Origin of the sequence: Pedobacter frigidisoli (genome assembly GCF_004331675.1) — a bacterium.
Lineage (GTDB): Bacteria > Bacteroidota > Bacteroidia > Sphingobacteriales > Sphingobacteriaceae > Pedobacter > Pedobacter frigidisoli.
In genome coordinates this window covers 1-115343 of sequence record NZ_SJSN01000007.1, presented here as the reverse complement: position 1 = coordinate 115343, position 115343 = coordinate 1, and the positions used below count along the sequence as shown (strand labels likewise).

Below are 115343 nucleotides of genomic sequence, written 5' to 3'. Positions count from 1 at the left end.
GCTCGCAAATGCTTTTGATGTATTTTTTGGTATGACTAAAATCTGCATCGGCAGCAAAATCATCCATAGAAAAACCTATTGATGGAATTTTCTCTATCGCTCCTTCCACCGCAGCAGACATGGTTCCAGAATACAGCACATTGATGGAATTATTCAATCCGTGGTTAATACCCGAAACGCAAAGATCTGGCTTTTTGCCTTTGAAGATTTTATTTACCCCAAGCTTAACGCAATCTACTGGAGTTCCGCTACACTTATACATTTCTACACCCTCATACAAATCAACCTTATCAAAGCGAATAGGCTTGCCGATAGTAATTGCATGTCCCATCCCGCTTTGCGGACTATCGGGTGCAACAACCACCACATTTCCCAATTCCTGCATTACATCCATTAAATTCTTTATTCCTGTGGCGGTAATGCCATCATCATTTACAACTAAAATATTGGGTTTTGTGCTTTGCTTTGTCATGCTGGTAAAAATACAGAATATTAAATTTAAGGCATAATAAACCTCAATTTTATATCCTAAAATGATTTATTCCTATCTTTTTAGTTGTGAAATATCAAATGCATTTCATTCCATAAAAGAAACGATATATATTTGGGTAAATAACTTATTAAATGTGATTTGGTAGCAAAAATATCCACAACTAACCTAATACCAACTCATTATCATAAACCAAGCGAATAAATGAAATTCAAACTATTTACACTAGCTTGTTTTCTAGTTACAGGTAGCTTTGCAAATGCGCAAACTGCTTATCAATGGAAAACAGGAACATCTGGCGGCTACAGCTATAAGTATGTAACTAACGACCCAACCAAAACCCGTTTTTATACACTAAAAAATGGCTTAACCGTTATTTTATCTCAAAATAACAAGGAACCTAGCATTACTTATAAAATGGCTATTAGGGCTGGAAGTAATACCGATCCAAGAACAAATACTGGATTAGCACATTATTTAGAGCACCTTTTGTTTAAGGGAACTGATAAATTTGGAAGCTTAAATTATGCAAAAGAAAAGCCGTTATTAGATAAGATTGAGGCTTTATACGAAACGTACAACAAAACCACCGATCCTGCAAAGCGTAAGGAAATTTACAAGGAAATTGATAAAACATCTGGTGAGGCTTCAGGTTATTCTATCGCCAATGAATACGATAAAATGATGAAAGCGATTGGTAGTAATGTTACCAATGCGCACACTTCTGTAGAGGAAACGGTTTATGAAGAGGATCTTCCATCAAACGCGATCGATAAATTTTTAGCCGTTCAGGCAGAGCGTTTCCGTGCACCCGTTTTCCGTATTTTTCATACAGAACTAGAAGCTGTTTACGAAGAGAAAAACATTGGTATGGATAACGACGGACGTAAAATGTACGAGAAAATGCTTTATGCATTATTCCCAACGCATAACTACGGACAACAAACTACCATTGGAACCATTGAGCATTTAAAAAATCCATCACTGGTAGAAATTAGAAAATATTACAACAAATATTATGTGCCAAATAACATGGCGCTAATCATGTCTGGTGATATTAGTTATGACGATTTGATCAAAAAAATTGACAAGGATTTCGCTTACATGGTTTCGAAACCATTAACACTTTATAACCCAGCACCAGAAAAGCCATTAACTCAAATTCAAAAAGTTGATATTTATGGGCCGAGTGCAGAAAACCTTTATGTGGCATACAGAGGCTTCGCTCAAAATACACATCAAAGCTTACTGTTGGATTTAATTGGCAGCGTACTTTCAAATGGAAAAGCAGGCTTAATGGATATCAACATCAACAAACAGCAAAAAATGTTGCGAGCTAATGCGGGTTATAATTCAATGAAAGATTATGGTGTTTTCATTTTATCGGGTTCGCCAAAAGCAGGTCAAAGTTTAGAAGAAGCTCAAAAACTTTTATTAGAGCAAATAGATTTACTTAAAAAAGGAGAGTTTGATGAAAGTTTGATTAAAGCAACTGTAGCAAATATTAAGTTGTCAGAATTACAAAGTTTCGATAATAATGATGTTCGTGCTGACGCAACAATGAATGCTTTTATTCAAAATCGTGGCACCGAATGGGATAAAACATTATCATCTACCGATGCTATGGCTAAGGTTACCAAAAAAGAGATTGTAGATTTTGCCAACAAATTCTTTATTGATAATTATGCCGTTTTATACAAACATAAAGGTGAAGATAAAAGTATTCTAAAGGTAGAAAAACCAACAATTACTGCTGTTCAAACCAATGTAAACGAAGTTTCTCCGTTCACTAAATCTATTGTCGATGCGGCGGTTAAACCCATTACACCTAAATTTTTAGATTACACAAAAGATCTTCAGTTTGGTAAAGCTTCCATTGCGGATGTTATTGCTATTCAGAATACTGAAAACGCTATTTTTAGAATGGGCTATCGCTTTGATATGGGTTCTTATAACTACAAGCTTTTGCCTTATGCATCTCAATATTTAGCATTCTTAAGCACCGATAAATATTCTGCAGAAGATATTAGTAAAGCATTTTACAATCTGGCATGCAGTTACAACTTAAACGTGGGTACCGATGTAACCACGGTATCATTGAGTGGTTTACAAGAAAATTTTGATAAGGCTGTGGCCTTGTTAGAGGATGTTTTGGCACATTGTAAACCAAATGAGCAAGCTTTAGAAGATTTAAAAGGTCGCCTTCTAAAACAAAGAGATAATGCAAAACTAAATAAGTCGTCGATATTGGGTGGCTTAATGAGCTATGCGCAATATGGAAAAGATAATCCATTTAATTATGGCTTAACGAATGATGAAATTAAGACCATGAAATCATCAGATTTGATTGACATTTTGCATAACCTTACCAACTACAAGCACACCATTACTTATTATGGCCCAAAAACGTTAGCAGCCTTTTCTGCTGATATTATAAAGGCACATCCGCTAGGAAAAGAATTTACTGATGCGGCACCAATGAAGAAATTTGTTTACACCAAAACAGATTCTAATAAGGTTTACTTTGCCGATTACGAGATGGTACAGGCAGAAATTCGTTGGGTACGCAATGGCGGATTATACGATCCTGCAAATGCAGCTAAAATTGCATTATTTAACAACTATTTTGGTGGTGGCATGGGCTCGATCGTGTTTCAAACCATCCGCGAATCTAAAGCTTTGGCATACTCAACTTTTGCCGTATACTCTTCTCCAAACAGTAAGGATAAAGAAAATACGGTTGTTGCTTACGTGGGTACGCAGGCCGATAAAATGAATGAGGCAGTTGCCGGAATGAATGAGTTGTTAACTGTTTTGCCAGAATCTGATAAGTCTTTTGCACTTTCTAAAGGCAATTCATTAAATGGCTTGGAAACTTCTCGAATCACTAAAGATGGTATTATTTATACTTATCTAGCCGATAAAAAATTAGGTTTCGATCACGATTCACGAATAGATGAATACGCAAACTTAAAGCCATTAACTTTTGCAGATGTTAAATCTTTCCATGACGCTAATCTTGCTAACAAACCTTACAATTATTGTATTGTTGCTTCAGAGAAGAAAATCAACATGGCAGATTTAGCTAAATTTGGTCCTGTTACTAAATTAAATTTAGAGCAAATTTTTGGATACTAGGAGAGCTTAAAGCAGAAAGACTAAAGCTTAAAGCACTTATTTTAAAAGCGTCTCGATTTAGTTCGAGACGCTTTTGTTATTTACAACAACTTCAGTTTTCAACTTAAAGATTTTATATAAAAACGAGCGTTAAGTTCTTTGTGGCTTAAGCAGTCCTGCCATTCGCTGTAGCCCTCATAGAAAAATTCGGGGCTGCCGCTGTTGTCAGGTTTATTTAACAGCGGCTTGTGTTTCAAGGAAAACCTATAAGTTGGTTAAAGTTGCCAAAATTTCCTCAATAGAAAATCTAGCACCACAAACAAATTCATCCGCAGCACCATAATAAATGGTAACCTCATCACCATTAATAACATGGCCGTTGGTAAATACCACCTCACCAAAAAAACCATTTAATTCATAATCTTTGCTCGGGCGCATAATTGGCTTATCCGTTTGGGCAATCACTTTCGATGGATCATTCAAATCCATTAAAAAGGCGCCTAAACAATATTGATTTTTATCATTTGCACCGTGGTAAATTTCTAGCCAGCCCTTTTCAGTCTTAATGGGTGCCGCTCCTGCCCCAACCCGTTTGCTATCCCAATTCTTGCTGCGTGTTTTTAAAATACATTGATGATTTCCCCAATGAATGCCATCAAATGATTCTGCTAGCCAGATATAATTACCGCCCAGGCCCACGCTACTTGGTCGGTGCATTGCATAAAATTTTCCATTTATAACCTCCTCGAAAATGGCACAGTCCTTATTATGTGGAGGAATAATCACTCCGTGGTGATCAAAAAATTTCCAATCAGTAGTTGTTCTCATTCCAACGCAAACGCCATGTTCAGAAACAGCGGTATAGGTTAGATAATATACATCATTGATTAAAGCAACCCGACAATCCTCAATTCCAAAAACCTCATCAGGCCCCTGACCCTGCAGCAATGGGTAATCCTGAGGTTGATAAAAGTTAACCCCATCATCACTACAAACCAATCGGAGATGCGAAAGTGTTGTTAAGTAATCGGCACCCTTATAATTAATCACTCGTGGATCATCAGCAATTAAATCAGGATCGCTTTCCTTAATCTCAATGATTTCAATTGCTTCGTTGTCTAATATAGGAAAAGAGATTATCCCCTTCTTTTGCTGTGGTCTTTCTGCTACACGGAGAAGTAACCAAGTCTTATTTTGAAAAGTAAAAACACCTGGATTTAAAAGACAGGCGATTTCCAAACCTGGTCTGCTTGGAACTAAATCTTTTGGTAATAATATTGGATTTTCAGGAAAACGACTAGCAAGATCTTTCATGGCTACTATTTTAAACCAAACGGGCGATCAAAATTTGATCGCCCGTAATTATAATGAATTGAAAAAACTACAATGAATTAATCCACTTAACAAGTTCATCTCTTCCCTTGCCTGTTTTTTGTTGAAGCTTACCTAGTAACTCATCATCTTTTCCTTCTTCGTGAGTTAAATCATCTTCAGTTAAGTCGCCATAAGCTTGTTTAACTTTTCCTTTTAGCTCGTTCCACTTTCCTTTTATTTCTAACTTATCCATTTTATTAAAATTTAGTGTATTAATCGATTATTATTATACTAATTGAACAACTACACCAAAAAAAAGTTTTGAAAACAAGCGTTAAACTGTTCAAACCATATAAAGAAAATATTCCTCAAGGTTTTATTTGTTTTTTTCGTTACATTGAAATATCATTTCCTAAATAAGTAAAACATTATTAACTAAAATTAAAATTTGATGAAAAAACTACTATTAAGTATGATTTTATCTTTCGGTTTGATTTCAATTGCTTTCGCACAAAGCAGAGTTATCACCGGAAAAATTACATCTGGTAATTCTGGGCCAGTCCCAGGTGTTAGCGTATTTGTAAAGGGATCACCAGCAAATGGAACACAGAGTGATGCAGCAGGTAATTATACACTCACTGTTGCAGATGATGCAAAAATTCTCGTTTTCAGTTTCATAGGTTACAAAACAATGGAGATGGCGATTACAGGCCAAACTATAAATGCCAATTTAGAAGAAGACAACACTACGCTTTCTGATGTTGTGGTGGTGGGTTACGGAACGCAAAACAGAAGAGATGTAACTGGATCGATTGCTAGGGTTACTGCTGCCGACATTAAAGATAAGCCCTTGACTACTATAGAAAGTGCATTACAGGGAAAAGCACCAGGCGTTTTCATTAACTCAAGTAGCGGTAAACTTGGGCAAGCCTTACAAATCAGGGTTAGGGGAATTTCATCAATCTCGGCAAGCAATCAACCTCTATTTGTAATCGATGGTGTGCCAATAGTAACTGAGGCATTAGGTACTTATACCGAAGCTGATAATCCATTAGCGGCAATTAGTCCCGATGATATTGAATCAATGGAAGTTTTAAAAGATGCAGCATCCGCAGCCATTTACGGTGCAAGAGGCTCTAACGGAGTTGTACTTATCACAACGAAAAAGGGTAAACAAGGAAGAACCAATATTGATTTTGGATATTATGCAGGCTTTAGCGACCCAACAAGAAAGGGTGAGTTTTTGAATGCTGATCAATACCGTCAATTGTTGGATGCAGCTTTTAAATATAACAACTATGATGATGGGGATTATGAAAATGCCGCAGAAATGTGGGAAGACTACACAGGCACAACCGATTGGACAAGCACCAATAACACAAGCTGGGTAGATGCAGCTTTTCAGCGAGGCCATACACAGCAATATAGCTTAAATATTAATGGTGGTGATGCCAAAACAAGATTTATGCTTTCTGGAAACTATAATAATAATGATGGGATTATTGTTGGCAATAGGTATGTTCGTACGGGTGGAAGATTGAGTTTAGATCATACAGTTTCTAAGATATTGGATGTTGGTGGATCTATTAATATATCAAAAGTTGATAACTACCGTATCCCTACAGATAATGCCTTTTCAAATCCATTGCAATTGAATGCCTTACCTCCTATCTCACCTATATTTGATAATAATGGAGACCTAAATAATTCTACAGTTTATTACAATAATTTAATTGACATACAAAACGGCAAAAACCTATCTACTACTTATAGAACTTTTGCCAATGCGTTCGCAAGCTTAAAAATTACACCAGATTTGGTTTTTAGAAGTGAATACGGCTTTGATTTCAACAACCTTGAAGAAGAACAATTCTTAGGATCAAAAACCCAAGACGGTGGCAGCACAGGTGGCTATTCTTCAGACTATATGGCTAAGTCTATAAATTTCAACACCAATAATACCTTAACCTATAACAAAACCTTTAATGAGAAACATAGCTTAAATGTATTAGCGGGTTTTGCATTTCAAGATACCAAATTCAGGTATTCATCAGTTGAGGGTACCACGCTTCCATCCGATAGTTTCACAAAGATTGCCAGTGCCGCAATCATTTCAGCTGGATCTTCCTCAGAAACAAGACATACTTTTATTTCCTATTTGGCTAGAGTGAACTATAAGTATGAAGAAAAATATTTGTTAAGTGCTTCCATTAGAACGGATGGTTCATCAAGATTTGGTGTTAATAGTAGATATGGAACGTTCCCTGCAGCTTCTGCCGGCTGGATAGTTAACCAAGAAGAGTTTCTAAAATCTAGCACCTGGTTAAGCTTGTTAAAACTTAGGGCAAGTTTTGGTTTAACAGGTAATGCTGAAATAGGCGATTTTGCTTCTAGAAATTTATATAGAGGTGTTAATTATGCTGGTATTGGTGGTACTCGTCCTAGTCAGTTAGGAGATCCGAACTTAAGTTGGGAAACCACTAAAAACTATAATATTGGTTTAGATTTTGGCTTGTTTTCTGATAGAATTTCTGGAACGGTTGAGTATTACAAAAAGAAAACAACGGATTTGTTGTTAAATGCTCCTATTGCAGCAACAAATGGTTTTTCATCAATTGTTCAAAACATTGGCGATATGCAGAACCAAGGATTGGAGTTCTCGCTAAGCACGAGAAACTTTGTTGGTGAGTTTAAATGGTCTACATCTTTTAATATATCCCTAAACAGAAATAAGGTTCTTCGTTTAGTTGATGATCAACCTATTTACACAGGAGGAAGATTTTTAGGGAGAGTAGCAGTTGGTGAACCGTTGGGCTATTTTTATGGAAAAGCCTATGCAGGTGTTGATCCTGCCAATGGTGATGCATTATATTATATAGATGCATCTAGATCAGCTACCACTAATGATTACAGCATTGCTCAAAACCAAAAGCTTGGCGATCCTAATCCTAAATACTATGGTGGTTTGGGAAATCATTTCTCATACAAAAATTTTGATTTAGATGTTCAGGCACAATTTGTATCAGGTAATGATATATATAACATGGCTGGAGTTTTTCAATCTGCAAATGGTGATTATTTCGATAATCAAACTATTGATCAGTTAGATTATTGGACGCCAACAAACACGGTTACGACAATTCCACAACCTCGCTTTAATGAGGGTAATGGAACAAGCCCATCGTCAAGATGGATTCAAGACGGCTCTTACCTTAGGATAAAAAGCGTAACGCTTGGTTATAACTTACCAAAAGGCTTTATCAACAAATATAAATTGCAAAATGTAAGAATTTTTGCCTCAGCCCTTAATTTATTTACTATAACCGGTTATAAAGGTTACGATCCAGAGGTAAACACACCTGGTGGAGCATCTATTCAATCCGCAAACATTCAATTAGGACACGATTTCTATACTCCACCACAAGCGAGAACAATTACTTTTGGTGTTAACATAGGCTTATAATAAATACTTGAAATATGAAAAATTATAAAAATATATTAGCTGCTTTTTTGATTGTTTTCAGCATATCAAGCTGTAAAAAACAATTGGAAATAGACCCTAAACAAAATATTGATGCCAGTGTGGCATTAAATACTACGGCAGATGTGCAGAACGCATTAACTGGGGCTTACACTTTCTTAGCCACTGGCGATTTATATGGCACAAACCTGGTGTTTTTGCCAGACATTTATGCAAGTGATAATTATTTAACTTGGAGAGGTAGCTTTACCACGTACCGCAATATTGCTAATAAAGCAATTGTATCAAACAATGCCGATGCAACTAGGACCTGGATAACTGCTTACAGTACTATCAATACAGCCAACATTGTTCTTTCAGCATTAAATGTTGTAAGTGATGCAGATACCAAAAGTGTTATAGAAGGTAAAGCTTTATTTATAAGGGGAATTATGCATTTTGAATTGGTTAGGCTATATGCATTACCTTATGATGCAGCTGGATCTAACACAAATTTAGGCGTTCCAATTGTTACTAAAGCGGTAAAAACGATAGATAATGTAACCAATAATGTAGCTAGAAATACTGTTTCTGAGGTTTACATCGCTGTAGAGAATGATTTAAAATCAGCCATCACTAAACTAGCTGCCGTTAATGATCAATATGCCGCTAAAGCATTTTTAGCTCGGGTTTATTTGCAAGAAGGTAAATACAGTTTAGCCAGAGATATGGCTAATGATATTATTACAAACAGCCCATACACCTTAATCACAAATTCACTCGAGGCTCCTTTTAGAACAAAAAATTCAAGTGAGGGGATTTTTGAAATTAAGCAAAACGAACAAAGTAATGCCGGAACATCTAATGATGGCTTAGCTACCTTTTATGCAAGCTATCGAAATAGTACTGGTGGAGATGTAGGCAGAGCTGATGCACTTGTTAACACAACTTTTTATAACTCATTTGAAACCGACGATAAAAGACAAACAGAAATGATTTATGAAGGAACAGGTGCTAGAACAGGTTACTTCACTAAAAAATGGTATAGCTTCTATGACAATATTCCAGTTTGTAGAGTTACGGAACAATATTTAATAAGAGCTGAATGCAATTTCAGATTAGGCACTACTATTGGCGCAACTCCTGCTAGCGATATTAACACATTAAGAACAAGGGCAGGGCTTGGCAATGTGGTGCCAACGTTAGCTATTATCTTGAACGAACGTGAAAAGGAATTAGACTATGAAGGCTTTAGACTTCATGATTATAAACGAACTAAACGCTCAATCGGAACATATGTTTACAATGATCCAAAATTGGTTTTCCCAATCCCAGATCGTGAGATAAATGTTAATAAATCTTTGAAACAAAATCCTGGCTACTAAATTATTTACGGCTAAAAAAAAATGCCCTCCAGTCTATCTTGGAGGGCATTTTTATTTAACATGTAGTATAAATTAGATCTTCTTCGCAGCTTCAATAATCTCCTCAACTACTGCCGGATCTAACAAGGTAGAAGTATCACCTAAATTGGTGGTTTCACCTTCGGCGATCTTACGTAAGATACGTCGCATAATTTTTCCTGATCTTGTTTTCGGTAAGCCCGAAACGAATAATATTTTATCTGGTTTGGCAATGGCACCAATTATTCTGGTTACGGTCTGCAAAATATCCTTTTTAGTCAGTTCGGCTTCGCCATGCATCTCTGGATTAATCACAAAGGCATAAATCCCTTGTCCTTTCACATCATGCGGATAACCAACCACAGCACTTTCTATTACTCCAGCATGCATGTTTATCGCGTTTTCTACTTCTGCTGTTCCAATTCTATGTCCAGAAACATTTAGCACATCATCTACCCGACCAGTAATTCTATAGTAGCCGTCCTCATCTCGCATGCAGCCATCGCCTGTGAAATATAAGTTTTCATAAGCTGAAAAATAAGTTTGCTTACAACGCTCATGATCACCATAAGTAGTACGCAACATTCCTGGCCAAGGAAATTTAATACAAAGATTTCCACTTACACCGTTGCCCTCAATCTCTTTTCCATTTTCATCAACCAAAATAGGCTGAATACCGGGCAGTGGCAAGGTTGCGAAACTTGGTTTAGTTGGTGTTACAGTTGCAATTGGCGAAATCATTATCCCTCCGGTTTCTGTTTGCCACCAAGTATCTACAATTGGTGCTTTACCGTGACCGATCTTTTCATCGAACCAATGCCAAGCTTCTTCGTTAATGGGTTCTCCTACAGATCCTAAAACACGAATTGAACTGAAGTCTTTTCCTTGAAGCGGTTCTTCTCCGAAACTCATTAACGAACGGATGGCCGTTGGCGCAGTGTATAATGTATTTACTTTGTGTTTTTCTATAATATCCCAAAAACGAGATGGAGTTGGATAAGTTGGAATTCCCTCAAACAAAAGTGAAGTTGCACCTTGAGAAAGCGGTCCGTAAACGATGTAAGAATGACCAGTAATCCAACCAATATCTGCCGTACAAAAATATACTTCGCCAGGCTGATAATTAAATACATTGGAGAAAGTATAGCCAGCATAAACCATATAACCGCCACATGTATGTACAACGCCTTTTGGCTTTCCGGTAGAGCCTGATGTATAAAGGATGAAAAGCATATCTTCTGCATCCATTTCCTCTGCTTCGCAAATATCGTTAACATGCTTCACTTCATCTTCCCACCAAACATCCCTACCTTTTAACATCGAAACTGGCGTACGAACATGGGTTAACACGATGCATTTCTCAACCGTTGGGCAACCGATCAAGGCATCATCGATTACATCTTTTAGTGGAATTTGTTTACTTCCGCGATAAGCACCATCGGCAGTTATTACCAATTTACATTGAGAATCGTTAATTCTATCTGCGATGGATTTAGCCGAAAAGCCCCCGAAAATAACGGAGTGTACAGCTCCAATCCTGGCACAAGCTAAAACAGCAATGGCCAATTCTGGTACCATTGGCATGTAGATACAAATACGATCTCCCTTTTTTGCACCATTCCTTTTTAAAACATTGGCAAAGCGACAAACACGTTCGTGCAACATTTTATAAGTATAAGTAACGCTTTCTTCTTCAGGATTATTAGGCTCCCAAATAATGGCTGGCTTATCTCCGTTAGTAGCCAAATGGCGATCTAAACAATTCTCTGTAATATTAAGCTTAGCACCTTCGAACCACTTAATGTTGGGCTCTTGGAAGTTCCACGATAAGACCTTAAACCATGGTTTGCGCCACTGAAAATTTTGCGCAACCTCACCCCAAAACTGTTCAGGGTTTTCTACGCTTTTTTTATAATCTTCTTCGTATTGTTTAAAGGATGTAATTTGCATTGCTCGTTTATATGTTTTGGATTAGTAGCGGCTAATTTAAATAAATAATGATAACGATAAATATTCAAATCGTATCAAAATGAATACGCTTAACCGATATAAAAAATATATGAAAATATTTACCAACCCTCTTGCCTTTTTCAATTATTATTCAGATATTTGCAGACTCTTAAAAAAATTAAGCGGACGATATTAACAACTATATTTACAAGTCATGTCAAGAGTTTGTGATTTAACAGGAAAAAAAGCAATGGTAGGTAACAACGTTTCTCACTCAAACGTTAAAACCAAACGCAAATTTTACCCAAACCTACAACTTCAGAAATTTTATATTCCTGAAGAAAACCGTTGGATTACGTTGAAAGTTTCTACTTCAGCGATTAAGACCATCAATAAAGTGGGCATTAGCGAAGCAATTAACCGTTTCGTAAAAAAAGGATTTTTGTAAAAAACATTAACTGTTGAGATTAACAGTTTACAATTTATATTAAAATGGCAAAAAAAGGTAACAGAGTTCAGGTTATTTTAGAATGTACTGAACATAAAGAAAGTGGCATGCCGGGTATGTCTAGATATATTTCTACCAAAAACCGTAAAAACACTACAGAGCGTTTAGAATTGAAAAAATTCAATCCAGTGTTGAGAAAAGTAACCGTACACAAAGAAATAAAATAATTGATTAACAGATTGATTTAATGATTGATTTAATTCACTCATTCCAACATTCTCTAATTCGATCATTAAAATTATAAGAACATGGCAAAGAAAGTAGTTGCAACCCTTAAAACAGGTACAGGTAAAGAATATTCGAAAGTTATTACAATGGTAAAATCAGCTAAAACTGGTGCTTATTCATTCAAGGAACTTATCGTACATAACGACCACGTAAAAGATGCTATTGCATCTAAATAAGGTTAATATTTTTTAACAGAAGATATTAAAAGCCGTTCCGTTTTAACCGGGAGGGCTTTTTTTGTTATATAAAATTAAGCCCAAAAATAATTGGTTATCTTTGATAAAAAGCATGATTATGGAAGCATATAAGTTTAAAGCCAAAGTTTCTGAGAATGGGACAATTGTTGTTCCAGATGGATTTGATGTAAAAAACAAAGAAGTTGAAGTAATTATTTTAGATGAGGTGAATCTCGGCAGACCAAAGAAAAATATGAAAGAATTTCTAGATAAGTTTTCTGGTGTGCTAGAGGGTATCGATCCTGATAAGGCTAAATACGATTATCTTATGGAGAAGCATAAATAATGAATATTTTATTTGACACAAATGTTTTTATCGATATTAGTCTTAAACGACAACCTTTTTACAATGATTCTTTTGAGTCTTTAAATAAGGTTGATGATATAAATGTCAAAGGATTCATTTTAGCATCAACATTTACTGATATCTATTACATCTGTAAAAAAAACATTGGTCACAATAAAACAGTAGATATTCTTGTTACGCTTATTAACACTATAGGTATTCTTGGTGTTAATTATGATACCATAATTTTCGCACTTCATTCCAACTTTTCTGATTTTGAAGATGCTGTACAAAATGCTGCAGCTGAGTTAAATCAAATTGATATCATTATAACTAGAAATACACAAGATTTTATCAATAGCAAAATCCGAGTATTAACCCCTACTGAATTTTTAGAAAAATATAAACAATAATGGGCTTATTTGATTTTTTCAAAAAGAAAGAAACTGCGCCTGAAGCTCAAGAAGCTTTAGATAAAGGTTTAGAGAAAACCAAAGATGGTTTCTTCAACAAAATTACCAAAGCTGTTGCAGGAAAATCAACCGTTGATGATGAAGTGCTCGATAATTTGGAGGAAGTCTTAGTTACTTCTGATGTTGGTGTTAGCACTACCCTAAAAATCGTCAAAAGAATTGAAGATCGCGTTTCTAAAGATAAATACCTGAATACATCAGAACTCAATTTCATCTTGCGTGATGAGATTCAGCTTTTATTATCAGAGAATAATAGTAACGATTTCCGCCAATTTGAATATGGCGACCACAAGCCGTACGTAATTATGGTGGTTGGTGTAAATGGTGTTGGTAAAACAACAACCATCGGAAAACTTGCACATAAGCTTAAGGAATCTGGTCTTAAAGTTGTTTTAGGTGCCGCTGATACTTTTCGTGCTGCTGCTGTAGATCAACTTAAACTTTGGGGCGAGCGTGTTGGTGTTCGTGTAGTTGCCCAGCCAATGGGATCAGATCCTGCTTCGGTAGCATTCGATACATTACAATCTGCTGTTGCAAACGGAGAAGATGTAGTAATTATCGATACTGCTGGTCGTTTGCACAATAAGGTAGGCTTAATGAATGAACTTGGTAAAATTAAGCAGGTAATGCAAAAAGTTGTTCCAAATGCACCTCATGAAATTCTTCTAGTTTTAGATGCCTCAACCGGACAAAATGCTTTTGAACAGTGTAAACAGTTTACCGAAGCAACTGATGTTAATGCCTTGGCCATCACGAAGCTTGATGGAACAGCAAAAGGTGGTGTAGTGATTGGGATTTCAGATCAATTTAAAATTCCTGTTAAATATATTGGTGTTGGCGAGAAAATAGGTGATCTACAGTTGTTTGATAAGAAAGAATTTGTGAATAGTTTGTTTAAATAAACGCAAGCCGTTGATTGCACCGATTTTTAGTTCATTACACTGATTACAAAAATACTTAAGCAGATAAATATGACTGAAAATCAGAATGATAAGCTTACTGAGATTATAATTGGTTGTTGCTTTCAAATACACAATGAGCTCGGGCCTGATTTTCTTGAAAAAATCTATGCAAATGCTTTAAAAATAAAACTGAACCAAGCTGGATTGTTATTTCAAGCAGAAAAAGAATTTGATGTACTCTTTCAAGATGTCAATATTGGAAAATTTAGGTGCGATCTTTTTGTTGAAAATCAAGGATTGTAGAATTAAAATCAGTTACAGGATTTCAACCTAAGTTATTCAAAGTCAACTTATATCATATTTAAAAGCCAGCAAAGTTAAAACAGGTTTATTGATTAACTTTGGCAATACCAGCTGTGAAATAAAAAGGCTCTCTGTTTAACACTTAAAATATAAAACTCAAAATCTTTTATCAGTTGCAATGTTATCCACCTTTATCAGTGGAATCATTTATAATCGGTGACATCAACATTATATGAATACAAAAATAGTAAAAAGTAAAAGCGCCATTAAACAACCTAAAATCAATGTCATTACATTAGGTTGCTCAAAAAATATTTACGATTCGGAAGTGTTGATGGGACAGTTGCGTGGAAACAATTTAAATGTTGTTCACGAATCTGATAAGATGGGAAAAGATGATATCGTAGTCATAAACACCTGCGGTTTTATCGATAATGCCAAGCAAGAATCTATCGATACTATCTTGCAATTCAGTGATTTAAAAGCCGCTGGTAAAATTGGAAAGGTTGTGGTTACGGGATGTTTATCAGAACGTTACAAACCAGAACTTGAGTCAGAAATCACAAATGTTGATGCATTTTTCGGCACCAACGATTTACAAAATATACTACACGAATTAGGTGCTAACTACAAACATGAGCTAATTGGCGAACGTTTGCTAACGACTCCATCTCACTTTGCTTATTTTAAAATTGCCGAGGGATGTAATCGTCCCTGCTCTTTTTGTGCCATTCCGCTTATGCGTGGGAAGCACTTAAGCAAACCTATGGAAGAATTGGTTAATGAGGCAAAAATCTTAGCCAAAAACGGGACCAAGGAATTAATTTTAATTGCTCAAGATTTAACTTATTATGGGTTAGATTTATACGGTGTACGCAAGTTAGATGAGTTAATGCGCCGTATATCTGATGTTCCAGGAATAGAATGGATTCGTTTACAATATGCCTACCCAAGTGGTTTCCCAATGGAGATTTTGGATGCCATGAACGAACGTGATAACATTTGCAAGTATCTGGATATGCCCTTACAGCACATTACAGATAACATGCTGAAATCGATGCGTCGCGGTACTACAAAACAGAAAACCATTGATTTGGTAAATCAGATTAGAGATAAAGTTCCAAATATCGCTATGCGTACCACGCTTATTTGCGGATATCCTGGTGAAACAGAATACGATTTCCAAGAGATGAAAGATTGGGTTGCGGAGACTAAATTCGATCGTTTGGGTTGCTTCACTTATTCCCATGAAGAAAAGACACATGCACACACTTTAGTAGATGATATCCCTGAAGAAGTTAAACAACAACGTGTAGATGATATCATGGAAATTCAGCAAGGCATTTCATTTGATATCAATCAAGAAAAAGTAGGTAAAACCTTTAAGGTGTTGGTTGATAAGAAAGAGGGTGATTTCTTTGTAGGAAGAACTGAATTTGATTCGCCTGAGGTAGATAACGAAGTTTTAATTGATGCGGCTACGGGTTATGCTGCAAACGGAAGCTTTGTAAATGTTAAAATCGACAGGGCTGAAGATTTCGATTTGTACGGAACGATTGTTTAAAAAAATATAATCAACAAAAAAACCGATAATTAATTATCGGTTTTTTTGTTTTCGAACGAATTCGTTATTAGTTTTTAGTTTCTATCCTAGTTTTGATTTGGCTAGGTTTTAACCAAATTTTTGCACCTTTCGAATTCACGTAATACTTTTCGTTTTTAGCGTTGATATAAACATCAGAACCATCTGGTGCCATTTTACCTTTCCAAGTTTTATCAGCTACTTTAGAACCACCTTTCACGGCAACTTCAGCTGTTTTATTACCAACTGATTTAGCGCCTTTTCCAATTGCTTTACCAGTATGATCTAGTGCTTTACCAACTTCAGTTTTCTTTTTTTCTTGTGCATTTACACTTAAGGTTACACCGCCGAATAATGCGAGTGTTAATAAACCTGCTACAATTTTCTTTTTCATGACAGCTATACTTTTTATTTAATATGATAACAGCCGATATGCAATTTTGTTTTGTTTCTTAGCAGCTGCATTTATTAAAAAAACCTTATTGAAGCGGCTATACTTTTTGTTGCAGGGCGAAACAAGTTTCCCAGTACATTCACAAAAAGATAGTAGCGAAAAGGAGGGCTACAATAACCGAAACCGCACAGCAACTGCTTTACATAAAATTAAAATATCCTCTTTTTTCGAAGCGCAGGGCAATAAGCATTTATTAAAGTCTGTTCCCGTTCTTCGCTGTATCATTTCGCTACGCTACATGGATGCCGCTTCGCCCGGGGATAAAAACATCGTCTGTGCAATAAAAACCCATGCGTTAATTAAGCTTTTCGGCTAGCAATTTCATCTCAATTTGTGGAGAACGATTTTCATATAAAATATTATGCACTGCTTTGCAAATCGGCATTTCGACGTTGTAGGCCTGATTTTTAATGTGCATACATTTAGCAGCATAATATCCTTCGGCAATCATATTCATTTCCAGCTGGGCAGATTTTACGGTGTAACCTTTTCCAACCATATTACCAAAAGTTCTATTACGGCTAAATTGAGAATAAGCCGTAACCAATAAATCGCCAAGGTAGGCTGATTCCTTAATGTCGCGATTGATGGGATGAACCACCTCTACAAAACGGTTAATTTCTCGAATGGCATTGCTAATTAAAACGGCCTGAAAATTATCGCCATAACCTATTCCATGGCAAATACCGCTGGCCACGGCATAAATATTCTTTAAAACCGCGGCATATTCGGTTCCGAAAATATCATCAGAAACATTGGTTTTAATGTAGCGAGTGTTTAGTAACGCTGCAAAGGCCGAAGCTTTTTCGACATCAGTACAGGCTATGGTAAGGTAGGAAAGCTTTTCGAATGCAACCTCCTCAGCATGGCATGGGCCACTCACAACCAAGATATCGTGATAAGGAATAGCGTACTTTTCGTGCAAGAATTCGCCGATAATTAAATTGTCTTCAGGTACAATTCCCTTAATTGCAGAAACTATTTTCTTACCTTTTAAATCTTCTGGGGTAATGGTAGATAAGGTTTGTTTTAGAAAGGCAGCGGGTACATTTAAAATAACAAAATCGGCAGATTTTATTATGGCATTCACATCTGAGGAGATATTTTCTGCTGGAAGCTTAATTTCTACAGAGCTTAAATAATGCGGGTTATGCTTAAACTTGTTGATGTGCTCGATTGCAACCTCGTTACGCATCCACCAGTAAATTTTCTTTTCAGATAAATTATCTGATAGCATTTTAACTATGGCAGTAGCCCAGCTCCCGCCTCCTATCATTGCTATTTTAGGTACCATGGTTATTGATAAAAAAGGGTGTAAGGTAAAAGGTGTAAGCTATAAGGTTTAGACCATGCGCCTTAAACCCTAAACCTTACACCCAAAACCATTGCGCAAGTTAATATTTCTTACGATTAAATATAGCTTACTTTTTGCCGTCTTTACTAAACAGTTGGTCCTTAGCTGTTTTTTCTACAAGCATTCCATCCTTTAATTTATTCTGAATTGCAGAATAAGGGCCAGTTACGATTTCTTGTCCCGCTTTAACACCAGATTTTACGATGATGAATTGATCGTTTTGAATACCTGTTGTAACTTCTGTTTTCTTAACTTTTTTAGTTTTAGCATCGTAATCATAAACATATTGCTTAACTTTTTTATCGGTTAATTTAGATTTTTGCTTATCTGTATTTTCTTGATTTCCTTGGTTGTTCTTTGCATCGTCTCCGGTTTTTCCATTCTCGGTAAATACAGCTTGAATTGGAATGGCTAATCCTGAAACTGATTCGCTTTCGATATCTACTGTTGCAGACATACCTGGGCGGAAAATAGATTGTTGCTTACCTGCCAATTCCTCCGTAATTCTGATTTTTACAGAGAAGTTGGTTACCTGATCTACCGAGGTTGAGGTTGAAGCTCCAACTGCGGTTGATGAACTAGCAATTTCAGTTACCACACCTCTAAATTTCTTGTCAGAGAAAGCATCAACTTCGATAGAAGATTTATCGCCTACTTTAACACGGGTAATATCGTTTTCATTTACATCAACATTTACTTCCATTGATGATAGATTAGAAATACGCATGATCTCGGTTCCTGCCATTTGAGAGGTACCCAAAATACGATCGCCTAATTCTATAGATAATTTAGAAACCACACCATCAACTGGAGCATAAATTGTTGTTTTAGCTAAATTTGCACCTGCTTCTTTCACATTTGCTCCTGTTTGCTCTAAGGTAAATTTAGCACCAGTAACATTTTCCTTAGCACTTGCTAAAGTTGCTTTCGCACCTAAATAGGCGGCTTTTGCAGCGTCAAATTCCGATGCTGAGATTACCTTTTTACCAAAAAGCTCAACATTACGTTTATAAGTGGCATCGGCATTTACAAAATTAGCCTGACTTTGTGCCAATTGTTGTTGTGCTGAAGCTACACTTGCTTTCTGTGCGTTATAACTAGCAACCGTTCTTTCATAGCCCGATTGTAAAACATCAGGACGAACCTTACAAAGCAGTTGACCAGCCTTAACAATATCACCTTCTTTTACTTTCAATTCTACAACCTCTCCCGATACTTCAGAACTTAACTTTACTTCTGTTTCTGGTTGAATTTTACCACTTGCTGTAACTGTTTCAATAACAGTTTTATCTGATGCTTTTTCTGTAGTTACTTTTTCAGTTTTATCACCGCCAATAACTCCAGCAAGTTTCAGTGCGATTAGAATGGCAATGATAACACCAAGTGTAATTAATATGTGCTTCAGTTTCATAATTGTTTATTGTATTTCGTTTGTTTTTTATTAAAATGTAATCTGTTTGCCTAAGTAATAGTCGATTACTTTTGCCCTAAATAATAAATCGTATTTAGCTTGGATAAAATCAATTTCTGCTTTGTTTCTGTTCGTTTGTGCTGTACTGAAATCTAGCGAATTAACTAAGCCTACATTGTAGCGTTGTTCTACAACATAAAATGCATCCTTTTGTGCATTAAATGCATTTTGTGTTGATCTAAAGCGACTTTCAGCAGCTTTTAAATCAGTTGTTGCCTGAAATATAACTTTGTTTAAATTATTTTTAGCCAGCTGCTCTTGAGTTAATGTATTGTTATAAGTAATCTTTGCTCGGCGAACGTTTGAGCGAGCGGAGAATCCGTTAAAAATTGGAATCTGCAAACTCATACCAATGCTTTGGCCTAAACGCTGATCAATTTGATCTACAAAGGATGACTGTGGATTTTGACCGGCATAATTAAACTGGTAAGAATAAGAAGTATTTAAGCCTGCACCCATACTCAAAGATGGATAGTAACCGCCCTTTGCTACAGCGATTGCCTGTTTAGCCGCTAACGACCTCAAGCCTGCAAGTTTAATATCTGGAAAGATATTTAATGCATTATTATATATTTCTTCCGGACTTGCCGTATTTGGTACAGCCTTAATATTATCGATTAATGGCGCCTGAACTAAAAATTTTTGATTTGGCTGCATCTCCATTAATTGTCCTAAGGTTAAATAGGAAATAGAAAGTGCATTCTGCGCATTCGTTAAGTTAAGTTCTGCAGTTGCAACCTGCGATTTTGCTTGAGAGATATCTGCTAGCGTTTTATTACCTGCATCAAGTAAGGCATTCTCTCTTACCAATGTTTTATTTGAAATATCTAATTGTTCTTTAGAGGCTCTTTCTAGATCGGTATTATACAAAACTTGTAGGTAAGCGGTTACAACATTTAAAATCAAATCATTTTTAATCTTATCAACGTTACTTTTATCGGCTTCTAAAAGCGTTTTATTCTGTCTAATTTGATTGATTTTCGAAAAACCCTGAAACAAATCTACGTTTGTACTTAAATTTCCACTTGTATATAGTGATGTTTGATTTGTAACCTGAAAAGTAGTTTGATCTAAACCTCGACCAAAAGTTAAATTTGGATTTATGCTTGCATTTAAATTTGGATAAAGTGCATATTTCGATTGCGTTAAATTTTCTTCGCTAATGGCGGCACTAAACTGAGCTTGTTTAATCGTAAGGTTATTCGTGAGGGTTTTATCAACTGCTTGTTGTATAGTGATTACTTCTTGGGCTTTCACAACTTGGCTAAAGCTTATGGCAATTAATAATGCAGAACCGGTAAAAAATTTTGTTTGGGTAAACATCTTCATAATTTGTTTCAAATCTATATAAACAACTTCAATAATTTAAATCTGTACAAGCATTTACTAACTTTGGCTTGTAATGTACCTGATCAAATCACCGCTTCTGCTAAAATGGTATTATCCATCCTTACTTTGGAATAAATCCCGCACCGATAAAGTTATTTATTTGACCTTTGACGATGGACCTATACCCAATGTTACAGACTTTATATTAAAAACTTTAAAAGCTTTTAATGCTAAAGCTACATTTTTTTGCATTGGCAATAATATTGTAAAACATCCCGAAGTTTTTGAACGTGTAAAAAGCGACGGGCATGCCATCGGAAACCATACATTTAACCATTTAAAAGGCTGGAAAACCGACGATAAAACCTATATTGAAAATACTTTAAAATGCCAAACACTTACTAAAACTAATCTTTTCCGGCCACCTTATGGGAGGATTAAGAAGAGTCAGATAAGAAGTTTGGAGTCACTAGTTTGGAGTTCGGAGTCCAACTCCCAACTCCAAACTAGTGACTCCAAACTCAAAATCATCATGTGGGATGTACTCAGCGGTGATTTTGACATCAATCTTGCCCCCGAAAAATGTTATCACAATGTGATAAAAAATACCCAAAACGGATCAATAATCGTTTTTCACGATAGCTTAAAAGCCTTTGATCGATTGGAATATGCACTGCCACGGGTTTTAAAATATTTTACAGATCAAGGTTTTACTTTTTCAACGTTGTAGCGATAAGCCATTGTTGTGCCAATAAAACTTTGTCTGTCTAATGGTCTATTAATCACAATTAATAGCCATTTTAATAAGTTGATGCGTTCGGAACTGAACATTAATGTTCGTTAATGAACAGTTGAAATATGCTTCATATCAGTAATTGATTCCGAGGGATAGGTACTTTAGTAAATACTCGATTAAAAGAATCCGTAATCAAGGATAAACCACCCCTTATCCCCTCCTTGAAAGTAAGGAGGGAAGTTGGACAATGCTTATTGAAAATGTTATCGCAATATTTAAGTATGTGGGTTCAACCGTAGAGCCAAAATTAAATGCAGGTAATCTTGCTAAGTACTTACGACTCCCCTCCTATTTTAGGAGGGGTATGGGGGTGGTAAATATTGCGATAGGAAAGGATTAAATAATCTAATTATAGGCACGAATAAATAGTCGAGTAACAAGAATCCGTACTTCAGGATAAACCACCCCTTATCCCCTCCTTGAAAGCAAGGAGGGGAGTTGGACAATGCTTACTGAAAATGTTATCGCAATATTTAAGTGTGTGGGTTCAACCGTAGAGCCAATAATAAATGCAAATAATTTCCCTAAGTACTTACGACTCCCCTCCTATTTTAGGAGGGGCGAGGGGTGGTAAATATTGCGATTTAAAATAATTAATAATCTAGCTATAAGTACTTTAACAAATATTCGAGCAATAAGAATCCGTACTAAAGGATAAACCACCCCTTATCCCCTCCTTGAAAGTAAGGAGGGGAGTTGGACAATGCTTATTGAAAATGTTATCGCAATATTTAAGTATGTGGGTTCAACCAGAAAGCCAAAAATAAATACAATTAATTTCCCTAAGTACTTACGACTCCCCTCCTATTTTAGGAGGGGTATGGGGGTGGTAAATATTGCGATAGGAAAGGAATGAACACCCCATCAAAAGTTAGCAACCACTTCATTTTTCAAGCTTTTACTATCATTCACAGTTCCTTATTACTTCGTGACAGAGTTTGAAGCCACTCCATTATTAGCTAGCCCCGATTGAACGGATGCCGATTCTTCATCGGCAGGAGGAAAAGCGGGAACAAACTTTAATTGAAAAACTGCCATTGCGCTCCAAGAAATTAGGCACAATATTTTAAGCGTTTGCATCACGTTTTATTTAGAATAATCCTAAATAATACAATGATTTAAGTATGACTGCTATAGGCATATTTTTTTTGTAAATTCGCAGCTAATAGAATAGAAGTATTACCTTTTAACCAATAAAATCGATGGCTTTTGATATAGACATGATTAAAAAGGTTTATGCAAACTTCGGGAGCCGCGTAGATGCAGCTCGTAAAGTAGTTGGCAGACCTTTAACATTATCAGAAAAAATATTGTATGCTCACCTTTGGGATGGCGATCCTAAAAAAGCATTCTCTCGCGGAACAGATTACGTAGATTTCGCTCCAGACCGTGTAGCTATGCAAGATGCAACGGCGCAAATGGCACTTTTGCAATTTATGCAAGCTGGTCGCCCGCAAGTTGCTGTTCCTTCAACGGTTCATTGCGATCACTTGATTACCGCTAAAGAAGGCGCTGCAATAGATTTACCTCATGCTAAAACAGAAAGTGCTGAAGTTTTTGACTTCCTTTCTTCTGTATCAAATAAATATGGTATCGGTTTCTGGAAACCAGGAGCAGGTATTATTCACCAAGTAGTTTTAGAAAATTATGCTTTCCCAGGTGGAATGATGATTGGTACCGACTCTCACACTGTTAATGCAGGTGGTTTAGGTATGGTTGCTATTGGTGTTGGTGGTGCTGATGCTTGTGATGTAATGGCTGGTTTACCTTGGGAACTTAAATTCCCTAAATTAATCGGTGTTAAATTAACAGGTAAATTAAGCGGCTGGACTTCTGCTAAGGATGTAATTTTAAAGGTTGCTGGTATTTTAACCGTAAAAGGCGGTACAGGTGCAATTGTAGAATATTTTGGCGATGGCGCTATTAACTTAAGCTGTACTGGCAAAGGAACCATTTGTAATATGGGTGCCGAAATTGGTGCAACTACTTCTACTTTCGGTTACGATGAAAGCATGGAACGTTATTTACGTGCTACCAATAGAAACGAAGTTGCTGATGAAGCAAATAAAATAAAAGAATATTTAACTGGTGATGATGCTGTTTATGCAGATCCAGAAAATTATTTCGACCAAGTAATTGAAATTAATCTTGATGAATTAGAACCTTATTTAAACGGTCCTTTTACTCCAGATTTAGCTACTCCAGTTTCTCAAATGAAAATTGAGGCGGAGAAAAATGGCTGGCCATTAAAAGTAGAATGGGGATTAATTGGTTCTTGTACCAACTCTTCTTACGAGGATTTATCAAGAGCAGCATCAATTGCAAACCAAGCTATTGCAAAAGGTTTAACTACAAAATCTTCATTTGGTATTAATCCAGGTTCTGAGCAAGTTCGTTATACTGCAAATAGAGATGGTTATTTGAAAACTTTCGAAGATTTAGATGCTACAATTTTCACCAACGCTTGCGGACCATGTATTGGTATGTGGGACAGAACAGGCGCAGAAAAAGCAGAAAAAAATACAATCGTACATTCATTTAACAGAAACTTTGCTAAACGTGCTGATGGTAATCCAAATACTTTCGCTTTCGTAGCTTCACCAGAAATGGTTGCAGCTATTGCAATTGCTGGAGATTTAGGTTTCAACCCATTAACTGATACGTTAACCAACGATAAGGGCGAACAAGTAAAATTAGATCCACCTGTTGGAGATGAATTACCTGTTAATGGTTACGCTGTTGAAGATGCAGGTTTCCAAGCACCAGCTGCTGATGGTTCATCGGTAGAGGTTTTGGTTTCTCCAACTTCGCACCGTTTACAATTATTAGATCCATTTACACCTTGGGAAGGTACAGACTTAAAAGGCTTGAAACTTTTAATTAAGGCTAAAGGTAAATGTACAACAGATCATATTTCTATGGCTGGTCCGTGGTTAAAATTCCGTGGTCACTTAGATAATATTTCTAACAACATGCTTATTGGCGCAGTTAATTACTTCAACGATAAAACTGATAACGTTAAAAATGAATTAACTGGCGAATACGGCCCAGTTCCGGCAACTCAACGCGATTATAAAGCTGCAGGAATCGGCTCTATTGTAGTTGGTGATGAAAACTATGGCGAAGGTTCTTCTCGTGAACATGCGGCTATGGAACCTCGTCACTTAGGTGTTCGTGCTGTTTTGGTTAAATCTTTCGCTCGTATCCACGAAACAAACCTTAAGAAACAAGGTATGTTAGGCTTAACATTTGCTGATAAAGATGATTACGATAAGATTCTAGAAGATGATATGGTCGACATTATTGGCTTAACTACATTTACGCCAGATGTACCTTTAACTTTGGTTTTACACCATGCAGATGGAACGGAAGAGCAATTTTTCGTTAACCATAGTTACAATGCTCAACAAATTGAGTGGTTTGTTGCAGGTGGTGCATTAAATATCATCAGAAGAGAAGCTGCGCTTAAGGCACAAAGCTAAAAGACGAAAGCAGAAAGTTTATACAATCCCGTTTTGTTAAAAGCAGAACGGGATTTTTTATTTGGAAAGCAATTACAGTAATTCTTGGGTTAGGCTCGGTCCCGCTAATGCTGCTGCCGAAGAAAAATCGGCATTCGCGAATATCGGGTTTAGACAATTTGGCAAGTGCAATAAACCCTAATTAAACTCATGACCACAATCATAACAGTGAAAACATTTTTTTGCAACTACTGGTGGCGAAAAGGTGATAAAAGAAAGCATATTCGCAAACAAACCGTATTTCTCTTTAGTAGCTGTGCCGTAACTCACATTGGTAGAACCACATTTCTCGCAAACATTTGATCCATCATTTGCATCGGGAAAATTTTCAGTTTCAAGATCTAAATTTGTACTATTATCTTCAACTAGTAACTGATTGATATTTTCAACATCCCTTTCAAAAACAATAAGTTTGATACCACCAATAGCTTGGTTATAGAGTGGGTTTATGGTAGCCACATTTTCATCAGCAAGGAAGCATGAAAAACCAGAATCTTCCAACTTGGCTCTAATGATATTCGCTTCCATCGCGTTGTAGTACGTACTGTAAACTATTGTTCTATCATTCATGCATCCAAGGTAACAAAATTTTCCTGCAGATTTAAAATGATAACATATCGCAGATTTTCGCAGATCTTTACCTTTGCAATTATAAAAGAATCTTTTTTAATCCGCGATCCTTTTCTGCGATATCGGCGGGAAAATCTAATTATCCAAAAACTCCTGCCACCAATATCCCGAATATTTTATGGTGCGTTTCAGGGTTTTGAAATCAGTATGTACCAATCCGAAACGTGCATTAAAACCCTCGGCCCATTCAAAATTATCCATAAGTGTCCATGCCATATAACCTGTAATATTTATTCCCTCATGCTTAGCCCTTAATAATGCGGCTAAATAAAGTTTAAAATATTCAATACGTTCTACATCCACAATGCTATCATTAACTAATTTATCATGATAAGCTGCACCATTTTCAGTAATCATGATATTTTTGATATTTGGATAGGCAGCAAACTGCTTAATGATATTAAAGAAACTATCAGCATTTACCTCCCAACCCATTGCCGTATGTGGTTTCTTTCTGGTCTTTGCCTTTACTTCCCAGGCCTGAATAACCGGAATAAAGGCATTATATTTTATCGTTAAGGGAAAGTAGTTTTGTAAGCCAATAAAATCGAAATCAAATTTCATCCTTTCCTTTAATCGCCAAGTTCCATATTCAATCTGAAATTTCTCCAACACATCCCAATCTCCAGTAGGGAAACCTAAACCTTGGGCAGGCTCCACAAAAAGTCGATTCATTAAACAATCTATCCGCTTTGCAGCTAGAAGATCGTTATCACTCTGTGTATTTGGAATAATTTCTGAGCAAGAATAAGTAGTCCCAATATTTGCATTGCTTATTTCCGAACGTAGAATTTTACCTCCATCCGCTTGCGCCAATGCAGTATGTAAAATTGCCGGAAAGAAATTACTCAATCCCGTTTTACCTGGCGCATGTACACCTAACATATAACCCAAAGAAGTGTAACCAAATGGTTCATTCAGCACAATCCAATTTTTTACTTTATCTCCGTATTCTTTGGCACAAATTCGAACAAAATGATTAAATGCCTCATTAATGGTGAAACTTGTCCAGCCGCCCTCATTCTCTAAAGCTTGTGGCAAATCCCAATGGTATAGCGTTACGTATGGAGAAATTCCATTCGATAAACATTCATCGATTACATTATGGTAAAATCGTATCCCTTCTTGATTGATCCCTCCATTACCAAATGGCAAAATCCTGGCCCATGCAATGGAAAAGCGAAAAACCTTAAATCCTAAAAACTTTACTAAGGCAATATCCTCTACATATTTATGATAAAAATCGCAAGCAATGGCCAGCTTATTTCCCTTTTTAATTTTTCCGTTTTTTGCCGAAAATGTATCCCAAATGGATGGACCTTTACCATATTCTAAAGCTGCACCTTCTACTTGGGCTGCTGCACCTGCAACACCCCACAAAAAATCAGGTCCAAAATCGCTTGCTTTAATCATTTATACGTTGATTGAGCGTAAGTTGCAAGTTTACTATTAACAAATCATTAACAATTCAAATCTTCTTAAAAGAAAACATTTTTTGATAGTTTTACAATATGCGTTTCTCATTAGCACTTATATTTTTTATACTCACAAACCTTGCCGTTTTTGCAAAGTTTGCAGCTCCTGTAAATGATGATTTGTTGAATGCAATTACGATAACCAACACAACTGCGTTCTGCAGTGAAGATGCTGCCTACAGCAATATCGATGCTACTGCTAGCAGCTATAACAAGCCAATGAATTGGTCGAATGTTGGCAAGGATGTTTGGTTTAAATTTACCGCTACTAAAACTGATGTAAATATTTATGCCACTGGGCAAGTGAATGGCAATAATACCAATACTATGCTAATTCCCTTATTGGCGTTGTACACATTTGATCCGTTGACAAATTTCATTACCGAAATACCAGCTGCAACCTCAATTTCGATCAATGTTAATGCAATGTACAAAGGCGGCTTAAAACTTGGTCAGGTATATTATATTAGAATAAGTGCCTTTAATGATAACACTGGAACATTCAAGCTGTGTGTAGATAATTATTTCCCACCATTACAGCCTGGTCAAGATTGTGGTACTTTCTCTATATTATGCTCTAAAGAAACTTTTACGCAACTAAATGTTGCTGGTGGAGGAAATAATCTGACCGAAACCATTGGCACTTGCCTAGACGGAAACGAAGCTAACACAGCTTGGTATATGTTTAAGGCTTCGAAAGCTGGTAGTTTTACTTTTACAATTACGCCAACGGTAACTACAAATGACATCGATTGGGTATTTTATGATTTAGGCTTGAATGGCGATTGTAGTAACATGAATGCCGCTGCAGCAATAAGATGTGCCGCCGGGAGTGGCGTTACCTGTACCCCGACCTACTATAAAACTGGTTTAAGCTTAACAGAGACCGATTTAACAGAAGCTGGCGGGTGTAATCAAGGCCAGAATGGTTTTGTTAAATATGCAGATTTAGTTGAAGACCATGTTTATGCCTTGCTGGTCAATAATTATGATGAAGCTAATAACGGCTTTACCCTAGAATTTGATGGAACAGCAGATTTCGCTGGGCCAACTGCAGAAATTGAAGTTCAAAAACTAAATCCTTGTACCGATAATCAAGCTTACACCTTTACAAGTAATGCAACAAATTATGCATCATTGAAATGGGAATTTGGTGATGGTGCAAGTTTATCAACAGCAACTGGCGAAGGGCCTTTTACGATTACTTACAGTACGCCTGGTTTAAAAGTTATTGTTTTAGAAGCCAAATCTACAAATGGCTGTAATGTGATTAACACAGAAACAATCATCGTTGCCAAAACACCCGATAAGCCAATTATAACACCATCGGATGTAACTTTATGCGAGGGCGACATCCTCAAACTCTCCACTCCCTTTTTAGATTTAGCCACTTACCATTGGACAGGACCGAATGGATTTTTATCGGAAAACCAAAATCCAGAAATCCCGATTACAGGAGTTGAAAATGTTGGTATTTACAGTTTATATATTCAAGTTGGAGATTGTGTAAGTGAGGTGAATAGCGTGGAAATTCTTTCGGTTGATTTAAAGCCCGAAGCTATATTTTCTATCGAAGTTAACAACAAATGCGAGGCAAACCAAAGTTTCTCCATTGTAAATGCCTCCACAAAATACACCAAACTTATGTGGGATTTTGGACCAGGTGTTAAGAGTGAAATCACCACATTAAACGATAGCAGGGTTTTGACATTTGACACTCCAGGATTAAAAACCCTAACCCTAACTGTGGAAACGCCTAACGGATGTACCTCTACAATAAGTCATGATATTTTGGTGGAGCTAAAACCCGAGAAGCCAGAAATTGCAGTTAACCAAGCTTTATTTTGTTTGAAGGATATCATTAAATTATCAGTTCCAGAATTGGATGGCATTGTTTACGCTTGGACAGGCCCAAACAAGTTTAATGCAAGTACAAGCAGCGTGGAAATTCCGATTACAGATTTTAATCAGGCTGGGGAATATGTAGTTACCCTTACTTCTGGTACTTGTACTTCTGATCCAGCCAGTATCACTATCCCAGAAATTGCCAGAATTCCTATAGCCAACTTTTACACAGAACCAAGTTTTAATGTGAAGTTTTCGGTTCCGGCTCCAATAACATTCATTAACACCTCTAAATTTGCAGATTTTTATCTTTGGGAGTTCGGCGACGGATTTACTTCAACTGATCTAAGTCCAACGCACAGATATCAAATCGATGGAATTTTTAAGATTAAGCTAACTGCTTTTTCTAAGAATGGTTGCTCAACCTCCATCATTCAAGGTGATTTATTGGTAAAAAAGGAAGCTTCGATTTTTGTTCCTAATGCATTCTCTCCTAACGGCGACGGTGTAAACGATAACCTTGTTGTTGGCATTACCAATCTGAAAAAATACCGAATCCAGATTTATAACCGCTACGGTAATCAAATCTTTTTTACCGATAACATCTTCGATAACTGGAAAGGAGATTTTAAGGGAAACCAGCTTCCAGTTGGTGTTTATTATTACGTAATATCGGGCACCAACCTTTCTGAAAATAGTGTGAGGTATTCTGGCTCCATCACGCTAATTAGGTAATTTAATCCAAACTCAAACCAATTTCTTTCAGTAGAATTGCGGCATTAAAGGTTTTACATGGCCCATGTTTAAGCTTATAGTCAAACCTCATTTCGCCTTTTGTTATTTGAATATCGAAGTGGAAATTTCGAAGCGTATCAAGGTGATCTTCCTTTAAATCGGCCAATTGTAAATCATGGGTAGCGAAAAGTGCTGGCGTTTTTTCTGCTATTAATTTTTCTACAAAAACTTTAGATCCAAGGTACTTATCCCGACTATTTGTTCCACGAAGCATTTCATCAATCAACACAAAAGTATCTTTATCGCTTACCACGTTATCCAAAATCATTTTTAAGCGGTTAAGCTCAGCCTTAAATGTAGATGTACTTTCATTTAAGGAATCCTTAATCCGCATGTAAGTATTTATGGAGAAAACCGATAACGACATAGAATGAGCAGAAACCGGGCTACCAGCATAAGCCAAAACCATGTTAATTCCAATTGTCCTCAAGAAAGTACTTTTCCCAGCCATATTAGAGCCCGTAACAATATCTACCGTCGGCTTTATTTCTACTTCAAAATCGTTGCTAACTCTGATGTTTTCGGCAATAAGCGGGTGACCAACGTTCTCAGTTTTAAGTGTAAATTCTTCCTTTAAAACTGGATAATTCCATTCTGGATGATTGTAGGATGTTGTGGCCAAAGAAATCAATTCTTCAAAATCCCCTAAATGATCTAAGGCTGAAACCACATCGTTTGATGAGGCTTTGTGCCACTTATCCAAGCTAATGCAACATTTTAAATCCCAAAGCAATAGTGCGTTTAAAATTCCACCAACCACAATATTTAGACGGGCATCAAAGTTTTGAATAATCTTCGAAAGGCTTTTTATTTCCTTACTTACCGGAATTTTGGAATCGAAAAGATTTAAGATGTAACTGCTTTTCCATTCTTGATTTTCCGTCCAAAGGATGGCACTGGCATAACCATTTAAAAGCGTTGAACCACCACCAAAACTATAAAAAACGAGGTTAATTTTCGAATTCAATAAAATATTTAATCCCGTATGGATGAGGAAGAAAAGAATAAGAAGTTGCCAAAATGCAGCACTTACAAATACAGCGGAAATAACCAATGCGATGGAAATGTAAGGCACTATGCTGACGTAAAACCTCAAAAACTTCCCGCTAACAAAATGCAATTGTTGGGCGAGTTGCGATTTAAGTTGGCTTTTGATCTGTTCGATTTTATTCACATCATGTCCATGTAAATTGGCCCTAAAATCAAATGTATTTTCAATTTTAGAAGTCATTTCCTTAACAGCTTCCTGCCTAAGCAAAATTTGATCTATGGTTGTTTTAGTCGATAACTTTTCTGCGAGCAAATCGTTCCCCGTTTTTGTACTACAGCGATTTAATAATGCGAAGAGCGAGGAATATCCAAAAATATCAAGATCAGAAGTGTATGGATGGGCCTCAGATTCATATTTCTTGCCGCTATCATATCCATTTTCCTCGCCATTTAATATTTTAGACTCATTTTGATAAACCCATAATAATTGCTTTTGATAATCGATTTCCAGATCTAACTTACTTTGCTTCCGCACTACATAAGCAAAAATGAAAATTGGAATAATGAGTGCCACCTGAATAAGGGTGCGTAAACTGTCATCATTAGAATTAAGCAGCGAAACAAATAGCAAAATTTCTGTTAGAAATAAGCCGATTCTAACAAACGAAAGCTGTTCGATCAATTTCTTAGTTTGTTCTATTTGTTCGGAAACACCATCAATTTTTGAGGTATAGATAGAATTTACTTGCGGATTTATAGTTGACATTGGCCGTGGCAGATTAAATATTTTACTGTAATTGGGATAATGGCGTATTGGTTTTTAACTGGAGCATGAAAAAGGCTTTGATATATTTTTTAATTTCTATCTAAAATTGCTTTACATTTTATCTAAGTTTGAATCTTCAAAACCCTAAAGATAGGCAAATAATAAATGAAGATTACCCTTATCGCCATTGGCAAAACTGAAGATAAATATTTAATTGAGGGAATTGAGAAATACATCAATCGCCTAAAGCATTATATTAATTTTAGTTTTTTGGCTTTGCCCGATGTAAAAAATGTAAAAAACCTAAGCGAGGCACAACAAAAAGCCAAGGAGGCAGAATTGCTTCACAAACAAATTAATAATGGCGATGTTGTTATTTTGTTAGATGAGAAGGGAAAAAAATATACTTCCGTAGATTTTTCCAGCTACCTGAATAAACAAATGGTAGGAAGTGTACAACATTTAATTTTTATTATTGGCGGTCCGTACGGTTTTGACGAAAGCATTTATAAGCGGGCGAACGGCTTAATTTCTTTATCTGACATGACATTCTCTCACCAAATGATTCGTTTATTTTTTGTTGAACAATTATACAGAGGCTTTAACATCTTAAAGGGTGAGCCTTATCATCATGCCTAAGATGGATGAGGTAATATGGAAAATGTAATGAAAAAAAATATGGAATACCGATTCCGAAATCATCATTAAAATAAAAAAGATATGTTGGGTAAATATAAAAGAGACTACCGTTACAGAAGCAATCAGAACGGCCAGAACAAAGTTTTATGGATTAGCCTTGTTGTAGCCTTAACAATTGGAGCAATACTATATTTTCTAGATATAAGATCATAAAAAAACACCAGACAAATGCCTGGTGTTCCATACTATTTAAAAAAAGCTTAAACGCCTTTCTTACTTGTCATACTTGCTTTTTTAGCAGGCCCTGAAGTTTTGGTAGTTGCTTTAGCGCTAGCTGAAGATTTAGATCCAGTTGCTTTTTGTTTTTTATCTGCGGCAGCTTTTTCTTCTGATAACTTAACTTCAGCAGGAATACCTGGCGTTTCAGGAGTATCTTCTGTGAAAAGAGGCAAATCTTTTAAAAGGTTGTACCAAGTGATGATTTTCTTCATATCTGAGCCATACACCTTATCTTGATCATGACCTGGAGCCACTTCAAGAAAATAAGGACGCAAATCACCTTTAACATCAGGTATAGAACCTTTCTCAGAAATTTTAGCAAAAATATCTGCTAATTTAATTTCCTCTTCCTCACCATAAACCGTAATATCTTCTAAAGAAGCTAATTTTGTATTGGTGATATTGGCTACAACCTTAATTTTTTGAGCATCTAAACCCTCTAAAATGTAACCTACTTTATTTTGTCCAACCAGTTTGAACAAACCTGGTCTGCCAGATACGGCAACAATTCCTCTTAAATTCATAATATATTTGTTAAGCGGTTAGCGTTTGGTGTAGGGCGAATTTCAACGCCTATCGCCAATCGCTCAACGCAATTTAATCTTCAACTATTTCAACTCCTAAAATTTTATCACCTTGGCGAATATCATCTACAAGATCAACATTATCAATCGCTCTACCAAAAACGGTATGTACACGATCTAGGTGAGCAGTATTTGCTCTGCTGTGGCAAATAAAGAATTGAGAACCACCAGTATTGCGACCAGCATGAGCCATAGACAATACGCCACGATCGTGAAATTGGTTTTCGCCATCTAACTCACAATCGATTTTATAACCCGGGCCACCTGTACCTGGCATTCCCGTTGCGCCATCTTTCGAGTTTGGGCAACCAGTTTGAACCATGAAATTAGGAATTACGCGGTGAAAAGTTACTCCATCGTAGAAACCTTCGCCTGCTAATTTTTTGAAGTTTGCAACTGCTTTTGGAGCATCTTTTTCGAAGAACTCTACAGTGATATTGCCTTTTTCGGTTTTTATTATTGCTTTACTCATATCAATTTTGGTACTAATATTTAAATTTTAATTACCCTAAAAATTTGTACATTTTTAAAGTAGAGGGCAAAAATAACAAAATTGTGTAAATAGAACATCTTTAAAGATTTAAATTATAAATATACTCCACATTTTATCCGATTAGTTAGGTAAATGAGCGGTATTCTGTCATTGGCGATCAACAGCCCCGCCATTCGCTATAGCCCTAGTAAAAACTCGGGGCTGCCGCTACTGTCTGGTTTAGGTACAAAGTTGGTGCATCCGGCAAAACGTTTAGTCATATGGAAAAGATTAAGTGATTATATTTTAGTTAACAGACTAAATCAGTTATTTTAGTGTTTTATGTAAATATGGCCATTAAAATAAAGTATTACATCCTAATTCTTAGTCTGTTCCTCAGCATTGGCGCTAAAGCATCTTCTCTATTAATTTACATGGATGAAGATCAGAAAAACCATTTAAAGGCTTACGGAATTGCGTATTGGACCATTAGCAAACAACTAGAAGTAGATTGGCTTTTAAATTATCGTGGAGGAAGTTTTTTAATCAAATACAATAAAACTGTTGAAGATGAACTAAAAATTCGAGGCGTTTCTTATGAGGTGATGGCCGATGGAAAAGTAGTGAGCTTATTGAATGAAATCAGTGATCCATCGGTAAATATGGAGATGGTTAAATTAGAGAAAACGCCAAAAATTGCTGTCTATTCTCCAAAAAGCAAATTACCTTGGGATGATGCCGTTACCCTAGTGTTAACTTATGCAGAAATTCCTTACGATGTCATTTATGATGATGATATTTTACAGGACAAACTAAGCAAATACGATTGGCTCCATTTACATCACGAAGACTTTACAGGCCAGTATGGGCGCTTTTGGGCAAATTTTAGGTATGCAAATTGGTACCAGGAAGATGTTAAAAACCAAGAAGCCTTGGCAAAAAAAATGGGATTTAAAAAAGTTTCAGAAATGAAACTTTCGGTTGCAAAACACATTAAGGAATATTGTGCTGGTGGCGGTTTTATGTTCGCCATGTGCTCTGGAACAGATAGTTTTGATATCGCGTTAGCTGCCGAGGGAGTTGATATTTGTGCGCAAATGTTCGATGGTGATCCTGCAGACCCCAATGCGCAATCGAAATTGGATTTTAATAAAACTCTGGCTTTTCAAAATTTCAAGCTCGATAACAATCCGATGAATTACGAATTTTCGGATATAGACGCAACCAATAGCAGAAGCTTAAATCAATCGAATGACTATTTTACCCTGTTTGATTTTTCTGCAAAGTGGGATCTCGTGCCAACCATGCTCACACAAAACCACGATAAGGTAATTAAAGGATTTATGGGACAAACTACTGCTTTTAAAAAGAATTTAGTAAAAACTAGCGTAACTGTTTTGGGCGAAAATAAGGGCGCTGCAGAAGTAAGATATCTTCATGGCGAGATAGGCAAAGGTCAGTTTACTTTTTATGGTGGCCACGATCCAGAAGATTACCAACATGCCGTTGGCGATCCACCGACTGATTTAAGCCTCCACCCAAATTCTCCTGGATATAGATTGATCTTAAACAATGTGCTTTTTCCGGCAGCGAAAAAGAAACCGCAAAAAACGTAATTTTGAAAAGCCGATCTGTATTCATCTAATAACCTCATGTCTTTCTGTATCAATTCCTGATAACTATACAATACTTATCGCTTATTGATTTCGCTGTTGACTTTCCGTTTTATACCCAAAAACAATAAAAAACATCTTGAAAACCAAGCAATTAACAAATGCTTTTGTAACACGCATGATACTTTGGCACAGCTTTTGGATAAGGGGCTTGTAATTAACAACAGGTTCATCCCTGAAATTTTTAAACAAGATTCTTTACCTAAAGAAAAATATCATGAAAAAGTTATTATTAAGCGCATCAGTTATTTTATTGGCAACCGGTGCATTTGCGCAGTCTACAACAGGTACAACTTCCAGATTTGGACTTAAAGCAGGTGTTAACTTGGCAAAAATTCATTCGAGTGGAAACAATGAAGCTATCTACAATGACAATGCAAAATCTAATGTAGGTTTCAACGTTACCGCATTTGGAGATTTTGGTGTTGCAAACAATTTCTTTATCCAACCAGGAATTTCATTACAGAATAAAGGTGTAAAATTCGATGGAACAAGCGCTGCGACAATTGGCAACACAACCACTACAACAACGTCTTCTATAAAAAGAAGTGTTATGGCTATTGAAGTTCCTATTAATGCCGTATTTAATATTCCTACCGGTGATGCCGGTGCAGTACAGATAAGTGCCGGTCCTTATGTTGGTTTTAACATTTCAGGAAAAGATAAGGGAAGTACAACAACCACAACGGTAAATAATACTGCAAACACAACAGCTACAGCAACTTCAAGTGCAGACAATGATTTGAGTTTTGGTAGTGCACAAGATAAAGCCCAAGGAAGTACAGAATTTGGCGCAAACTTTGGTTTAGCTTACCGTACAACATCAGGGTTTTTGGTTGGTGCCAATTATGGGTTAGGATTAACAGATTTAACCCCAAAAGATAACAGAGCAAACGCAAACAAATTAACAAACCGCGTTTTAGGTTTCACAGTTGGTTATTCATTCTAAGAAAAACCGTTAAATAAAAAAACCTGTTTTGATTTCTCAAAACAGGTTTTTTTACGCAGTTTAATTTGCTAATCGTAGAAATTCCAGCTCACACCAAACTTCAATAGTGAATCTTGCATGGGATATCTATTCACTGTATAATAACCAGTTTGGAATAAACCTTGGTTGATGAAATCATATTTAACAAAGATATTTGCTCGCTTTAAATTCGCCTTAAAAAAAACATCAACAATTGGTTTTGAGGCTAGTAAAACTGGATTATTATTATCAATATAAAACTGCGCAGTTGCCGGCGAATAAAAATAATTGGCATACGCTGTATTGTACCTCACATCAAAACCAATGTTTGCCTTAAGTACCTTGAAAAAAGTGTTATCAAAATAGATACTATTATAAGTATAAAACTCCGGTGTGCGAAGCACTGAATTTTTATCTGTTTTTTGGTAAGCTATGTAATTCTCCATTGCAAATTTCCCATATCTCCATTTTTTCGATACATCTATTCTAATTAAGCTGATATCGGCAGTTTCTTGTGTGGGAAGGATAGAATTTGTACCATTAGAATTATCTAAAGCAAAATATAGATAATTGCTTGTTAGAAAATATTTTGCACCAGCATTAAGGCCATATTTATCATTAATATAGTTGAAAGATAAGTTGACAACTTTTGTATTCTTAAAGTTCTGAAAATTCCACTGATAATGATTTCCGTGGTAATAGTTAAAAATGGCTGCCGGCGTTTGGTTTTGAGCATAAGCACCTAATTCTACTCTTCCGATAGATTTCCCTAAAAGAATTTTACTCTTTGCCTCGTACAAATAATCTCCCGCATTTTCTCCCTGTAATATCTGTTGCACATCGAGGTTAAAATTAATATTGCTACTAAATCTGTATCCTGCTGCACCTAATATTGTTATGTTCTGATAAGCAAAATCACTTTGTTCGTAATTAGTTCCATCAGATTTTATCCCCATAAATTGATGTTTATAATAATCATGGCGAATACCTGCATCAACCTTTAACTCATTTTTAATAACTGTAGAGTTTTTTGGTCTTAAAAAAAAACTGTAAATAAACTCATTCTTAAAATGCTGAACGTGCGTAGAATCATTCGTGAACGAAACGTTATTGATACCAGGAGGCATTACATTATTAGGATCATCATCCGTTTTAGTAAAATCGTAACTATCGTTATCATATTCTAATATATAACTTACCTTATTTGTTGGCAGGGCGCTATTATTCTCATTAGCCGAAGTATCAATTCTGCCTACATAATAAGTTTGCTTTAAAAACAAGGTGTTTTTACGATATAAATTTCTTGATGCAGAAAGATTTACCGGCTCAGCCTCTCTACTAATTTTATTGTAATCTGGCTCAAATAATTTGGTTTCTACAGTAGAACCATTTTCGTAAGCACGCATGGTATTAAAAATTGCCGAAGCCCACACGTTGTAGCGTTTGTTGGGCGATTGATACCATGAAAACACGGCTACATTTAAATTATCGCCCCTTTGCCTTGCGTAAAAACCCTTAGAATCACCACGATTAAAATTAACCCCAACATTCCAGTTTTTCTTGATATTTTGAGTATGAATCGCCCTAAAAAGTTGTTCTTTTTGTCCGGCACTAACAAAGTACAAACTGGTAAAAGGTGTTCTGGCTTGATAATAAATAATATCTTCAGGAGTAAGTGCGTAATAATCCAATGAATGGAATCCAGCATCGAAACCAATTCTTTTACTCGGCTCGTACAATAATGGCCTTGCAGAAAGCCCCATATTTCCGTTGCTAACGGTTGGGTGAAGCGGTTGCAACAGCGGACTATAATTTTGAATGTTTACGGTTGAAGTATCTAAAGGCAATAGCACAATACTATCCTGACTTAGCGATAGCTTTGTAAATCGAATAAACTTTGCAGTAAAAACAACCGAATCCTTACCGGCATCTAATTTCTTTCGTACTGAATCTAATTCCTTATTATCGCCAACAGATGTTTTTAAATCTTGAGCAAAGGATTTATTTATACCTGTAAGTATTATGATAAAAAAGCAGATTTGAACAACTTTACGCATCTTATAGTTCAGAAATTAGGCGGGTTAAAATTTCTGTCATTTTAGGTTCTGCTTTAGCCGCAGCCTCCAAAATCTCATTTAAGTTAAAAGGTTGTAAATCCTCCGGGAAGCCCTCATCTGTTAAAACTGAAATTGCAAAAACAGGCAGGCCAGCATGGTTGGCCACAATAACTTCAGGAACTGTGCTCATTCCAACGGCATCAGCACCAATTAATCGTAAATATTTGTATTCTGCCTTGGTTTCTAAATTCGGACCAGAAACTGCTACATAAACACCTTTGTGGCATTTAATATCTACATCTTTGGCAATTTCTAAAGCTTTGGCAATAATCGAGCGCTTGTACGGTTGGCTCATATCTGGAAAACGAGGACCAAGTTCGCTTTCGATTAATCCTCTAAGTGGATTATCGGGATGAAGATTAATGTGATCTTCGATAATCATTAAATCGCCTTTTTTAAATTCGGGATTTAAAGAACCTGCAGCATTTGAAACAATTAGATTTTCGATGCCCAAACCTTTCATTACCCGAACCGGGAAAGTGATTTGCTGCATGCTGTAACCCTCATAATAATGCAAGCGACCTTGCATAGCAACGATTTTCTTCCCGTTTAATGTTCCGAAAATTAATTTACCACTATGAAATTCTAATGTAGAGATGGGAAAATTTGGAATATTGGAGTACATCAATTGATGCTCTACTTCAATTTCTTTAACTAGGCCACCCAAGCCAGTGCCTAAAATAATGCCTATTTCTGGTTTAAAGTTTTCAGTTTTGCGTTTTATATATTCAACGGTTTCTTCTATTGCTCTTAACATAGTTTAAAATAAGTTCATCAAAGGTAATCTTATCTTCTTCAAATAATTCAACCTCGATGGGTAAAAAATATACCGGTAAATTTATCAGTAAATCTTTAAATCCCGCAGCTTTTAAACGCTTACTATCCTTTTCTGTTGTGATGATGATTTTTTCTTTTTTATTACTCAATTCAAAGGCAGATTTGAAATTTTTGATATCATCATCCTTAAAGGCATAATGATCAGCAAATTCCTCATGTTTAATCGCCTTTGAATACTTTTCAAGCTCTTCAATCATGGGATCAGGATTGGCAATCCCTGTGAGTAGGAATATTTCGTATCCCTTTATCGAATCTAAGGACCTACTTTCCATAGTGTATAAGTGCTGAAGATCACCATACTTAAGGTAGGAATGTAGTACTTGCTGATTTTCATTTGGTTGCAATTCATTTACAGATGCCTGCTGAGCCACATGCAACAAGGGAACTGGCGATTTAGTAACCAATAAAACATCGGCTCTTTTCCTCGAAGAAAAAACATCTCTTAAATTTCCCGCTGGAAGTAAGAATTGTAAAGTTCCCAATTTTCTAAACTCGAAAAGCAAAATGTTTAAGCCAGCTTTTACTGCTCTATGTTGATATGCATCATCGAGGATAATTAAATTATGATTCTCTTTTAATTTATTGATGCCAGTAACTCTATCCTCGCAAACGGCAACGGTTACGTTTTCAAATTTTTGATAATACTGTAAGGGTTCGTCTCCAATGGTTTCGGTGGTTGCATTCGCATCGGCAAGAATAAATCCCTTTGTTTTACGACCATATCCCCTGCTTAAGATGGCAACTTTATAATCGGATAATAACCGAACCAGATACTCAGTTGTAGGCGTTTTACCTGAACCTCCAACTGCTAAATTGCCTACACAAATGACCGGCAAATCGAATTTCACCGAACGCATCAAGCCCCAATCATAAAGTTTTTTACGGAGGTTTATTGCCAAACCGTAGATTAAGGAAAAAGGGAGAAGTAGAAATCGTAAATAGTTAACTAGCATACCGTCGTATTTTCAAAAATAGGGATTATTTAAAAAAATTAGGCATCGCTTTTGGCGATGCCTAATAAAGCAACCTTTAACAACAGAAAAGGTTTGTTAGATTTTTAAAAGAAAATTCGTTTTTAGGTTTGGAAAGGAGTGCTTGTATTTCAATTATTATCAGTCTGGCTTTAAGCTAAATTTTTTATTGATAAAGCTACTAACGCTAACAAGCGATGTGCATATTAGCGTTAGTAACTTCCTAAAAGGATATGGCTGCAATCGAGTTTATTATTATTCTCAGCTTTGACAACTTTATTTCCACGGTGCTATTGAAATTATCAAAGCTCCTAATGCGAAACGTAATAAATTGCTTTACCGATAAAATATCCCGAATACCATATCACCCCGAAAGCAAGAAAAGAAATTAGAATTAACCACACTAAGTTTTTGCGTTTTAACATACACTAAATGTAAGAAAAATTATCAGCAGCTTTGACAACTTTATTTCCATGGCGCTATTAAAGTTGTCAAAACTCTCAAAAAAATATCTGTAGCAAAACCATCAACCAAAAAATTAAGGTATTCATTAAGTTTAAAAACATGAAATTTAGCTGCATGCTATTTATCAATCATTTCATCATTCATAAGTCTGTTTAAATACTTAAAATTCAGTATCATTGTTGATTAACAAAATATAATTTAATGTCTCCAAGCAAACGTCTAGTAGTCGGTCAGGGCCAAATAAGTGGCTACATTTCTATCTTTTTAGCTGTTTTAGCCTTATTGGGAATCTTGTGTTTCCATTACCCCGAAAAATTAACGACCCTTGAATTCCGTGAGATTTACACTAAAGACAGCATGGAAGCACTCATGCTCGGCGGCGTTATTGCATCTTTCTTTTTTTGTCTGTTGAGTTTAATTTTGGCAAAAAAATTAAAATGGGCATGGCCAGGTTTCGTCCTTGCTGCCTTAGCAGTAATTTTAGGGGCATTAAGTGTTGAGGGTAGAGATGTTGCAAAATCCAGCTGGCACTTTGGTTTAGATTGGATGATTTTGGATCTACTTTTAATGGTGGCCATTTTTGTCCCGATTGAATTATTTTTCCCTAAGAATAACGAGCAAAGCAGGTTTCATGAAGAGTGGCGAACCGATTTAACTTACTTCGTTATCAGTCATTTGTTTATACAGTTTTTTGGTATCGTAACTCAAAAACCCGCTGTATTGTTTTTCGGCTGGATTGGACTGGATAAATTGCATACCTGGGTGCAGGGCTTGCCGTTTATAGTGGCACTTTTCATAGCATTTTTTACTACAGATCTATTTCAATATTGGGCGCATCGCTTTTTCCATACACGTGTATCGTTATGGCGTTTTCATTCTATCCATCACTCTACACAAAACATGGATTGGTTAGCCGGAAGCAGGACCCATTTTATTGATATATTTTTTACTCGGGCGATGACGTTTATTCCACTTTACATCTTAGGATTTTCATCTACCGTTTTTAACGTTTATATTATTTTTATTGCCATACATGCTGTTTTAATTCACGCCAACACGAGGATAAATTTCGGCCCGCTGAAGTACATTTTTACAACGCCACAATACCATCATTGGCATCATTGCGAAGACCCCAAATATTACGGGCATAACTTTGCATCAATATTTCCCTTTATCGATATGATGTTTGGCACATACTATTTACCTGGCAAAGAATGGCCTGCAGGAACAGGGGTACATGAGGCAGAATACCCGAAAGGTTTTATTAAACAATCTATTTACCCTTTTACTAAAAGTCCGTTTGATACAGATTTGAAAATGGAAGAGAGAAGTGATAGATAGTATTTAATTCCGTACGCCGAACAAAGGTGGATATAAAGTGTTACCTTGTAATATCTTAAAATTATATGTCCCCTGAAATAGAAATCTTAATTATTGGTGGTGGATTAGCAGGTTTAACAGCCGCTATTCATCTTCAACAAGTAGGTTTACAGGTTACTTTAATTGAGAAACAAGCTTATCCCCATCACAAGGTCTGTGGCGAATATATATCAAATGAAGTTTTACCGTACCTCAATTGGCTTGGCATCTTTCCGGAAAACCTATTGCCCACCCATATTACAGATTTACAGTTCACCTCTAGCTCGGGAAACTCGATTACTACAAAGTTACCTTTAGGAGGTTTTGGTTTAAGTAGGTATGCATTGGATCATCATTTATATCAAATAGCGCTAGAGAGAGGAGTAAACATTCTCATAGATGCTGTAATCAACACAACCTATTGCGACAACCATTTCCTGATTGAAACCGCCGGTGGCAAAATTTTTAAGGCTAATCAAGTAATTGGTGCGTACGGAAAAAGAGGTCTGATGGACGTAAAATTTGAGCGTAATTTTATTAGCAAAAAGTCTCCCTATCTTGCGGTTAAAGCACATTACAGATCTGATTTCTCAAATAATTTGGTCAGCCTGCATAATTTTAAAGGTGGCTATTGTGGAGTTTCAAAAATTGAGAACAAACAGCTTAACATCTGTTATTTAGCCAACTACGAAACTTTTAAAAAGCATAAAAATATAGCAGCCTATCAGGAGAACGTCTTATATAATAACAAATACCTTAAGCATGTTTTTGAGCAATCTGAAATGGTTTTTGATGCGCCCTTAACCATCAGCCAAATTTCTTTCGAGGAAAAGGAACCTGTTTTCAACCACATTTTAATGATTGGCGATACAGCAGGCCTTATTCACCCGCTTTGCGGAAATGGAATGGCTATGGCCATTCATAGTGCAAAAATTGTCTCAGCGCTTTTGAATCAACACCTTAAAGGTAAAATATCAACTAGGCTACAGCTAGAACAATCTTACCGGGCAAGTTGGTATAAACTATTTGGCATGAGATTAAGAATGGGCAGAATCTTGGCTTCCGTGCTCAGAAACGATAAACTTGAAAGCTTTGCGATGAATGCCATAACAAGAATGCCATTTCTACTTAATAATATAATAAAGCAAACACATGGAAAGCCAATTATACCTCAAGATTAAATGCCTGTAAATACTAAGTTTAGAAGTAATGCACCCGAATTGATGGATGATTTCCAAATGGAGGGAGAAATTTTAAGAGATGCACTTGATAAGATTGCCAGCATTAACCAATTATTGGGTGGCAATAAAGTTACGCTCGATGGGGTAAAAACCTTGATCTGGGGCAAACCGAAAGATGAAATTATCCGTATTACTGATATAGGTTGCGGCAATGGAGACATGCTTAGAACTTTAGCAGATTATGCCAAGGCAAACAACTTAAACTTTATTTTAAAAGGGATAGATGCGAACAAATTTACAATTGAACATGCAGAAAGTCTATCTAAAGACTATGGCAATATTTCCTACCAATGCAGTGATATCTTTGATGATCTAGCGGGAGATGAATCTTGCGATATTTTCCTTTGTACCTTGACACTTCATCATTTTAAGGATGAAGAAATCATCAGGCTTTTGGAAAACTTTCAAGCTTTGGCAAAACTGGGAATAGTGATCAATGATCTGGAGAGAAGTGCATTGGCATATCGTCTTTTTAAGGCCTTATGTTTTGCATTTGGCTTAAATGACATGTCGAGGGAAGACGGGTTGGTTTCTATCTTACGGGGATTTAAAAGAGCGGATTTATTGGCATACTCCGAGAGATTAAAATTAAAGCATAGCTCAATTAAATGGAAATGGGCTTTTCGATACCAATGGATAATTAAAACAGTATGAGCGTAATTGTTAAAGCGGTTAGTAAGGCCTTACCCGAATTCTGGAGAGCAACAGAAGATATATTACCGTTTTTAGATGTTTGGTTGAAAGACCAGGACGAACGATTTATCCGCAAGGTTAAAAAGATTTTTGAGGGTGCTGCTGTTGATAAACGATACTCGTTTATGTCGCCGGAAGAGGTTTTCAGCGATCTAAGCTTTGAGGAAAGAAATGATATCTACATCAGAGAGGGCATCAAGCTAGGCGCAAAATGCTTGGAGACCGCACTCGAAAAAGCAGCATGGCAACCCAAGGATTTAGATTACATCATCACGGTGAGTTGTACGGGCATTATGATTCCATCGTTGGACGCCTATCTCATAAATGCGCTTAAACTTCGCCAAGATATAGTTCGGTTGCCTGTTACTGAAATGGGTTGTGCGGCGGGTGTGTCAGGAATGATTTATGCAAAAAACTTCTTAAAGGCAAATCCTGGCAAACGAGCCGCAGTTATTGCTGTAGAATCGCCCACTGCAACTTTTCAACTTAACGATTTTTCGATGGCCAACATCGTCAGTGCAGCTATATTTGGTGATGGTGCCGCTTGTGTTTTATTAAGCTCGAACGAAGAGGATCATGGTCCGGAAATCCTGGCTGAGGAAATGTACCACTTTTATGATGCCGAAGAAATGATGGGCTTCAAATTAACAAACACGGGTTTGCAAATGGTCTTGGATGTAGAGGTTCCCGAGACCATCACTTCTCACTTCCCAGCGATCATCCACCCATTTTTAGCAAAAAACAATTTGACCATTGAGGATATCGACCACCTTATCTTTCATCCAGGAGGAAAAAAGATTATTCAGGTGGTGGAAGAACTCTTTGGGAAGCTAGGTAAGGATATTAATGAGACGAAGGAAGTTTTGAGGCGCTACGGCAATATGAGCAGCGCTACCGTTTTGTATGTACTGGAAAGCTACATGAAGAAAAACCCTGCTTCCGGCGAGAAGGGATTAATGCTAAGTTTCGGCCCAGGGTTCTCTGCGCAAAGAATTCTTTTACAATGGTAATATGAGTCCACAGGAAATACTTAAAAACTTACCATATGGCCAAGCATTTTTGTTTGTCGATGAGTTATTGCAGGTTAATGAATTCGGCGCAAAGGGAACTTATACCTTTGATGAGAACCTAGCTTTTTACAGCGCTCATTTTAAAGATGAACCAATCACGCCAGCAGTAATCCTAACAGAGACCATGGCACAGATTGGATTGGTTTGCTTGGGCTTATACCTTACAAAAGAGGAACCAATTAACAAAACAAAAACATTGGCGATGAGCTCTAGTTCGATTGACTTTTTAAGACCAGTTTATCCGGGAGAAAAAGTATGGGTAACGAGTGAAAAAATATATTTTAGATTTAATAAATTGAGCTGTCGGGTAAAAATGGAGAGTGCTGCTGGTGAAATGATTTGCAAGGGAACGATTTCGGGAATGTTAATTGCCAAACCACATGAATAACCAAAGGGTAGTAATTACAGGATTGGGCATTTGTGCACCTAATGGAACTACAATTCCTGAATTTACGGAGGCTATAAAAAACGGTACTTCGGGAATTGCCCATCAGGCGGATTTGGAAGCGCTCGGGTTTTCCTGCCAAATCGCGGGGAAGCCAAAGCTTAGCGACGATAGAATTGAGCAATACTTTTCTCCGCTGGAACTAAGAAGTCTAAATAGTACAGGGATTATCTATGGCGTGATTGCCGGATTAGATGCCTGGAAGGATGCAGGCTTGGAAAGAGCTAACGATGATATGCCGGACTGGGACAGCGGGACATTTTTCGGCACAGGAACTTCAGGTATTGATAAATTTAGGTGGGCAATCAATAAAATAGACGACATGGAAATCCGTAAGCTCGGTAGTACTGTTGTTGTTCAAACCATGGCTAGCGGAGTGAGTGCACTCATCAGTGGAAAACTGGGTCTAGGAAATCAGGTAAGCACAAATTCTTCTGCCTGTGCAACGGGTGTAGAAAGTTTGTTGCTTGCATACGAAAGAATTAAGTCCGGTAAGGCGAAGCATATGCTTGCAGGAAGTACAAGTGATAGCGGTCCATATATTTGGGGAGGCTTCGATGCCATGAAAGTTTGTACCTTTAAGCATAATCACGAACCTGAAAAAGGGAGCAGGCCATTAAGCTTAACTGCGAGCGGATTCGTGCCTGGCAGCGGAGCTGGTGCGTTGGTTCTAGAATCGCTTGAATCTGCCCAGGCAAGAAAGGCGAAAATTTATGCTGAGGTTTTAGGCGGTGAAGTGAATTCTGGTGGTCAGCGTGGCTTAGGTACAATGACAGCACCAAATCCCCTTGCTGTGCAGCGGTGTATTAAGAAAGCCATTGAAAATGCAGGGATAACGGCTAGCGAAATTGAAGTAGTAAATGGCCACCTAACCGCAACAACAAAAGATGCACTCGAAATAGAAAACTGGAAAATTGCATTAGGCTCAACAGCTGATAATTTTCCCTACATTAACACCCTAAAAGGGATGATTGGCCATTGCATTAGTGCGGCCGGAAGCATTGAATGTGTAGCATCTGTGCTTCAGTTGGCAAAAGGTTTTATTTTTCCGAATGTAAACTGCGAAGACCTAAATCCAGATGTTACAACATTAATAAATGAGAATCGGATTCCACAAATGTTGGTTAATAAGCAGTTTAACATTTTAGCTAAGGCGAGCTTTGGATTTGGCGATGTAAACGCCTGCATTATCTTAAAGAAATACAACAATGAATAAAGAAGAGATTATTTCAGAACTAAAAACAATCATTCAGCCTTACAGCGAAGAGGCCCTGGCTTTGGAAAGTATCGATGAAAATACCGATTTTATCAAGGACCTAAAGGTAAATTCGGCCAATTTGGTTGATATTGTGTTAGATATCGAAGAGCGTTTTAAAATTGAGATTGATAATGATTCTATGGCAAAAATGCTGAATATTAAGTCAACGGTAGAGATTATCGAAAACAAGTTACAGGTCAATGGTGGGTAATGATATTGTAGACTTACAGCTTGCAAAGGTACAAAGCAACTGGCAGCGTAAAGGCTATCTTGAGAAAGTTTTTAATGAAAATGAAAGACTTCTGATCTCATCGGCAGAAAATCCTGATGTTATAGTTTGGCTACTGTGGAGCATGAAAGAGGCCGCCTATAAAATTCATAACCGCGTAAACGGAATTCGTGAATATGCGCCCAAAAAGCTAAATTGCTTTATAGTGCCAAAAGTAGATTTAACACGAGGAAGAGTAAATATCGATGGAGCTGTTTACTTTACCAAAAGCAGTATCAATTCAGCATATCTACATACCATTTCATCTTCTATTCAGCATCAAATAGATGCAATTAAGATCTCTATTTACGAATTCCCAAATCATCCATCAAAATATAAGGATAAAAACCCAGGTTGCATAAGCCACCACGGAAAATATCTGGCTTTGGCGTATTAAGATATTGGTGTCTGACATCCGATAGATTACTCATATTTTAACAATAACAACTCTAATAATAACCTAATTCTATTGTGATGGCTTAAGCCAAGCCTTTCCCCTTATTTTCTTTACAGAAGAATAGAATTGCATCCCTCAAAAACCCTTATCTTTGCTCAAATCATAAAAAATAAAATATGCTTAAAGGATTTTTTAACGTACCCACTCCGGTAAACGAACCTATATTAAATTACGGCCCGGGCAGCAAAGAACGCATTCTTTTAAAGGAAGCACTTGCCGAGGCTCGTTCATTTCAACAAGACATTCCGATGTATATCGGCGGTAAGGCAATTCATACTTCCAAAAAAGGTAAGGTTGTTGCACCACATGACCACCAACATATTTTAGCCCAGTTCAGTATTGGCGATAAAACCCATATTACCCAGGCAATTGAAGCGGCTTTGGCTGCAAAAGAAGATTGGGAAAATCTTGCATGGGAACACAGAGCTGCCATATTCTTGAAAGCTGCTGATCTCATCGCAGGCAAATACCGTTATAAATTAAATGCTGCGACTATGTTGGGTCAAAGCAAAAACGCTTATCAGGCAGAAATTGATGCGGCTTGCGAACTGATTGACTTCTTACGTTTCAATGTAAGTTACATGGCCGATATCTACAAACAACAACCCCCTGTCTCTCCTCGCGGAAGTTGGAACCGTGTAGAGCAACGCCCGTTAGAGGGTTTTGTTTTTGCTTTAACGCCTTTCAACTTCACGGCAATTGCAGCAAACTTACCTGCTTCAGCCGCGATGATGGGTAATGTTGTCGTGTGGAAACCTGCAGATACACAGGTTTACGCAGCCAACCTTTTGATGGAAATTTTCCGTGAGGCAGGCGTACCGGATGGTGTAATCAACTTAGTTTATGCTGACGGCCCAGAAACAGGCGATGTTATTTTTAACCATCCTGATTTCGCTGGTATTCATTTTACAGGTTCTACAAAGGTGTTCCAGGAAATCTGGAAAACGATTGGAACGAACATCCACAAGTACAAATCTTATCCTCGTATCGTTGGCGAAACTGGTGGTAAGGATTTTATCCTGGTTCACACATCGGCACAAACCGATATTGCAAGCACTGCAATTGTTCGTGGTGCTTTTGAATATCAGGGACAAAAATGCTCTGCTGCGAGTCGTGTTTACATTGCCGAAAGCCTATGGCCTGAGATTAAAAAATTAATGTTACGCGATTTGGCTACGTTCAAAATGGGCGGAACTGAAGATTTCAGCAATTTTATTAATGCGGTTATCGATGAGCGTTCCTTCGATAAATTAGCTAAATACATCGACCAGGCGAAGAAAGATAAAGGTGTGGAAATTATCGCTGGTGGTAACTACGATAAGAGCAAAGGCTATTTCGTTGAGCCAACCGTTTTAGTGGTCGACGACCCGAAATACACCACCATGTGCGAAGAATTGTTCGGTCCGGTTTTAACGGTTTACGTTTATGCCGATAAGGATTTCGACTCAATTTTAGAAGTAATTGACACCACATCTCCGTATGCTTTAACGGGTGCTTTTATCGCTCAAGAAAGATATGCAATCGAGAAAGCATCTCATGCTTTACGCGACTCGGCAGGTAACTTTTACATCAACGATAAATGTACGGGTGCCGTTGTGGGTCAGCAACCATTTGGTGGTGCCAGAGGTTCGGGCACGAATGATAAAGCTGGTTCGATGATTAACTTATTGCGTTGGGTTTCGCCACGCACCATAAAAGAGGTTTTCGAATCGCCAACTGATTATCGCTATCCGTTTTTAGCAGAAGATTAATATTTGCCATGCTAAGCCTGTCGAAGCATCAACATACTTCAAAGCCCTTGAGCAATCAGGGGTTTTTCTGTTTAAAAGGATTTGGAAAGCAAAGGCAGTATTTCAATTATAGTTACTCGGGCTTTGCGCTAAATTCCTGATGAAGAATCGGGATATACCGCTTCAATCCCGTTTAATTACAAAATGTTTTGCAACTATTTAAGGCTGCATGGTGTAAATGGCATAGTCCTTTAAACTTAAACCAGACAGGAGCGGCAGCCCCCGATTTTTTCTATCGGGGCTATAGCAAATGGCGGAACTTCAGCATCAATAAGGCACTAGCGTTCATTTCCAAATCCTTTAAAACTATCGACACTTCCAAATGTTCTATAAGCAAAGAAAAACATCATGGAAAATCAAAACGATAATCTGAAAGATAAAAATGCAGATAATACTGCAGATGCAACCAACATGCCTGATGGATTGGTACCACGCCACCATAGTGATGAAAATAATGAAAAGAACAAAGTAAAATCTGATGCAGGCAATTTAGGCAGAAACTTCGGTAGAGGAGATTTTGGCTCGGAAGAAGCTAGAGAAGACGCTGAAAAAGGAAACCAAGGCCATGCTGGAAATATGCCCAATACAGGAGAAAAAGAAAGCCCCGAATAAATTCGAGGCTTTACTAACAAACTAAAAATTACACTTATGGGATGCTTTTAACCAACTTTAAACGCAGGAGTAACATCATCAAGACAAGTACAAGTTACCTTCATGTCTTTAATAATTCCTGTTTTCAGGCTATAAACCCAAGCATGTACAGCCAACTCCTGCCCATTAGCCCAGGCTGTTTGTACAATCGAGGTATTCATAATATTTCCTGCGCCTTCTATGGCGTTTAATTCTACCAAACGATCAAATCTTTGATCAGGATCTTTAATGGTTGCCATTTCACGTTCGTGGGTACGATACACATCACGAATGTTTCTCAACCAGTTATCAATAATACCAACCTGTTTGTTCCCTAGAGCGGCTTTAACACCGCCGCAGCCGTAGTGGCCGCAAACAATTACGTGTTTTACTTTTAACACATTTACCGAGTAATCTAAAACCGAAAGCATGTTCATATCGGTATGTACAACTACATTTGCGATGTTACGGTGTACAAAAACATCACCTGGTTTAGTGTTTGTAATTTGATTTGCAGGAACACGACTATCAGAACAGCCAATCCACAAAACCGGCGGACTTTGACCTTCAGAAAGCTTATCGAAAAAGGTTGGATCTGTATCAATCATATCCTTAACCCAGTCTTTATTCCCCTGTAATAATGTATCGTATGTTATATCTTTTGTTTCAATTGTTTTTGCGCACATAGCTCTTACTTGTTAATATCTTCTATTACTTTATTAGTTAATTTTGGTACAGTATAATGTTTCTGCACATTTTCTAAGGTTACAATAATGCCTTTTGTGTAAGCATTATGTTTGTAGTTAAAAATGGTTTCCAATACATCAGGATCGATGTATCTGGCATTTGAGCCATCAATAATTACATTTGTTTCTTTTGGAATATTCGTTAAAACTACTTGTATCGCTGCCTTGTTCAAAAACGAAACCTCTTCTGCCAGTTTAATTCTGATGTTCTTTTTATCGCCCTCATTTGTAATTCTGTAAAAGAAAGGATTACGCATATTGGTTCGTAGTAAATAGAAAATTGAAACTAACATTCCTACTGCTACGCCTTTTAATAAATCGGTAAATAAAACGGCTAAGACAGTAACTACAAACGGAACAAATTGATCCCACCCTTTGTGATACATGTGTTTGAAAAGGCTAATCCTCGTTAATTTATAACCTGTTACCAATAGAATTGCCGCCAAACAAGAAAGTGGAATCATATTAATCACCTGTGGAATAAACAATAGCGATAGTAGCAACCAAATGCCGTGAAAAATTGCAGACATTTTAGTTCTTCCACCGGCATTAACATTTGCCGAACTACGAACAATTACCGATGTCATGGGTAAACCACCAACCATACCGCTGGCCATATTACCTAAACCTTGCGCGATAAGTTCTCTATTTGTAGGTGAAACCCTTTTAATAGGGTCGATTTTATCTACAGCTTCGATGCTTAATAGCGTTTCTAAACTGGCTACAACTGCAATGGTTAAGGCAACGATGTACACATTTTTATTAGCAAGCGTTTGCATAGAAAAATCTGGCATGGTGAATAAACCCATAAACTCACCAAAGCCACCTACAACAGGTATTTTAACAATTTGATCGGCTCTTAAAGCGTAATCAGTGCCAGCGAAGATAAAACTTCCAGCCACACCCAAAATCACTACTAAAAGTGGTGCTGGAACAACGGCTAGCTTAGGGAACTTAGGCCAAATGATTAAAATTGCGATGGATAATAAACTGATAACTACCGCAGCCAAACTAAAATGGCTTACTGCAGCCGTTATTGCAGAGAAAGTATTTTCATGATCTTGCTGAAAGAAACCTTCATCACCACTAAAATCGGTATCAACACCTAATGCATGTGGTAATTGTTTTAAAATCAAGATTAGTCCGATGGCGGCAAGCATACCCTCAATTACGCTCGAAGGAAAGTAGTTCCCAATAGTTCCCGCCTTAATTATCCCTAAAATGATTTGGAAAACACCTGCTAAAACAACAGCAAGTAAAAAGACAGGGTAGCTACCCAAAGTTGTTATTGCACCTAAAACGATAACGGTTAAGCCCGCAGCTGGACCACTAACACTAAGCTGTGAACCGCTGAAAGAAGCTACAACGATACCACCAATAATTCCCGTAATTAAACCAGCAAATAATGGGGCACCAGAGGCCAGTGCAATACCTAAACATAGCGGCAAGGCCACCAAAAAAACTACAATACTTGAAGGTAAATCTTTCTTTAAATTCTTTTTGAGAATATATTTCTTCACATCCGAACCTGAAAAGGCCGGGTTAAACTTTTGCATAACGATATAATTATCTAGTAAATTTTAACGAATAAATCGCGGGGGAAAATAAATGCAATCATCAAAGCACAAGCTAAATTAGCCTGGCAAGTAACTTGGTCGCATCTTTAAAATGCGCTACAATAAATGAGTCGCAAAAAGGTTTACCCCTATTAAGAAATGCTAAATAAAATTCGGTGGAGGTGTTGGTACCGTTGGGTGATATGGATCTACATATCTTTTGAAATGCTCAATAAAACTACTCTTCAAAAAGAAGTGACTAGAAGAGAACTCGTAAGAAAAGATGGGATGATTTAATTCAACGAGTTTAAAGTCGGTGAATTTGGCAGTGTCTTTGGCGGTATCTTTTCCGCCATCATGCTCTAACTCAATTTGCATGATTACCGCGTTCATGATTTCCTTATCAATACTTGTACAAAAAACCGGCGCACCAGAAATACCCATCTTCGCCATGAAGATGAACATGAATGAGGCAACGATTATATACTTGTATTTTCTTAAAAACATTAAACTTTTTCTAATCCTATTCTAATGATACTTTACAAAAATAAACGGATAATTGGTTTTTCAATACTTTAGGCTGTAAAAAATTTGTAATATAAAGAATGGGCGACTATTTCAAACTCGAAACAGGGGCTTCATAAGTGGCTTTTACTTGTCGATAATTAATTAACCACAGATGGACAGCATAGGCACAGATAGAATAATTTCGTAAATAAAATCTGTGTTTATCTGGGGTAAATACTTTAGGTTGATAACCTTGGAGGAAAAGGCGATGTATATTAGCTAAATACAAAACGCATGATCTTGCTTTGTCTATCGTGGATAATGATAATCTTGCCCCACACCTAGAAACTTCTTCCTTTAAGCTTGTATTACCGCTAGTAATTTTTAATTTTAAAATCTCATATCATCAAAATGGATAAGAAAATAGCTTTACTTCAAGATAAAATAGATCAGGCAAACCTTGGCGGCGGACAAGCACGTATTGACAGTCAGCATAAAAAAGGAAAGCTTACCGCCCGCGAACGCATTCATTTTTTAGTAGATGAGGGAAGTTTTGAAGAAATTGGAATGATGGTTACGCACCGCAGCACAGACTTCGGAATGGAACGTGAAAAATATTTAGGCGATGGCGTAGTAACCGGCTACGGAACAATTAACGGTCGGTTAACCTATATTTTCTCTCAAGATTTTACGGTTTTTGGTGGATCATTATCAGAAACCCATGCCGAAAAAATCTGTAAATTGATGGACATGGCCATGAAAAACGGCGCTCCTTTAATCGGTTTAAACGATAGTGGTGGTGCCCGTATTCAAGAAGGTGTAGTTTCTTTGGGTGGCTACGCCGATATTTTTTACAAGAATGTTCAGGCATCGGGTGTTATCCCGCAGCTTTCGGCAATAATGGGTCCATGTGCAGGTGGCGCAGTTTATTCCCCGGCCATTACCGATTTTGTATTGATGGTAGAAAACACTTCTTATATGTTCGTTACCGGACCAAATGTGGTTAAAACGGTCACGCATGAAGAAGTAACATCAGAGGAATTAGGTGGAGCAACCACGCATGCCACCAAATCTGGCGTTACTCATTTTGCCTGCGCCAATGAAATTGAGGCCATCACTCATGTTAAAAAGCTTTTAAGTTATATGCCTCAAAATTGTGAGGAAACGCCAACAAACCTATCTTATGAAATGGCTGATGAAAGCAGGTTGGCATTAAATACTTTCATGCCTGAAAATGCATCACAACCTTACGATATTCGTGAGATTATTTCTACCGTTGCTGATGCAGATAGCTTTTTAGAAGTGCATGCAGCATTTGCTGAAAATATTGTGGTAGGTTTTGCCCGTTTAGCTGGTCGAAGCATCGGTATTGTTGCCAACCAACCGGCTTATTTGGCTGGCGTATTGGATAGCAATTCATCAACAAAGGCCGCCCGTTTTGTCCGCTTTTGCGATTGCTTTAATATTCCATTACTTGTTTTTGAAGATGTTCCAGGTTTTCTTCCAGGAACCGATCAGGAATGGAATGGCATCATTACCAATGGTGCAAAATTGCTTTATGCTTTTAGCGAGGCTACCGTTCCACGTATTACCGTGATCACCAGAAAAGCTTATGGCGGTGCTTACGATGTGATGAATAGCAAACACATCGGTGCCGATATGAATTATGCCTGGCCGAGTGCCGAAATTGCCGTAATGGGTGCAAAAGGTGCTGCAGAAATCATTTTTAAAAGAGAAATTACTGCTGCTGAAGATCCACAAGCAAAATGGCTGGAGAAAGAAAAACTGTATTCGGATATTTTTGCAAACCCTTACCGTGCTGCAGAACGTGGTTTTGTAGATGAAGTTATTGAACCATCGCAAACCAGAATAAAATTGATTAAAGCTTTTAAGATGTTGGAAAATAAAGTGGTAAATAATCCCCAAAAAAAACACGGAAATATACCTTTGTAAGGATGGAAGATGGATGAGGTAAGATGGATAAGGGATGATTAAATTTCCATTAACCAATTTACATTGAAAACATATTACGTGCACATCATCCATCTTACATAAATACATCTTACATCACCTTACATGTTAAAACGAATCGACATCCTCCTAATGGCCTTTTGTACAGGGCTTATTGTGGCCAACATTTATTATTGCCAACCGCTGGTTATTCTTATCGCCAAAGATTTTAAACTATCAGAAACTGATGCTGGCCGAATTACATACATTACACAAATAGGTTATGCCGTAGGTTTATTTCTTCTTGTTCCGCTTGGCGATATGTTCGAGCGTAAAAAGCAAATCCTCATCATTACTGGTTTAGCCATTTTAGCTTTATTGGTCGCTGCAATTTCCCATACGTTTTTCCTGCTCGAAATTGCCTCACTATTAATTGGAATTTGCTCTATTGTTCCGCAGCTTATTTTGCCAATGGCAGCCAACTTAAGTACCGATGAAAACAGAGGAGCCAATATTGGAATGATTATGAGTGGTTTATTGGTTGGCATTTTGGCTTCCAGAGCAGTTAGCGGAAGCATTGGCTTTTGGTTAGGTTGGCGAGGGGTTTACTATATGGCTGCAGGCATTTGCATTTTACTCATTGTGTTAATGGCCAAACGCTTTCCTCAAAGTTTGCCTGCATTTAAAGGTACTTATAGGGAATTAATGAGTTCGATGTTTAGCTACATTAAAACACAACCTGTATTGAGAGAAACCTCAATCATCAACTTCTTGGCTTTTGCCATCATCAGCGCATTCTGGACAACCATGGTTTTATACCTTGCTAATCCTCCTTTTAATTTCCAAACCTTACAAATTGGCTTATTCGGAATTGCAGGTGCAGCTGGAGCATTAGCCGCACCACTTGTAGGTAAATTAAGCGATGGAAATAATCCACGCAAAAATTTAATGATTGGCTTCGTTTTACAAATCATCAGCATTGCCTTATTTTATTTTACAGGAAATCACCTGTATTTATTCGTCATTGGCATCGTCTTGATTGACATCGGTCAACAGGCGATTCATGTAACCAACCAAACCAGAATTTACACCTTAATCCCTGAAGCTAGAAACCGTTTAAATACTATATTTATGTCGGTAAGTTTTATTGGTGCAAGTTGTGGTTCTGCACTTGGCCTTTGGCTTTGGGGCCAAGGTGGGTGGAATTTATTTTGCTACGGGATGACAGGGATAATTTTGCTAAACATTTTAATTTATCAGTTTTACGGAAGAAACAAACACTATAATTAATTCAAAAATGAAATCTAAAAACGCAATAACCTTACTTTTAGTTTGCATAATGGGTCTTGGAAATGCACAAGCACAAGAAAGCAAAATGGCAGATCAAGCAACAGAAGTAAAATCATTAAATAAGATTAGGCTTACCTTGCTTGGAGTAACGTATGAAAGAGAGCAGAAAATCGGAAAATTGAGTTCGGTATATGTTGCTGGTGGGGCTGCTGCATCTTTTGCTGTCCAAAGCTACAGTTATGGTTCAACATCAAAAACAGACACTTATTTTAATATATTCCCAACTATTAATGCTGGATTCAGACGTTATTATAACTTCGAACAGCGCAACAAGAAAGGCAAGAAAACGGCCAACAATGCGGCTAATTATTATGGCCTTGATGTATCTGCTTATTTTGCTCCACTTTTGGATAACGAATATTTTGGAAATGGCGAAATTGGTATAACTCCGCAATGGGGATTTCAGCGAAATATTGGCAAAAAAGTAAACTTCGAGTTAATGCTTGGTCCTACTGTACGTTTAGGCGATGGCGATCCATATTTTGGTGTAGATGGGAGAATAGGTTTTAGCTTCTTACTGTAATATATGGTTCAAATAGAGCAAATTTTTCCATCATTAACCTGGCGGATTAGACACGAAGCCATGTATCCTGATATGCCTTTGGATTCGGTAAAACTGAAAGATGATTTTGACGGCTTACATTTCGGATTATACGCAGACCACAAATTAGCAGGTGTAGTCTCACTTTTTTCACAAGGTGATGTCTATCAATTTAGAAAACTTGCCGTTCTTCCCGAATATCAAAAATTAGGTTATGGCGCCAAACTGATGGAATATATCTTAGATTTTTGTAAAATTCAGAAAGCGACTGCACTTTGGTGTAATGCCCGTGTTAATGCAAAGGAATTTTATTTTAAATTTGGCTTCCGCGAAACAGAAGATACCTTTTTTAAAGATGGATATGATTTCGTGGTAATGGAAAAAGAATTATAAATATTGACCGTCATGCTGAACTTGTTTCAGCATCTCTCTTAATAAGATTCTGAAATGAATTCAGAATGACGAAAACTATAAATAAATATGGCTAAGAAAAAAGAAGACGACAAGAAAAAACATGTAACTGTAGTAACTAAAAAATCGCTGCAGTTTTTAGAAGAATATATTAACAACCCTGCTCCTACGGGTTACGAATGGGAAGGGCAAAAACTTTGGCTTAACTATTTAAAACCTTATATCGATGAGCATTTTGTAGATAATTACGGTACTGCTGTGGGTGTGATCAATCCAAAGGCAGAATTTAAAGTAGTTATCGAGGCCCACGCCGATGAAATTTCTTGGTACGTAAATTACATCACCGCCGATGGTTTGATTTATGTTATCCGCAATGGAGGTTCCGATCATCAGATTGCGCCATCAAAACGCGTAAATATTCATACAGAAAAAGGTTTGGTTAAAGCTGTGTTCGGTTGGCCAGCCATCCACACTCGCCATGGCGAAAAAGAACAAGCGCCAGAGCTTAAAAACATCTTTTTAGATTGTGGTTGTATTTCTAAAGAAGAAGTAGAAAAATTAGGCATCCATGTGGGGTGTGTAATCACTTACGAAGACGAGTTTATGGTCTTGAATGATCGCTATTACGTTGGTCGTGCTTTAGATAACCGTGTTGGTGGTTTTATGATCGCCGAAGTTGCCCGTTTATTAAAAGAGAACAAGAAAAAACTTCCATTCGGACTTTATATCGTAAATTCTGTACAAGAGGAAATTGGCTTACGCGGTGCCGAAATGATTGCCCAACGCATTAAACCAAATGTGGCAATTGTTACAGATGTAACCCACGATACTACTACCCCGATGATCAATAAAAACATTCAGGGCGATTTATCAGCCGGAAAAGGACCAGTGGTTTCTTATGCTCCAGCTGTTCAAACTAACTTAAATAAATTGTTAATCAAAACTGCAGAGAAAAACGAAATTCCTTTCCAACGCCAGGCATCATCTCGTTCTACCGGAACCGATACTGATGCTTTTGCTTACTCAAATGGTGGCGTTCCATCGGCATTGATTTCATTGCCTTTGCGCTACATGCACACCACGGTAGAAATGGTGCATAAAGAAGACGTAGATAATGTAATCAGCTTAATTTACGAAAGCTTGTTAAACATTAAAGACGGACAAGATTTCAGGGAATTTAAATAATGGAAACAGATAAAATACCCTATCAAAAAATCATCATCAGAACCTTTTTACAGGTTTTGTTGATGATTGTAATCATTTTTACCATTAACTCTTGGCCAAGTATTAAGGAAAGTTTTAACGGAAATGTGCCTCCATTGCAGTATTGGCTAGATCATAGCTTCAAAATTAGTAATCTAATATTGATAGTTGGCTTCGGCGCTTATTTCTACTACAAGGGCGTAACCGATGCCAAAGAAGTTATAGCAAACGAGAAAAAGGTTAATGATAAATGGGATAATACGGAGGTTTAAGGATAATTCCTTAAACCTTTTTAATTTGAAAAGCAATTTCAGCGCTATGATTAATGTCCGTCCCGCCAATGCTACAAGTCCCGAAAAAATCGGGAGCTTTCCGCGAATGTCGGGTTTAGATTACTTCTGCCACTACAAAAATTTAAGCTAGCCCCACCCGTTTGCTCAATATCAAGCCTAAAATAAAAAGCTGAGTACATGAAAAAAATAGTATTAATCCGTCATGGAGAAAGTGTTTGGAACCTAGAAAATAGGTTCACCGGCTGGACAGATGTAGATTTATCAGAGAATGGTTACCGCGAAGCTAAAAAGGCCGGAGAAATTTTAAAAAAACACGGCTATAATTTCGACATCGCTTTTACATCCCTACTAAAAAGAGCAATAAAAACACTCCATATTATTTTAGAAGACCTTGATCATTTATGGATTCCGGAACATAAAAGCTGGCATTTAAACGAACGTTTTTACGGTGCCCTGCAAGGACTAAATAAAGCTGAAACTGCAGATAAATATGGTGCCGATCAAGTTTACAAATGGAGAAGAGATCCTGATGAAGAACCACCAGCAGTAACCATAGATGATGAGCGTTACCCTGGGAAAGACTTACGTTACCAACTGGTGAAGCCCGAAGAATTGCCATTAACCGAAAACCTCAGCGATACCATTTCTCGAGTGCTCCCTTATTGGAATGAATCAATTGTACCAGCCATCAGCCGAAACGAAAAAGTGATTATTTCTGCCCACGGCAACAGCTTAAGGGCACTTATTAAATACCTCGATAATTTATCAAATGAAGAAGTTACCGCACTCGAAATCCCGACAGGTGTTCCGTTGGTTTATGAGTTAGATGATGATCTCCAAAAAATTAGGCATTACTATCTTGAATAATAGATAGCTAATATTCTTATAATTAATCCTCAATTTCTATCCAAACCGGACCGTGATCGCTTGTTTTTTCCCAACCTCTTACTTGTTTATCCACACCTGCAGCTTTAAGTCTTTCGCTAACTTGTGGACTAAGCAAAAAGTGATCAATTCTTAAACCTGCATCTCTGCCGTAAGCATTGCGGAAATAATCCCAAAAGGTATAAATTGTTTCATCAGGATAAAGTTTACGGATGGCATCTGTCCAACCTTGCGCCATTAAATTTTGAAACGCCAGCCTTGTTTCTGGTCGGAACAAGGCATCTTCTACCCAGCGCTCGGGCTTATAAGCATCCAATTCCGTTGGAATAACGTTATAATCGCCAGCTAAAACAACAGGCAAATTATATTCTAATAACTTGGCGGCATGTGCCGTGAAACGTTCGAACCATTGCAATTTATAATCAAACTTCGGACCTGGTGCAGGGTTCCCATTGGGAAGGTATAAGCAACCAATCACTACATTGTTTACCATTGCTTCAATATATCTACTATGCAAATCCTCAGGATCACCATCCAAGCCGCGTCTCAACTCCTTAATTTCTAAATCTCTAGCCAAAATTGCCACACCATTCCAGCTTTTTTGTCCATGCCAAATGGCATTGTAACCAGCGGCCTTAATTGCCTCTTCCGGAAACTTCTCTTGTGGTGCTTTCAGCTCTTGTAAGCAAACTACATCTGGCTTCGTTTCTTCTAACCAACGTAATAAAACCGGCAAACGGCCATTAACACCATTCACATTATAGGTTGCAATTTTCATGTTATAAATCTCTATAATAAAACTCGAAAGTGAAAGTAACTTGCCTAATTTATATTATTTTAAGAAATTTCTTACACTTATTTGAACTGCTTTTCCCTAATTAATTTTACATTTTTTAATAATTAGAGCTTATCTTGCATCATTTACTAGATTCAATTTATATCAATGTTCAAAGCAGTTCTAAACGTCCCTCCTGCCGAACCAAAGGATATCCGTTGGTTTTATGATAAGTATGCAGCAATGTTACTTGGTTATATTAATGGCATTGTTAAAGATCATCAAAAAGCAGAGGATCACCTTGTGGTTATACTTATGGCATTTGCGAATGAGTTTAACGGAGAGGTAAAAGACAAAAATTACCAAAGCACTTGGCTCCAATTAAGGCAATTTGCTCAAAATAAATTAGCTTTTGCATCTGTTAATTCCGATCAACCAATTCAAAAGGATGATCAACTTAATTTGCTAAACGATTTACAAAAGCACATTTTTTGTGCTATTTACTACCAAGGAAAATCAATTTCTTATCTGGCTAATGTTTTAGAAAAAGAAGAGGATGAGGTTCGCAATCAATTAAAGTTATCAATAGATAAAATGAGGAGGGCACGTGGAAATTAAAAAAATTATGGATAGCGGTTTAATGGAAACTTTTGTGATGGGAATCGCCACAGAAGAAGAAGTTGAAAAAGTTTTGCTCCTTAAAAAACAGCATCCCGAATTTCAAGATGCGCTAGAACAACTGGAACTAGATATGGAGGCTTTGGCATTAAGTATGGCAGTTCCTCCCCCAATAGGTGCTTTGGAAAAAATAGAAAATGAGATAAATGAAATTCAGCTCCGTAATAAATCAATTCAAAAAGCGCCAGAAGTAGATGATAGATTTGATAGGGCTTACCAAGAGCGCACCAAACAAGAACGGTACATCGAGGTAGAATCAGAATCAAACCAAATGCGTATTAATAAGGCATGGAAATGGGTTTTTGCCGCAGTTTTTATTTTGGGGAAAGTATTTTTGGCAACAGCGATATATTTTTATTTGGAGAATCGCCAAGCCCAAGAACAAATTAAGGATTTAAAAATTGAGCTTAAACTAAAAACGCCAATAAAATAACCTCATCCAAGCATTAAACATAAAAAAGGGATAAGCTAAAAAGCTTATCCCCAAATCTAAACCCCAACATGCGCTCAAACATGAAAGAGTGAACAAAAATAACAAATAGACCTTAAATTGGTTCCGATTTTTGAGTGATAATTATTTAAGAAGCGATCATGTTACAATAGAATGATTGAAAGGAAATTCATTTTTTAGAAATTCACATTTCCAAAAATTAAGCAGCCAAACCAGTTTTGTAATTCTTCAGCATCTTTTTTAACAAGCCCCTAGCCACGTGAATTTTAGTTTTTACTGTTCCAAGAGGAATATCCATCTCAGCAGCTATCTCATGGTATTTGTATCCTTCAAAATAGCGACAAAAACAAAACCGACAATCTTCCGGTAAGGCATTAAGTGATTTTTGAATATCATCCATCATAAACTTTGCTGCGCCTGCATTAGATGAGGAACTTGGCAAAAGTTGTGCAGAAGATAAATCTTCATCCTGCTGAACCATTTCATTTTTACGCTTTACCTTATAGTAATGATTTAAGAAAGTGTTTTTCAGAATTGTAAACAACCATGCCCTTACATTACTACCCAATTGAAACTTTCCAGAAAAACGAAAAGCTTTCATAAATGTATCTTGTACAAGATCGGCAGCCTCATCCTCGTCTCGGGTGTAAGCTAAGGCACGATCTAAAAGTATTTGCCTATATTGATAAATATCGCAATTGAAGTTTAATGTTTCCATTGTTGGTTAGGGATATGTCTAACCATTCAACAATATCTAGGTATCGATGTTATTTGTAAAAATACCCGATTTTTTACGGTTTATGTAAAATCGTCAAATATAGGCGTCCAAAGCTACGAAATATAGCCATTATGCATAGCAAATCGAACCAATGAAGCTGAGTTTTTAGTGCCAGTTTTACTAATTAATGCCTCTCTTTGACTCTCTACCGTTCGCCTGCTCAAGTATAATTTATCGGCGATTTCTTGATTGGTTAAACCATCTGAAATCAGTTTTAATACATTTATTTCGCGATCAGAAAAGCTAATTTGAGTAATCGTTTTTTGAGAAAGAACATTTAATTGATTGTTAAATCGCTCTAAGATAGAGATGCATAAATTAGATGAAAGATACCTCTTCCCTTTCATTACGTGTTGCAGGCAAAACAAAAGTTCATCTTCTTCTATAGCTTTTGAAAGGTAAGCCGAAGCTCCTGAAATAAAGGCGTTTGAAGCATATTTTTCATCTTCCAAAATGGATAAAAGAACCACCTTTGTTTGGTAACCTAGTTCGCTTATCTTACTTGTCAATTTTATTCCATCAAGTTGGGGCATCGCCACATCAGATAACACAATGTCGGCTTCAATTCCTTTTTCCAAAAGCGCTAAAACAGCTAAGCCATCGGGAACTTCTGCCACAACTTTAATGCCTTCATGTTTTTCAATTAGTGTCTTCAGAGAAGTACGGATAATGTTATGGTCATCCGCAAGAATAATGTTAATCATAATTCAAATATAACTGACGATATTTTAAATTTAAAAATGGTTACTTAGGTAGTTCGATATAGAAAGTGGTTCCGACACCAACTTCACTCTCAAACCATATTTTGCCTTGGTGTAAATCAACAATCGACTTGATAATGCTCATGCCAAATCCACCAGATTCTTCACCTTTTAATCCTGGCCTTAGTGTTTGTGGAAGTCTATTAAATAAACCAGCCTGCAAATCCTCTGGAATACCAATACCATCATCACTAACGCTGATAACTACAGAATTTTCACACTCCTCTGCATGTACGCCGATATAGCCATTATCGTTAGTGAATTTTAAAGAATTTGAGATCAAATTATTAATCACTTGAAGAAATTTCATACTATCTAATCGCATGTAAATCTTCTCAGATGAGGTGGTAAATTGAAAATTTTTAGTTTTGCCTAATTTAGATCGCTTATAGAAACGAACAACATCCCTTAATTCCCAAACCAATTCTGCCCGCTCTTTTCCTATTTCTACCTCTGCAGATTTAAGAAATTCCTTATTGATCATGCTTCGCACCAATCGTAAATTTCGCTCGCACATATCTTTAATAAATGAAACCGAATTTATCATTTCTAAACTGCCGGTTTTAGCAATATCATTTTCCATTGATGATGCTGTTAAACGCATCATGCCAAGCGGTTCTTTTAAATCGTGGGCCAAAACCTCTAATGTGATATTTTTTCGAGCATTAATTTGTTCGATGTGAATCTTATTATGCCTCATTACAGTGGTATCCTCAACTGTACCTACTAAATCTAATCCAGATATGTTATTGACAGGGTAAATAATCATCCGAACATATTTCTCTACATGCTCAACCAACAATCGAAATTCATATTTTTTTTCTGTACCATCTTCTAAACATTCTTCTAAACAAGATTTTGCATGATCAATATCTTCGGGATGAATTCTATTAACTAGCAACTTCGGAGTATTTAAGATTTGATTTTTCTCTATTCCCCAAATCTTTCCAAATGAATCATTTAAATATTGAAAACTTTTACTTTCAACACTATAAATAAAATATCCATCAACTGAAAGATTTCCAATTTTTGAGAAGAGATCGTTATTTAATTCGGCCATATTTAATTGTTTGATCGTTTTAACAACTCATTAGCTAACTATTACTAGCGAAACACAAACAGAAAGGCTGAGCAAATGGTTTTAATATTTTTAAAATGAGTATAAATACGCGATATTTTACCTATTTAAGCCGTTTTTAGCTAGTCTACCCAAAAGATATTAACATTATTAACAAGATGTGTAAAATTATTTTGCGCAACAAAACTAACTAATCCCTAAATTGTTATTCGTAAAACAAGGACAAAAAAGTCCTGTGAGCGGGAGATCCGCGGAGGGCAGGCACACCATAAAAAAGCGTAAAATCCTTTGATTATAGCCATCAACTTCGATGGCTATTTTTATTTTAAAACACCTTAGTTTAGGTAGACTTTTTTTCCTGTCTTAGCAGATTGTTTTGCAGCCTCTAAAATTTTAACGACTATTAAATTATTGCTTAGCGAGGATAAGTCACTTTGTGATTTTATACTTCCTTTTAGGATAGCTGATAAATAGCTCAGGTGGTTTGCATAAGTTGGAGCCAATTCCTTTGCTTTGTAAATCTTATAATCGCTCTTGCCGTTTTCCTTGATCCTTAAATCATTTTCATTTACGGCTTGGATGTAACCCGAAGCACCAAAAACTTCCAAATCTTTTATACTAAAAGGCCAATTCCACGAAGCCTCTACAATTCCTGTTGCATCTTTATATTCTAGCAAAATGGTTGCATCATCATCTACGTTTGGATAAACAGTCTTTTTTATTTGATAAGTAATAGCAGTTACAGATAATGGTGCTTTGCCATCCATAAGCCATGTCATTAAATTAGCGCCATAACATCCAAAATCTACGAGCGCACCAGCTCCATTTTTATCAGGATCGGTTAACCAGTTTAAAAATTCTTTGCTAACTCCAATTTCGTTAGGTCCTTGATGACCATCATGCACAATCATTTTTCTAATGCTGCCTATTTGGTTAGCATCTTTTACATTTCTATAAACTTCTTGATTGCTAGGATACCACGTGGTTTCGTAATTGGTAAGGACTTGAATACTATATTGTTTTGCTAACTCCGCCATTCTATTGGCTTGTTTAGAATTTATAGCCAAAGGTTTTTCTACCATTACAGAAATTCCAAGTGGGGCAGCTGCTTCTACAACCGCCAAATGATCGCTTATGGCATTATAAGCCAGCACAACATCAGGCTTTTTGCTCTCTAAAAGTTGAGGTAATGTTTTGTAGAAAATGCTATCAGGGATTTTGTATCGATTTTTGAAACGAGTTACCAATTCAGGATTACCCTCGGCTATTCCAATAATGTTTACATCGCCCTTTTGATAGCTATTCATGATTAAATAAACATGATCATGATTTAAGCCAACAACGGCTACATTGAGTTTTTGCTGTGCTTGAGCAACGTTAACAAATAGCAAGCTAAACACAAGTAAGCTAAATGCTGTTTTAACATTTGAAGTTAATTTAAGGATAGATTGAATCACTGGAATAATTATTTAACAAGGTTATTACCAAGTTAAAAATTATAAATCCTCCCAAATAGAAAACATAAAAATATTACAAATGTGAATACAAGAGATTGTACTCACATTTGATATGAATTATTAAACCTTAATTATGGTTACTGATATAAGAATGTTCCCGTTCTTTTATCTGGAATTGGAAACTCATTCTTTAAAGGATCCTTTGATGGTTCCACTTTATCACTTGCAAGAATCTCATTGTATTTTTCTAGTAACTGAATGTATTTATTCATCCAAAAATAAACTGAACTAGGATCTGTGGTATTTTGATCTTGCTCTAAACTAGAAACCGATTGCTCTGGATTGTATTCGAGAAATACATCCGGAAATGCTGTTGATAAATCTTGACCGAGTATTTTGCATACTTGCCAAATAACAACTTTATTCAGTCTATCCTGACCGAACCAGTTGTATATTGTTCTGCGGCTAACGTTAAGCTTTCTAGACAGCTCACTGATGCCCATGCGATCTCTACGTATTAAACGTTCGAGAACCTCTCCGTGTTTTAGTTGTGTTGTCATTGAGATAATTAATTTTAATAGAGAAAATTTAATTAAATCAAACATCAGGGACGATTTGACAGGACTAATTTAAAAAAAATTGTGAAATAATGTATAACAACTATTGATTTTTTGATATTTATCAATAAATTGAGTACTAAAAATCAAAAGAATATCTAGGGATTATAAAAATAATAATAAAATTCAGCAAATTTCAGCCTGTTTAATAAGTCATACTAAAAGAATCTGTAATTTTTGGATGTAAATTTCGAGACATTAATTTAATATAGATTTAACGTATGGTTAATTTATCTCAAAATATATTAATTTTTAATTTTACTTGCAATAATTACAATCTATTTTACTCATGATATGACACAAAATAAAACCACAGAAAATAACTTAAGTGTTATAGATTTTTTAAACAAAGTTGAGAACGAATCCAAAAGAATAAATTGCCAAAAACTAGTTAAAATTATAACTGAAATAACTGGCTTTGAGGCAAAAATGTGGGGACCTGCAATTATTGGCTTTGGCAGTTATCACTATAAATACGAAAGTGGCAGAGAAGGTGATGCACCACTTGTTGGTTTTTCGCCACGAAAAAATGCAATTGCACTGTATTTTTCATCAGAATTTAAAGATCGAGAGGAACTGCTCTCCAGATTTGGCAAGCACGAGACGGCGAAAGCTTGCATTTACATTAATCAATTAAATGATATCGACATTGAAGTACTTAAAATAATGATTACAAATTCTGTGGAGAGGATTAAAAGTTTATATCATTAGTGATTTTGCATTTGCCAAAAACATCTACCTGTAGTTATTAAACCCGATTGAGCAAAATAGCTCCAATTTCGATTTTTCTTCGAAATTGCGACTATTAGAGAAAGCGGGACTAACCGTTTCCGAAGAACAAAGAAACATTCATTTCCAAATCATTTTAAAAACGTGTAAATAAGAAGTTACGCAGCAATAAAGTAAATTTTGCAATATTTGGGTATTCCTTATATCAAAAACAAAACCGGAAATGATTAAAAAACTACACCTCTATTTCTTAATAGTAGGCACTTGCGTATCTTTAAATGCTACGGCTCAAGACGCGGTTAGCTACCAAACACCGCCAAAAGAAATCGCCGATTTATTGTTGGCCAAACCAACACCTGGAATAAGTATTGATGGGAAAGCAGAATGGATTTTATTTAGCGAACGCAATTCCTATCCATCAGTAGAAGAGTTGGCAATGCCAGAATATCGTATAGCTGGTTTAAGATTAAATCCAAATAATTATTCTCCAAGTCGACAGAATTACATTAACAATTTTAGCCTGAAGAATATAAAATCGAGTCAAACTTTTCAGGTTACTGGTCTGCCAATGCCCTTATATGCGGGCAATATTAATTGGAATCCATCAGAAAATAAGATTGCCTTTACCAATACAACTCAAAAAGGTGTAGACTTATATATTATTGATTTAGCAACGAAAAAAGCAACAAAAACAAATAAGACTTACTTAAACGTTGTTTTAGGAAGTGGTTTAACTTGGTTGAATGATAACACAATTATTTATCGCACAGTAACCAAAATAGCAAGTGCTGCACCTACTAAACCATTAATGCCAAAAGGGCCAACCATCCAGCAAAACTTAGGCAAAGCGGCTCCGAGCGCAACTTATCAAGATTTAATCAAATCGCCTTTTGATGAGCAGTTATTTGAGTTCTATGGAACCTCTCAGCTGGTGAAAAACACTGCAGGTATAGAAACCCCGATTGGTAAACCCGCAATTTATGCGATGACAAGTTTATCTCCAGATAAAACCTACATGATGACTGAAACCATTAGAAAGCCATTCTCCTATCTGGTTACAGCTTCTGGATTTCCATCAACCGTAACCATTACCGATTTAACAGGAAAACTGGTTAAAGTGATTGCAGAATTACCATCTGCAGAAGGAACGCCATCTGGTTATGATAATACGCAAAATGTACCTCGAGGTTTCGACTGGAGGGATGATGAGCCTGCAACTTTGGTTTGGTCTAAGCCTTTAGATAGCGGTTTAATAAAAAAAGAAGTGCCTTTCCACGACGCTGTTTATGCCTTAAGTGCTCCTTTTACCGGAGCAGAGAAAGAGTTGTTTAAAACGCAAACCCGTTACCGTGGAGTACAATGGGGCGATGCTAACCTTGCACTAATTATGGAGGGATTACGCAGCAAGCAAACCAACAAGGTAAGTAGATATAACCCCACTACAGGCGCTGTTGAAGAACTTTACAGCCGCAACCAAACCGATGCTTATGGCAGCCCTGGTTCTCCAGTTACTTCAAAAAACAAGTATGGCCGCCAGGTAATTCATACTGTAGATAATGGAACCAAATTATTAATGAACAATATTGTTGGCTCATCAGAAAAAGGCGATTTACCTTTCTTGGCTAAATTCGATTTAGCTTCAAAAAAGAATGAAATTATTTGGCGCAGTGCTGAGGGAACATTTGAATATGTAAGTGAGGTAATTAATCCTGATAAATTGGTTTTACTTACACGTAAGGAAAGCCAGAAATTGGTGCCGAACTATTTTATCAAGAACCTTGTTCTTCGTATCGCTGATCAACCGATTACTAATTTTGCAAACCCTTATCCATCTTTAGAGGGAATTACTAAAGAAAAGGTTTCTTACAAACGTGCAGATGGCGTTGATTTAACTGGCGATTTATATTTGCCAAAAGGATATAACAAAGAGAAAGATGGTCCGCTTCCAACATTGATTTGGGCTTACCCTCGCGAATTTAACTCTGCCGCAGATGCTGCTCAAATTCGCGGATCGAAAGATAAGTTTACCTCAATTTCTTGGGGCTCTCCAATTTATTGGGTTACCCGTGGTTATGCCGTTTTAGATAATGCAGAAATGCCAATTGTAGCGAAAGATGGTAAAAAACCTAATGATACTTTTGTTGATCAGTTGAGCTTAAATGCTGAAGCTGCTATAAACAAACTAGCAGATTTAGGTGTTGGCGATAGAAAAAGAATGGCAGTTGGCGGACATAGCTACGGTGCATTTATGACAGCTAATCTACTAGCCCACACCAATTTATTTGCTGCTGGAATTGCCAGGAGTGGCGCTTACAACCGTACTTTGACACCATTCGGGTTCCAAAATGAAGATCGTACTTACTGGCAAGCGCCACAGTTGTATTACGAAATGAGTCCATTTAGTTATGCTGATAAAATTAAAACACCATTGTTATTAATTCACGGCGATTCTGATGATAACACAGGTACATTCCCTATTAACAGTGAGCGTTTGTTTGCTGCCATTAAGGGTGCTGGCGGAACAGTTCGTTTCGTGTTTTTACCATACGAGGCTCACGGATATCGTGGCAAAGAAAACATCTTACATAACCTTTGGGAACAAGATCAATGGCTTGAAAAATACGTGAAGAATAAAAAATAATCCCCTATTGTTCTATTTTAAATGCCCCAATTGGGGCATTTTTTGTATAGGATTATTTAAACTTTACAAATAAAAAGCGGTAATTAGTTTTACAGAAAAATCACAATTTTGACCACTTAAAATTCTCTATTTTAAGCCTACATTTATAAAAGCAAAACTGAACATTACCATCAATTATTTGTTTACCGATTATGGACTACATAGACTATTATAAAATCCTCGATTTAAAGAAAGATGCATCAACAGACGATATTAAAAAAGCATATAGAAAGTTGGCTAGAAAACATCACCCTGATTTAAATCCAGATAATGAGGAGGCCAATAAGAAGTTCCAACAAATTAACGAGGCGAATGAAGTTTTAAGTGATCCCGAGAAACGCAAAAAGTATGATAAGTATGGAAAAGATTGGCAACATGCCGATCAACTAGATGCTCAACAGCAACAACAAAAACAACAACAATCGCAAGGTGCAGGATACGGTGGTGGTGGATATTCTAGCGGCTATGGCGGAGAGGATTTTTCTGACTTTTTCTCATCAATGTTTGGCGGTGGCGGAGGCAGAAGTAGTCGGAATTCTCCTTTTAAAGGCCAAGATTACAATGCAGATTTACAGCTAAACCTAATCGATGCCTATACAACCCATAAGCAAACCCTAACGGTAAATGGAAAACAGGTGCGAATAACTATTTCGGCTGGTGTAGAGAACGGACAGAAAATTAAATTGCCAGCTTATGGTGCGCCAGGTGTAAATAATGGTCCTCCAGGAGATTTATTTATTAAATTCAATATTGCGGATGATCCAAAATTTAAACGAAAAGGGAACGACATCTACATTCAGGAAGATATTGATTTATACACTGCGGTACTTGGTGGAGAAAAAATTGTAGAAACCCTTAATGGCAAGGTTAAACTTAAGGTGCCAGAGGGTACCCAACCCGATGCGAGCCTTAGATTAAAAGGAAAGGGTTTCCCATTGTATAAAAAAGAGAATCAGTTTGGGGATTTGTATATCAAATGGCAAGTTAAAATCCCGACAAATATCAACACCGAGCAAAAAGAATTATTTGAAAAACTTTCCAAACTCTAACCAAATATGGAAAATAATTTAATCTCGATCAAAGATGTATGCGCTCATCACCAAGTAGAAATTAACTTCATCCAATCTCTGGAAGATTTCGGGTTGATCCAAACCAAGATCGTAAAAAAAACAACTTTTTTAGATACAGATGAGCTTTCTAAATTGGAACGTTATTTACGTTTAAGCCAAGATCTTGAAATTAATCTAGAGGGATTACATGCAGTTTCCCACTTACTTAATCAACTTCAAGAGGTACAAAAGGAATTAAACAGCTTAAAAAATGAACTGAATTATTATAAGCAGCTTCATTAAAACCGTTAATCAATCGTTTGTGCAAATTTTTGCTTTAAAAGTGAAAGCAAAAACACAATCTTTTTAAGATGAATTTCTTAAATTGGCAATCTAATTTTTAAAAAATGAGTGAACTATCTTCAAAATTCATCGAAAAAATAAAATCATCCTATACCCCAACGGGTTCGTATATTTATTTGGGCGCTGGAATTTTAGATGGCCAAGTTTACAGTGATGCTGAAGTTAATTTATCATTAAAGATGATGAATAGGCATGGCTTAATTGCTGGGGCAACAGGAACCGGAAAAACACGAACACTACAACTACTGGCCGAGCAACTCTCTGATGCTGGTGTTCCAGTTTTTATGTTAGATGTTAAGGGAGATCTGTCAGGCTTAAATCAGCCAGGAGCAGTAAACCCAAAGATTGAAGAAAGAGCTACACAATTAAATAAACCATTTACCCCATCGGGTTTCCCTGTAGAAATATATTCCCTATCAGGTAAAATAGGTGCACAAATGCGTGCAACAGTATTAGAGTTTGGCCCTACCCTCTTATCAAAGGTTTTAGATTTAAATGATACTCAAGCGGGTGTAATGGCTGTAATATTTAAATATGCCGACGATAATAAAATGCCCATTATCGATTTAAATGATTTAAAAAAATTAGTCTCTTATTTATCTGAGGGTGCTGGAGCAGCAGAAATTAAAAGCGATTATGGCAGTATTTCAACATCAACTTCTGGAACAATTTTAAGGAAAATTGTTGCTATTGAGCAGCAAGGATTAGCGGGTATGTTTGGAGAAACCTCTTTTGATATTGGAGATCTTTTTGAACGCGTAGATGGTAAAGGAATAATCAGTTTATTAAACATTTCCGATGTTCAGAATCAGCCAGTTCTATATTCAACTTTTCTGTTAAGTCTTTTAGCAGAGCTGTTTAATTCAATGCCCGAAGTTGGCGATTTGGATAAACCGAAATTGGTATTCTTTTTTGATGAGGCACATTTACTATTTAAAAATTCATCCAAAGCATTTCTAGAACAAATTGAAACGATAATTAGGTTAATTCGTTCAAAAGGCATTGGAGTTTTCTTTTGTACGCAAGCACCAACAGATGTGCCAGAGAGTGTGCTGGGCCAGCTTGGTAATAGAATTCAACATGCATTGAGGGCTTTTACACCTAATGATGTTGATGCACTAAGAAAAACGGTAAACACTTATCCAAAATCAGACTTCTATGAGATTGATAAGATTCTAACTTCGTTAGGTACAGGCCAAGCTTTGGTAACCGTTCTTAACGAAAAAGGAATCCCAACTGAAGTTTCGGCAACAATGCTTACCCCACCAAGGGCTATAATGGGACCGCTAACCTCGACAGATTTTGACAAAGTTATTCAAGGAAGTTCAATGTTTGCAAAATATAAGGATAACATTGATAAGGAAAGTGCTTATGAAATGCTTACCAAGCGAATAAACGACCAAACTGCCATTGCAGAGCAAGAAAAGCAAGAGGTAGAGGCACAAAAGCAAGAAGAGGCTGAAAGCAAACCTAAATCTGGTGAGAAAAGCATTGTAGAGCAAGTTATGGGCGCTACAATAACACGCCAAATTGGAAAGGAAATTGTTCGAGGAATATTTGGAATGCTCACAGGCAAAAAAACAAGAACCAGAAGTGGTGGCAGTTTATTTGGATTTTAATTAGGATAATGAATCACAATAGTACTAAATATCTATTAAGAATTAACGCTCAAATCACTATTTTCGCAATATGAAACCTACCCTATTAATATTAGCAGCTGGTATGGCTAGCCGTTATGGAAGCATGAAACAAATCGATGGTTTTGGACCCAATGGAGAAACCATAATCGATTATTCAATATATGATGCAATTAATGCCGGCTTTGGCAAAGTTGTATTCATTATTAAAGAAGAATTTGTAGATAATTTTAAATCTATCTTCGAACCGAAATTAAATGGCAGAATGGAAACAGATTATGTTTTTCAAAATTTCGATTTAAAACAATTTGGCATCGAAGAGGAGATTTACCGCGAAAAGCCATGGGGAACTGCCCATGCAATTCTTTCTGGAAGAAAAGTAGTGAAAGAGCCATTTTGTGTAATCAATGCTGATGACTATTACGGTTATGATGCATTTAAAAAAATGGTTGATTTCTTAACAGATGAAGCAACGGACAGCAACTTCTCTATTATAGGATACGAAATCGGCAAAACACTTTCAGAATTTGGCGCTGTTTCTCGTGGCGTTTGTAAAGTTGATGCAGCAGGCAACCTAGAAGAAATTATAGAGCGTACAAAGGTTTATCCAAAAGATGATAAAATCTTTTATGAAGAAGATGGTGAGGAATTCCCATTGAGTTTCGATACTCCTGTTTCTATGAATTTTTGGGGTTTCACTCCTGCGGTATTTAACATTACCGAGAAATTATTTGTAGAATTCGCTTTGGCAAATAAAGATAAACCTAAAGCGGAGTTTTTCATCCCATTAATTGGAGAAAACTTGGTAAGAACTGGAGAAGCAAGTTTTAAAGTGGTACCTACATCGAATAAATGGTTCGGCGTAACCTATAAAGAAGATAAACCTTATGTTCAAGATAGTATTAACCAATTGGTTAGTAATGGAACATACCCTGAAAAACTATGGAGTTAAATTTAGATTCCGAAGTTTTAAAAGCATACGGGTACACTAAAGAAAATATTAAAATTACACAAATAGGTACGGGTTTAATTAACCGTACTTATTTGCTTTCGCCCTTATCTGAAAAAATTCAATATATTCTTCAGAACATTAATACTTCGGTTTTTAAAGATCCGCAGGCAATTGCTGATAATCTTCAAGCCATTGCAAAATATCTGGCTAAAAAATATCCCGATTACCTTTTCATTAAGCCCATTTCTACAGTCAGTGGAAATGAAATGGCATACATTAAATATGAGCATTGGAGAATGTTGCCGTTTGTTCCAAATACGGTTTCATTAGATGTTCTAACTAACGAAAAACAAGCTTACGAAGCCGCTAAACAGTTCGGAAAACTTAGCCGACTATTAAATGATTTTGACGCCTCGGCATTGAAGCCAACTATTCCAGGCTTTCATGATTTAGCTTTAAGATACGAGCAGTTTACATTAGCCTTAACCAAAACATCTAAAGCATTAAAAGGCAAGGCAAAACCTGAAATAGACGATGCCATTAGGCACAAATATATTTTAGATTACTATAAATCTTTTGCACACAGACCTGATTTCCCAAATCGCGTAATGCATCACGATACCAAAATCAGTAATGTATTGTTAGATGCTAAAACATTTCAAGGCGTGTGTGTAATTGATTTAGACACTATTATGCCCGGTAAATTCATTTCAGATTTGGGTGATATGATGCGCACCTATTTGTGTGCATTCTCAGAAAATGAAAGCGATTTAAGCAAGGTTAAAATACGCTTACATTATTTCGAAGCCATGGTTAAAGGCTACTTATCAGAAATGAAAAGCATATTAACCGAGTTGGAGAAAGAATTGATTCTATTTTCTGGAAGATACATTATCTACATGCAAGCGTTACGTTTCTTAACTGATTTTTTAAACGGAAATATTTATTATCCAACAAGTTATGCCGAACAAAATTTAGATCGAGCTAAAAATCAATTTAAATTACTTCATGAAATCTCGGTAAACGAAAAAGAATTGCAAGATATTATTGAAGAGAATTTGGTTTAGGTCTTGTCCATAAAATGATAACATCGAAATATGAGGCTTAAAAATTTCAACCCCTGGCAATTTATTATGATGAATTCTTTAGATAAAAAGAGATAAATGCTTCAGAAAAATCTCGATATCTAAAACAAAATTAAACAAAAATTATGGTGCAAAAAAAATCCCATTCTTTCGAATAGGATTTTCTTAATCTTGAGGTGAATTAAATTATTCTCCTTTTGGTTCTTCAGTAGCAGGAGCTTCTTCAGCAGGAGCAACTTCTTCAGCAGCTTCAGCTTTCGCCTCAGCAACTTTAGGTGCAGCAGTAGCTTTACTTCTACCACGACGAGTTGTTTTCTTCTCTTCTTTAACTTCTGTATCTTTACCGTAAATTGTATTAAAATCTACCAATTCAATTAAAGCCATTTCAGCATTATCACCTAAACGATTGTTTAACTTAATAATACGAGTGTAACCACCTGGGCGAGTTGCAACTTTCTCAGCAATTTCACGGAACAAAATTGTTACCACTTCTTTATCTTGTAAGTAAGAGAATACTGTACGACGTGAGTGAGTAGTATCATTTTTTGATTTAGTGATAATTGGCTCAACATATACACGTAAAGCTTTTGCTTTAGCTAAGGTTGTCGTAATTCTTTTGTGCAAAATAAGTGATGATGCCATATTAGCCAACATCGCTTTTCTGTGTGAGGTAGTTCTACCTAAGTGATTGTGTTTTTTACCGTGTCTCATTTCGAGTGTTATAAGGCATATACCGTCTCTTTGCAATTAAGCTGAGGGAATTATATACCATGAAAAAATATTTATTTTTAGTTAGGGCTTTAGAAAGAAGACTCTCGACTTCGAACTAAAGACTCTCGGCTAATCTTACTCTTCGTCTAATTTAAATTTAGACAGGTTCATACCAAATGATAAACCTTTTGATTTTACTAGTTCTTGAATCTCAGTTAAAGATTTTTTACCAAAGTTTCTGAATTTTAACATATCAGCAACGTCATAAGATACTAAATCAGCTAAAGTGCGGATATCAGCAGCTTTTAAGCAGTTTAATGCTCTAACTGAAAGATCCATATCTACCAATTCAGTTTTAAGGATTTTACGCATATGTAAAATTTCCTCATCAACTTCTTTAGTTTCTTCTTTTGCCTGAGATTCTAATACCAAGTTCTCATCAGAGAATAACATAAAGTGTTGGATAAGAATCTTAGCCGCTTCTTTTAATGCTTCTTCTGGATGAATTGAACCATCTGTAGAAATATCTAATACCAATTTCTCATAATCCGTTTTTTGTTCAACACGGAAGTTTTCAATTGTGTATTTTACATTTTTCATTGGCGTGTAGATCGAATCGATAGCGATAACACCTACAACTGCATCAGCAACTTTATTTTCTTCAGCAGGAACATAACCACGACCTTTATTGATCGTTAATTCTACTTCTAAAGTTACAGATTTATCCATGTTGCAAATAACATGCTCAGGGTTTAAAACTGTAAAGTTGTTAGAGAATTTAGTAATATCACCAGCTTTGAACTGATCTTGACCGTTAACAATGATGAAAACTTTTTCAGCATCACCAGAATCACCAGTTTTTTTGAAACGTACTTGTTTCAAATTCAAAATGATATCGGTTAAATCTTCTACAACACCTTTCATGGTAGAAAATTCATGCGAAACGCCTGAAAAACGAATAGTAGTAATAGCATAACCTTCTAACGAAGAAAGTAATATTCTTCTTAAGGCATTACCAATTGTTACACCGAAACCGGGCTCTAAAGGACGAAATTCAAATATGCCATCGAAATCAGTTGATTTCTGCATGATCACTTTGTCTGGTTTCTGAAATGCTAAAATTGCCATTTATATTTTTTTAAATTCGTTATTGAATATATAGTAATATGAAAAAAGTTAATTACCCTTTTGAGGTAATTAACTAGATCATTTATTACTTTGAGTATAACTCGATGATTAGGTTTTCCTTAATGTTTTCAGGAATCTCATCACGTTGTGGGTAGGTTAAGAATTTACCAGTTAATTCACCAGCATTCCACTCTAACCAAGTAAACTTATTAATAGTTCTACCTGCAACTGAGTTACTAATTGATTCTAAAGATTTTGATTTCTCACGAACCGCAATTACATCACCAGCTTTTAACTGATATGAAGGGATATTTACAACTTCACCATTCACCGTTACGTGTTTATGGCTAACCAACTGTCGTGCACCAGAACGAGTTGTTGCGATACCTAAACGGTAAACCGTGTTATCTAAACGTGCTTCTAACAATTGAAGTAAGTTATCACCTGTGATACCTGCACGTGAAGATGCTTTTTTAAACAAGTTACTGAACTGTTTTTCTAACACACCATAAGTGTATTTTACTTTTTGTTTCTCCATTAACTGGATAGCATATTCAGATTGTTTACCTCTTCTTTTTGATGAGCCATGTTGCCCAGGAGGATAATTTTTTCTGTCTAACACCTTATCAGGACCGAATATTGGTTCTCTGAATTTACGGGCGATTTTACTTTTGGGGCCTGTATATCTTGCCATTTTTTTCTGTTTTTAAAGTATCATTCAACCTGAAGCTGAAGATTCTTAGCTTTAAAATTAATTAAACTCTTCTCTTTTTCGGAGGACGACATCCGTTGTGTGGAAGTGGAGTGATATCTTTAATAGATAAAACTTCAATACCTGCTACTTGTAAAGTTCTGATTGCAGATTCACGACCTGATCCTGGACCTTTTACAAATACTTCAACTTTACGCAAACCTAAGTCAAATGCAACTTTACCGCAATCTGATGCTGCTTGACCAGCTGCATACGGTGTGTTCTTTTTAGAACCTTTAAAGCCCATTTTACCAGCTGAAGACCATGAAATGGTTTGTCCGCCGTTGTTTGTTAAAGTGATGATAATGTTGTTGAAAGTAGCATTAACATGCGCCTGACCAACAGACTCAATAACAACGATACGTTTTTTGGTTACTTTTTTACTCTTAGCCATTTTTGCTTTTAGATTTTAGATATGAGACTTGAGATAGTAAACTTTATCTACCTCGGCACTCAGCATCTTAATTTTTATCTTTTTAATCCAGATCTGAGATTAAAATCATTTACATATTTAAATCTCAGATCTATCTATTATTTAGTAGCTTTTTTCTTGTTAGCAACTGTTTTTCTCTTACCCTTACGAGTACGTGAGTTGTTTTTAGTACGTTGACCACGAGAAGGCAAACCCTTTCTGTGACGTAAACCGCGGTAACAACCAATATCCATTAAACGTTTGATGTTTAATTGAACTTCTGAGCGTAAAGCACCTTCTACTTTAATCTCATCATTAATCATTGTACGGATTGCTGACAATTCATCATCAGACCAGTCTTGTACTTTTTTGTTTAAGTCGATACCTGCAGTAGTTAAAATACGTTGTGCAGTTGTTTTACCTATACCGTAGATATAAGTTAAACCAATCTCTCCTCTTTTGTTTCTTGGTAAATCAATACCTGAAATCCTTGCCATATTTATTTATGTTTTTAAGTAATTCCGAACGGCGGGCCACCGTTGTGCGGCACATTACAATATTTTTTAATTACCCTTGACGTTGCTTGTATTTAGGATTTTTCTTGTTAATAACGTAAAGTTTACCTTTACGGCGAATAATCTTGCAATCAGCGCTACGTTTTTTAATTGATGATCTAACTTTCATTTTATTTGTATCTATAAGTGATGCGTCCCTTTGTTAAATCGTAAGGAGACATCTCCAGTTTTACTTTATCACCAGGAAGAATTTTGATGTAGTGCATCCTCATCTTTCCTGAAATGTGTGCAATAATCTCATGTCCGTTCTCGAGTTCTACCCTAAACATAGCATTTGATAATGCTTCTCTGATTACTCCGTCTTGTTCAATTGAGGCTTGTTTAGCCATATTTTATTGATTGTTACTTAATTAGCTGCTTCTAAACAGGGTTGCAAAATTAAATAAAAAATTTTAATTATTTATTTTTTTTGTTGTAAAACTTCTTCTATTATAGAAAAGCTTGATAAAACGTCTGCTTTGCCCTTTTTTATTGCTACTGTGTGCTCAAAATGTGCTGATGGTTTGTTGTCTTTACTGGTTACCGTCCAACCGTCGTTATGAAATTTAACGCCAGCAACGCCTGCATTAATCATTGGCTCAATTGCAATTACCATTCCTTCTTCAAGTTTTGGTCCCGAACCGCGTTTTCCATAGTTTGGAACTTCTGGTTTCTCGTGAAGCTTCACACCAACACCGTGCCCTACTAATTCTCTTACTACTCCGAAACCGTTAGCTTCTGCATATTGTTGAACGGCAAAACCGATATCTCCAGTACGCATACCCGCAACAGCCTTTTCTATCCCTAACTCCAAACAATGTTTAGTAACGTCGATTAATTTTTGTTTTTCTGCATCAATTTCTCCAATTGAAAAAGTATAAGCAGAATCACCAAAATAATCGTTTTTAATTACACCACAATCCACTGAAATTAAGTCGCCCTCTTGTATAACATATTTGCTAGGAAAACCATGAACAACTTGCTCATTTGGCGAAATACATAAAGAGTTTGGAAAACCATTATAGTTTAAAAATGCTGGGATTGCTCCATGATCACTAATAAACTCGTAAGCTAGCTTATCTAACTGCATAGTAGTCATGCCTGCTTTTATCACCTTAGCTACTTCAGCCAAAGTTTTAGAAACAAGCATAGAACTTTCTCTTATCAGCTCGATCTCCTCTAAAGATTTGTAATAGATTTTAGACATTGATTTCTAGTTTTGAATGAGTGAATTTTGAGTGAGTGAATAACTGTAAGTAATTCGCTCACTCTATCATTCAAAATTCTATAATTGATTATTTACAATGCTGCATTGCTACTCGCCGCAGGAACACCTGTTCTGCCAGTAACTCTACCCGTTTTCATCAAACCATCATAGTGACGCATTAATAGATAACTTTCAATTTGTTGTAAAGTATCTAAAACTACACCAACTAAAATTAATAATGATGTACCACCAAAGAAGTGAGCAAATTCTTGTTTAATACCGAATTTAACAGCTAACGATGGTAATATAGCAATGATCGCTAAAAATACTGCACCTGGAAAAGTGATCTTTGAAATTACATCATCTATAAAAGTAGATGTTGCAAAACCTGGTTTAACGCCTGGAATAAAACCACCATTTTTCTTCATATCGTCACTCATCTGAGTTGGATTTACCGTTATAGCAGTATAGAAGAAAGTAAATGCAATAATTAAAAATGCGAATGTTAAGCTATAAGCCAAAGATGTTGTGTTGCTAAACTGAATTAACCATGAACCTTGTAATGAAGGAACAAATTGTGTTAAAGCACCTGGAATAAACATCAACGCTTGTGCAAAAATAATTGGCATAACACCAGCAGCATTTACCTTTAAAGGAATGTACTGACGAACACCACCGAATTGGCGATTACCAACAATTTTTTTTGCGTATTGTACAGGCACTTTACGCACACCTTGAACAATTAAAATGGTAAACATTACAACTGCAAATAAAGCAACGATTTCCAGAACCAATGCAACTGGGCCTCCACCTTCACTCGATGAACCAACACGTGCACTAAACTCTTGAGAAATTGCAACTGGTAAACGAGCAATAATACCAACCATAATGATTAGTGATGTACCGTTTCCAATACCTTTATCAGTAATTTTTTCACCTAACCACATTACAAATAATGTACCTGCCGTTAATACAAACGTAGATAACACTAAAAATAACGTGTTTGGTAATAAAATAGCTTCTGGCGGAACTTGTGTTTTAACGTAACCCACAGATTGAACGATTGTGATCGCTACCGTTAGGTAACGCGTAATCTGGTTCATTTTCTTTCTACCACTTTCGCCCTCTTTCTGCATTTTTTGGAAAGAAGGAACAGCAATACCTAATAGTTGCACCACAATTGATGCAGAGATATAAGGCATTACCCCTAAAGCTAAGATAGACACACGAGAGAAAGAACCTCCGGCAAACATATCTAGTAAGCCTAAGATTCCTGATTTTTCGTTAGTGCCTAAAGCAGTTGGATCTACACCTGGCAAAACCACGTGAGAAACGAAACGGTATACCAAAAGAATTAAGAGCGTAAACAAGATACGCTCTTTTAATTCTTGAATTTTCCAGATATTACTTAAAGTAGTAAATAGCTTCTTCATTTAATAATTACAATTTTACAATTGAACCACCTACAGCTTCAATAGCTTTTTGTGCGGTTGCAGAAAATGCATGTGCAGTAATGTCTAATTTTGCTTTTACTTCACCACGACCTAAAATTTTAACCAAGTCATTTTTTGAAGCTAAACCATGTGCTTGTAAAGCAGCAAAATCAATAGTTGTTAAGCTGTGTTTTTCAGCTAGGTTTTGTAAAACATCTAAGTTTACACCAACATATTCGGTACGATTAATTGGCTTGAAACCAACCTTAGGCACACGACGTTGTAAAGGCATTTGACCACCTTCAAAACCGATCTTAGTTTTTTTACCAGAACGAGAACCAGCACCTTTGTGACCACGAGTTGATGTACCACCACGACCAGAACCTGTACCACGACCAATTCTCTTACTGTTTTTTGTAGAACCTACTGCAGGTTTTAAATTACTTAAATTCATTTTTTTGAATTTGTGTTGCCCTTCGCTTTCACTAAACAGGTACAACGATTAAACATATATAAAGGTAGTATCAACATTAGCCAATACTACCTTTAAAATTTTATTAAATTGCTTCGATAGCGATTAAATGATTCACCTTGCGAACCATTCCAATGATTTGTGGAGTAGCCTCAACTTCTACACTTTGGTTCATTTTTGATAAACCTAAAGCTTTTACAGTTCTTTTTTGGCGTTCGCTTCTATCGATAATACTTTTTACTTGTGTTATTTTGATCTTAGCCATGATATTATCCGTTAAATACTTTGTTTAAATCTATACCACGAGTTTGAGCTACCGTATAAGCATCACGCATTTTTGTTAATGCATCAACAGTTGCCTTTACCACGTTATGTGGGTTAGATGAACCTTTAGATTTTGCTAATACGTTATGAACGCCAGCACTCTCTAATACAGCACGCATTGCACCACCAGCAATTACTCCAGTACCTACTGCAGCTGGTTTGATTAATACAAAACCACCTGAGAATTTACCGATTTGCTCATGAGGAACAGTACCGTTTAAAATTGGAACTTTTACCAAGTTCTTTTTAGCATCATCCACACCTTTTGCAATTGCTTCAGTTACCTCTTTCGCTTTACCTAAACCGAAACCAACAACACCGTTTTCATCACCTACAACAACAATTGCTGAAAAGCTGAAAGTACGACCGCCCTTAGTTACTTTGGCAACACGTTGTATACTAACCAAACGATCCTTTAATTCGATATCGGTGGTTTTTACTCTTTTTATATTGATAGTTGACATCTTACTTATTTCTTCAGATTAAAATACTAAACCAGCTTCGCGAGCACCTTCTGCTAACGATTTCACACGACCGTGGTATAAATAGCCATTTCTATCGAAAACAACTTCTTTAACACCAGCAGCAATTGCTTTTTCGCCAACTAATTTACCAACAGCAACCGATTGGTCACTCTTGTTTCCAGTACCAGTAAAATCTTTCGATAATGATGATGCTGATGCTATAGTTAAACCAGTTATATCGTTAATTACTTGAGCATAAATACCTTTATTGCTTCTAAAAACTGATAACCTTGGACGTTCTTCCGAACCAGTAAGTCTTTTTCTGATCCCTTTTTTAATACGATCTCTTCTTGATAATTTTTTACGTGCCATGATTATTATTTCTTAGATGCTGATTTACCTGCTTTTCTTCTTAACACTTCACCTACAAACTTGATACCTTTACCTTTATATGGCTCTGGTGCACGTAACGAACGGATTTTCGCAGCTACTTGACCAATCAATTGTTTGTCAATACTTTCTAAAATGATTTTAGGAGTTTGACCTTTTTCTGAAGATGTTGTTACTTTAATCTCTTCTGGTAATTGAAATACATAATGGTGAGAATAACCTAAAACTAGATCTAATGTATTACCTGTGTTTGTAGCACGGTAACCAACACCTACTAGTTCTTGAGTTAATTTATAACCATCTGTAACACCAATAACCATATTGTTAAGCAATGAGCGATATAAACCGTGTAATGCTTTGTGTTTCTTTTGTTCTGATGGACGTTGAACTGTTAAAATTCCATCTTCTTGACTTACAGTGATATCTGTATAAACTGCTTGTGTTAATTCACCTTTAGGACCTTTTACACTTACAACGTTATCTTTCGATACGCTGATGGTAACACCTGCAGGGATTGTAATTGGGGCTTTTCCTATTCTTGACATTGTGCTGTTCTCCTAATATTAATAAACGTGACACAATACCTCACCACCAATATTTAATTTGGCTGCTTCTTTATCAGTCATTACACCTTTAGAAGTAGATAAGATTGCGATACCTAAACCGTTCAATACTCTTGGCATATTTTCAACACCAGCATAGTTTCTCAAACCTGGTTTACTAATTCGCATCAAAGTACGAATAGCAGGAACTTTAGTAATTGGATTGTATTTCAAAGCAATTTTGATTGTGCCTTGAACTGTAGTATCTTCAAACTTGTAGTTCGCGATGTAACCTTTATCGAAAAGAACTTTAGTAATTTCTTTTTTAAGGTTTGATGCAGGAATTTCTACAACACGGTGGTTGGCCTTAATGGCATTCCTTACTCTTGTTAAATAATCTGCTATTGGATCTGTATTCATTTTTTATTGTTTTTGATAGTGGTTTCCTGTCACCAACCCGGCGATGGGACCTGCTATCGGTTAAAATTCTTTTACAAGCAAAAAGACTAAAGCACAAAGGCCAAAGCGACATATATCCGCTTTAGACTTTGAGCTTTCAGCTTTAAGCTATATTACCAAGATGCTTTTTTAACACCTGGTATTTTACCGTCTAGTGCCATTTGGCGAAACGTTACCCTTGAAATACCAAAGGTACGCATATAACCACGTGGGCGACCAGTTAATTTACAACGGTTGTGTAAACGTACTGGAGATGAGTTTTTAGGTAATTTATCTAAACCCTCGAAATCTCCTGCAGCTTTTAAAACTGCACGTTTTTCAGCGTATCTAGCTACCAATTTTTGGCGCTTAACTTCGCGTGCTTTTACACCTTCTTTTGCCATTATTCTGCTGTTTTTTGATTTTTAAATGGTAATCCGAATTGCTTCAATAACTCAAGAGCCTCAACGTCAGATTTTGCCGAAGTTACGAAAGTTATATCCATACCTAAAATTTTATTGATTTTATCGATATTAATCTCTGGAAAGATGATCTGCTCAGTTACACCTAACGTGTAATTTCCTTTTCCATCAAATCCTTTATCGTTAATACCTTTGAAATCACGAATACGTGGTAAAGCTACAGAGATCAAACGATCTAAGAACTCATACATATTGTTATCACGTAAAGTAACGCGTACACCAACCGGCATACCTTTACGTAATTTAAAGTTAGAGATATCTTTCTTAGAATTAGCCGGAACCGCTTGTTGACCAGTAATGGTGCTCAACTCAACGATTGTGGTATCCATAATCTTTTTATCAGTAACAGAAAAACGACCAACACCCTGATTGATACAGATTTTTTCCAATTTAGGAACCTGCATTACAGTTTTGTACTGAAATTTTTCTTTTAATGCATTTACAACTTCTTCTTTGTATTTGCTTTTTAATCTTGGTGTAGCCATTATTTAATCTCCTCTCCTGAAATTTTAGCAACTCTAACTAATTTACCATCTGCGTTTAGTTTACGACCAACGCGGGTAGCTTTACCAGATTTTGGATCAACCAACATCAAGTTAGAAATGTGAAGAGCAGCTTCTTTTTTAATAATACCACCGTTAGGATTTGCAGCATTTGGTTTAGTATGTTTCGATACTAAGTTAACGCCTTCTACAATGGCTCTGTTTTTTTCAATAAGTACCGATAGTACTTTTCCTTGTTGACCTTTTGAATCGCCAGCAATGACTTTAACTAAATCTCCTGTGCGGATTTTAAGTTTTCCTGGTATAATTGTTTTATTTCCCATGTTATAATACCTCCGGTGCTAATGATACAATTTTCATGAATTGTTTTTCACGTAGTTCTCTCGCAACCGGGCCAAAGATACGTGTACCTCTTGGCTCATCCTGTGCGTTCAATAATACAGCTGCATTATCGTCAAAACGGATATAAGAACCATCTTTACGACGGATTTCTTTTTTAGTTCTTACAACAACTGCTTTAGAAACTGTACCTTTTTTTATATTACCTGACGGTAAAGCGCTTTTTACAGTAACAACCACTTTATCACCAATTGAAGCATAACGTTTGCCGGTTCCACCTAGCACACGAATTACTAATACTTCTTTAGCGCCGCTGTTATCAGCAACGTTTAATCTCGATTCCTGTTGTACCATCTTATTTAGCTCTTTCTAAAATTTGTACCAATCTCCAGTTCTTGTTCTTACTCAAAGGACGAGTTTCCATAATCAATACTGTATCACCGATACCGCATTCGTTTTTCTCATCGTGAGCCATAAATTTGGTAGTTTTCTTAACGAACTTGCCATAAATCGGGTGCTTTACTTTACGCTCAACGCTCACTACAACAGATTTATCCATCTTGTTGCTCACCACCAACCCGGTTCTTGTTTTTCTTAATTGTCTTTCCATTTCGACTTTCAAATTAATTAGTTTCAGTAGCTGACTCAGCAAGTTTCACTTTAGTCAGTTCAGTATTTAAACGGGCTATGTCTTTCCTTACTTTTGAAATGCGTGAAGGATTCTCGATAGCTGAAATGGTATGAGAGAATTTCAATTTTGATAAGTTCTCTTTTTCTTCCGCAATCTTAGCTACTAATTCTTCTTTTGAAAGCCCTGTGATTTCTGAATTTTTCATTTTTATTTTTCTTTTACGGTTGAGTGTAGCGGTTATAATAAACAAGTATTTACAACATTCAACTCAACAACTTTACTATGCTTCTACGTAATCTCTACGTACTACAAATTTAGTTTGGATTGGTAATTTCTGTGCTGCTAAACGTAATGCTTCTTTAGCAACTTCTAAAGGCACACCTTCAGCTTCGAAAATTACACGTCCAGGTCTTACTACTGCAACCCAGTATTCAGGAGCACCTTTACCTTTACCCATACGTACTTCTGCAGGTTTTTTAGTTACCGGTTTATCCGGGAAAATCCTGATCCATACTTGGCCTTCACGTTTCATGAAACGAGTTACGGCAATACGGGCAGCCTCTATCTGGCGACTTGTGATCCAAGTTGCTTCTAAAGACTTGATACCGAAAGATCCGAATGCTAATTCAGCTCCACGTGAAGCTAAACCCTTCATTCTGCCTTTTTGCATCTTCCTGAACTTCGTTCTTTTTGGCTGTAACATTTTATTTTGTTCTAATCGTTAAACGATGTTAATAAATCAATTATTTACGAGGACCTCTGTTAGCGCCTGCGCCACCACCTCTATTTGCTCCGGGACCACCTTGACCTGGACCACGACCACCACCTTGGTTTCCACCACGTCTGTCGTTTCCACCGCCACGGCTATCTCTTCCACCACCACCACGGTTATCTCTTCCACCGAAAGCTGGCTTGTCTGATGCGCCTTTTGGACCGTTGTTTGTTGCACCAATGTTTGGAGACAAATCACGTTTTCCATAAACCTCACCTTTACAAATCCAAACCTTAACACCTATTTTACCATAAGTAGTTAATGCTTCTGCTAATGCGTAGTCGATATCAGCACGGAATGTATGCAAAGGCACTCTTCCTTCTTTATACTGCTCAGAACGTGCCATTTCAGCACCACCTAAACGACCAGAAGTCATGATTTTAATACCTTCAGCACCCATACGCATGGTTGATGCGATAGAAGATTTCATTGCTCTACGGAATGAGATCCTTGCTTCTAATTGTTTTGCAACACCTTCTGCAACTAATTGTGCATCAAGCTCTGGGCGTTTAATCTCGAAAATGTTAATTTGAATTTCCTTTTTAGTTAATTTCTTTAACTCTTCTTTGATTTTATCAACCTCAGCACCTGCTTTACCGATTACGATACCTGGGCGAGCTGTGTGGATAGTTACAGTGATACGTTTTAACGTACGTTCGATAACTACCTTTGCAACACCACCTTTAGCAATACGAGCAGAAAGGTATTTTCTTATTTTCTCATCTTCAACTAATTTATCGGAGTAGTTGTTGCCACCGAACCAGTTAGAATCCCATCCTTTGATAATTCCTAACCTGGCACCTATTGGATTTGCTTTTTGTCCCATTTCCTAATTAGTTTTGAGTTGTTTCTGTAATTTTACTATCTACAATCAGCGTTACGTGGTTAGAACGTTTACGAATTCTATATCCACGGCCTTGAGGAGCTGGACGTAAGCGTTTAAGCTGACGGCCACCATCTACCATAATTGTTTTTACAAACAGTTGGTTTTCTTCAGGGCGAGCACCTTCATTTTTAGATTCCCAGTTTTTGATAGCAGATAATAATAATTTCTCAACTCTTATTGCTGCTTCTTTATTGGTAAACTTTAAAATGCTTAATGCTTTCTCTACACGTTCACCTCTGATAAGATCTACAACCAAACGCATCTTACGCGGTGAGGTTGGACAATTGTTTAATTTTGCTATTGCTTCCATTGTCTAATTATTTTTTCTTTTCAGCGTGTCCTCTGAATGTTCTGGTTGGAGCAAATTCTCCCAACTTGTGACCAACCATGTTTTCTGTAACATACACAGGGATAAATTTATTTCCGTTGTGTACTGCAAATGTATGATTCACGAAATCTGGTGAAATCATTGATCTGCGAGACCAAGTTTTGATTACAGACTTTTTGCCTGAATCATTCATAGAGCTTACTTTTTTCTCTACGTTATGGTCAATATAAGGTCCTTTTTTTATCGAACGAGCCATTATTTCTTCCTTCTCTCTATGATGTAACGATTAGAATATTTTTTAAGTTCTCTGGTTTTGAAGCCTTTGGCTAAAACACCATTTCTTGAACGTGGGTGACCACCTGATGATCTACCTTCACCACCACCCATTGGGTGATCGACAGGGTTCATCGCTACCGGTCTAGTTCTCGGACGACGGCCCAACCAACGTTTACGACCAGCTTTACCTAATACTTCGTTTGCGTGATCTGAATTAGATACTGCACCGATTGTAGCTAAGCAAGAAGCTAAGATTAAACGGGTTTCGCCTGAAGGCATTTTTAAAGTAGCATATTTACCATCGCGGGCAGCTAATTGTGCGTAAGCACCTGCACTACGAGCTAATTGTGCTCCTTTTCCAGGATGAATCTCCACGTTGTGGATGATAGAACCTAATGGAATGTTCGATAATTTTAAAGTGTTACCTACTTCTGGAGCTGCAGTATCGCCCGATAATAATACCGAACCTACTTGCAAACCTTCTGGAGCAATGATATAACGCTTCTCGCCATCTGCATAATGTAATAATGCGATGCGGGCAGTACGGTTTGGATCGTATTCTACAGTAGCTACTGTAGCAGGAATATCGAATTTATCGCGTTTGAAGTCGATTAAACGATATGATTTTTTGTGACCGCCACCCATGTAGCGCATAGTCATCTTTCCTGTGTTGTTACGTCCACCAGACTTTTTTGATGATACAACCAATGATTTTTCGGGCTTGGTTGCTGTAATCTCCGTAAAGCTGGCACCAACTCTAAAGCGGGTTCCCGGAGTAACTGGTTTAAATTTTCTTAAGCCCATAGTTATAATATAATTATTGAATTAAAGAGTTGCGTAATAATCTATTGTTTCGCCGTCTTTTAACGTTACGATTGCTTTCTTGTATTTCGGGCTACGGCCTGAAACAAAACCTGCTTTAGTGTAACGAGATTTAGCTTTACCATCAACAACCATAGTGTTAACTGCCACGATTGTTACACCGTACAATTTCTCAATTGCTTGTTTGATTTGGATTTTGTTAGCCTTGTGGTTAACGCTAAATGTGAAACGGTTAGATTTCTCAGTTAAAGCTGAAGCTTTTTCGGTTAATATTGGTTTTTTTAAAATGTCCATATTATTTGGCAAATGCCTCCTCCAAAGTTTTAACAGAATCTGCAGTTAACACAAGTACACCAGCGTTTAATACATCATAAGTATTTAAATCTGCTGCTGAGATTACTTTAGTTTTCTGAACGTTTCTGCTTGATAAATAGATATTATTATTTTGTGCAGGTAAAACCAATAAAGTTTTTTCGTTACCTACGTTTAACGCAGCGATTAAATCTATATAGTTTTTAGTTTTAATGGTATCGAAGCTAAAATCTTCCAAAATTACCACGTTGTTATCCTTTGCTTTATAAGCTAAAGCAGATTTACGTGCTAATACCTTTAATTTTTTGTTCAATTTAAAACTGTAATCACGTGGTTGAGGACCGAAAACACGACCACCACCGTTAAATAACGGAGATTTAATGCTACCAGCACGGGCACCACCTGTACCTTTTTGTTTGTATAGCTTGCGAGTAGAACCAGCAATCTCATTACGTTGTTTAGATTTGTGAGTACCTTGACGTTGGTTAGCCAAATACTGTTTTACATCTAAATAAATCGCGTGGTCGTTAGGCTCGATACCAAATACCGATTCAGGAAGTTGCACCTTGGCACCTGTTTCTTTACCTGAAATGTTTAATACTTTAACTTCCATCTGATTACTTGTCTAAGATTACGTAAGAACCTTTAGCTCCTGGAATGGAACCACTAACTACTAATAAGTTTTGCTCAGCATAAACTTTCAAAACTTGTAAGTTTTGAACTTTTACTCTGTCTCCACCTGTTCTTCCAGCCATGCGCATTCCTTTGAATACACGTGAAGGGAATGACGATGCTCCCAATGAACCTGGGGCACGTAAACGGTTATGCTGACCGTGAGTCTGCATACCAACACCGGCAAATCCGTGGCGTTTTACAACACCTTGAAAGCCTTTACCTTTTGAGGTACCTACAACATCAACAAAATCGCCTTCTGCGAATGCATCAACCGTTACTACATCACCTAAATTAAGTTCTGTTGTAAACGAATCGAATTCTACCAGCTTGCGTTTCGGAGTTGTGTTTGCTTTCGCGAAATGGCCTTTTAACGGTTGAGTTGTGTTTTTCTCTTTTTTCTCATCGTAACCCAGTTGGATTGATGAATACCCGTCTTTTTCTTCGGTCTTTACCTGTGTAACTACACAAGGCCCAGCCTCGATTACCGTACAAGGAATGTTTCTTCCTTCGGCATCAAAGATACTGGTCATTCCTACCTTTTTTCCAATAATTCCTGACATTTTATCTTTTCTTTTTTAACACCCATCGAAGCAGTAGGGCTTCGTTCAAGGTGGTTGTTCGTCCCTTTTAAGGGAGGGCAAAAATAGGAAAGAATTCTTAATATTCAAATAGTTAGCGAAATATTTTTTCAAATAATTTGCTGATACGATGGGATTTAGCTAAAAAAGTCTAGCTAATGTGCCAAACCACCATTTAAACTGATGGTTATGATGGATAATATGATTAAACCAATTAATACATAAAGATAATCTCGCTCGATTAAAAAGCTAAAAATGGCGAAAACTATGCGTGCTATTGGTGTGAAGATCAGCATCAAGATACCAAACTGCACAATCGCATCGCCGTGAAATGTAGAAACACCTTTAAAAATCGCAGCGATTGAAGCGAACTTTGCCAACTCAGGCTTAAAAACTTTGTAATCGGTAATTACGCCCTTATTATGGATTAAGAAAATGATGCCGCCGATGAGTACAATCGTCATGGAAACGATCACACCGGCACGTAAAAGTGTACCCAGAATAACCTGAATATCCTTATCATTAATATTTTCTTTATTGGCAGTAGTCATTACAATCCTGTTATCCCTTTATAAATCATTTGTATGGCTAAAAAAGTAACCACAACCGCAAACACAATCTTAAGCTTATCCGTTTTGGTTTTCAACAGCACTTTTGACCCGATCGATGCTCCTGTTAAAACACCAATACAAACTGGCATGGCAATACCTGGATCTATTTGTCCGCGGTGCAGATAAACCACAGCACTTGCAGCTGCTGTAACACCCATCATAAAATTACTAGTTGTTGTAGATACTTTGAAGGGCAAACGCATGATATTATCCATTGCTATTACCTTTAAAGCGCCACTGCCAATTCCCAATAAGCCCGAAAGCGTACCGGCGAATAGCATCATTAAAAAACCACCAGGAACATTTTTAACGGCATATTGATGCTCAATTCCTTTATCAGGATAAGAACCATTTAGTTTGAAAAAATTTGCCCACCTATCTGTATCATCCAAAGTTGTGTGATCTACCTTTTTCTTCAACGTCATAATGGCTGAAAAAATTAAGATACAACCGAAAATGATGGCGATATAATTTGCATTGAGGTAAACGGCCACAATTGCGCCGCAAATGGCACCAATGGTTGTAGCAATCTCTAAAAACATCCCTAGGCGAATGTTCGTAATGCCTTCCTTAACATAAGCAGCCGCAGAACCTGATGATGTTGCAATCACAGAAACGATAGATGCGCCGATGGCATAATGAATATCTACACCGAGCGCCAAGGTTAATAAGGGAATGATAATTACACCACCGCCCAGACCAGTTAGAGAACCCAATAAACCCGCCAAAAAAGCACCCAACAAAACGATAATGGTAAATAGCAATACCGACATAGCGGCAAATATAAGTCACGAAGTTTAGGGAAACGAACGATTAATTGAATAAAATAAAGTCTATATGTTATATGGATAATGTAAGATGTAAAATGGAAATAACTTCTATTTGTTGAGTAACCAATTAAAAAACGGCAATATAACAGGTAAATTTTACACCTTAAGATGGAGCTTACTTTCTTTATTCAGATCAATGTTTTTAAAGCTCTCTAACAATTCGAATGCGATTTGCCTCACCGTTTCTGGTATTGGATTAATGGTTAATTTATTTCGATCCGCATCTTTCAATTTCCATCCGGAAGTATTTAGATTGAGAGAGATATCATCAGCAAAAGACTTAATTATTTTCGATCTTGTGAACGGAACACCATCAGAATCAATAATAACTTTTTTATTCTGCCACCAATTATTTTGAGATACTTTTGTTAATGAAGAATTATCCAGCTTTGCTAAATAGCTCCACCCCTTTTCAGGCTGACGACCTAGTTTTAATAGTCCAATAAAATTAGTTAGGCTTTTTGGATCGTAAAGTTCTGAACTGCAAAACATCAAAACAGGAGTTAGTTTTAATTGATTAAGCAATGACTTTGTTTGATCGGTGTTCTGAAATATGATTAAAACTTTCTCAGCGATGAAATTGATGATTTGATGGTTACCCAAATCATATTCGCCACAAAGGTCTTTTATATCGTTTAATTGTTTTTGAAGTTGCAAAACCAATACCGGTTTATTCAAAATCGTTTTCATGTAGAATGTTTATTTCCCCAAACGCTTAATCATTTCTGCACTCAAATCTCTTCCATCATTTAAACGATTTGCAAAAAATGATTTTGCAGCCTCAAAATGTTCCTTATATCCTTTCAAATCGCCGTACCCTATTATTGATGCCCATTCATGAACAGCAGTGTGAAATTCCAAATCATCGCCACGAATAGATTTATCATAAAGTGCCGTATGAATCGATTCTTCAAGCATAGCTTCATTTTTAAATAAATATTCGGCAATGCCTAACCTTAACTTAAATGGAGGTGTTTGGCAGATCAAATTATCGTAAGGGTTTACACCCATTTTGTACCAGGCATAAACCATGCTTAATAAACTTAAATGAGAATTTGGTTTTTGTTTGTGGTTTGCATCAGATAAGCTAAATTCTTTCATAATGTTATCATCAAGTAGCAAAAGTGTACGACTCTCATGAAAAACGAAATCCCGAGCAGCGTAAATCTTTTCTCTAAACTCCGTTTCGTTCTCGCAAATCATCAGCTTATATAGTTCAGATTCTGCTTGCGCATAATACTTAACCTGCTTTTGTGCGTAAGGATTCAAAATAGCCAAGCCGGCATAAATGTGAGATTTGTAACTAAAAATCCTCAACGTTGTTAAAATTTTAACGTTATCAATTCCGCCTGCATAAGCTGGATTATCCCAAGGGAAAAACCCTGCATTTTTCCAAGCTGAGCCCATACTTTCGAAGCCCATGTGGGTAACGGCTTGTGTATCGGCAACAATTCGATCATGTTCCCTGTAATCATCCATCTCGATGATGTTTGATTTTAAGGATTTATAAATTTCCAATGCCTTCGCATAAACCTCATCAGTCGCCCGGTGGCGAACCACAACAAGCGTCTGCCCCTCCGGACTAAATGCTGGTCCGTGGAGAGAGTGGCAAGTTACAATTTGGGTATCCTCAGGCAGATGTTTTTCGAAAGCTGCAATTTCTGGATGTTTAACTGAAGTTTGCCCCGATACGATTGCTCCATATTTTGTAGAGCGAGCGAAAGTGGCCACTACCTCATCAATTTTCTCAGCTTCTACACAGTAAATGATAAAGTCAGATTTTCGAGCAACCTCATGACCATCGATTAAAACTTCGATGCCCTTTGGTTCGAGCTCATTTTTTAAATCTGTAAAACGTAAAGGCATATCGGCCCCACACACCTTATAACCAGCGCTTACAAACGAAAGTGCGTATAATTTGCCCATGTCGCCTAAGCCGATAATTCCTATTTGCATGAAACAAATGTAATCTATCGTGAATTAATTTATAATAAAACTTAGATAAAATTGTTATTTAAACTGTTAAACCAAAAACAATTTTTTAGATCTCAGCTAAACCTTAAATGAAAATATATTAACTGAGAAATATTTAAAAATGTAGTTTTACATTCTAACACCTATATTTAAACTATGCAGAAAATTAAACACACCCTTTTGTTTTTAGGCGCTATGCTGTTTTTAAACGTTGCGTTTGGACAAGTTTTGCCAGATACATCGAAGAATACTGATCCATCGCTAAATGGCCAGTACCAGTTTATGTTAAAAAAATCTAAGAGCTTGTATGGTGCACGGCTAATTAATCCATCGAGATTAAGCTCGTTATGGAAAAGTGTGAATGATACATTGAGAAAGGAGCGTAAACAACTTCAAGAGGCAAGGCAAGAAATTAAGGCACAGGCAGGAAATATCAGTGGTTTAAAAACTGAGGTATCTGGCAAGGAAAGCTCATTGGCAAATGCAAATGCATCTGTTAACGAGATAAAGTTCTTGGGAATATCTTTTAATAAGGGCACTTATAATACAATTGTTTGGGCATTAATTATCATCCTTGGTGCGGGCTTGGTAATTGTAATTTTTCAATCTGGAAAATATAGAACCGAGGCTACCTATCGAACCCAACTCTACCAAGAAGTTGCCGATGAATTTCAGGCACATAAAGTAAAGGCTAAAGATAAAGAGATGAAACTTGCTAGAGAATTGCAAGACGAGCGAAATAAATGGGACGATTCTAGAGGAAGATAAGCTTAACTTTAAGCAGAAAAGCCATTTCAATTTTAACTTGAAATGGCTTTTTTATTGATTTTTAAAGCTATAACGCAAGCCTACTTCGAACTCTCCATTGCTATAGTTCTGCATTTGAGAGGTATTTGTAGTGTATTGAAAAAGAAGTGAAAGCTGGTTTTTGTAATTGGCTCCAAAACCACCCGTAAAACTATTCGTGCTGTGATAAATTCCATTAAACATTAATTTGTTGTCTAAAAATTGAAGATTGATCCCTGCATCAAAAATACCATTGTAGTTTTGTACACCGCGAAAAACAAGTTTTGGCTCAATGGTGCTGATCACTTTATCTGTGGTAAACTTATAACCGGCAGCAAAGAAATAAATCGATCTATCTACAACGTTTCGTAACACATCACGCTTAAAAAAGCGCTTTAGGTTTGGTAAAGTACCTTGCAAGGTTAATTTTTCTGTTCGAAAAGCTACTCCAAAATCACCATCTAAATACAATTGACGTTCATTAAAACTGGATATTACATCATCGCTAAAATCGGCCTTGGCTTTACCCAAATCAACGTATTCGTTCATTATACCTGCTGACAAACCAAAATCCAGAAATTTTGATCCATCACTTAAAGGCAAGTGATAAGCATAACTAAAAGTCGCCCTGATTCTGTTAATTGCACCAGCACTTTCATTATAAAGTAAAGCGCCAACACCAACTTTTCCGTTATCTAATCCGTAATCTCCTGTTAAGTATTGAATTTTAGGAGCGCCCTCTACCCCAACCCATTGTGCTTTAAAAGCTGCATTTAGATTTAATTCCTTTTCTAAACCTGCCATTGCAGGGTTTGCCAAAAACTGATTTTGAAAATAAATGCTTCCCATTGGGTTAAGCTGGGCAGAAGCTGAAGTAACCAGGAATAACAACCATCCACTCAAATAAAACTTTTTCTTTCTCACGCTGTTATTTTTTATATAAAATTGATATAAAACCTTTAACCGATCCATCATTACCCAAATCCAATAAATAATAATAGGTATCCTCCATCAAAGGCTTGCCATTAAAATAACCATCCCAGTTATTTTGGTAATTGATGGTGGAATACAACAATCTCCCGCCACGATCGAAAATGGATAGTTTATTTGTTGGGTATTGTTCAATTCCTTTTACAACAAAAAAATCGTTTTTGCCATCACCATTTGGGGTTAAAATATTATTTGCAATGGAAACATTTGCTGCAGTTTGAATGACAAGGAATGGCTGTAAGAAGCCTTGTGTAAGGATTGCACTATTGGTCTGGAAAGTTTGCACCAAGACCATTTCTCCTATACTAAAATCATATAATTGGTTATTAATTTTTCCGCTACCGCTGGCCGAGTTGACAGTGTACGGCAAAATTTGTGCTTCTACTTTGAGGCCATAAAGCAATAGGAGCGAGAAAAGAAACAAGTAAAATGTTTTTTTCATATCCTTAGTTTAAAGAGATCCAAGAGGAACCATCGCTTTGAATGGTATAAGTTTTGGCTCCAGTCATGGTAGTTACAGAAGTATCATCATTTAAGGAAATAGCATTATTAAAAGTGATATTTCCCGATGATAGTGCCTTAACAATGACATAGATTCTACCCTTGCAGCTAGTCGCCAATGGAAGATTGATCGTAATCGCAGTACCAGCATTTTTTATTCGAACAGTGTAATTACTGGCATCTAATGTTATTGAAGCAGGCGATGTATAAGTTAGGATACTTGCAGATACTGATCCATTGATATTTAAGGTACTTGCGTTTGCCGGTGCTTGTGCTATTGAATTGGCTGCCAAGGTTCCATTAATGGTTAGCGTTCCACCATTATTTGTGAAACTTCCTGCAAGTAAGGGATAAATTGTACTGCTATTGGCAATAGTTAAAGTATTACTAACATTCGTTAGCGTACTACCAGCATTACTTCCGAGGAAAATATTTCCATTTCCACTATTTTTACTTCCAGCGGCATAACCTAGGGCAGTATTATTATCGCCATTATTTGCTTCTAAGGCCAAACTACCAATACCTGTATTTGCAATTGCCGTTCCATTAGCCATTAGCGCATGTGTACCAAAAGCACTATTATTTGAGCCTACGGTATTTATGGCCAATGCTTGAGAACCAAAACCACTATTGTTAATCCCGCTGAAACTGCGTTGTAAAACCATGTATCCAAAGGCACTATTTTCGTATCCAGAAATGTTTAAGGAAAGTGCCTCTCTACCAAAAGCGCTATTGTAAAAACCTGAAACATTCGAGGTAGCTGTTTTATACCCGTAAGAAACATTATTCTCTGATGAATTTCCAAGTCGGCCAGACTTTTGCCCATTTACCATGAAGTTGATTGCGATATCATCGGTATTGCCCAGTAAATTGCTGCTTTGATCTACATTTCCAGTATTGCCTTTTAATGCCCAGGCATTTCCATTGGTAAATAATGTACGGCTTATTAATTCTGGTTTCCCTGTGATTGAATTGGTGACGTAAATTTTGTTGGCGTCGCCAGTACCATCAGTTACCAATTTCGCAATGCTTACAGAAGCATCTGCTAATTTAGGTGTGGTTACGGCAGCATCTGCCAATTGCAAGCTATTTACTGCTGCATCATCTATATTAATATTCTTGATTTCCTTATTACCTATCTTGATTGATGTTACGGCAGCATCGGCTAATTTTGCTGTGGTTACAGATCCATCTGCAAGTTTAACAGTTGTAACTGCACCTGCATTAATATCGACAACAACATCTTTTAATAACGCAGTTGAGCCATTAGCACTTACACTTAAATCGGTTGAGGTTAAAGCTTTTCCCCCAACCAATTGGCTTACATCGAGTGTAACTGGTTTCCATGCCAATCCATCGAATAACAATACTTGATTATTGGTTGGTGCAGCTGCTGATAGGCTTTTGCCTTGTAAATTTGCAATTGTTGGATTAGGGTAATTGCCAATTAAATCTCCGCCAGCAACTCCTGTAGATGGGCCCACAGGACCTGTATCACCTTTGTCTCCCTTATCACCTTTTGCTCCGGCAGTTCCGGCGATGCCCTGAATTCCTGCTGAACCAATTACACCAACATCACCTTTTGCACCTTGCGGACCAATAGCACCTGTGACTCCAATTGGCCCTTGCAAACCCGTTGCGCCGATATCGCCTTTTGCACCCTGCGGCCCCATGGCTCCAGGCAAACCTTGAATTCCAGTAGCGCCAGTTGCACCTTGCAATCCGGTTGCACCAGTTAACCCAATTGGTCCTTGTGTACCTGTTGCACCTTGAGGCCCAACACTTCCGGGAATACCTTGCGGACCCGTCGCACCTGTTTCTCCTTTCGGACCGATTGGTCCATTTGCCGCATACAATGCATAAGGAACACTTAAAAGTTGAGCGGTTCCGGCCAAATTGAAGTTATTTCCATTATCAGGATCTACCTCCACCTTAACGAATTTTAAACCTGTAGCCCAAGTTACTGTCGTTACACTACCGGTTGATGAAATTGCTCCTGCACTTCCAATGGAGATTGCATAAAGACCATAAGCATTAGTAGTTACACTTCTTACTTCAGAATATTGTGAAGTTCCAGTAGAAGTACCATCGAGAATGCTAATTCTAAGAGAGATACTTTTGTTAGCGAGCGGAGTTCCGTTAATATTGCGGGCGGCCCCTTGATAGTTGAATTGTTGGGGGGCTTGAGCCTTAACAGCAAATGCTAAGCCCATACTTAGCAGCGCAATTAGTAAAAAATTTTTCATGAATCGGGATATGATCTATAGCATTACAACCGGGGATGAATCCATGCCGTAACTCTCAAATCTAATAATTAGTATATCCCAGTATATTTCCTTTACACGAAAGTATGATTTAGAATACCTTTAAACTTGATAATCACCTAATAATCAAAACCATAAACACGAACTTGAATAGTTTTTTTTACACCAAGAAGTATATTTAAGTCATTATAGATATCGCTTTCATAAAAATATAATCTTCTATATTAATCTAAAAGCGTTTGGAAATAGACAAAATGGTTACGTTTCCGATGGAAAACAGATGCCCTTTATATTGCGATATAAGTCTACAGCATATAAATCTGTCATTCCCGACACAAAATCGAGCACACTTTGAGTTCTTGAATAAATATCTGTTAAATCGGTATGGTATTGTTTTGGAATAAGCTTAACCAACTTTTTATAATAATGCGTGTTATTGTGTATAAGTGCCGGAACAAATTCCTCGAGCAAGCCAGCCATAATTTTATATCCCGCTACTTCTTTCTGAATCACTGAAGAGAAATTATAAATTCTATCAATCGAGACTTTCTCCACTGCTTTCCATGCCGAAAAATACGGTTCAGGGATTAAATCTGTTAAGCTACTATTTAATGTTCCATTTAAAAGACTTTCCTGCTCACGATAGAAAATTACTGCACATGTATTGGTTAATGTATTTATTGCCTTTGCACGAAGTAATCCTATCTTGGCATCGTCATCCTCATAATCATTTTTTAAACGATCTTCTATTGTTTTAGAATTTGCGAAAGGCAATAAATAACTCTTCACTTCCTCGTAAGAAAGAATTTTCAAACGATGGGCATCCTCTAAATCAATAATACTGTAACAGATATCATCAGCCGCCTCTACCAAATAAACCAAAGGATGCCTTTTATAAATTAAAAATTCATTTTCTTCTTTTTCTAGCCTAAGCTCTGCGGCAATTCTTTGGAAACTTTCTTCTTCTGATTGGAAAAACCCATATTTCTTTCTATGCAAAAGTCCTTTCTGTTTCCCGGCAATAGATGCACAAGGATATTTGGCTATTGAAGCTAAGGTAGAATAAGTTAACGCATAAGCATCGTTTCCTTTTCCCTTTAATGGATGAGTTAAAATTCGGATCGCATTGGCATTACCTTCAAAATTAATTAAATCATGCCACTGAGATTCATTCATATCTTTCTGATAAACTCGTCCGTCTCCGTCAGTAAAATACCTTGAAATGGCCGCTTCTCCAGAATGGCCAAAAGCCGGATTACCTAAATCGTGGGCAAGTGCCGCGGCAGCGACAATATTTCCAACCTCATTTATCAATGGAACTTCTTTTATCAAATTAGGATTTTTCTCCTCCAGGGTATTTAAGAAGATATTAGCCATAGAACGGGCTACACTTGCCACCTCTAAACTATGAGTTAAGCGATTGTGTACAAATACACTTCCAGGCAATGGGAAAACCTGTGTTTTGTTTTGTAAACGCCTAAATGGTGAAGAAAAAATCAATCGGTCATAATCTCTTTGAAAATCCGATCTTGCCTTATCCCGATCTCCTGTCCAACTTTCTTGACCAAATCTTTTATTCGAAAGTAAATATTTCCACTCCATTTATATATTTCAAAGTTTAAATCTCTGGCAAGTTAAGCAAAAGGAAAAAATGAGTCGTTATAATTTTATCTAATATTGCCAACTGAGTTATAAATCAACTTGATAGAAAATTGATTTAAATCTTCATTACTCTATAATTGAAACCATTTTTCATTTGGACTGTTCTTTATTAAAACTAGCAATATGAAAACTAGCATCTATAATAAGGAAGAACATACTGAAGGTTATGTTAACACTGGTGGTGAAAAAGATCAGAAATCTGATGTTAAAAAGGAATACGAAGCAGGAAATGATGTTAATGAAGTGACTGCCTATGGTAAGGAACCAAGTGAATTGATAGAGGGAAATCCTTTAGCGAAAGATGGATTCGACAACTCTGGAACACAAGGCAAAGATTCTTTGAGTGATGACAGCTATAACAGTAGCGATAAAAACCCAAATGTTAAAAGTGCAGAGAGCCATACAGGAAGTTCTTCTGAGGATTTTAAAGATAAACCAAATAAAAGCCTCGATCAAAATAAAGAAGATCATGCTCTAGATAGTGGGATATAGTCGAGGTTGTATGTTTGGCAGTGTACGAAGATTTATGGTGGGATCACAAAGTAAATACAATATAGATGATGATATCACTATATCATAAATTGACATTTATCAATATATTTGTTTTATCTATAGCTGACATCCATTATAATTTACGGAAATTTGCCAACTTATGATTCGCGACTAAATGATTAACCAATATCATTACAACTAAACAATTGGGGTAAATTCTCCCTGATCAAGCATTTCAGTTGTTGAATTCTAATTTGATTTTCATCTACCGGAAAAATCATGATTTATGAAATGGGAATAATTTTAGAAGTTATTCCCATTTTTTGATTTAACTTAATTAAAGGTCTTTCCCTCTAATTCCCTTATCTTTTTCCTTATTTCTATTTCCAATATCCTCACCTTGACTAAGATTTGAGTTAACTAAATCATCGTTTACTTGTAGTTGATTTTTAATTTTCTCCAAATGCTCGTCAGTTGGTAAGTCCTTGCGTTTGATCTCCGGCAATTTATGCCCGTAGGTGGCATCATCATTATCCCATTCTATTCCATCTAACTGATCAGGATTGACTTGGTCTCCACTATTATCATTCATATCCATATTCATTGTATTATAAGTAAGCCATTTATATAACAAATATTAGCCACGAAAAGTTTAATAATTTAAATCTATAATATACGAGTGTCCCTAACGCCCAATTAAAAAGCGTATATTTAGTAAAAAAGTGTAGCCAAAAGGTGGAAATTAGAATTCATGCGATTTTTAATTTTCTTTTGATGTTACCTTATTGTTAATAAAACTTTAGCCTTAAGCAATTGGGTAATGATTTATTTAATCAATAACATCAAAATTTAATAATCCATTTTTGAGGCATCATATTTGACTGATATATAAATATTTATATCTATCATCGAAGGTCCCTAGAAGCTATTCTCTATTCTTAGGACAAACATTACCGCAAACTCTAACAAATTAAAACAAGTATTTATACTGCTATTTCACGTATAAACACATTAATCATGGTATTATATTATATCGATATTTGATTTTAACATCTAAAGTTTAATCTCAATAAAATTGAAAATTCCAATAAGAGTATTACTGGCTGATGACCACGCACTTGTGCGTAATGGTATAATTGCGCTATTGGAAGATAATTCTGAAATTGAAGTTATTGCAGAAGCATCCAATAGTACCGATACCATCTCGCAACTTGAAGCTGGGGTTAAACCAGATATTATAATAGCAGGTGTAAATATATCAACGGCTGATGGATTACAACTGTGTAATCATATAAAAACATTTGCCCTTAATATTAAGGTAATCATTCTTACCAATATCGATCAAGAGAGCGAAATTTTAAAGTGCTTCGATGCTGGTGCTTCTGGCTACCTACTTAAAAATGTAAATGCGGCAGAACTTATTTTTGCCATAAAGCAAATAGCGATAGGTTTTAAATATATTTCTACAAGTATAGGAATACGATTGTTAACTGAATCTAGAGAGAAATCTACTATTGCTTTCAATAAGGAGAAATTAGACCTTAACATCACCAAAAGAGAAATTGAGATATTAGGATTAATCGCAGATGGCTACACGAATGGTGAAATTGCAGATAGATTATTTACCAGCAAAAGAACTATTGAAGGCAACCGCCAGAACCTTTTAGATAAAACGGGAAAGAAAAATACCGCTGCATTGATTAACTATGTAGTGCGCAACGGCATTATAGATTAAGTTTTTAAACACCTTTACTCTGATCAATTTCGGTATCGCTATCCAAGTCGTCCTTACTTGATCCATTTTTCGCTCTATGTTTTGGAGGGTTTTCCATTCTGCTTTCTTCGAGATCAGAAAAATCTCCATCTTTCTGGTTTGCAACCTCTCCGTGTGAAGATGGCTTTTTATTTATCTCTTCTTTCGGATCTGCGAAATCCTGCCCCTCAATTGGCAAATCCTCTTCTGGGTTTTCATGCTTCTTCATCTTTTATAAACCCTGGCGATATACTTTTGTTTGACTAATATTTACTTAATGATAAGGTACAGCATTTGTAAAAGCCAATTAAGTTTGGAAGGATGTTCGAATTTTTAAAACCTGTTTCCTGAATACTGCGCCCAATATGGCAATTCCGCTTACAGGCATCTAAAAAAAGTATTCGTTTTTTCTTTTTAAGTGGTGATGAACAGTTGGTGCTTCATCGAGAGATTATAATTCATACATGTAGAGATAGTTTAGGCTCTATCAAACATAATATATTTCTGAATATCAAGCAATAAGCTCAGATTTACGTTTTTACTTGCAAAAAAAAAGTCCCGATATGCATCGGGACTTTCTTAATTCGATTTAAAATCAATTAAACTTTGATTTCAACCTCAACACCGCTAGGTAATTCAAGTTTCATTAAAGCATCAACTGTTTTAGAGTTAGAGCTATAAATATCTAATAAGCGTTTGTAAGCGCATAATTGAAATTGCTCTCTTGCTTTTTTGTTTACGTGTGGAGAACGTAAAACAGTAAAGATTTTTTTCTCTGTAGGAAGTGGAATTGGTCCACTTACAACTGCACCCGTAGGCTTAACAGTTTTTACGATTTTCTCAGCAGATTTATCTACCAAGTTGTAATCGTAAGATTTTAATTTAATTCTGATTCTTTGGCTCATTTTCTGTTTTAATTATGATCCTTGTTAGAGCTATTAATAACAAAGACCGGATTTATTTTTAAAGGATTAATCTACTGATTTTACTCTACCTTTTGATTTAGCAATTACTTCATCCTGTACGTTTTTAGGCGCAGCTTCGTAGTGGTCAAATTCCATTGTAGAAGTTGCACGTCCTGACGTGATTGTACGTAACTGAGTTACATAACCAAACATTTCAGATAAAGGCACAGTTGCTTTAATTACTTGAGATCCGTTACGAGTATCCATACCTAATAACTGACCACGACGACGGTTCATATCACCGATCACATCACCCATGTTTTCTTCAGGAGTTAAGATTTCGATTTTCATGATTGGCTCCATCAAAGTAGGTTTACATTTAGGTAAAGCCTCACGATATGCCATTTTAGCTGCTAATTCAAATGATAAAGCATCTGAATCGACCGCATGGAATGAACCATCCATTAAACGAACTTTCATATCAGGAAGCGGATAACCAGCTAATACACCGTTTGCCATTGAAGCAGCAAAACCTTTTTCTACCGAAGGAATAAATTCACGTGGAATTGAACCACCTGTAATTTCGTTTACGAATTGTAAACCACCTTTTTCAAAATCAGCATCAATTGGAGAGATAATTACCGAAATATCGGCAAATTTACCACGACCACCTGATTGTTTTTTGTATGTTTCGCGGTGCGTTGTAGTACCGAAAATTGCTTCTTTGTATGCTACTTGTGGTGCACCTTGGTTAACCTCTACTTTAAATTCACGTTTTAAACGATCAATTAAAATATCTAAGTGTAACTCACCCATACCAGAGATTACAGTTTGACCAGTTTCTTGATCAGTTTGAACTCTAAATGTAGGATCCTCTTCAGCCAATTTACTTAAGCCCATACCTAGTTTATCAACGTCAGCTTGAGTTTTAGGCTCAATAGCTAAACCGATAACTGGCTCAGGGAAGTTCATTGATTCAAGAATAATTGGGTTTTTCTCATCACAAAGTGTATCACCTGTTTTAATATCCTTAAATCCAACTACCGCAGCAATATCTCCAGCAGCCACATTAGGCACAGGATTTTGCTTGTTAGCATGCATTTGGAAGATACGAGAAATACGTTCCTTGTTTTCTGAACGTGTATTATAAACGTAAGAACCTGCCTCTAAGTTACCCGAGTAAACACGGATAAAACATAAACGACCTACGAATGGATCGGTTGCAATTTTAAAAGCTAAAGCAGCAAACGGCTCATTAATGCTTGGTTTTAATAAAACTTCAGCGCCAGTATCTGGGTTAGTACCCACAACACCTTCGCTATCCATAGGTGAAGGCAATAATTCCATCACATAATCAAGCATAGTTTGTACACCCTTATTTTTGAAAGATGAACCACAAACCATAGGAACAATTTTAGCATCTAATACAGCAGCACGTAAAGCATCTAAAACTTCGCGTTCAGTGATTGTTTCAGGAGCATCGAAGAATTTCTCCATCAACGACTCATCATAATCAGCTACAGATTCTAATAATTTTTCTCTCCACTCAGCAACTTCATCAATCATATCCTCTGGGATAGGCACTTCAGTAAAGGTCATACCTTTATCATGCTCATTCCAAACAATACCACGGTTGTTAATTAAATCAACCACACCTTTAAATCCGTCTTCAGCACCGATAGGTAATTGCAATGGAACTGCATTACTACCTAACATATCTTTAACCTGCTTAACAACTTTTAAGAAGTCGGCTCCAGAACGGTCCATTTTGTTAACGAAACCAATACGGGCAACATTATAGTTGTTAGCTAAACGCCAGTTAGTTTCCGATTGAGGCTCAACACCATCAACTGCAGAAAACAAGAAAACTAAACCATCTAGTACACGTAACGAACGGTTTACCTCAACGGTAAAATCCACGTGTCCGGGTGTATCGATAATGTTCATGTGGTAAGCCTGACCTCTGTATTTCCACTCAACCGTAGTTGCAGCAGAAGTGATCGTGATACCACGTTCTTGCTCTTGCGCCATCCAGTCCATTGTTGCAGCACCTTCGTGCACTTCACCAATTTTATGACTAACACCAGCATAATAAAGGATACGCTCAGTTGTTGTAGTTTTACCTGCATCAATGTGAGCTGCGATTCCGATATTTCTTGTAAATTTTAAATCTCTTGCCATCTTATGTTTTTGATTTATCTGATTTTAAATGATTACACCGATTATGTAAAAACAAATCGGTGTAATTTATCTAATCAGTATAATCTTCTAATTAAATCTGTGTAATCTTACTAATCTGTTAATTCTAATAACTAGAATCTAAAGTGAGAGAACGCCTTGTTAGCCTCAGCCATTTTATGCGTATCTTCTTTCTTCTTAACAGCAGCACCTTCACCTTTAGCAGCAGCTACAATTTCACCAGCTAATTTCTCTTTCATGGTTTTTTCACCACGTTTACGAGCGTATGAAATTAACCATTTCATACCTAAAGCTGTTTTACGCTCTGGTCTAACCTCGGTTGGAACCTGGAAGTTAGCACCACCAACACGACGAGATTTAACCTCTACAGCTGGCATAATATTAGTTAAAGCACGTTTAAATATCTCTAAACCGTTTTCACCTGCTTTCTTCTCAGCAATTTCAACAGCATCGTAAAAAATAGAATAAGCGATAGATTTTTTTCCATCGTACATCATATTGTTTACAAAACGAGTTACCTGAACATCGTTAAATTTTGGATCAGGAAGAATAATTCTCTTTTTTGGTTTTGACTTTCTCATTTCTTATTTCCTCCCGATTATTTCTTTTTACCCTTAGTTGGTGCAGCAACAACCTGACCTGGTTTAGGGCGTTTAGTACCATATTTTGAACGACGTTGGTTACGACCAGCAACACCTGATGTATCTAATGCACCACGAATGATGTGGTAACGTACACCTGGTAAATCTTTAACACGACCACCACGTATTAAAACGATTGAGTGTTCTTGTAAGTTGTGACCTTCTCCAGGAATGTATGCATTAACCTCTTTACCGTTCGTTAAACGAACACGGGCTACTTTACGCATTGCTGAGTTTGGTTTTTTAGGGGTAGTGGTGTACACACGTGTACATACACCTCTTCGCTGTGGACAGCTGTCCAACGCTGGAGACTTACTCTTGAACTCCAGTGCTACTCTACCTTTTCTAACTAATTGTTGAATGGTTGGCATTGTGCTTTTTTAATTTTTTATTTAATTATTTCCCGCTCCCCCGGCTTCCTTACAGATAGCCCATAAAACGGACTGCAAAAGTAGAACAATTCTTTTTATAAATCAAGGGCTCAGGATAAAAAGTTTTCAGTTTGCAATTATCAGTTTAGAGTTGATGATTAAGGAGTTGCGAATTTCAGGCAAACCAAAGCCGTACACTCGTCAGGCTGAACTTGTTTCAGCATCTTAGTAGTTTAAAGACTCGTGTTTTTTGGAAAGCAGTTACAGTAATTCTTAGGCTGGCTTCGGCCCCGCTAATGTTACAAGCAACAATGAAATATTGTTGGCTTTACGCGTATATCGGGTTTAGGAGGCTGGGAAATTCACTGTTTTAACTACTACTCATTAATTTTTCACTAAAAAAGGCACTTATTTATTTTTTTCTAACATCATATTAAATAACATATCTTTAATCAGAAAATTTAAAATATATGTTCTTAAGTATCGTAGGTATTATTATCCTAATTGTTGGTTTCGTGCTATCAGCACAAAACAATCCAGCAAACCGTTTTGGAAATATTGTAAAAATAGTTGGTGTTATCTTGGTACTCATCGGCCTCTCATTCTCTATGTTCAAAGTAATCGATGCTGGCGAGGTAGGTGTTAAAACCGTATTTGGCAAAGTAGACAACCAAGTTTTGTATAGTGGCCTAAATTTAATTAATCCAATAGCCGAGGTTACTCCATTTGATGTTAAAACACAAAACTACACCATGTCTGGCGTTCATGATGAGGGAAACAAAGAGGGCGACGATGCGCTCCGTGTTTTATCGGCAGATGGTTTGGAAGTGGTGATCGATCTTTCCGTATTGTTCAGGGTTAAGGCGAGTTCTGCGCCAGATATATTAAAAGAAATAGGAACGGATTATTTACAAAAAATTGTTCGCCCCGTTTCCAGAACGGCTATTAGAGATAATGCTGTTTCTTACGATGCCGTAGCACTATACTCAAGCAAAAGAGATGAATTTCAGGCTAAAATATTTGCAACAATAAATAAGAGTTTCTCAAAAAGGGGTTTAGAATTAGAGCAGTTGCTCGTTCGTAACATTACCTTACACGCTTCAGTAAAAGCCAGTATCGAATCTAAGATAAATGCAGAGCAAGATGCTCAAAAGATGACCTTTGTACTCCAAAAAGAGCGCCAAGAAGCAGAACGTAAGCGTGTTGAAGCACAAGGTATTGCAGATTATCAAAGAATTCTTTCTACAGGCTTAAGCGATCGCCAACTTCAATATGAATCTATTTTGGCCCAGAAGGAGATTGCAAAATCGCCTAATACGAAAGTTATTATTATGGGCAATGGCAAAAGTGCACCCATTATTCTAGGTGGAAATTAATATCATTGATTGGAATGAAAATGAAGACTAAACTCCTAACCGCACTTTTTGTTTCTAGTGCATATTTGTCATATGGGCAAAATACTCTACTACCCAAAGCACTGGTAGACTTTGATGCCTACGAAAAATTAGTACCTGAAGTTAAAGCGCATAGAAAATGTAGATTAATAGATTTAGAAACATTTTTAAAAATGAGCAAAGAAAATGGAACTATAATTTTAGATACCCGGTCTGATAGTTTATTTAATAGAAAACACATTAAAGGCGCCATTCATCTTAATTTTTCTGATTTTACCCAAGCCAACTTACTCAGGGAAATTCAAAATCCCGAGACTCGAATATTGATCTATTGCAATAACAATTTCAGCGATGATCAAATTAATTTTGCCTCTAAATTAGTTCTGCCAGCAATGGTAAAAAAGAAAATTAAGCCAATAACACTGGCGCTGAATATACCTACTTAATTAATTTATATGGTTACGGCTACAGGAATGTTTATGAACTTTCTGAATTGGTAAGCACACGAGATAAAAGACTGGAGTTCGAAGAAAGTGATTCAAGAAAATAATGCTTCAATATCAACTACAATCCTAATCTATTGGCTCGTATCCTAACGAATCGCAATGATTTCAAACAGCTAATTTTGGTTAACGAAAAGTGTAATGTTAGAAAGAAAAAAATGAACAATTTCGACAAAATATTTTTAGTCCTTTTATTTATTTTCAGCAACCAGGTTTTCGCAAACGAGGTAGATCAGCTCAAGACTGACAGCGATGTAAATGAATTCGTTAAAAACATGAATCCTGATTTTGCAAAGGATAAATATGGGAAGTTTAAAATTAGAACTACAGATTCAATTGCAAAGCATTTAAGTTGTGATGGAATATTTAAAAGTTGGAATATTAAAAACTGGGAAAAAGCAGATATCACTAACGACGGCTTAACCGATTTAGTTTTTATAGCTTATTGGTACGATTATATCTCTTATGCTTTAATAGATATAGGAAACAATACGTTCAAGTTATTTAGATTTTCCAAAAGCCCTTTCGAAAATTGTGAACTTGTAAAACCAATAAAGATTGGAAAAAACAATTACCTTAAATTATATCGTAAAACTTCAGAAATTGACACTTTAAACAAACAACCATTTATTTATAAAACAGTTGTTATAATAGATACATTAGTTTTTAAATTTAATGATTTTATAGAACTGAATAAACCTTACTATGTTAAATCCGAGATTGAATCTATAGAAATAAATACCGGTTATTGTTTTGGATCATGCCCCTCTTTTAACCTAATACTCTATAAAGATAGCAGAGCAAATTTTGAAGGAATCGGGTACACTAAGCAGTTGGGGAAATCATCGAAAAGACTTTCTCCAGAAATATTTAAGGAATTGTCTGAATCCATACAATATATAAACATCAACAGTTTAAAAGATAATTATGCGGTAAATTGGACAGATGACCAAACAGCCACGCTTACAATTACATTTAAAGATAAATCGAAAAAACAGATTAGAGATTATGGGATGCAGGGTACATTTGGGCTGAGTGCAATTTATGCCAAACTTATGAATATTAGCACCAACTGGCATACATTACATAATTACAATCCTTGAACCCATCTTTTAAGACCTTTCAATTTAGCAGCTGCAGACTCCAATTCTTTTGGCGGTTTACCATAATCGTAAGTAATTTTATAAGTTTTACCATCCACTGTTACCGAAATCCATTCCGTTAACATCGCCATAATCTAGACACCCATATCCTTGCCAAATTAGAAATTTAAATAGCATTCATTAAATCTTTAATAGAATTTATTTAGTTTCAATACCAGTTTTGTAGTCTATTTTTGTATCTAGTGTTAACCCTTTTTAGTAAATCTAATTTACCGTACTTCTCGGATTACTTTTCTCGCTTTTAGTACCAACCTTTGTAATCTTATAATTCAACGACACATAAAAATATCTGGTAATCGAATTAAAACGGATATCCTCAATCCTACTGCCATTTACCGTTCTATCGATATTGGTATTTTGATTTAAAATATCAAATCCTTTTAATGCTAAAGTTATTCTGCGCTGCATAAAATATTGCTCTAAACCTGCGTTAAGCAAAAAAACATTGTTATTAAATCCATCGGCCCTGCCAGCAGCCCCGTTGTGGTTTAATTCTGTATTCACTCTGGTATTTTTAATAAACTCGTAGCTTAGGCTAGCACTATTTGAGAAATTGAAATACTTATTATCCAGGGCACTTGGTTGTGAATTATTTACTCTGCTGTATTGAACACCGATGTAAATTCCAGCATTTAATTTATCATCAATATCATAACTAAAATTAGCATTTGGACCAATATTATACCGGTTGGTCATGTTTTTTTCACTATTGATAAATGACGTGTTGTGCGACATTGATAAATTAACACCGTAACCCATTCGCAATCCTTTTAGTTTGGTGGGCTGACCAAAGAATGTACCTGTGTTGATGTAATAATTGCCATCTACATTGACCGGTTTTACAAACTGAACGCCATCAACATAGTTAATATCATTACCTACATCATCTAAGGTATAATTTACCAGAAAATAACCATTCCAATATTTGTTATTATCGGCGCTGAAAGTATTGAAATTCACAGACATTCGATGACTTTTTCTAACCTCCAAATCGGGATTTCCCACGCGTTGATAAAGTGGATTGCTATTATTTTGTACTGGCTGCAAATCATTCACCGATGGCAGATTCACATTTGCGTTATAATTTAACTGTAGTGTATGCTTGTTTTTATTTCTAAAACTGATATTTAAACGAGGAAGAATATTATAATATTTCTTCTCAATATTATTGGTATTTACACCGGCGCTGTTAAATGTAGAGGCATCCAAACCCGTTTCTTGAAATCCTAGGCCAAAATTATATGTCCATTCGGTGCGATTGTAGATTAAACCAAGCCTTGCGGTTTGACTCCATGTTTTGTTTTCAAGTGTATTTGAAAAATCAGGAACTATAGCATCGTAAGTATTATTTAATGGATTGTAGCTCAAAGTTAATTGCTTTGCATCTACTATGCCCTCATTACGGATATAAGCTACATTACTATTCAGTTTCTTATCCAAAATTGGGCGAATATAATTCACTGCTACACTATAATTTTGCGATTTATTTTCTTGTTCTGCCTGCTGATTTAAATCCGTTATATCTATTACACCTCCGCTATAATTGTTTATCAATGATTTATTAAGCCAATTGGAATTGAAAGTATTTTGTGAACCATTTAAGCCGATAATGATTGATCCTTTTTTTAAACGACGTGTTGCGGAAAGCTCACTAAAAAATGCTGGAGTAGAATTTTTTTGATTCAAAAGTTGATTGCCCTCATTAATTTTTCCAGTCAAATCAAAAGAAGAATTAAATTCCCTGTTATTGATATTGGTGGTATAATTAAGAATAGCGTTCGATCGAAAAGTAACATCCGTTAATGAATCTGGATGATATTCTACTTTAAAATTAAAACGGTGTGCTTGGTTATCAGAATTGCGATTGGAGACTTCATCAGTGCGCAACACATCGTCTTGATTGATATCCTGAACATTCGAAAATCGATTTCCAAGACCTTTACTAAAATAGGTAAAGTAGCTGCTGCTCAATGTCAGTTTATCTTTTGCGCCCCAACTGTTGCTAAAATTTAGTCCGCCGCTATGAGTGGTAACCTCACCAATGGCGCTATTATCGAAAACGCCTGAACCAACAATGGTAGTTCTGCCGTTATTCACATTGATCGAAAATCCACCGCCGCCGGGAGGAGCGAAAAGATTACCAATGTTCCCACTGGTGAAGCTGTTTAAATCTTCGTATTGAAAGCTGGCATTACTGATGTTATTGCTCATCCCCAAAACGGCGAACTGCATTTTTTTTGTAAAGTGGTTGGCGCTTAAGTAGCCACTATATCGATCGGTTGTACCTCCAGATAAATTGGCATTACCAAACCAACCATTCTTTTTATCTTCCTTTATTGTCAAATTAAGCACCTTTTCTCTTTGTCCATCATCAATTCCGGTAGCTTTTGCTTCGAGAGTTTTACTGTCGATTAGTTGCACTTTTGCAATTACGTCAGCTGGTAAATTTTTGGTTGCTGTTTTGGGGTCAGTACCGAAGAAATCTTTTCCATCTACAGTTAGGCGGGTAACTTTTTGTCCTTGTACCAGAATGCTTCCATCTTTATCAATGGTTACGCCTGGCAATTTCTTTAACAGATCTTCAACAGCAGCATTGGGTTGCGTTTTGTAAGCATCGGCATTAAACTCTACGGTATCTTTTTTAATGGTTGCCGTAGCATATTTACCACTTACCGATACATCTTTTAATGCAATAGCGTCTTCTATTAATTTAATCGTTCCTAAATTGATCGACTTCCCATTTGCTATTAGTGTTTTAGTGATAATGTTGAAGCCCATTGCCGATATGCGAAGAGTATATTTACCATTAGCAACGGCCGAAAAGGAAAATTCACCTCTTGTGTTACTCACCACGCCAACCTTTTTTAAGGAATCAACTTTATTGGTCAGGATTATACCAACATATTCGAGAGGTTGATTGGTTTTACTATCCAAGATTTTGCCTGAAACTACCGAAGTCTCTTGTGCGAAGACTTTCGTAGATAAAAGGCCTATAAAAATAATTAAATACAGTTTCATGCTTTAAAAAAATGTTCTTAGTTTGGTTTAACTGATTTGGATTCAGTTTTCAATCATAAGACACCGCAAAAACTAAAGTGTGACAGTTCAGTTGAATTTTTTGAGTAAATAATATCAAAACGCCAAGCGAGCTGGAGGTTCTATAAATAATAATTGAATTGATATTTTTGATCAACATCCCACAAGGTACGGGCGATTAAATAACACACCCAATCATCTGCAATACCAACCCCTTCTGTTAAAATATCCTCTACAACTGTAGCAATCATAATTATTGAAGAAATGGTTTTTAAATCTTTAGCAAGTTGCCTATTTTGGCGCAAAAACGCTATGGTCTTCGCTTCTACATTTTTTGGGTCTTTAGCTACTGATTGAATGAACGCTCTCAATTGGCTCTTTAGCGATTCTGGAACTGTTGCAGGAATCGCTTGCGGCAAATCATAGGTATCCACAGCATCATATTGTATCACGCCTGGGGCAGTCAGTGTCGTTTTTAATAACTTTCCGTGCATTAGTAAATTGGTAGATGACCGAACAGCGACTCTTACAATCACATTTAAAGATAAATCAATAAACAGATTAAAACTTTATGGTATGTAGGTCACATTTGGCTTAAGTGCAATTTTCACTAAAATCATGTTAATAGGTATCAACTGGCATATAATGCTTAATTACACTCCTTAAAGCTATCTTTTAGCACCCTTAACTTAGCCACAGCTGCCTCTAACTCTTTTGGCGCCTTACCATATTCATAAGTAATTTTATACTGTTTACCATCTGCATTTATTGAAACATATTCTGCGCCTCCGTCGGCACAATCTGGGCAGCCGATAACCTCTGGCAGGTTGACAATCTGGTTGGAATTTAGTAAATTTTTAATGGCGTTAACTTCTTCCTCGGATATTGTTTTAGTACAAGTTTTTGTATCTGGTGCTTGTCCGTTTTTACTCTTCGAAAAGGTGAGCTTGAAATCATTTATCAAAAGGTTGGTAGCACAATAACCTGCACACATTCCAAATGATGATCCATAACCTATGCTATTTAGGTTTTTAATATTGTTCTTCTTACAAGAACTAATGTTGAGCAATAGGAAAACTGAGAAAATGAGAGGTAAAGCTTGTTTCATAATTGATATTTAGGAAGATTGTTAATCCAAATATAAAGCATATCAAAGGATTACAACAGATTTAAATAAAAAATGCCCGTAATGCATTTGCACTACGGACATTATACATATTATTACGTCGATAATTACGGCAAATCAAAGTCTACACTATACCTTAATCTTTTATTGGTTAAAATATGTTCGGAAACAATTTTTCCATTTACCGTAACCTTATATTCACCTATACCCTTTTCTCCTTTAGCAAGCGTATTGAGTTTAACGTTTGCACCAGATTTAAGTTCAACAGTTTTTTCCCAGTTCCTTGTTACATCCTTAAATTCTTCTTGCACTGAGTTTTCGTTTGTATAACTTATTTTGGCTACCAAACCATCAGAAAGTTTAGCACTGTAAATAACAGTATAGGTTTCTTCTTTCGGAATATCTAGTTTGCCCCTTTTAGTGGAGTTGATAGACATTGAACAACTACTCAAAAGAAATAGGAATATGAGGTAAATGGGTGTATTTTTCATCTTTAATTGTTTTGGTATATTAATGATGACGAAAATTGCCTAAGTATGGTTGCATTTTAAAAACTTATTTATGAAAAGATCAAAAAATATGAAATAGCCATTTTAAGTCTCTTTAATTAATGTTAATTTAGGATCATAAAATATAAATTGCTTTGAAAAAAAAATTCATTACTGCTTTTCTTCTATTTTTAGCAATCTATAATTATGCACAAGATAGCACATCTAAAAAACAGGATATTCATAATAAGTCAATTGCAAATATCGCAGTTAAGCATAAACAACTTTATAATATGTCATGCATTCCAATGTCGATTGAAATGATACTTAAATATAATGACCGTGTTTCTGCCAATTATTATGGCCTCCAGAATATTTGGAAAGATAAAAGTGACGGAACTTTTGCGAACTTTGATGGTAAAACTATTGCAGGATTAAAATTCAAGCATCAATTCAATATTAAAAGAGGAGATAATTTCCCAATCGATCGGCTTTTTAAAGCTATCGATAACGAGCTTTCTGCAGGAAGAAAGGTAATTGTTTCACTTCCTACTGGCTCAAATCTTTGGCACATGTATGTAATTGATCGAAGAATGGACCAAGATGATTATTTAGCTTATTCTAAAGGATTTAACAATAATCAACTATTGACTTTAGAATATGTAAAAAGGTGGATTCGTGGCTGTAAAGGAACAGATATATTAACTTATAAAACAGTTAATTAATACATTACTTATTTCTAAGTGCAAAATAATTTATTTATGAAAAGTATCAAGGAACAAGTCCTCTACTTTTTTACGAGCCCAAGGCATCCTACGCAAAAACTTTAAGCTCGATTTTATACTTTGATTATTATTGAAACAATCTATCGTAATCAATGCTCCTAACTTTTCCCAACCGTAATGTGTTTGCAAATCGGTTACAATTTTCTCTAATTTTATTCCGTGCAGCGGATTGTTTTTTTGTTCTTCGGCCATGGCCTCAAAAATAATGAATTGATTTGGTAAACTTTAATTTTAGTACAGATGCTATTGGTGCACCAACGTTAAAATTAAACCTGACAGAAGTGGTTCCGATTTTTTTCATCGGGTTAAGGAATGGCAGAACTGATGCAGCCCTGAAATACTTCCTTTCGTTTCCAAATAATGATTTTAGCTAAGGATTTATCTAATAAACTTACTATGTTTTTTTGCGCTTCGTGTCTTTCTAAGCTTAGTAAGTTGATCCTAAATAATGATAATTTGGAAAGCAAGATTCTGTTTTCTATCGGTTGCGGTAGCCCCGCTGTTCCTCCAAGTCCCGATGAAATATCGGGAGCTTTCTATGCCATCGGGTTTATTAACTTATTGCGCTGCTTTTCGGGGAAATCGCATGGTGCAGATGAAGTTTTAAGAACAGCCCTATGTTAATTAAACCTGACAGAAGCGGCAGCCTCCGATTTCTTCTATCGGAGCTACAGCGCATGGCAGGACTGAAGCAGCCATGAAATACTTCCGTTCGTTTATCGAGTAGGAAGATAGGGATTAGTTCCCTATCTGTCCTCTCACACCACTGTACGTACCGTTCGGTATACAGCGGTTTGCTAGAATAACTTCGTTTGGTGTGTCGTTTTCCAATAGTAATAATTTGCGAATCCATCTAGTCCAAGGCCAATAAAGAACTTCTTGTCGAGGGTTGTAAGTAATGTCGGGCTGTTTGCAGTCCTACAGTACCCCTTACGGGTATTAGACAACTGATAAGCCCTTGACTTTACTACACCCATCTTCATTAAATTCCGCGCTCTACCCGTTATACTCTTC

General features: G+C 36.5%; 126 protein-coding genes (1 of these 126 running past the window's edge). 51 read left to right on the top strand and 75 right to left on the bottom strand.

Annotated elements, in window-relative coordinates:
* Positions 1-472 carry the 5' portion of a 5'/3'-nucleotidase SurE gene (surE, locus tag EZ449_RS10445; RefSeq protein ID WP_131558413.1) on the bottom strand. The gene continues 374 nt to the left of window position 1, outside the view, so the window shows 472 of its 846 coding nt (coding positions 1-472); the start codon lies at positions 470-472; the stop codon falls past the left edge of the window.
* Positions 473-694: 222 nt separating this feature from the next.
* Between surE and EZ449_RS10440 the strand changes: the two genes are divergently transcribed.
* On the top strand, positions 695-3628 hold the full coding sequence (locus EZ449_RS10440; protein WP_131558411.1) for a M16 family metallopeptidase: 2934 nt from the start codon (positions 695-697) through the stop codon (positions 3626-3628).
* A gap of 243 nt (positions 3629-3871) precedes the next feature.
* On the opposite strand, the gene EZ449_RS10435 is transcribed toward EZ449_RS10440, so the two are convergent.
* Together EZ449_RS10435 and EZ449_RS10430 are read right to left on the bottom strand one after the other, a co-directional pair.
* Positions 3872-4921, bottom strand: a complete 1050-nt coding sequence (locus EZ449_RS10435; RefSeq protein WP_131558409.1) for a glycoside hydrolase family 130 protein — start codon at positions 4919-4921, stop codon at positions 3872-3874.
* Positions 4922-4988: 67 nt separating this feature from the next.
* On the bottom strand, positions 4989-5174 hold the full coding sequence (locus EZ449_RS10430; protein WP_131558407.1) for a CsbD family protein: 186 nt from the start codon (positions 5172-5174) through the stop codon (positions 4989-4991).
* A 198-nt stretch (positions 5175-5372) separates the two neighbouring features.
* Between EZ449_RS10430 and EZ449_RS10425 the strand changes: the two genes are divergently transcribed.
* Positions 5373-8384, top strand: a complete 3012-nt coding sequence (locus EZ449_RS10425; RefSeq protein WP_131558404.1) for a SusC/RagA family TonB-linked outer membrane protein — start codon at positions 5373-5375, stop codon at positions 8382-8384.
* Positions 8385-8398: 14 nt separating this feature from the next.
* Positions 8399-9766: a RagB/SusD family nutrient uptake outer membrane protein gene (locus EZ449_RS10420; RefSeq protein ID WP_131558402.1), complete on the top strand. Its 1368-nt coding sequence runs from the start codon at positions 8399-8401 to the stop codon at positions 9764-9766.
* A gap of 72 nt (positions 9767-9838) precedes the next feature.
* Here the strand turns inward: EZ449_RS10420 and acs are convergent, their stop codons facing one another.
* On the bottom strand, positions 9839-11734 hold the full coding sequence (gene acs / locus EZ449_RS10415; RefSeq protein WP_131558400.1) for an acetate--CoA ligase: 1896 nt from the start codon (positions 11732-11734) through the stop codon (positions 9839-9841).
* A 214-nt stretch (positions 11735-11948) separates the two neighbouring features.
* Here acs and rpmB point away from each other — a divergent pair, with 214 nt between their 5' ends.
* The 9 genes from rpmB (at position 11949) to rimO (ending at position 16234) form a co-directional block, all read left to right on the top strand.
* The gene (gene rpmB, locus EZ449_RS10410) at positions 11949-12182 is read left to right on the top strand and encodes a 50S ribosomal protein L28 (protein ID WP_025145121.1); all 234 of its coding nucleotides are present in this window, start codon (positions 11949-11951) and stop codon (positions 12180-12182) included.
* A gap of 44 nt (positions 12183-12226) precedes the next feature.
* Entirely contained in the window at positions 12227-12409 is a 183-nt protein-coding gene (gene rpmG, locus EZ449_RS10405; protein WP_010599807.1) for a 50S ribosomal protein L33, read from the top strand.
* 81 nt (positions 12410-12490) lie between these two features.
* Entirely contained in the window at positions 12491-12646 is a 156-nt protein-coding gene (locus EZ449_RS10400; protein ID WP_116250260.1) for a DUF4295 domain-containing protein, read from the top strand.
* A 118-nt stretch (positions 12647-12764) separates the two neighbouring features.
* A complete protein-coding gene (locus tag EZ449_RS10395; RefSeq protein ID WP_131558398.1) occupies positions 12765-12992 on the top strand; it encodes a hypothetical protein in 228 nt (75 codons plus the stop codon).
* Positions 12992-13405, top strand: coding sequence for a type II toxin-antitoxin system VapC family toxin (locus EZ449_RS10390; protein WP_131558396.1), 414 nt, complete (start codon positions 12992-12994; stop codon positions 13403-13405). Before EZ449_RS10395 ends, EZ449_RS10390 begins: the two co-directional genes overlap by 1 nt.
* Positions 13405-14367 (top strand): signal recognition particle-docking protein FtsY, encoded by a 963-nt coding sequence (gene ftsY / locus EZ449_RS10385; protein WP_131558394.1) that lies wholly within the window; start codon positions 13405-13407, stop codon positions 14365-14367. The genes EZ449_RS10390 and ftsY overlap by 1 nt, the downstream gene beginning before the upstream one ends.
* A gap of 69 nt (positions 14368-14436) precedes the next feature.
* The gene (locus tag EZ449_RS23300; RefSeq protein WP_131558392.1) at positions 14437-14670 is read left to right on the top strand and encodes a GxxExxY protein; all 234 of its coding nucleotides are present in this window, start codon (positions 14437-14439) and stop codon (positions 14668-14670) included.
* A gap of 34 nt (positions 14671-14704) precedes the next feature.
* Entirely contained in the window at positions 14705-14809 is a 105-nt protein-coding gene (locus EZ449_RS23490) for a GxxExxY protein (protein ID WP_131558680.1), read from the top strand.
* A gap of 93 nt (positions 14810-14902) precedes the next feature.
* Positions 14903-16234, top strand: coding sequence for a 30S ribosomal protein S12 methylthiotransferase RimO (gene rimO, locus EZ449_RS10370; protein WP_131558390.1), 1332 nt, complete (start codon positions 14903-14905; stop codon positions 16232-16234).
* 67 nt (positions 16235-16301) lie between these two features.
* Here rimO and EZ449_RS10365 read toward each other — a convergent pair whose 3' ends face one another.
* The 4 genes from EZ449_RS10365 to EZ449_RS10350 all read right to left on the bottom strand — a co-directional run bounded on the left by EZ449_RS10365 (position 16302) and on the right by EZ449_RS10350 (position 20860).
* Positions 16302-16646, bottom strand: coding sequence for a hypothetical protein (locus EZ449_RS10365; RefSeq protein WP_131558388.1), 345 nt, complete (start codon positions 16644-16646; stop codon positions 16302-16304).
* A 355-nt stretch (positions 16647-17001) separates the two neighbouring features.
* A complete protein-coding gene (locus tag EZ449_RS10360; RefSeq protein WP_225872285.1) occupies positions 17002-18000 on the bottom strand; it encodes an NAD(P)H-dependent glycerol-3-phosphate dehydrogenase in 999 nt (332 codons plus the stop codon).
* A 127-nt stretch (positions 18001-18127) separates the two neighbouring features.
* Positions 18128-19471, bottom strand: a complete 1344-nt coding sequence (locus tag EZ449_RS10355) for an efflux RND transporter periplasmic adaptor subunit (protein ID WP_131558386.1) — start codon at positions 19469-19471, stop codon at positions 18128-18130.
* A gap of 30 nt (positions 19472-19501) precedes the next feature.
* Positions 19502-20860: a TolC family protein gene (locus EZ449_RS10350; RefSeq protein ID WP_131558384.1), complete on the bottom strand. Its 1359-nt coding sequence runs from the start codon at positions 20858-20860 to the stop codon at positions 19502-19504.
* Positions 20861-20933: 73 nt separating this feature from the next.
* Here EZ449_RS10350 and EZ449_RS10345 point away from each other — a divergent pair, with 73 nt between their 5' ends.
* Positions 20934-21590 (top strand): polysaccharide deacetylase family protein, encoded by a 657-nt coding sequence (locus tag EZ449_RS10345; RefSeq protein WP_131558382.1) that lies wholly within the window; start codon positions 20934-20936, stop codon positions 21588-21590.
* 987 nt (positions 21591-22577) lie between these two features.
* Here the strand turns inward: EZ449_RS10345 and EZ449_RS22650 are convergent.
* The gene (locus EZ449_RS22650; protein ID WP_165499737.1) at positions 22578-22736 is read right to left on the bottom strand and encodes a hypothetical protein; all 159 of its coding nucleotides are present in this window, start codon (positions 22734-22736) and stop codon (positions 22578-22580) included.
* 122 nt (positions 22737-22858) lie between these two features.
* Here EZ449_RS22650 and EZ449_RS10340 point away from each other — a divergent pair, with 122 nt between their 5' ends.
* Complete coding sequence (locus EZ449_RS10340; protein ID WP_131558380.1) at positions 22859-25138, top strand: aconitate hydratase; 2280 nt, start codon at positions 22859-22861, stop codon at positions 25136-25138.
* A gap of 177 nt (positions 25139-25315) precedes the next feature.
* Here EZ449_RS10340 and EZ449_RS10335 read toward each other — a convergent pair whose 3' ends face one another.
* Complete coding sequence (locus EZ449_RS10335; RefSeq protein ID WP_131558378.1) at positions 25316-25747, bottom strand: putative signal transducing protein; 432 nt, start codon at positions 25745-25747, stop codon at positions 25316-25318.
* A 135-nt stretch (positions 25748-25882) separates the two neighbouring features.
* Positions 25883-27220 (bottom strand): GH1 family beta-glucosidase, encoded by a 1338-nt coding sequence (locus EZ449_RS10330; protein ID WP_131558375.1) that lies wholly within the window; start codon positions 27218-27220, stop codon positions 25883-25885.
* A 98-nt stretch (positions 27221-27318) separates the two neighbouring features.
* On the opposite strand from EZ449_RS10330, the gene EZ449_RS10325 reads away from it, so the two are divergent.
* Positions 27319-29862, top strand: a complete 2544-nt coding sequence (locus EZ449_RS10325) for a PKD domain-containing protein (protein ID WP_131558373.1) — start codon at positions 27319-27321, stop codon at positions 29860-29862.
* Between the two features lies 1 nt (position 29863).
* Here the strand turns inward: EZ449_RS10325 and EZ449_RS10320 are convergent, their stop codons facing one another.
* Entirely contained in the window at positions 29864-31678 is a 1815-nt protein-coding gene (locus EZ449_RS10320; protein WP_131558370.1) for a MutS-related protein, read from the bottom strand.
* A gap of 165 nt (positions 31679-31843) precedes the next feature.
* Between EZ449_RS10320 and rlmH the strand changes: the two genes are divergently transcribed.
* Positions 31844-32317, top strand: a complete 474-nt coding sequence (rlmH, locus tag EZ449_RS10315; RefSeq protein WP_131558368.1) for a 23S rRNA (pseudouridine(1915)-N(3))-methyltransferase RlmH — start codon at positions 31844-31846, stop codon at positions 32315-32317.
* A gap of 260 nt (positions 32318-32577) precedes the next feature.
* On the opposite strand, the gene EZ449_RS10310 is transcribed toward rlmH, so the two are convergent.
* Together EZ449_RS10310 and EZ449_RS10305 are read right to left on the bottom strand one after the other, a co-directional pair.
* Complete coding sequence (locus tag EZ449_RS10310) at positions 32578-33120, bottom strand: DUF5606 family protein (RefSeq protein ID WP_131558365.1); 543 nt, start codon at positions 33118-33120, stop codon at positions 32578-32580.
* A 73-nt stretch (positions 33121-33193) separates the two neighbouring features.
* Positions 33194-33652, bottom strand: coding sequence for a peptidylprolyl isomerase (locus EZ449_RS10305; protein ID WP_131558363.1), 459 nt, complete (start codon positions 33650-33652; stop codon positions 33194-33196).
* A 434-nt stretch (positions 33653-34086) separates the two neighbouring features.
* Between EZ449_RS10305 and EZ449_RS10300 the strand changes: the two genes are divergently transcribed.
* Together EZ449_RS10300 and EZ449_RS10295 are read left to right on the top strand one after the other, a co-directional pair.
* Positions 34087-35268 carry an asparagine synthetase B gene (locus tag EZ449_RS10300; protein ID WP_131558676.1) on the top strand — a complete coding sequence of 394 codons (1182 nt, stop codon included), beginning with the start codon at positions 34087-34089 and terminating at the stop codon, positions 35266-35268.
* Positions 35269-35542: 274 nt separating this feature from the next.
* The gene (locus EZ449_RS10295; RefSeq protein WP_131558361.1) at positions 35543-36274 is read left to right on the top strand and encodes an outer membrane beta-barrel protein; all 732 of its coding nucleotides are present in this window, start codon (positions 35543-35545) and stop codon (positions 36272-36274) included.
* Between the two features lie 68 nt (positions 36275-36342).
* Here EZ449_RS10295 and EZ449_RS10290 read toward each other — a convergent pair whose 3' ends face one another.
* The 3 genes from EZ449_RS10290 to lpxK are packed head-to-tail and all read right to left on the bottom strand — an operon-like array spanning position 36343 to position 40199.
* Complete coding sequence (locus EZ449_RS10290) at positions 36343-38349, bottom strand: putative porin (RefSeq protein ID WP_225872284.1); 2007 nt, start codon at positions 38347-38349, stop codon at positions 36343-36345.
* Position 38350: 1 nt separating this feature from the next.
* On the bottom strand, positions 38351-39166 hold the full coding sequence (locus EZ449_RS10285) for a purine-nucleoside phosphorylase (protein ID WP_131558359.1): 816 nt from the start codon (positions 39164-39166) through the stop codon (positions 38351-38353).
* Entirely contained in the window at positions 39138-40199 is a 1062-nt protein-coding gene (gene lpxK / locus EZ449_RS10280) for a tetraacyldisaccharide 4'-kinase (RefSeq protein WP_131558356.1), read from the bottom strand. The genes EZ449_RS10285 and lpxK overlap by 29 nt, the downstream gene beginning before the upstream one ends.
* 684 nt (positions 40200-40883) lie before the next feature.
* Between lpxK and EZ449_RS10275 the strand changes: the two genes are divergently transcribed.
* From EZ449_RS10275 to EZ449_RS10230, 10 genes are all read left to right on the top strand, one after another.
* On the top strand, positions 40884-42023 hold the full coding sequence (locus EZ449_RS10275) for a sterol desaturase family protein (RefSeq protein ID WP_131558354.1): 1140 nt from the start codon (positions 40884-40886) through the stop codon (positions 42021-42023).
* Positions 42024-42088: 65 nt separating this feature from the next.
* Positions 42089-43222 (top strand): NAD(P)/FAD-dependent oxidoreductase, encoded by a 1134-nt coding sequence (locus EZ449_RS10270; RefSeq protein WP_131558352.1) that lies wholly within the window; start codon positions 42089-42091, stop codon positions 43220-43222.
* Positions 43223-43936, top strand: coding sequence for a methyltransferase domain-containing protein (locus EZ449_RS10265; protein ID WP_131558350.1), 714 nt, complete (start codon positions 43223-43225; stop codon positions 43934-43936).
* A complete protein-coding gene (locus EZ449_RS10260) occupies positions 43933-44985 on the top strand; it encodes a type III polyketide synthase (protein ID WP_131558348.1) in 1053 nt (350 codons plus the stop codon). Before EZ449_RS10265 ends, EZ449_RS10260 begins: the two co-directional genes overlap by 4 nt.
* Before the next feature lies 1 nt (position 44986).
* Positions 44987-45433: a 3-hydroxyacyl-ACP dehydratase FabZ family protein gene (locus tag EZ449_RS10255; protein WP_131558346.1), complete on the top strand. Its 447-nt coding sequence runs from the start codon at positions 44987-44989 to the stop codon at positions 45431-45433.
* Positions 45426-46706 (top strand): beta-ketoacyl-[acyl-carrier-protein] synthase family protein, encoded by a 1281-nt coding sequence (locus EZ449_RS10250; RefSeq protein ID WP_131558344.1) that lies wholly within the window; start codon positions 45426-45428, stop codon positions 46704-46706. Before EZ449_RS10255 ends, EZ449_RS10250 begins: the two co-directional genes overlap by 8 nt.
* Positions 46699-46959, top strand: a complete 261-nt coding sequence (locus EZ449_RS10245; RefSeq protein WP_131558342.1) for an acyl carrier protein — start codon at positions 46699-46701, stop codon at positions 46957-46959. Before EZ449_RS10250 ends, EZ449_RS10245 begins: the two co-directional genes overlap by 8 nt.
* On the top strand, positions 46949-47413 hold the full coding sequence (locus EZ449_RS10240; RefSeq protein WP_131558340.1) for a 4'-phosphopantetheinyl transferase family protein: 465 nt from the start codon (positions 46949-46951) through the stop codon (positions 47411-47413). Before EZ449_RS10245 ends, EZ449_RS10240 begins: the two co-directional genes overlap by 11 nt.
* Before the next feature lie 176 nt (positions 47414-47589).
* Positions 47590-49224, top strand: coding sequence for an L-glutamate gamma-semialdehyde dehydrogenase (gene pruA / locus EZ449_RS10235; RefSeq protein ID WP_131558338.1), 1635 nt, complete (start codon positions 47590-47592; stop codon positions 49222-49224).
* 387 nt (positions 49225-49611) lie between these two features.
* On the top strand, positions 49612-49875 hold the full coding sequence (locus EZ449_RS10230) for a hypothetical protein (RefSeq protein WP_131558336.1): 264 nt from the start codon (positions 49612-49614) through the stop codon (positions 49873-49875).
* A gap of 47 nt (positions 49876-49922) precedes the next feature.
* Here the strand turns inward: EZ449_RS10230 and can are convergent, their stop codons facing one another.
* The 3 genes from can to EZ449_RS10215 all read right to left on the bottom strand — a co-directional run bounded on the left by can (position 49923) and on the right by EZ449_RS10215 (position 52702).
* Complete coding sequence (gene can, locus EZ449_RS10225) at positions 49923-50579, bottom strand: carbonate dehydratase (protein WP_131558334.1); 657 nt, start codon at positions 50577-50579, stop codon at positions 49923-49925.
* Positions 50580-50584: 5 nt separating this feature from the next.
* Complete coding sequence (locus EZ449_RS10220) at positions 50585-52195, bottom strand: SulP family inorganic anion transporter (protein ID WP_131558332.1); 1611 nt, start codon at positions 52193-52195, stop codon at positions 50585-50587.
* A gap of 162 nt (positions 52196-52357) precedes the next feature.
* Positions 52358-52702, bottom strand: coding sequence for a hypothetical protein (locus EZ449_RS10215; RefSeq protein WP_131558330.1), 345 nt, complete (start codon positions 52700-52702; stop codon positions 52358-52360).
* Between the two features lie 411 nt (positions 52703-53113).
* Here EZ449_RS10215 and EZ449_RS10210 point away from each other — a divergent pair, with 411 nt between their 5' ends.
* From EZ449_RS10210 to gpmA, 7 genes are all read left to right on the top strand, one after another.
* Positions 53114-54655, top strand: a complete 1542-nt coding sequence (locus tag EZ449_RS10210) for an acyl-CoA carboxylase subunit beta (RefSeq protein ID WP_131558327.1) — start codon at positions 53114-53116, stop codon at positions 54653-54655.
* Positions 54656-54778: 123 nt separating this feature from the next.
* Positions 54779-55942: an MFS transporter gene (locus EZ449_RS10205; protein WP_165499735.1), complete on the top strand. Its 1164-nt coding sequence runs from the start codon at positions 54779-54781 to the stop codon at positions 55940-55942.
* Between the two features lie 7 nt (positions 55943-55949).
* Positions 55950-56525 carry a hypothetical protein gene (locus tag EZ449_RS10200; RefSeq protein ID WP_131558325.1) on the top strand — a complete coding sequence of 192 codons (576 nt, stop codon included), beginning with the start codon at positions 55950-55952 and terminating at the stop codon, positions 56523-56525.
* A 3-nt stretch (positions 56526-56528) separates the two neighbouring features.
* Positions 56529-56936, top strand: a complete 408-nt coding sequence (locus EZ449_RS10195; RefSeq protein WP_131558323.1) for a GNAT family N-acetyltransferase — start codon at positions 56529-56531, stop codon at positions 56934-56936.
* Positions 56937-57023: 87 nt separating this feature from the next.
* The gene (locus EZ449_RS10190) at positions 57024-58139 is read left to right on the top strand and encodes a M42 family metallopeptidase (protein WP_131558320.1); all 1116 of its coding nucleotides are present in this window, start codon (positions 57024-57026) and stop codon (positions 58137-58139) included.
* Positions 58139-58429 carry a hypothetical protein gene (locus EZ449_RS10185; protein WP_131558318.1) on the top strand — a complete coding sequence of 97 codons (291 nt, stop codon included), beginning with the start codon at positions 58139-58141 and terminating at the stop codon, positions 58427-58429. Before EZ449_RS10190 ends, EZ449_RS10185 begins: the two co-directional genes overlap by 1 nt.
* A 198-nt stretch (positions 58430-58627) precedes the next feature.
* Entirely contained in the window at positions 58628-59317 is a 690-nt protein-coding gene (gene gpmA / locus EZ449_RS10180) for a 2,3-diphosphoglycerate-dependent phosphoglycerate mutase (protein WP_131558316.1), read from the top strand.
* 22 nt (positions 59318-59339) lie between these two features.
* Here the strand turns inward: gpmA and xth are convergent, their stop codons facing one another.
* Positions 59340-60113, bottom strand: coding sequence for an exodeoxyribonuclease III (gene xth / locus EZ449_RS10175; RefSeq protein WP_131558314.1), 774 nt, complete (start codon positions 60111-60113; stop codon positions 59340-59342).
* Between the two features lie 165 nt (positions 60114-60278).
* Here xth and EZ449_RS10170 point away from each other — a divergent pair, with 165 nt between their 5' ends.
* Both EZ449_RS10170 and EZ449_RS10165 read left to right on the top strand, forming a co-directional pair.
* Positions 60279-60728, top strand: a complete 450-nt coding sequence (locus tag EZ449_RS10170; RefSeq protein WP_131558312.1) for a sigma-70 RNA polymerase sigma factor region 4 domain-containing protein — start codon at positions 60279-60281, stop codon at positions 60726-60728.
* Entirely contained in the window at positions 60718-61221 is a 504-nt protein-coding gene (locus EZ449_RS10165) for a hypothetical protein (RefSeq protein WP_131558310.1), read from the top strand. The genes EZ449_RS10170 and EZ449_RS10165 overlap by 11 nt, the downstream gene beginning before the upstream one ends.
* Positions 61222-61438: 217 nt before the next feature.
* On the opposite strand, the gene EZ449_RS10160 is transcribed toward EZ449_RS10165, so the two are convergent.
* The 5 genes from EZ449_RS10160 to EZ449_RS10140 form a co-directional block, all read right to left on the bottom strand.
* Complete coding sequence (locus tag EZ449_RS10160; protein ID WP_131558308.1) at positions 61439-61957, bottom strand: RNA polymerase sigma factor; 519 nt, start codon at positions 61955-61957, stop codon at positions 61439-61441.
* A gap of 113 nt (positions 61958-62070) precedes the next feature.
* Positions 62071-62721 (bottom strand): response regulator, encoded by a 651-nt coding sequence (locus tag EZ449_RS10155; protein ID WP_131558306.1) that lies wholly within the window; start codon positions 62719-62721, stop codon positions 62071-62073.
* 40 nt (positions 62722-62761) lie between these two features.
* Positions 62762-63838, bottom strand: a complete 1077-nt coding sequence (locus tag EZ449_RS10150) for a PAS domain-containing sensor histidine kinase (RefSeq protein WP_131558304.1) — start codon at positions 63836-63838, stop codon at positions 62762-62764.
* A 353-nt stretch (positions 63839-64191) separates the two neighbouring features.
* Entirely contained in the window at positions 64192-65313 is a 1122-nt protein-coding gene (locus EZ449_RS10145) for a Gfo/Idh/MocA family protein (RefSeq protein WP_225872283.1), read from the bottom strand.
* Between the two features lie 137 nt (positions 65314-65450).
* Positions 65451-65873, bottom strand: a complete 423-nt coding sequence (locus EZ449_RS10140) for a helix-turn-helix domain-containing protein (protein WP_131558302.1) — start codon at positions 65871-65873, stop codon at positions 65451-65453.
* A gap of 351 nt (positions 65874-66224) precedes the next feature.
* On the opposite strand from EZ449_RS10140, the gene EZ449_RS10135 reads away from it, so the two are divergent.
* From EZ449_RS10135 to EZ449_RS10105, 7 genes are all read left to right on the top strand, one after another.
* Positions 66225-66641, top strand: coding sequence for a DUF1801 domain-containing protein (locus EZ449_RS10135; RefSeq protein ID WP_131558300.1), 417 nt, complete (start codon positions 66225-66227; stop codon positions 66639-66641).
* Positions 66642-66882: 241 nt separating this feature from the next.
* Entirely contained in the window at positions 66883-69300 is a 2418-nt protein-coding gene (locus tag EZ449_RS10130) for an alpha/beta hydrolase family protein (RefSeq protein WP_131558298.1), read from the top strand.
* A gap of 191 nt (positions 69301-69491) precedes the next feature.
* Positions 69492-70388 (top strand): DnaJ C-terminal domain-containing protein, encoded by an 897-nt coding sequence (locus EZ449_RS10125; protein ID WP_131558296.1) that lies wholly within the window; start codon positions 69492-69494, stop codon positions 70386-70388.
* A gap of 6 nt (positions 70389-70394) precedes the next feature.
* Complete coding sequence (locus EZ449_RS10120) at positions 70395-70691, top strand: chaperone modulator CbpM (protein WP_131558294.1); 297 nt, start codon at positions 70395-70397, stop codon at positions 70689-70691.
* Between the two features lie 104 nt (positions 70692-70795).
* The gene (locus EZ449_RS10115) at positions 70796-72370 is read left to right on the top strand and encodes a helicase HerA-like domain-containing protein (RefSeq protein WP_131558292.1); all 1575 of its coding nucleotides are present in this window, start codon (positions 70796-70798) and stop codon (positions 72368-72370) included.
* Between the two features lie 70 nt (positions 72371-72440).
* Positions 72441-73340, top strand: a complete 900-nt coding sequence (locus EZ449_RS10110; protein ID WP_131558290.1) for a nucleotidyltransferase family protein — start codon at positions 72441-72443, stop codon at positions 73338-73340.
* Complete coding sequence (locus tag EZ449_RS10105) at positions 73331-74407, top strand: phosphotransferase enzyme family protein (protein WP_131558288.1); 1077 nt, start codon at positions 73331-73333, stop codon at positions 74405-74407. Before EZ449_RS10110 ends, EZ449_RS10105 begins: the two co-directional genes overlap by 10 nt.
* 204 nt (positions 74408-74611) lie before the next feature.
* Here EZ449_RS10105 and rplQ read toward each other — a convergent pair whose 3' ends face one another.
* The 33 genes from rplQ to EZ449_RS09940 all read right to left on the bottom strand — a co-directional run bounded on the left by rplQ (position 74612) and on the right by EZ449_RS09940 (position 93252).
* Complete coding sequence (gene rplQ / locus EZ449_RS10100) at positions 74612-75136, bottom strand: 50S ribosomal protein L17 (RefSeq protein WP_131558286.1); 525 nt, start codon at positions 75134-75136, stop codon at positions 74612-74614.
* 135 nt (positions 75137-75271) lie between these two features.
* Complete coding sequence (locus tag EZ449_RS10095; RefSeq protein WP_056097531.1) at positions 75272-76264, bottom strand: DNA-directed RNA polymerase subunit alpha; 993 nt, start codon at positions 76262-76264, stop codon at positions 75272-75274.
* 85 nt (positions 76265-76349) lie between these two features.
* Positions 76350-76958: a 30S ribosomal protein S4 gene (rpsD, locus tag EZ449_RS10090; RefSeq protein WP_131558283.1), complete on the bottom strand. Its 609-nt coding sequence runs from the start codon at positions 76956-76958 to the stop codon at positions 76350-76352.
* Positions 76959-77019: 61 nt separating this feature from the next.
* The gene (gene rpsK / locus EZ449_RS10085) at positions 77020-77409 is read right to left on the bottom strand and encodes a 30S ribosomal protein S11 (RefSeq protein WP_131558281.1); all 390 of its coding nucleotides are present in this window, start codon (positions 77407-77409) and stop codon (positions 77020-77022) included.
* Between the two features lie 137 nt (positions 77410-77546).
* Positions 77547-77924, bottom strand: coding sequence for a 30S ribosomal protein S13 (gene rpsM, locus EZ449_RS10080; protein WP_056869760.1), 378 nt, complete (start codon positions 77922-77924; stop codon positions 77547-77549).
* A 70-nt stretch (positions 77925-77994) separates the two neighbouring features.
* Positions 77995-78111: a 50S ribosomal protein L36 gene (gene rpmJ / locus EZ449_RS10075; RefSeq protein WP_010599887.1), complete on the bottom strand. Its 117-nt coding sequence runs from the start codon at positions 78109-78111 to the stop codon at positions 77995-77997.
* A 1-nt stretch (position 78112) separates the two neighbouring features.
* Positions 78113-78331, bottom strand: a complete 219-nt coding sequence (gene infA / locus EZ449_RS10070; protein WP_010599888.1) for a translation initiation factor IF-1 — start codon at positions 78329-78331, stop codon at positions 78113-78115.
* Positions 78332-78402: 71 nt separating this feature from the next.
* Entirely contained in the window at positions 78403-79188 is a 786-nt protein-coding gene (gene map / locus EZ449_RS10065; RefSeq protein WP_131558279.1) for a type I methionyl aminopeptidase, read from the bottom strand.
* A 92-nt stretch (positions 79189-79280) separates the two neighbouring features.
* Positions 79281-80621: a preprotein translocase subunit SecY gene (gene secY, locus EZ449_RS10060; protein WP_131558277.1), complete on the bottom strand. Its 1341-nt coding sequence runs from the start codon at positions 80619-80621 to the stop codon at positions 79281-79283.
* A 7-nt stretch (positions 80622-80628) separates the two neighbouring features.
* Positions 80629-81075, bottom strand: a complete 447-nt coding sequence (rplO, locus tag EZ449_RS10055) for a 50S ribosomal protein L15 (RefSeq protein WP_131558274.1) — start codon at positions 81073-81075, stop codon at positions 80629-80631.
* Between the two features lie 103 nt (positions 81076-81178).
* Positions 81179-81358, bottom strand: coding sequence for a 50S ribosomal protein L30 (gene rpmD / locus EZ449_RS10050; protein ID WP_131558272.1), 180 nt, complete (start codon positions 81356-81358; stop codon positions 81179-81181).
* A gap of 4 nt (positions 81359-81362) precedes the next feature.
* The gene (gene rpsE / locus EZ449_RS10045; protein WP_010599893.1) at positions 81363-81881 is read right to left on the bottom strand and encodes a 30S ribosomal protein S5; all 519 of its coding nucleotides are present in this window, start codon (positions 81879-81881) and stop codon (positions 81363-81365) included.
* A gap of 18 nt (positions 81882-81899) precedes the next feature.
* Positions 81900-82253 (bottom strand): 50S ribosomal protein L18, encoded by a 354-nt coding sequence (rplR, locus tag EZ449_RS10040; RefSeq protein ID WP_131558270.1) that lies wholly within the window; start codon positions 82251-82253, stop codon positions 81900-81902.
* A 5-nt stretch (positions 82254-82258) separates the two neighbouring features.
* Positions 82259-82816, bottom strand: a complete 558-nt coding sequence (gene rplF / locus EZ449_RS10035) for a 50S ribosomal protein L6 (RefSeq protein WP_131558268.1) — start codon at positions 82814-82816, stop codon at positions 82259-82261.
* Between the two features lie 18 nt (positions 82817-82834).
* Positions 82835-83233 (bottom strand): 30S ribosomal protein S8, encoded by a 399-nt coding sequence (gene rpsH, locus EZ449_RS10030; protein WP_056869756.1) that lies wholly within the window; start codon positions 83231-83233, stop codon positions 82835-82837.
* 152 nt (positions 83234-83385) lie between these two features.
* Positions 83386-83655, bottom strand: coding sequence for a 30S ribosomal protein S14 (gene rpsN / locus EZ449_RS10025; protein WP_025145214.1), 270 nt, complete (start codon positions 83653-83655; stop codon positions 83386-83388).
* Positions 83655-84221: a 50S ribosomal protein L5 gene (rplE, locus tag EZ449_RS10020; RefSeq protein ID WP_088301915.1), complete on the bottom strand. Its 567-nt coding sequence runs from the start codon at positions 84219-84221 to the stop codon at positions 83655-83657. Before rplE ends, rpsN begins: the two co-directional genes overlap by 1 nt.
* Positions 84218-84559, bottom strand: a complete 342-nt coding sequence (gene rplX / locus EZ449_RS10015) for a 50S ribosomal protein L24 (protein ID WP_131558266.1) — start codon at positions 84557-84559, stop codon at positions 84218-84220. The genes rplE and rplX overlap by 4 nt, the downstream gene beginning before the upstream one ends.
* A 1-nt stretch (position 84560) precedes the next feature.
* Positions 84561-84929, bottom strand: coding sequence for a 50S ribosomal protein L14 (gene rplN / locus EZ449_RS10010; RefSeq protein ID WP_010599900.1), 369 nt, complete (start codon positions 84927-84929; stop codon positions 84561-84563).
* A 1-nt stretch (position 84930) separates the two neighbouring features.
* Positions 84931-85185 (bottom strand): 30S ribosomal protein S17, encoded by a 255-nt coding sequence (gene rpsQ, locus EZ449_RS10005; RefSeq protein WP_010599901.1) that lies wholly within the window; start codon positions 85183-85185, stop codon positions 84931-84933.
* A 13-nt stretch (positions 85186-85198) separates the two neighbouring features.
* Positions 85199-85411, bottom strand: a complete 213-nt coding sequence (gene rpmC / locus EZ449_RS10000; RefSeq protein ID WP_131558264.1) for a 50S ribosomal protein L29 — start codon at positions 85409-85411, stop codon at positions 85199-85201.
* A gap of 75 nt (positions 85412-85486) precedes the next feature.
* On the bottom strand, positions 85487-85909 hold the full coding sequence (gene rplP / locus EZ449_RS09995) for a 50S ribosomal protein L16 (protein ID WP_010599903.1): 423 nt from the start codon (positions 85907-85909) through the stop codon (positions 85487-85489).
* A gap of 40 nt (positions 85910-85949) precedes the next feature.
* Positions 85950-86804 (bottom strand): 30S ribosomal protein S3, encoded by an 855-nt coding sequence (gene rpsC, locus EZ449_RS09990; RefSeq protein ID WP_131558261.1) that lies wholly within the window; start codon positions 86802-86804, stop codon positions 85950-85952.
* A 7-nt stretch (positions 86805-86811) separates the two neighbouring features.
* Complete coding sequence (gene rplV / locus EZ449_RS09985; protein ID WP_131558259.1) at positions 86812-87174, bottom strand: 50S ribosomal protein L22; 363 nt, start codon at positions 87172-87174, stop codon at positions 86812-86814.
* Positions 87175-87181: 7 nt separating this feature from the next.
* Positions 87182-87448, bottom strand: a complete 267-nt coding sequence (gene rpsS / locus EZ449_RS09980) for a 30S ribosomal protein S19 (protein ID WP_123206891.1) — start codon at positions 87446-87448, stop codon at positions 87182-87184.
* A complete protein-coding gene (rplB, locus tag EZ449_RS09975; RefSeq protein WP_131558257.1) occupies positions 87448-88272 on the bottom strand; it encodes a 50S ribosomal protein L2 in 825 nt (274 codons plus the stop codon). The genes rpsS and rplB overlap by 1 nt, the downstream gene beginning before the upstream one ends.
* A 21-nt stretch (positions 88273-88293) precedes the next feature.
* Positions 88294-88584: a 50S ribosomal protein L23 gene (gene rplW, locus EZ449_RS09970; protein WP_086547743.1), complete on the bottom strand. Its 291-nt coding sequence runs from the start codon at positions 88582-88584 to the stop codon at positions 88294-88296.
* A 1-nt stretch (position 88585) separates the two neighbouring features.
* Positions 88586-89215, bottom strand: a complete 630-nt coding sequence (gene rplD / locus EZ449_RS09965) for a 50S ribosomal protein L4 (RefSeq protein ID WP_131558255.1) — start codon at positions 89213-89215, stop codon at positions 88586-88588.
* A gap of 4 nt (positions 89216-89219) precedes the next feature.
* Positions 89220-89837 (bottom strand): 50S ribosomal protein L3, encoded by a 618-nt coding sequence (gene rplC / locus EZ449_RS09960; protein WP_131558253.1) that lies wholly within the window; start codon positions 89835-89837, stop codon positions 89220-89222.
* 173 nt (positions 89838-90010) lie between these two features.
* Positions 90011-90406, bottom strand: a complete 396-nt coding sequence (locus EZ449_RS09955; RefSeq protein WP_131558251.1) for a DUF1634 domain-containing protein — start codon at positions 90404-90406, stop codon at positions 90011-90013.
* Positions 90406-91239, bottom strand: a complete 834-nt coding sequence (locus EZ449_RS09950; RefSeq protein ID WP_131558249.1) for a sulfite exporter TauE/SafE family protein — start codon at positions 91237-91239, stop codon at positions 90406-90408. The genes EZ449_RS09955 and EZ449_RS09950 overlap by 1 nt, the downstream gene beginning before the upstream one ends.
* 153 nt (positions 91240-91392) lie before the next feature.
* Complete coding sequence (locus EZ449_RS09945) at positions 91393-91986, bottom strand: hypothetical protein (RefSeq protein ID WP_131558247.1); 594 nt, start codon at positions 91984-91986, stop codon at positions 91393-91395.
* Between the two features lie 9 nt (positions 91987-91995).
* Entirely contained in the window at positions 91996-93252 is a 1257-nt protein-coding gene (locus tag EZ449_RS09940; RefSeq protein ID WP_131558245.1) for a prephenate dehydrogenase, read from the bottom strand.
* A gap of 174 nt (positions 93253-93426) precedes the next feature.
* Here EZ449_RS09940 and EZ449_RS09935 point away from each other — a divergent pair, with 174 nt between their 5' ends.
* Entirely contained in the window at positions 93427-94038 is a 612-nt protein-coding gene (locus EZ449_RS09935) for a hypothetical protein (RefSeq protein WP_131558243.1), read from the top strand.
* Between the two features lie 51 nt (positions 94039-94089).
* On the opposite strand, the gene EZ449_RS09930 is transcribed toward EZ449_RS09935, so the two are convergent.
* From EZ449_RS09930 to dgt, 4 genes are all read right to left on the bottom strand, one after another.
* Positions 94090-94980, bottom strand: a complete 891-nt coding sequence (locus EZ449_RS09930; RefSeq protein ID WP_225872282.1) for a PorP/SprF family type IX secretion system membrane protein — start codon at positions 94978-94980, stop codon at positions 94090-94092.
* A 4-nt stretch (positions 94981-94984) separates the two neighbouring features.
* On the bottom strand, positions 94985-95488 hold the full coding sequence (locus EZ449_RS09925; RefSeq protein ID WP_131558241.1) for a gliding motility-associated C-terminal domain-containing protein: 504 nt from the start codon (positions 95486-95488) through the stop codon (positions 94985-94987).
* 4 nt (positions 95489-95492) lie between these two features.
* Positions 95493-97793 (bottom strand): hypothetical protein, encoded by a 2301-nt coding sequence (locus EZ449_RS09920; RefSeq protein WP_131558239.1) that lies wholly within the window; start codon positions 97791-97793, stop codon positions 95493-95495.
* A 276-nt stretch (positions 97794-98069) separates the two neighbouring features.
* Positions 98070-99413, bottom strand: a complete 1344-nt coding sequence (gene dgt / locus EZ449_RS09915) for a dGTP triphosphohydrolase (RefSeq protein ID WP_131558237.1) — start codon at positions 99411-99413, stop codon at positions 98070-98072.
* Between the two features lie 183 nt (positions 99414-99596).
* Between dgt and EZ449_RS09910 the strand changes: the two genes are divergently transcribed.
* Positions 99597-99965, top strand: coding sequence for a hypothetical protein (locus EZ449_RS09910; RefSeq protein WP_131558235.1), 369 nt, complete (start codon positions 99597-99599; stop codon positions 99963-99965).
* A 337-nt stretch (positions 99966-100302) separates the two neighbouring features.
* Here the strand turns inward: EZ449_RS09910 and EZ449_RS09905 are convergent, their stop codons facing one another.
* Entirely contained in the window at positions 100303-100563 is a 261-nt protein-coding gene (locus EZ449_RS09905) for a hypothetical protein (protein ID WP_131558233.1), read from the bottom strand.
* 477 nt (positions 100564-101040) lie between these two features.
* Between EZ449_RS09905 and EZ449_RS09900 the strand changes: the two genes are divergently transcribed.
* On the top strand, positions 101041-101700 hold the full coding sequence (locus EZ449_RS09900; protein ID WP_131558231.1) for a response regulator: 660 nt from the start codon (positions 101041-101043) through the stop codon (positions 101698-101700).
* A gap of 4 nt (positions 101701-101704) precedes the next feature.
* On the opposite strand, the gene EZ449_RS09895 is transcribed toward EZ449_RS09900, so the two are convergent.
* The 5 genes from EZ449_RS09895 to rpsL form a co-directional block, all read right to left on the bottom strand.
* Complete coding sequence (locus tag EZ449_RS09895; RefSeq protein ID WP_131558229.1) at positions 101705-101947, bottom strand: hypothetical protein; 243 nt, start codon at positions 101945-101947, stop codon at positions 101705-101707.
* A 370-nt stretch (positions 101948-102317) separates the two neighbouring features.
* Positions 102318-102623 (bottom strand): 30S ribosomal protein S10, encoded by a 306-nt coding sequence (gene rpsJ / locus EZ449_RS09890; RefSeq protein ID WP_008244591.1) that lies wholly within the window; start codon positions 102621-102623, stop codon positions 102318-102320.
* A 66-nt stretch (positions 102624-102689) separates the two neighbouring features.
* On the bottom strand, positions 102690-104804 hold the full coding sequence (gene fusA, locus EZ449_RS09885) for an elongation factor G (protein WP_131558227.1): 2115 nt from the start codon (positions 104802-104804) through the stop codon (positions 102690-102692).
* A gap of 131 nt (positions 104805-104935) precedes the next feature.
* Positions 104936-105403, bottom strand: coding sequence for a 30S ribosomal protein S7 (rpsG, locus tag EZ449_RS09880; RefSeq protein WP_123206905.1), 468 nt, complete (start codon positions 105401-105403; stop codon positions 104936-104938).
* 17 nt (positions 105404-105420) lie between these two features.
* A complete protein-coding gene (gene rpsL / locus EZ449_RS09875; protein WP_029278631.1) occupies positions 105421-105834 on the bottom strand; it encodes a 30S ribosomal protein S12 in 414 nt (137 codons plus the stop codon).
* 470 nt (positions 105835-106304) lie between these two features.
* On the opposite strand from rpsL, the gene EZ449_RS09870 reads away from it, so the two are divergent.
* The 3 genes from EZ449_RS09870 to EZ449_RS09860 all read left to right on the top strand — a co-directional run bounded on the left by EZ449_RS09870 (position 106305) and on the right by EZ449_RS09860 (position 108834).
* Positions 106305-107210: a prohibitin family protein gene (locus EZ449_RS09870; protein ID WP_131558225.1), complete on the top strand. Its 906-nt coding sequence runs from the start codon at positions 106305-106307 to the stop codon at positions 107208-107210.
* Between the two features lie 20 nt (positions 107211-107230).
* Positions 107231-107674: a rhodanese-like domain-containing protein gene (locus tag EZ449_RS09865; RefSeq protein WP_205942983.1), complete on the top strand. Its 444-nt coding sequence runs from the start codon at positions 107231-107233 to the stop codon at positions 107672-107674.
* Between the two features lie 215 nt (positions 107675-107889).
* The gene (locus EZ449_RS09860; RefSeq protein WP_131558222.1) at positions 107890-108834 is read left to right on the top strand and encodes a DUF6438 domain-containing protein; all 945 of its coding nucleotides are present in this window, start codon (positions 107890-107892) and stop codon (positions 108832-108834) included.
* Here EZ449_RS09860 and EZ449_RS22645 read toward each other — a convergent pair.
* The 5 genes from EZ449_RS22645 to EZ449_RS09840 form a co-directional block, all read right to left on the bottom strand.
* The gene (locus tag EZ449_RS22645) at positions 108822-108965 is read right to left on the bottom strand and encodes a hypothetical protein (RefSeq protein ID WP_165499734.1); all 144 of its coding nucleotides are present in this window, start codon (positions 108963-108965) and stop codon (positions 108822-108824) included. The two genes, EZ449_RS09860 and EZ449_RS22645, sit on opposite strands and share 13 nt — an antisense overlap.
* A gap of 133 nt (positions 108966-109098) precedes the next feature.
* Complete coding sequence (locus tag EZ449_RS09855; RefSeq protein ID WP_131558219.1) at positions 109099-111912, bottom strand: TonB-dependent receptor; 2814 nt, start codon at positions 111910-111912, stop codon at positions 109099-109101.
* Between the two features lie 140 nt (positions 111913-112052).
* Positions 112053-112424, bottom strand: coding sequence for a hypothetical protein (locus tag EZ449_RS09850; protein WP_131558217.1), 372 nt, complete (start codon positions 112422-112424; stop codon positions 112053-112055).
* Between the two features lie 155 nt (positions 112425-112579).
* On the bottom strand, positions 112580-113038 hold the full coding sequence (locus tag EZ449_RS09845) for a hypothetical protein (protein WP_131558215.1): 459 nt from the start codon (positions 113036-113038) through the stop codon (positions 112580-112582).
* A gap of 125 nt (positions 113039-113163) precedes the next feature.
* A complete protein-coding gene (locus EZ449_RS09840) occupies positions 113164-113547 on the bottom strand; it encodes an MmpS family transport accessory protein (protein ID WP_131558213.1) in 384 nt (127 codons plus the stop codon).
* A gap of 152 nt (positions 113548-113699) precedes the next feature.
* Here EZ449_RS09840 and EZ449_RS09835 point away from each other — a divergent pair, with 152 nt between their 5' ends.
* Positions 113700-114269, top strand: coding sequence for a hypothetical protein (locus EZ449_RS09835; protein ID WP_131558211.1), 570 nt, complete (start codon positions 113700-113702; stop codon positions 114267-114269).
* A gap of 30 nt (positions 114270-114299) precedes the next feature.
* Here EZ449_RS09835 and EZ449_RS09830 read toward each other — a convergent pair whose 3' ends face one another.
* On the bottom strand, positions 114300-114521 hold the full coding sequence (locus EZ449_RS09830; RefSeq protein ID WP_131558209.1) for a VF530 family protein: 222 nt from the start codon (positions 114519-114521) through the stop codon (positions 114300-114302).
* Positions 114522-115343: the final 822 nt, after the last annotated feature.

Excerpts from the sequence above, each read along its gene's own strand:
- EZ449_RS09830 (WP_131558209.1), bottom strand. The coding sequence starts at position 114,521 with ATGGCCGAAGAACAAAAAAACAATCCGCTGCACGGAATAAAATTAGAG.
- EZ449_RS09940 (WP_131558245.1), bottom strand. The coding sequence starts at position 93,252 with ATGCAAATAGGAATTATCGGCTTAGGCGACATGGGCAAATTATACGCA.
- rplP (WP_010599903.1), bottom strand. The coding sequence starts at position 85,909 with ATGTTACAGCCAAAAAGAACGAAGTTCAGGAAGATGCAAAAAGGCAGA.
- EZ449_RS10200 (WP_131558325.1), top strand. The coding sequence starts at position 55,950 with ATGAAATCTAAAAACGCAATAACCTTACTTTTAGTTTGCATAATGGGT.
- rplR (WP_131558270.1), bottom strand. The coding sequence starts at position 82,253 with ATGGCACGTAAAAAATTATCAAGAAGAGATCGTATTAAAAAAGGGATC.
- EZ449_RS10260 (WP_131558348.1), top strand. The coding sequence starts at position 43,933 with ATGAGCGTAATTGTTAAAGCGGTTAGTAAGGCCTTACCCGAATTCTGG.
- EZ449_RS10440 (WP_131558411.1), top strand. The coding sequence starts at position 695 with ATGAAATTCAAACTATTTACACTAGCTTGTTTTCTAGTTACAGGTAGC.
- EZ449_RS23300 (WP_131558392.1), top strand. The coding sequence starts at position 14,437 with ATGACTGAAAATCAGAATGATAAGCTTACTGAGATTATAATTGGTTGT.
- EZ449_RS09860 (WP_131558222.1), top strand. The coding sequence starts at position 107,890 with ATGAACAATTTCGACAAAATATTTTTAGTCCTTTTATTTATTTTCAGC.
- EZ449_RS10390 (WP_131558396.1), top strand. The coding sequence starts at position 12,992 with ATGAATATTTTATTTGACACAAATGTTTTTATCGATATTAGTCTTAAA.
- rpsM (WP_056869760.1), bottom strand. The coding sequence starts at position 77,924 with ATGGCAAGGATTTCAGGTATTGATTTACCAAGAAACAAAAGAGGAGAG.
- EZ449_RS10105 (WP_131558288.1), top strand. The coding sequence starts at position 73,331 with ATGGAGTTAAATTTAGATTCCGAAGTTTTAAAAGCATACGGGTACACT.
- EZ449_RS10120 (WP_131558294.1), top strand. The coding sequence starts at position 70,395 with ATGGAAAATAATTTAATCTCGATCAAAGATGTATGCGCTCATCACCAA.
- gpmA (WP_131558316.1), top strand. The coding sequence starts at position 58,628 with ATGAAAAAAATAGTATTAATCCGTCATGGAGAAAGTGTTTGGAACCTA.
- EZ449_RS10110 (WP_131558290.1), top strand. The coding sequence starts at position 72,441 with ATGAAACCTACCCTATTAATATTAGCAGCTGGTATGGCTAGCCGTTAT.
- EZ449_RS09925 (WP_131558241.1), bottom strand. The coding sequence starts at position 95,488 with ATGAAAAAAACATTTTACTTGTTTCTTTTCTCGCTCCTATTGCTTTAT.
- EZ449_RS09905 (WP_131558233.1), bottom strand. The coding sequence starts at position 100,563 with ATGGATATGAATGATAATAGTGGAGACCAAGTCAATCCTGATCAGTTA.
- EZ449_RS10205 (WP_165499735.1), top strand. The coding sequence starts at position 54,779 with ATGTTAAAACGAATCGACATCCTCCTAATGGCCTTTTGTACAGGGCTT.
- secY (WP_131558277.1), bottom strand. The coding sequence starts at position 80,621 with ATGAAGAAGCTATTTACTACTTTAAGTAATATCTGGAAAATTCAAGAA.
- EZ449_RS22645 (WP_165499734.1), bottom strand. The coding sequence starts at position 108,965 with ATGGCGATGTTAACGGAATGGATTTCGGTAACAGTGGATGGTAAAACT.
- EZ449_RS10305 (WP_131558363.1), bottom strand. The coding sequence starts at position 33,652 with ATGAGTAAAGCAATAATAAAAACCGAAAAAGGCAATATCACTGTAGAG.
- EZ449_RS10330 (WP_131558375.1), bottom strand. The coding sequence starts at position 27,220 with ATGATTAAAGCAAGCGATTTTGGACCTGATTTTTTGTGGGGTGTTGCA.
- EZ449_RS09920 (WP_131558239.1), bottom strand. The coding sequence starts at position 97,793 with ATGAAAAATTTTTTACTAATTGCGCTGCTAAGTATGGGCTTAGCATTT.
- rlmH (WP_131558368.1), top strand. The coding sequence starts at position 31,844 with ATGAAGATTACCCTTATCGCCATTGGCAAAACTGAAGATAAATATTTA.
- map (WP_131558279.1), bottom strand. The coding sequence starts at position 79,188 with ATGTCTAAAATCTATTACAAATCTTTAGAGGAGATCGAGCTGATAAGA.
- EZ449_RS10325 (WP_131558373.1), top strand. The coding sequence starts at position 27,319 with ATGCGTTTCTCATTAGCACTTATATTTTTTATACTCACAAACCTTGCC.
- EZ449_RS10290 (WP_225872284.1), bottom strand. The coding sequence starts at position 38,349 with ATGCGTAAAGTTGTTCAAATCTGCTTTTTTATCATAATACTTACAGGT.
- rplQ (WP_131558286.1), bottom strand. The coding sequence starts at position 75,136 with ATGAGACACGGTAAAAAACACAATCACTTAGGTAGAACTACCTCACAC.
- rpsG (WP_123206905.1), bottom strand. The coding sequence starts at position 105,403 with ATGAGAAAGTCAAAACCAAAAAAGAGAATTATTCTTCCTGATCCAAAA.
- EZ449_RS09865 (WP_205942983.1), top strand. The coding sequence starts at position 107,231 with ATGAAGACTAAACTCCTAACCGCACTTTTTGTTTCTAGTGCATATTTG.
- ftsY (WP_131558394.1), top strand. The coding sequence starts at position 13,405 with ATGGGCTTATTTGATTTTTTCAAAAAGAAAGAAACTGCGCCTGAAGCT.
- EZ449_RS10275 (WP_131558354.1), top strand. The coding sequence starts at position 40,884 with ATGTCTCCAAGCAAACGTCTAGTAGTCGGTCAGGGCCAAATAAGTGGC.
- EZ449_RS10425 (WP_131558404.1), top strand. The coding sequence starts at position 5,373 with ATGAAAAAACTACTATTAAGTATGATTTTATCTTTCGGTTTGATTTCA.
- EZ449_RS09845 (WP_131558215.1), bottom strand. The coding sequence starts at position 113,038 with ATGAAACAAGCTTTACCTCTCATTTTCTCAGTTTTCCTATTGCTCAAC.
- EZ449_RS10265 (WP_131558350.1), top strand. The coding sequence starts at position 43,223 with ATGCCTGTAAATACTAAGTTTAGAAGTAATGCACCCGAATTGATGGAT.
- EZ449_RS10340 (WP_131558380.1), top strand. The coding sequence starts at position 22,859 with ATGGCTTTTGATATAGACATGATTAAAAAGGTTTATGCAAACTTCGGG.
- EZ449_RS10230 (WP_131558336.1), top strand. The coding sequence starts at position 49,612 with ATGGAAAATCAAAACGATAATCTGAAAGATAAAAATGCAGATAATACT.
- EZ449_RS10160 (WP_131558308.1), bottom strand. The coding sequence starts at position 61,957 with ATGGAAACATTAAACTTCAATTGCGATATTTATCAATATAGGCAAATA.
- EZ449_RS10155 (WP_131558306.1), bottom strand. The coding sequence starts at position 62,721 with ATGATTAACATTATTCTTGCGGATGACCATAACATTATCCGTACTTCT.
- EZ449_RS10365 (WP_131558388.1), bottom strand. The coding sequence starts at position 16,646 with ATGAAAAAGAAAATTGTAGCAGGTTTATTAACACTCGCATTATTCGGC.
- EZ449_RS10255 (WP_131558346.1), top strand. The coding sequence starts at position 44,987 with ATGAGTCCACAGGAAATACTTAAAAACTTACCATATGGCCAAGCATTT.
- EZ449_RS10420 (WP_131558402.1), top strand. The coding sequence starts at position 8,399 with ATGAAAAATTATAAAAATATATTAGCTGCTTTTTTGATTGTTTTCAGC.
- EZ449_RS10125 (WP_131558296.1), top strand. The coding sequence starts at position 69,492 with ATGGACTACATAGACTATTATAAAATCCTCGATTTAAAGAAAGATGCA.
- EZ449_RS10095 (WP_056097531.1), bottom strand. The coding sequence starts at position 76,264 with ATGGCAATTTTAGCATTTCAGAAACCAGACAAAGTGATCATGCAGAAA.
- rplW (WP_086547743.1), bottom strand. The coding sequence starts at position 88,584 with ATGGACATTTTAAAAAAACCAATATTAACCGAAAAAGCTTCAGCTTTA.
- rpsJ (WP_008244591.1), bottom strand. The coding sequence starts at position 102,623 with ATGAGCCAAAGAATCAGAATTAAATTAAAATCTTACGATTACAACTTG.
- xth (WP_131558314.1), bottom strand. The coding sequence starts at position 60,113 with ATGAAAATTGCAACCTATAATGTGAATGGTGTTAATGGCCGTTTGCCG.
- EZ449_RS09935 (WP_131558243.1), top strand. The coding sequence starts at position 93,427 with ATGCAGAAAATTAAACACACCCTTTTGTTTTTAGGCGCTATGCTGTTT.
- EZ449_RS09855 (WP_131558219.1), bottom strand. The coding sequence starts at position 111,912 with ATGAAACTGTATTTAATTATTTTTATAGGCCTTTTATCTACGAAAGTC.
- EZ449_RS09840 (WP_131558213.1), bottom strand. The coding sequence starts at position 113,547 with ATGAAAAATACACCCATTTACCTCATATTCCTATTTCTTTTGAGTAGT.
- rplO (WP_131558274.1), bottom strand. The coding sequence starts at position 81,075 with ATGAATTTAAGTAATTTAAAACCTGCAGTAGGTTCTACAAAAAACAGT.
- EZ449_RS10130 (WP_131558298.1), top strand. The coding sequence starts at position 66,883 with ATGATTAAAAAACTACACCTCTATTTCTTAATAGTAGGCACTTGCGTA.
- EZ449_RS09950 (WP_131558249.1), bottom strand. The coding sequence starts at position 91,239 with ATGTCGGTATTGCTATTTACCATTATCGTTTTGTTGGGTGCTTTTTTG.
- EZ449_RS10115 (WP_131558292.1), top strand. The coding sequence starts at position 70,796 with ATGAGTGAACTATCTTCAAAATTCATCGAAAAAATAAAATCATCCTAT.
- EZ449_RS09945 (WP_131558247.1), bottom strand. The coding sequence starts at position 91,986 with ATGAAAACGATTTTGAATAAACCGGTATTGGTTTTGCAACTTCAAAAA.
- EZ449_RS09895 (WP_131558229.1), bottom strand. The coding sequence starts at position 101,947 with ATGAAGAAGCATGAAAACCCAGAAGAGGATTTGCCAATTGAGGGGCAG.
- rpmG (WP_010599807.1), top strand. The coding sequence starts at position 12,227 with ATGGCAAAAAAAGGTAACAGAGTTCAGGTTATTTTAGAATGTACTGAA.
- EZ449_RS10430 (WP_131558407.1), bottom strand. The coding sequence starts at position 5,174 with ATGGATAAGTTAGAAATAAAAGGAAAGTGGAACGAGCTAAAAGGAAAA.
- EZ449_RS10400 (WP_116250260.1), top strand. The coding sequence starts at position 12,491 with ATGGCAAAGAAAGTAGTTGCAACCCTTAAAACAGGTACAGGTAAAGAA.
- rplC (WP_131558253.1), bottom strand. The coding sequence starts at position 89,837 with ATGTCAGGAATTATTGGAAAAAAGGTAGGAATGACCAGTATCTTTGAT.
- dgt (WP_131558237.1), bottom strand. The coding sequence starts at position 99,413 with ATGGAGTGGAAATATTTACTTTCGAATAAAAGATTTGGTCAAGAAAGT.
- rpsQ (WP_010599901.1), bottom strand. The coding sequence starts at position 85,185 with ATGGAAAGACAATTAAGAAAAACAAGAACCGGGTTGGTGGTGAGCAAC.
- EZ449_RS10355 (WP_131558386.1), bottom strand. The coding sequence starts at position 19,471 with ATGAAACTGAAGCACATATTAATTACACTTGGTGTTATCATTGCCATT.
- rpsE (WP_010599893.1), bottom strand. The coding sequence starts at position 81,881 with ATGTCAACTATCAATATAAAAAGAGTAAAAACCACCGATATCGAATTA.
- EZ449_RS10285 (WP_131558359.1), bottom strand. The coding sequence starts at position 39,166 with ATGTTAAGAGCAATAGAAGAAACCGTTGAATATATAAAACGCAAAACT.
- fusA (WP_131558227.1), bottom strand. The coding sequence starts at position 104,804 with ATGGCAAGAGATTTAAAATTTACAAGAAATATCGGAATCGCAGCTCAC.
- EZ449_RS10435 (WP_131558409.1), bottom strand. The coding sequence starts at position 4,921 with ATGAAAGATCTTGCTAGTCGTTTTCCTGAAAATCCAATATTATTACCA.
- rplD (WP_131558255.1), bottom strand. The coding sequence starts at position 89,215 with ATGGAAGTTAAAGTATTAAACATTTCAGGTAAAGAAACAGGTGCCAAG.
- rpmB (WP_025145121.1), top strand. The coding sequence starts at position 11,949 with ATGTCAAGAGTTTGTGATTTAACAGGAAAAAAAGCAATGGTAGGTAAC.
- rpmC (WP_131558264.1), bottom strand. The coding sequence starts at position 85,411 with ATGAAAAATTCAGAAATCACAGGGCTTTCAAAAGAAGAATTAGTAGCT.
- EZ449_RS10270 (WP_131558352.1), top strand. The coding sequence starts at position 42,089 with ATGTCCCCTGAAATAGAAATCTTAATTATTGGTGGTGGATTAGCAGGT.
- EZ449_RS22650 (WP_165499737.1), bottom strand. The coding sequence starts at position 22,736 with ATGCAAACGCTTAAAATATTGTGCCTAATTTCTTGGAGCGCAATGGCA.
- EZ449_RS10135 (WP_131558300.1), top strand. The coding sequence starts at position 66,225 with ATGACACAAAATAAAACCACAGAAAATAACTTAAGTGTTATAGATTTT.
- EZ449_RS10240 (WP_131558340.1), top strand. The coding sequence starts at position 46,949 with ATGGTGGGTAATGATATTGTAGACTTACAGCTTGCAAAGGTACAAAGC.
- rplX (WP_131558266.1), bottom strand. The coding sequence starts at position 84,559 with ATGGGAAATAAAACAATTATACCAGGAAAACTTAAAATCCGCACAGGA.
- EZ449_RS10170 (WP_131558312.1), top strand. The coding sequence starts at position 60,279 with ATGTTCAAAGCAGTTCTAAACGTCCCTCCTGCCGAACCAAAGGATATC.
- rimO (WP_131558390.1), top strand. The coding sequence starts at position 14,903 with ATGAATACAAAAATAGTAAAAAGTAAAAGCGCCATTAAACAACCTAAA.
- EZ449_RS09910 (WP_131558235.1), top strand. The coding sequence starts at position 99,597 with ATGAAAACTAGCATCTATAATAAGGAAGAACATACTGAAGGTTATGTT.
- EZ449_RS10360 (WP_225872285.1), bottom strand. The coding sequence starts at position 18,000 with ATGGTACCTAAAATAGCAATGATAGGAGGCGGGAGCTGGGCTACTGCC.
- EZ449_RS10220 (WP_131558332.1), bottom strand. The coding sequence starts at position 52,195 with ATGCAAAAGTTTAACCCGGCCTTTTCAGGTTCGGATGTGAAGAAATAT.
- rpsH (WP_056869756.1), bottom strand. The coding sequence starts at position 83,233 with ATGAATACAGATCCAATAGCAGATTATTTAACAAGAGTAAGGAATGCC.
- pruA (WP_131558338.1), top strand. The coding sequence starts at position 47,590 with ATGCTTAAAGGATTTTTTAACGTACCCACTCCGGTAAACGAACCTATA.
- rpsL (WP_029278631.1), bottom strand. The coding sequence starts at position 105,834 with ATGCCAACCATTCAACAATTAGTTAGAAAAGGTAGAGTAGCACTGGAG.
- rpsK (WP_131558281.1), bottom strand. The coding sequence starts at position 77,409 with ATGGCTAAGAGTAAAAAAGTAACCAAAAAACGTATCGTTGTTATTGAG.
- rpsC (WP_131558261.1), bottom strand. The coding sequence starts at position 86,804 with ATGGGACAAAAAGCAAATCCAATAGGTGCCAGGTTAGGAATTATCAAA.
- EZ449_RS10195 (WP_131558323.1), top strand. The coding sequence starts at position 56,529 with ATGGTTCAAATAGAGCAAATTTTTCCATCATTAACCTGGCGGATTAGA.
- rplF (WP_131558268.1), bottom strand. The coding sequence starts at position 82,816 with ATGTCAAGAATAGGAAAAGCCCCAATTACAATCCCTGCAGGTGTTACC.
- rplB (WP_131558257.1), bottom strand. The coding sequence starts at position 88,272 with ATGGGCTTAAGAAAATTTAAACCAGTTACTCCGGGAACCCGCTTTAGA.
- EZ449_RS10215 (WP_131558330.1), bottom strand. The coding sequence starts at position 52,702 with ATGTTTTTAAGAAAATACAAGTATATAATCGTTGCCTCATTCATGTTC.
- rplV (WP_131558259.1), bottom strand. The coding sequence starts at position 87,174 with ATGGAAGCAATAGCAAAATTAAACAATTGTCCAACCTCACCGCGTAAG.
- EZ449_RS10345 (WP_131558382.1), top strand. The coding sequence starts at position 20,934 with ATGTACCTGATCAAATCACCGCTTCTGCTAAAATGGTATTATCCATCC.
- EZ449_RS10245 (WP_131558342.1), top strand. The coding sequence starts at position 46,699 with ATGAATAAAGAAGAGATTATTTCAGAACTAAAAACAATCATTCAGCCT.
- EZ449_RS10395 (WP_131558398.1), top strand. The coding sequence starts at position 12,765 with ATGGAAGCATATAAGTTTAAAGCCAAAGTTTCTGAGAATGGGACAATT.
- EZ449_RS10250 (WP_131558344.1), top strand. The coding sequence starts at position 45,426 with ATGAATAACCAAAGGGTAGTAATTACAGGATTGGGCATTTGTGCACCT.
- rpsS (WP_123206891.1), bottom strand. The coding sequence starts at position 87,448 with ATGGCTCGTTCGATAAAAAAAGGACCTTATATTGACCATAACGTAGAG.
- acs (WP_131558400.1), bottom strand. The coding sequence starts at position 11,734 with ATGCAAATTACATCCTTTAAACAATACGAAGAAGATTATAAAAAAAGC.
- EZ449_RS10310 (WP_131558365.1), bottom strand. The coding sequence starts at position 33,120 with ATGAATTTAAGAGGAATTGTTGCCGTATCTGGCAGACCAGGTTTGTTC.
- EZ449_RS09870 (WP_131558225.1), top strand. The coding sequence starts at position 106,305 with ATGTTCTTAAGTATCGTAGGTATTATTATCCTAATTGTTGGTTTCGTG.
- rpmD (WP_131558272.1), bottom strand. The coding sequence starts at position 81,358 with ATGGCTAAGATCAAAATAACACAAGTAAAAAGTATTATCGATAGAAGC.
- EZ449_RS10150 (WP_131558304.1), bottom strand. The coding sequence starts at position 63,838 with ATGGCCGAATTAAATAACGATCTCTTCTCAAAAATTGGAAATCTTTCA.
- EZ449_RS09850 (WP_131558217.1), bottom strand. The coding sequence starts at position 112,424 with ATGCACGGAAAGTTATTAAAAACGACACTGACTGCCCCAGGCGTGATA.
- rpsN (WP_025145214.1), bottom strand. The coding sequence starts at position 83,655 with ATGGCAAAAGAAGGTGTAAAAGCACGCGAAGTTAAGCGCCAAAAATTG.
- EZ449_RS10295 (WP_131558361.1), top strand. The coding sequence starts at position 35,543 with ATGAAAAAGTTATTATTAAGCGCATCAGTTATTTTATTGGCAACCGGT.
- infA (WP_010599888.1), bottom strand. The coding sequence starts at position 78,331 with ATGGCTAAACAAGCCTCAATTGAACAAGACGGAGTAATCAGAGAAGCA.
- EZ449_RS09955 (WP_131558251.1), bottom strand. The coding sequence starts at position 90,406 with ATGACTACTGCCAATAAAGAAAATATTAATGATAAGGATATTCAGGTT.
- EZ449_RS10140 (WP_131558302.1), bottom strand. The coding sequence starts at position 65,873 with ATGACAACACAACTAAAACACGGAGAGGTTCTCGAACGTTTAATACGT.
- EZ449_RS10185 (WP_131558318.1), top strand. The coding sequence starts at position 58,139 with ATGGAAACAGATAAAATACCCTATCAAAAAATCATCATCAGAACCTTT.
- rplN (WP_010599900.1), bottom strand. The coding sequence starts at position 84,929 with ATGGTACAACAGGAATCGAGATTAAACGTTGCTGATAACAGCGGCGCT.
- rpsD (WP_131558283.1), bottom strand. The coding sequence starts at position 76,958 with ATGGCAAGATATACAGGCCCCAAAAGTAAAATCGCCCGTAAATTCAGA.
- lpxK (WP_131558356.1), bottom strand. The coding sequence starts at position 40,199 with ATGCTAGTTAACTATTTACGATTTCTACTTCTCCCTTTTTCCTTAATC.
- can (WP_131558334.1), bottom strand. The coding sequence starts at position 50,579 with ATGTGCGCAAAAACAATTGAAACAAAAGATATAACATACGATACATTA.
- EZ449_RS10190 (WP_131558320.1), top strand. The coding sequence starts at position 57,024 with ATGGCTAAGAAAAAAGAAGACGACAAGAAAAAACATGTAACTGTAGTA.
- rpmJ (WP_010599887.1), bottom strand. The coding sequence starts at position 78,111 with ATGAAAGTTAGATCATCAATTAAAAAACGTAGCGCTGATTGCAAGATT.
- EZ449_RS10300 (WP_131558676.1), top strand. The coding sequence starts at position 34,087 with ATGGATGAAGATCAGAAAAACCATTTAAAGGCTTACGGAATTGCGTAT.
- EZ449_RS10335 (WP_131558378.1), bottom strand. The coding sequence starts at position 25,747 with ATGAATGATAGAACAATAGTTTACAGTACGTACTACAACGCGATGGAA.
- EZ449_RS10350 (WP_131558384.1), bottom strand. The coding sequence starts at position 20,860 with ATGAAGATGTTTACCCAAACAAAATTTTTTACCGGTTCTGCATTATTA.
- EZ449_RS10210 (WP_131558327.1), top strand. The coding sequence starts at position 53,114 with ATGGATAAGAAAATAGCTTTACTTCAAGATAAAATAGATCAGGCAAAC.
- EZ449_RS10320 (WP_131558370.1), bottom strand. The coding sequence starts at position 31,678 with ATGTCAACTATAAATCCGCAAGTAAATTCTATCTATACCTCAAAAATT.